Source organism: Streptomyces sp. NPDC058751, from assembly GCF_042746485.1.
In the GTDB taxonomy this organism is placed as follows: domain Bacteria; phylum Actinomycetota; class Actinomycetes; order Streptomycetales; family Streptomycetaceae; genus Streptomyces.
Genome location: NZ_JBHYPZ010000004.1, coordinates 198,070 through 293,015, shown reverse-complemented (window position 1 = coordinate 293,015; position 94,946 = coordinate 198,070). Strand labels below are relative to the sequence as shown.

Here is a 94,946-nt window from a genome sequence, read left to right as displayed (position 1 = left end):
CGGACAGCATCACAGATCCGCGATGCGAGCAGTTGCACCAGATTCTCGAGCATGCCCCACAGGCCGCTACCAGCCACTTTCGATACACGCCCTAGTAGTTCAGACCCCGATCACCACTGGGAGCGCGTTCGGCCGGCCGTAGGTGAGGATGCGCGTGAGTGCCTCCCGCACGCGCTACGTCCGCGGCCGGCGCATGCAGCACCGCCTCCACTACCGGATCGTCCAGGAACAGGGCTTCCAGCGAATCGGGGTCGAACGTGACCCGCAGGAGGTCTCCCTCCACTTCCACCGTGCGCACGCATCCGTATGCGGTGCCCTGGCCGGGGGTGACAACGCAGTAGGAGTCGCAGCCGTTGCGGATGTTCTGTGCGTCAGGTTCCTCGAAGCCGCTGTGGAATGTCCGGTCCCGGGTGATGCTTGACGGTTCGGTCCCAGCTGATGGTTGACAGTGGCCGTGATCGGGTTTTCTGTGCGCGTCGTTGCGGCGTGTGGCGGGAGGCCGGGATTGGCGCTGGTGGAGTTGTCGGTTGTCGAGCAGAGATACCGGGCTGTCCTTGCGGTGCTGACCGGTTCGACGTGCTCGGCCGTGAGCGTCAGCGTCGGCGGGCCCATTCGGTCGGCCAGGAGCCCGGCCGGGAGCTCTCCGTCCAAGCCGGGACCGGCGACCAGGAGCCGTACGGGCGAAGCGGCGCGACGATGACCCGGCGCACCACAAGGAGGAGCCCACCGACAGCTAGCCGGTCCTTATGGTGCGGATGTGGTGCGCGCACCGCTCACTGGTCTGGACAACAAAGAACCCCCGGGTCGCCGACCTGGGGGTTTCACATGGAGCGGGTGACGAGAATCGAACTCGCACTCTCAGCTTGGGAAGCTGATGTTCTACCACTAAACTACACCCGCGTAAGACGCCGGTCGTGCCGGTGTCTGAATGCTCGCTCACTGTACCTCATGTCCGGCCCCCGGCGTCGAAGCCGCGGGGCCCGCTCGCGTTCCGGGTGTGTTCCGGGTGCGTTTCCGGGGCGGACGAGGCTGCGGGGGGCCGGAGTTGGGGCGTACGGTGGGGGCGTCGAAGTGGGTCCGGGCGGGGGCGGAGTGCCGCCTGGAGGGCCGTCTCTTTCATCCCGTAATGTGGCTTTCGGCGTCAGGGAATCAACCTGACGCGGCTCTGGGGAAGGGACTCTGGGACTTGATGGAGCGCACCGTCGTCCGTTGTGCCGAAGGGCACGTGTTCAGCACCGCTTCGTTCCCGATGCAGCAGGCCGAGCGGCTCGGCCCCGGCCGGCTGCTGCGGTGTCCGCGCTGTGCCCGGCTCCGCAGTGTGGTGCCGGTGGCCTTGGAGAGGGCAGTGTCGGAGCGGTAGGACGCAGTGGCCGCGGCAGTGCGACCGGGGCCGGTGCGGCATGGGTGCGCCGGTGCCGTGGTGCTGTCGCGACGGCGTCGTCGTGGTGGCGCGGCAGGTGATGCGGCGTCGCCCGCGGCCGAAGTGAACGAGTGGTACGGGTGCGCGGTGCCGTCACGATTGTGGTGGCTCCGCGCGCCTTGCGTATCCTCAGGACGTGCTTCTCTCAGACAAGGACATCCGGGCCGAGATCGACGCCGGACGGGTCCGCATCGATCCCTACGACGAATCCATGGTGCAGCCGTCGAGCATCGATGTGCGGCTCGACCGCTACTTCCGGGTGTTCGAGAATCACCGTTACCCCCACATCGACCCCTCGGTCGAGCAGGCGGACCTCACGCGGCTCGTCGAGCCCGAGGGTGACGAGCCGTTCATCCTCCACCCCGGGGAGTTCGTCCTCGCCAGCACGTACGAGGTCATCACGCTGCCCGACGACCTCGCCTCGCGCCTCGAGGGCAAGAGTTCCCTCGGACGGCTGGGCCTGGTGACCCACTCCACCGCCGGGTTCATCGACCCCGGGTTCTCCGGGCACGTCACCCTGGAGCTGTCCAACCTCGCGACCCTGCCGATCAAGCTGTGGCCGGGGATGAAGATCGGGCAGCTGTGCATGTTCCGGCTCAGCTCGCCGGCCGAGTTCCCCTACGGCAGCGAGCGGTACGGCTCCCGTTACCAGGGTCAGCGCGGTCCGACCCCCTCGCGGTCCTTCCTGAACTTCCACCGCACCCAGGTCTGAGGCGATGACGATGTCTCCCGCGCGCGAGAACCTCACCTACGAAGGGTTCGGCGTCGCCGTGCGCGAACTCGCCCAGACCATCGCCGACGACGGGTACGAGCCCGACATCGTGCTCTCGATCGCGCGGGGCGGCGTCTTCGTCGCGGGCGGGCTCGCCTACGCCCTGGACTGCAAGAACATCCACCTGGTGAACGTCGAGTTCTACACGGGGGTGGGGACGACGCTGGAGATGCCGGTCATGCTCGCCCCCGTGCCCAATGCGATCGACTTCTCCGACAAGAAGGTCCTGATCACCGACGACGTCGCCGACACGGGCAAGACGCTCAAGCTCGTGCACGACTTCTGCGTCGGCGAGGTCGCCGAGGTCCGCAGCGCCGTGATCTACGAGAAGACCCAGTCGCTCGTGAAATGCGAGTACGTCTGGAAGCGGACCGACGACTCAGTCTGGATTAATTTCCCCTGGAGTGTTGAACCTCCCGTGGTCCACCACCACACCACTGTCCTGGATGCGTAAGCACAGGTCACAGGCCTTGGTCCCCACCTTCGGGTGGGGGCTTCTGTGTACCTAGACACGGTCTACTGATCGCGTGTCTCGGGGCTCTCCGGCGCCGCCCTGGCGGGCCGTTGCCGACGACGCCGTACCCGGCTACGCGAATGCCCGCGAGGCCGCATAGACGGCCGTCGCGAACCCTCGTAGCGTCATGACGTCGGCCCCAACAGGGGTCACCCGCAAGGGGGTTTGAGCATGGCGCGCGAAGAACTCACCCGACTTACCGGCGACGGCAACGGCGAGTGCAGCCAAAACGACTGCCCCAACGTGTACAGGCCAACCGGGTCCGCAAGGAGTGGAAAGAGCACTTCTCGGACTACGACGAGCGGCTCGGGTACGCGGCGGTCGCGCCGGACGCGGCCACCAAGGGGATGAACATGGTCATCTCCGCGCTCCAGCGGGACCGCCGCGTGACGAGACCGAAGACGATGCACCGCTGCGTCACCAACACGGGTGCCACGGGCAGCATCCAGGTGCCGAGCGTCATCCAGCTGGGGCTGACCGAGCTCGCCCGGCATCTGCGCGCCAAGTACCGGCACGCCGGTCACCAGCGGCACCCGGACGTCTCCGTGATGAGTTCCGTCTGCAGCGTGCACCAGGTGTCCGGCTCCGACGAGATCACCGAGCCCGGTACCTGGTGGTGCTCGACCGGGGACGACAAGAGCGTGGAGATCACGTGGACGCCGACCACCGATGTGGGGACCAACAGCCTGCTCACGGTCCGGCGCGGGATGTTCATCACCGGGAGGGACGAAAGGATGTGGGAGGAGAAGAGGGCGCTGGAGATCGCCGTGCCGTTCGGCTCGGTCTGGGCACTGAACAAGAACGGTGAGGCGGCCTGACGGCGCCGGAAGGCCGAGAGGGGCTCCCCGCACACTGCGGGAAGCCCCTCTGTCAGGTCCGGGCCGGCGCGTGCGCCGTCGGTGGCGTCAGAACGTGCCCAGCTTGATGATCGACAGGATGGCGATCAGCTGGATGGAGGACGCGGCGAGGGCCTTCGGCCAGGGGAGGTCGTGGGACTTGCCGACCATCAGGGTCAGCAGGGCACCCGCGGCGACCCAGGTGATCCAGCCGAGCAGCTTGACGAAGGACGCGTCTCCGCCGAGGAACATGGCGAACAGCAGCCGGGGGGTGTCCGTGATGGACATGATCAGCATGGAGAGGCCGACCGTGGGCTGCCAGGCGCCGTTGCCGCCGAGCTGGCGGGCCAGGGTGTGGGTGACCACGCCCAGGACGAACGTGCTGAGCACGAGGGCGACAGCGGTCGTCAGGACGATCGGGACGGCGTTGGAGAGGGTCGCGTTGATGGCGTCCTCGCGGGCGCCGTCGAAGCCGAAGACCGCCAGCAGGCCGTAGAGGAACGTCACGATCAGGGCGGGGGCCCACATCGCGTAGTCGCGCATCTGGAGGAAGGTCTGGTTGGGGGCCGTGACTATGCCCTTGAGCAGGTCCTTCCAGTGCAGCCGGGGCCCGACCGGCGGAGCGGCCGGCTGGCCCGACTGATAGACGTCCCCCTGGTTGTAGGGGTCCTCGCCGATCGAGAAGGCCTGCGTGTGGCCGGGGCTGTTCGCGGCGTACGGGTCCGGACCCTGCTGCGGGTGACCGTCGCCGAAGTACTCCGGCTCGCCGTGTCCGCCGTGTCCGCCGCCCTGGGGCCAGCCGCCCTGCCCGCCCTGCTGCCCGCCGCGGTAGGCCTGGCCGCCCTGCTGCCCGTTGTAAGGGTGCTGTCCCCCGTACTGCGGCCGCGACGGCGCGGCCGGGTAGCCGTACGGCTGCTGCCCGCCCCCACGGGGGGACTGCTGTCCGCCTCCGTGCGAGGACTGTCCGTACGACGGTCGTTGTTGCGGTTGCCCTTGCGGGGCACGGTTGTCCCGGCCGCCGCGTCCCATCCTGAATCCAGCCACGTCATCGAACGTACCTGGTCCGGAGGAGTGACGTGCCGAGCGAGGGGCGACGGGCCCGGCATCGGTGCCGAGCTGTGACATCCCCTAAGGGCCGTGGCGGGCGGAGCCCTTACGGGAAAGGCCAGTTCGGCGGAATGCCGTACGGAGACGAAGTGCCGTACGGAGACGAAGTGCCGTACGGAGACGGAGTGCCGTACGGAGACGGAGTGCCGTACGGAGACGGAGTGCCGTACGGAGGGGCCGCCCGGAACGGGCGGCCCCTCCTGGTCCTACGGCATGTCCGGTCGGTCAGTCGGCGAAGACGGCGCCGAACTGCGGGGTGCCCGACGTCGAGACGCCCGAGGTGCTCGGCGAGACGGTGCGGGAGCCGCTGGTGGTGATCACGCTGCCGTTCGAGGGCAGGTAGGTGACCGCGCCGTTGGCGGAGTTCTCGTACGAACCGACGACCAGGTCGGCCCGGCCGTCGCCGGTGACGTCGTCGAGCTTGACGTCCGCGCCGAACAGGTCGCCCTTCTCGTCGTTGCCGGGGACGCCCGCCGTGTTCTGGGCGAACGCCTGGATGCCGGAGGAGACGTCGAGGCCGGCCGCGGAGCCGTACAGGACGGTGACCATGCCGGTGTTGGTGACGCCGTCGATGTCCTCGTTCGGGGCCGAGACGACCAGGTCCTGGTAGCCGTCGCCGTTGACGTCGCCCATGTCCAGGTCCCAGCCGAAGCCGTCGCCCTTCTCCGAGGTGCCCGGGACGCTGCCGCTGTTCTGGGTGACCCCGGTTGTGCCGGCCGGGCCGGACGCCGAGCCGTAGGTGATGTTCACCTTGCCGCCGTTGGCGGCGTCCGGGACGGGGGTGCCGTCCTCCGTCCTGTCGTCCCAGCCCGCTCCGCTGACGATGTCGCCGAAGCCGTCGCCGTTGATGTCGCCGATGCCGGTGACGATGCCGGGCTTGAGGGCCTTGGCGGACGCCACGCTCAGGCCGCTCGCCGAGCCGGGCACGAAGTAGTTCGTGTTCCAGCCGTAGTCGGACTCCGTCTCGTAGCCGTCGACGATCAGGTCGGTCCGGCCGTCGCCGTTCACGTCGCCCGCGGTCAGGCTCATCGGGCCGTAGGGACTGTCGTTGGTGCCCGGCTGGATCGGGGGTTTGATCGTCGTACGGCCCCCGGGGGTGCCGGCCGTGCTGAAGCCGCCCTTGTAGACGTAGATCGTGCTCGCGGAGCTGCCGACCGCGAGGTCGGCCTTGCCGTCGCCGTCGAAGTCGCCGGCGGCCAGGTCCTTGCCCCAGTAGTCGTGCGAGGAGGGGGCCGGGTCCGGGATGTCGGAGGCCTTGCCGGTGAGGCCGCCCAGGGAGCCCCACAGGATGGTGAGGCCGCCGCCGTTGGTGTCGGTGCCGACCTTCTCCCAGGGGGAGGCGACGGCGAGGTCGTCGTACCCGTCGCCGTTGAAGTCGGCGTACGCCGACTCGGCGCCGAAGCCGTCCCCGGCCTCGGCGGTGCCGGGGACACCGGCGGTGTTCTGGCTGATCGTGGAGCGCTTGGCGGACGACACGCCGGTGGCCGTGCCGTAGAGGGCGACGATCTGGCCGGCGCCCGCGCGGCCGCCGACGTAGGCGCCGTGGGCCGAGAAGGCCACGTCGCCCTTGCCGTCGCCGTTGAAGTCGGCCTGCGGGACCGTGGTGGAGTCCGCGGCGGTCGCGGTCGCGGCCGAGAAGGTCAGAAGGCCGCCCGTCAGAGCGGCGGCGGTCGCCGTCGCGAGGGCGAGGCGCACGTGGCGCGGGTGACGCATGAGCATGCGGGATTCTCCTGCGGCATGCGGGGACGCCGGGTGCGCGTCCCCTGTCGATGGGGAGCCGACCGTCCGCGTTCGCCCGTAGTTGTACGGCGGTTCACTGAACAGATCGGCGAACAGGAGACCTCTGGCGAGGCGCAAGGGTTGTACGTGAGTTCGATCCCGTTCCGGGACCGCCGGGCCGGCCGTGTCCGAGGGGGCGCACGGCCCACGCCCGCGCCGGAAACGGCGACACCCCGTGCTCCGGGGAGCACGGGGTGTCGCCGTGCCTGACGGCCGGGTCAGGCGGCTGTGCCAGACAGTCGTGTCGTCGGACGGTCGGGCCTGACGGCCGGGCCTGACGGCACCGGCCGCCTCACCGGCACCGGCTACTTCACCGGCTCCGGCTCCGGCTCGTTCTCCGACTCGGCCGCGCCCGCCGGGGGCTCTTCCTCAACCGGCGTCTTGACGGATTCGAGGAGGAGCTGGGCGACGTCGACGACCGTGATGGACTCCTTGGCCTTGCCGTCGTTCTTCTTGCCGTTGACCGAGTCGGTCAGCATGACGAGGCAGAACGGGCAGGCGGTGGAGACGATGTCGGGGTTCAGCGACAGGGCCTCGTCGACGCGCTCGTTGTTGATGCGCTTGCCGATCCGCTCCTCCATCCACATCCGCGCGCCGCCGGCGCCGCAGCAGAAGCCGCGCTCCTTGTGGCGGTGCATCTCCTGCTGGCGCAGGCCCGGGACGGCGGACATGATCTCGCGCGGGGGCGTGTAGACCTTGTTGTGGCGGCCCAGGTAGCACGGGTCGTGGTACGTGATCAGACCCTCGACCGGGGTCACCGGCAGCAGCTTGCCCTCGTCGATGAGGTGCTGGAGCAGCTGCGTGTGGTGGATGACCTCGTAGTCGCCGCCGAGCTGCGGGTACTCGTTGCCGATCGTGTTGAGGCAGTGCGGGCAGGTGGCGACGATCTTCTTCGCCGACTTCGGCTTCTTGGTCGACTCGTCCTCGTCGTCCTCGCCGAAGGCCATGTTCAGCGCCGCGACGTTCTCCATGCCGAGCTCCTGGAACAGGGGCTCGTTGCCGAGGCGGCGGGCGGAGTCACCGGTGCACTTCTCGTCGCCGCCCATGATCGCGAACTTGACGCCCGCCATGTGCAGCAGCTCCGCGAAGGCCTTGGTGGTCTTCTTGGCGCGGTCCTCCAGGGCGCCGGCGCAGCCGACCCAGTAGAGGTACTCGACCTCGGAGAGGTCCTCGATGTCCTTGCCGACGACCGGGACCTCGAACTCGACCTCCTTGAGCCACTCCAGGCGCTGCTTCTTCGCCAGGCCCCAGGGGTTGCCCTTCTTCTCCAGGTTCTTGAGCATCGTGCCCGCCTCGGACGGGAACGCGCTCTCGATCATCACCTGGTAGCGGCGCATGTCGACGATGTGGTCGACGTGCTCGATGTCCACCGGGCACTGCTCGACGCAGGCGCCGCAGGTGGTGCAGGACCACAGGACGTCCGGGTCGATGACGCCGTTCTCCTCGGCGGTGCCGATGAGGGGGCGCTCGGCCTCGGCGAGGGCGGCCGCGGGGACGTCCTTGAGCTGCTCCTCGGACGCCTTCTCCTCGCCCTCCATGTTCTTGCCGCCGCCGGCCAGCAGGTACGGGGCCTTGGCGTGCGCGTGGTCGCGCAGCGACATGATCAGCAGCTTGGGGGACAGCGGCTTGCCGGTGTTCCAGGCGGGGCACTGCGACTGGCAGCGGCCGCACTCGGTGCAGGTGGAGAAGTCGAGCAGGCCCTTCCAGGAGAACTGCTCGACCTGGGAGACGCCGAAGACGTCGTCCTCGCCGGGGTCGGTGAAGTCGATGGCCTTGCCGCCGGAGGTCATCGGCTGGAGGCCGCCGAGGGCGGTCCCGCCGGTCGCCTCGCGCTTGAACCAGATGTTCGGGAACCCGAGGAAGCGGTGCCAGGCCACACCCATGTTGGTGTTCAGCGAGACCACGATCATCCAGATGAACGAGGTGCTGATCTTCACCATGGCGGTGAGGTAGATCAGGTTCTGCAGCGTGGTGACGCTCAGGCCCTTGAAGGCCAGGACCAGCGGGTACGAGGCGAAGTACGCGGCCTCGTAGTGCTCCACGTCGTGGATGGCGCCCTCGAGGCCGCGCAGGGCGTAGATCGCGAGGCCGATGGTGAGGATGACGTACTCGACGAAGTAGGCCTGGCCGGCCTTGGAGCCCGCGAAGCGGGACTTGCGGCCCGGGCGGGACGGCAGGTTCAGCAGGCGGATCGCGATGAGCACGGCGATGCCGAGGATCGTCATCACGCCGATGAACTCGATGTACAGCTCGAACGGCAGGAAGCCGCCGATGACCGGCAGCGTCCAGTCGGCCTGGAAGAGCTGGCCGAAGGCCTGGGCGAGGGTCGGCGGCAGGGTCAGGAAGCCGATCGCCACGAACCAGTGGGCGAAGCCCACGATGCCCCAGCGGTTCATCCGCGTGTGGCCGAGGAACTCCCTGACCAGGGTCACGCTGCGCGCGTAGGGGTTGTCGGTCCGGGTACCGGCCGGCACCGGCTGGCCCAGTTTGAAGTACCGGACGAACTGACCGATGGCGCGTGCGAGCAGCGCAACGCCGACCACCGTCAGGACCAGCGACACAATGATCGCGGCGAGTTGCATTCGGGGGCTCCTCGGGCCTGCGAGGCGTTCTTCGAGGCGATCTCGAAGGTGATTACTAAGCGGTAACTTATGCAGTCCGTCTGAGACTACCCACTTCCTCCGCCGCACTGTAGTCAGCGGTGCGGTGATCTGCGTCGCTGAGGGAAGCCTGAGTGGGCGCCCGGGGTGCGGGCAGGCGGTCCCGTTCGCCCGCGTTCGACAGGACACGTAAACCGGATCGTGTTATTCACCCAATACTGTGACAATCACCCCTAAATTGGCGACGTGCTGTACGGAATCGCGGCCGCCGTCGCCGCTCTGCTCCTGACCGCCGCACTCACCGCGCTGCTGCGGTCGCTCTCCCTGCGCCTCGGCCCGGCCGACGGGAGGGGGTTCCCCGCCCGCCGGGCGAGACCCCGGGTGCCCGGGAGGGGGAGACCGGTCCCGCTCCTCGGCGGGGCGGCCGTGGCCGGCGCGACGGCGCTCGTCGGCTGGGCCGGGGACTGGACCGGCGCCGCCCCCCTCGGGCCGGAGACCGGCCGGCTGCTGGCCGTCGCCCTGGCCGTCGCCCTGCTCGGCCTGGCCGCCGACCTGCTGCCCGTACCCCCGGTGGTGTGCGTGGCGGGAGTCGCCGTCGCCGCCGCGCTGACCGTCCCCTACGACGTGCTCGGCCTGCCCGCCGGGATCCTGGCGGTGGTCTGGATCGTCCTCGTCGTCCAGGCGTTCCGCTCGCTGGACCACGCCGACGGGGTGATGGGGACGGTCGGCGTCATCACCGCGTTCGCCCTCGGCGGGTGCGCGGCCGCCGAGCTCATGGACGGGCTCGCGGCGCTGCTCAGCGTGCTGGCCGCCGCCCTCACGGGCTTCCTGATGCACGGATGGCCCCCGGCCCGGAGCGCGCCGGGTCGCTGCGGGTCGCTGTTCGCCGGGTTCCTGCTGGCCTCGGCGATCGTGCGGGTGCACGCGGAGCGGCCCGCCGGATCCGGCCTCGGCGCCGCCTTCGCGCTGACGGCCGTGGCCGGCGCGGACGTCGTCCTGGTCCTGGTCTCGCGGTGGCGGGCGGGGTGCCCGCTGCCGCGCCCGGCGCCCGACCATCTGGTGCACCGGCTGCGGCGGGCGGGGCTCACCCGGCAGGGGGCCCTGGTGGTGACGGGACTGGCCGCGTTCGCGGCCGCGTTCGTCGGACTGGGCATCGACCTCGGGTGGCTGGGGGCCGGGGCCGCCTGGTGGCCGGTGGGCGCCGTGGCGGCGGTCGCCGTCGTGGGGGCCGTGCGTCCCGTGGCGCGCCCGCACCGTGACCGGTCGCGTGCGATCCCGGCACCCGGGGGGCCCGTTCCGAGGCCGTCGGCGCGGCCCGGGCGCCCCCGTCCGGAGGCTCCGGACATGGTGAAGGTGCGCTGACTCTGAGGAAAAGCCGCAGATCAGATGGTCTATGCGTGTAAGGAACGGATAAGAGTTGAGCCCCCACGACTCAGGTCTGTTGACCGAGAGGCGGACGTCGTGCACACTTGAGTCCGTTCCACTCAAGTCATTGCTGGAGGAATCGAAATGGCACGTGCGGTCGGCATCGACCTGGGCACGACTAACTCCGTCGTCAGCGTTCTCGAAGGCGGCGAGCCCACCGTCATCACCAACGCCGAAGGCGCCAGGACCACGCCGTCCGTCGTCGCCTTCGCGAAGAACGGCGAGGTGCTCGTCGGCGAGGTCGCCAAGCGTCAGGCGGTCACCAACGTCGACCGGACCATCCGCTCGGTGAAGCGCCACATGGGCACCGACTGGAAGATCGAGCTCGACGGCAAGAGCTTCAACCCGCAGCAGATGAGCGCCTTCATCCTGCAGAAGCTGAAGCGCGACGCCGAGGCGTACCTGGGCGAGAAGGTGGCCGACGCGGTCATCACCGTCCCGGCGTACTTCAACGACTCCGAGCGCCAGGCGACGAAGGAAGCCGGCGAGATCGCCGGTCTGAACGTCCTTCGCATCGTCAACGAGCCGACCGCCGCCGCCCTGGCGTACGGCCTCGACAAGGACGACCAGACGATCCTCGTCTTCGACCTCGGTGGCGGCACCTTCGACGTGTCCCTCCTGGAGATCGGCGACGGTGTCGTCGAGGTGAAGGCCACCAACGGTGACAACCACCTCGGTGGTGACGACTGGGACCAGCGCGTCGTCGACTACCTGGTGCAGCAGTTCCGCTCCGGCCACGGCGTGGACCTCGCCAAGGACAAGATGGCGCTCCAGCGTCTGCGTGAGGCCGCCGAGAAGGCCAAGATCGAGCTGTCCTCGTCCACCGAGACCTCGATCAACCTGCCCTACATCACGGCTTCCGCCGAGGGCCCGCTGCACCTGGACGAGAAGCTCACGCGCGCCCAGTTCCAGCAGCTGACCGCCGACCTGCTGGAGCGCTGCAAGACGCCGTTCCACAACGTCATCAAGGACGCCGGCATCCAGCTGTCCGAGATCGACCACGTCGTTCTCGTCGGTGGCTCCACCCGCATGCCCGCCGTCGCCGAGCTCGTCAAGGAGCTGACCGGCGGCAACGAGGCCAACAAGGGCGTGAACCCGGACGAGGTCGTCGCCATCGGCGCCGCCCTCCAGGCCGGTGTCCTCAAGGGTGAGGTCAAGGACGTCCTGCTCCTCGACGTGACCCCGCTGTCCCTCGGCATCGAGACCAAGGGCGGCATCATGACGAAGCTCATCGAGCGGAACACGACGATCCCGACCAAGCGGTCCGAGATCTTCACCACCGCCGAGGACAACCAGCCGTCCGTGCAGATCCAGGTCTACCAGGGCGAGCGCGAGATCGCGGCGTACAACAAGAAGCTCGGCATGTTCGAGCTGACCGGTCTGCCGCCGGCCCCGCGCGGTGTCCCGCAGATCGAGGTCGCCTTCGACATCGACGCCAACGGCATCATGCACGTGACCGCGAAGGACCTCGGCACGGGCAAGGAGCAGAAGATGACCGTCACCGGCGGCTCCTCGCTGCCGAGGGACGAGGTCGACCGCATGCGCCAGGAGGCCGAGAAGTACGCGGACGAGGACCACGCCCGCCGCGAGGCCGCCGAGACCCGCAACCAGGGCGAGCAGCTCGTCTACCAGACCGAGAAGTTCCTCAAGGACAACGAGGACAAGGTCCCGGGCGAGATCAAGACCGAGGTCGAGGCGTCCATCGAGGAGCTGAAGGCCGCGCTCAAGGGCGAGGACATCGCCGAGATCCGCACCACCACCGAGAAGGTCGCGGCCGTCTCGCAGAAGCTCGGCCAGGCCATGTACGCCGACGCCCAGGCTTCCCAGGCCGCGGGCGGCGACGCCCACGGTGCCGAGGCCCCGAAGGCCGACGACGACGTCGTCGACGCCGAGATCGTCGACGAGGACCGCCGGGACGGTGCCGCGTGACGGAGGAGACCCCGGGCTTCGAAGAGCAGCCCGACGTCCCTTCAGGCGCCACCTCCGACGACGCCGAGCCGCAGACCGCCACCCCCTCTGCGGAGGGGGCGGCGGCCCCGGACGGGGACGCATCAGCACAGTTGGCCGGCCTGACGGCCCAGCTGGACCAGGCGCGCATGGCACTGACCGAGCGCACCGCGGACCTCCAGCGGCTCCAGGCCGAGTTCCAGAACTACCGCCGCCGCATCGAGCGCGACCGGATCGCGGTCCGGGAGATCGCCATCGCGAACCTCCTGACCGAGCTCCTGCCCGTGCTCGACGACATCGGCCGCGCGCGGGACCACGGGGAGCTCGTCGGCGGGTTCAAGTCCGTCGCCGAGTCCCTGGAGACCGTCGCGGCGAAGATGGGACTCCAGCAGTTCGGCAAGGAGGGCGAGCCCTTCGACCCGACGATCCACGAGGCCCTGATGCACTCGTACGCGCCGGACGTCACGGAGACGACGTGCGTGGCGATTCTGCAGCCGGGGTATCGCTTCGGCGAACGCACCATCCGCCCCGCGCGGGTGGCCGTCGCCGAGCCGCAGCCCGGGGCCCAGCCGGTCAAGGCCGATGAGCAGGCCGAGGCTGCGGACGACAAGGAGAGCGGTGGCCCGGACGAGGGCTGAGCTTGAACGGACGAGGAAGGAGGGACGTCGGGGATGAGCACCAAGGACTTCATCGAGAAGGACTTCTACAAGGTCCTCGGCGTCCCCAAGGACGCCACCGAGGCCGAGATCAAGAAGGCGTACCGGAAGCTCGCCCGCGAGTTCCACCCGGACGCCAACAAGGGCAACGCCAAGGCCGAGGAGCGCTTCAAGGAGATCTCCGAGGCGAACGACGTGCTCGGCGACCCCAAGAAGCGCAAGGAGTACGACGAGGCACGCGCCCTCTTCGGCAACGGTGGCTTCCGTCCGGGTCCCGGCGCCGGCGGCGGCAACTTCAACTTCGACCTGGGCGACCTCTTCGGAGGCGGTGCCCAGGGCCAGGGAGCTGGAGGGGCCGGCGGCTTCGGCGGCGGCATAGGTGACGTCTTCGGGGGCCTGTTCAACCGCGGCGGCGCCACCACGGGCACGCGTACGCAGCCCAGGCGCGGCCAGGACATCGACACGGAGGTCACGCTCTCCTTCACGGAGGCGGTGGACGGCGCGACCGTTCCGCTGCGCATGACCTCGCAGGCGGCCTGCAAGGCCTGCTCGGGCACCGGCGACAAGAACGGCACACCGCGCGTGTGCCCGACCTGTGTCGGCACCGGCCAGGTGGCACGGGGCTCCGGGGGCGGTTTCTCGCTCACGGACCCCTGCCCGGACTGCAAGGGCCGCGGTCTGATCGCCGAGCACCCGTGCATGGAGTGCGCGGGCAGCGGCAGGGCCAAGTCGTCCCGCACGATGCAGGTCCGGATCCCCGCGGGCGTCAGCGACAACCAGCGGATCCGGCTGCGGGGCAAGGGCGCGCCGGGCGAGCGGGGCGGCCCGGCCGGTGACCTGTACGTCACCGTCCACGTGGGCACCCACCCGGTCTTCGGCCGCAAGGACGACAACCTCACCGTCACCGTGCCCGTCACCTTCGCGGAGGCGGCACTGGGCGGTGAGGTCAAGGTGCCGACGCTGGGCGGCCCCCCGGTGACCCTGAAGCTGCCGCCGGGCACGCCCAACGGACGGACCATGCGCGCCCGGGGCAGGGGCGCGGTCCGCAAGGACGGCACCCGGGGAGACCTCCTGGTCACCGTCGAGGTGGCGGTCCCCCAGGACCTGTCCGGCAAGGCTCGTGACGCGCTGGAGGCGTATCGCGAGGCGACCGCGGGTGAGGACCCGCGGGCGGAGCTGTTCCAGGCCGCGAAGGGAGCATGACGGAGCCATGGACACGACCGGTCGTCGACGCAATCCCTACGAGCTGACCGAGGAGACCCCGGTCTACGTCATCTCGGTGGCGGCCCAGCTGTCCGGACTGCACCCGCAGACCCTGCGTCAGTACGACCGGCTCGGTCTGGTCTCTCCCGACCGCACGGCCGGCCGGGGCCGCCGTTACTCGGCCCGTGACATCGAACTGCTGCGTACCGTACAGCAGTTGTCGCAGGACGAGGGCATCAACCTCGCCGGCATCAAGCGCATCATCGAGCTGGAGAACCAGGTGGCCGCGCTCCAGTCCCGTGTCGCGGAGCTGGAGTCGGCCGTCGACGGGGCCGCGGCCGCCATGCGGCAGCGCGAGGCCGCCGTGCACGCCTCCTACCGGCGCGACCTGGTCCCGTACCAGGAGGTCCAGCAGACCAGCGCCCTGGTGGTGTGGCGCCCCAAGCGCGCGTCCGAGTAGTTCCGGCAGTTCTCACGCTCACCCGAAGGGGCCCGGCGGTTCGTCCGAACCGCCGGGCCCCTTCGGGCGTCCACGGCGCCGGAGCCCCGGTTCCGGGTGGTCGCGGAGTCGCGGCCGGCCTTCTTCGAAGTGCCCTGGAACACGGTATTTGCGGTGAAATGTCGTTTATAGGCGGGCGGTGTGCGGTTGGTCACTGCGGAGGCGGCCGGTCCCGCCTCGGCGGGCGGCCCGCCCGCGGTGGCGGGCGCGGGTGCCGAGGGGGTGGCGACCTTCGCGTCAGGGGCTCTGGGCACGTGTTCCTTCCTGTCCACGGATGGTCAACAACGGTTAAAAACCGTCGGGAAGCGCGACCCCTGTGAACGGAAGTTGGTTGGACCTGTGAATGACAGAAGGTGAAGCTGAGGGGATCACTCGGTGGATGGGCGTACTCTTTTCCCGTCGCGTTCACTTGTGGAACACGAAACGCCGTTGCCATCTCGTTAAGTGGTTACTCCTTGACGCTGAGGTGATCGAACGCGTTGGCTTTCAGCCACCTGGGTCGCAATGCTGCAACCTCGCCCGGAAGGCACCTGATGTGAAGACTCGTAACACCGGCCTGCGCCGTACCGTCATAGCCGTGGCGTCGTCCGCCACCGCCCTCACCCTGACCAGCTGTGGCATGGGTGGCATCGGCGGGAGCGGCTCGTCGGCCAGCGCCACGAAGGGCGACGACATCACGGTCGGTCTGCTCCTTCCGGAGAAGCAGAACACCCGTTACGAGAAGTTCGACTACCCGATCATCCGGGAGCAGGTGCGGAAGCTCACCGAGAAGCAGGGTGACGTCCTCTACCTGAACGCCGAGCAGGACGCGGCCAAGCAGCTCCGCCAGATGCAGCAGATGATCGACGACAAGGTCGACGTCATCCTCGTGGACGCGGTGGACTCGGTGACGATCGCCAAGGGCGTGCGCAAGGCGAAGGAGGCCGGGATCCCGGTCATCGCCTACGACCGCCTGGCGCAGGGCCCGATCGACGCGTACATCTCCTTCGACAACGAGCTGGTCGGCGAGACCCAGGGCAAGGCGCTGGTCGCCGCGCTGGGTGCCGACTCGGCCTCGAAGAAGATCATCATGATGAACGGCTCGCTGACCGACCCCAACGCGGCCCAGTTCAAGTCCGGCGCCATGTCCGAGCTCAAGGACAAGGTGATCATCTCCAGCGCGTACGACACCAAGGACTGGAACCCGGTCAACGCCAAGGCCAACATGGAGAAGTCCATCCAGGCGGTCGGTCTGAGCAACATCGCCGGTGTCTACGCCGCCAACGACGGCATCGCGGGCGCGGTCATCGACGCCTTCAAGGCGGCCGGCGTCAGCAAGGTGCCCCCGGTCACCGGCCAGGACTCCGAGCTCATCGCCGTGCAGCGGATCCTCAAGGGCGACCAGTACATGAGTGTGTACAAGTCGTACCCGCAGGAGGCCAACGCGGCCGCCGAGATGGCCGTCGCCCGGGTCCAGGGCCGCTCGATCGAGTTCGACGCGCTGACCCGCGACAAGGTCACCAGCCCCACCGACAAGGACATCCCGTCCCAGCTCGTGCCCGTGGTGGCGCTGACCAAGGACAACATCCAGAACACGGTCGTCCAGGACAGCATCTACCCCGTGAACAAGATCTGCACGGCGCCCTACAAGGCGATCTGCAACTCGCTCGGCATCAAGTAGACGCCCCGCCCGGCCGTCTCGGCACCGAGACGGCCGGGCGAGGACCAGCACGGCCACGGCCCCGCCCGCGGGTGCGCCCCAAGGCGCCCACCCCCGACCGGGGCCGTTCCCGTTCCCGTGTTCCACCCCGGAAGTCCCTGAAGGTCCCCGAAGGCCCTCGGGGCGCCTCACGGCCCCCGGAAGCCCCTCCCTGAGGCCTCTGCCGGCCCGGCGCGCCCGCCATCCGTCCCCTCGCGCCGAGCGCTTCCCGCGCCCCTCCGGGGCCGCGCGGCGAGGGTGCCGTCCGCCTGGTTCGAGGATGTCGTGAATTTTCCGTCGTGGGGTTGTGCGGTCACGGGTCCGTCTCAGGGGCGGGGCGGGACTACGGCTCCCGGCGGGGTGGGGCGGGTCACAAGTCGCTGTGTTGTGAACGGAGTTGGGTTTTCGGGGGGTGTCGGCCGGGGCCCGGGGGAGGGGGATCGGAGGCGCCGGGCCAGGGGTCTTCAGCTTGTTGCAAGGGGTGCGGCGGGGGTCAGGACGTAGGGGGATGAGACGGGGCGAACGGGCGCTGCCCGGCGGCGCAGCCTTGTTGCGGTGCCGGTCGCGTCCGCGCATAGTTGCGCTGCGGAAGATGCCGAGGCGTCTCACCGCGGAAAGGGCTGGAGCCAGGGTTGGAGCCAGGGGTGGGAGATGGCCGGGCACGGGACGGACAGGCATCCGCACGGCGCTGACCGGCTGTGCGAGGTCGGCGACCGGGTGTACTCCCGGGCCGTGCGGCGCGGCCGCGTGCCCCGCGAGGACGCCGAGACGGTGCCCTGCCTGCTGGAACTGGCGCTGCTGCACCCCGACCCGGACGACATGGGCTGGCTGGTGCCGACCTCGCCCCAGGAGGTCATGACCCGGCTCCTGCGGGGCGTGTACGAGGAAGTCAGCGCGAGCCAGGCGCGGGTGGGCGACGCGGTGTCGGCCTTCGAGTGGTACGCGGGCCTCGGCGGCCGGGTGCGGGCGCCGGCCGAGGGGGTGGCGATCCGGGTCCTCGACGGGCTGCCGCGGATCCACGCCGCCATGGACAAGGCGACCGAGGAGTGCACCCGTGAGGTCCTGACGGTGCAGCCCGGCGGCATCCGGCGCGAGGACGAACTCGTCGAGGGGCTGCACCGGGCACTGGAGATGCGCCGACGCGGGGTGCGCATGCGCGATCTGTACACCCACGTGGCCCGGCACGGCCAAGGGCTCCTGAACTACATGGAGTTGATGGGAGGAGCGGCGGAGGCCCGCACCCTCGACGAGGTCGTGGAGCGGCTCATCCTCTTCGACCGCACGGTCGCCTTCATCCCCGCCAACCCCGACCGCACGATCGCTCTGGAGCTGCGCCACCCCGCGCTGGTGGACTACCTGGTGACGGTCTTCGAGCGGCTGTGGCGCCTCGCGATCCCGCTGGCGTCCCCGCTCCCGTCCACCGGCATCGAGGGCATCACCCATCGGGAGCGCTCGATCGCCGCCCTGCTGGCGGAGGGCCACCAGGACGCGGTGGTCGCGGAACGTCTTGGCATCAGCGTCCGTACCTGCCGGGCACACATCGCGCGCCTGTCGGAGACCCTGGGCGCGGCGAGCCGCACCCAACTGGGCGTCCGCATCGCCCAGGCAGGGCTGGACGGGCCTCGGCGGACTCCGGGGCTGGAGACGGTCACCGTTCCCGGGGTTGCTCCCGAGCCCCCTGGTGTTCCTGATCAAGGATCCCCGACCGGCCTATGAGATAGCCGAGTTGGGCCCGGCTCTCGCTGCCGAGGGTGGCGGCGAGTTTGGCTATGTGGACCCGGGCGGTGCGGACATTCATGCCGAGGCGGTCGGCTATGGCGGCGTCGGTGTGGCCTTCGACGAGGAGGCTCGCGATGGCGCGCTGGCGGGGTGTGATGCCGTTCAGGGTGGGCTGCTGGGCGGCTTCCGGGTACATGGGCGTGGCCAGGCGCCAGAGGCGGTCGAAGGTGATGACGAAGTGCTCGATCAGGGCCGGGTGGCGGACTTCCAGGGCGAGCGTGTAGTCCTTGCTCGCCGGGATGAAGGCCACGGTCCGGTCGACGACCAGCAGCAGCTGGGGGATTTCATCGAGGGTACGGGCCTCCACGTCCCCCTTCAGTTGTTCGTAGCGGGCGAGGACCGTGGGCGCGTGGCGGAGCGTGTGCTGGTAGAGGGTGCGGATGCGGCCACCGCGATCGAGTAGGGCCTGGTCGCGGCGCAGAGGTTCGGTGTGGATCTCCGGAGGCCGGGCGACGTGACTGATGTGGGGCTGGATGGCGAGGAACTGGGACGCGTCGGTCATGGCCTGGGCGATGGCCAGGTTGATCGCCTCTCCGCCGCTGAGGAACCTCAGCATCGCCGGGTCGGCCGTTGTCGTGCGTGCGCCGTCGATCCGCATCAACGGCTCGAACACCGTGGCCAGTCGCTCCTCGCGCCGCCGCTCGTCCGCGATACGGTCCTCGACCCCGCGCAGGAGTCGGTGCAAGGCGACGGCGGGTGCCACGGGCTCCAGCCGTCGCGTGTCCTCGACGTGTGGGTGGAGCAGGCCGAGGTCGACGAGACACGGCGCGATGTCGGCGGCCTCACCGTGCACCTGCCCTTCGCGCAGGGCGCGCGCGTACAGTGCCAGGCCTGCTTCGCACAGGTCCTCCACGCCGTGCGGCGGGTGCGCTGTCGTCATTCCGCGGTTCCCTCCCGCTTCAGGAACCCCGACTCGGCGATGAGATAGCCGAGTTGTGCCCGGCTGCCGCTGCCGAGGGCGGAGGCCAGTTTGGCTATGTGGGCGCGGCAGGTGCGGACGTTCATCCCCAGGCGGCGGGCTATGGCCTCGTCGACGTGGCCCTCGATGAGGAGTTTGGCTATGGAGCGCTGGACGGGGGTGATGCCATTGGGATCGACGTCGTTCGGGACATCTTCGGTCAGCGGGACCGCACGCTGCCAAAGCTGCTCGAAGACCTTGCTCAGGTACAGGACGAGCCCGGGGTGGCGAAGCTCAAGAGCGACTCGTCGGTCGTCGCTGGCGGGGATGAAGGCGACGGTCCGGTCGAAGATGATCAATCGCTCGATGAGTTCTTCGAGCGTACGGACCTGGATCTTGCCGCCGGTTATACGCTCTACATAGGCGAGGGTTCCCTGGCTGTGCCTGGCTGTGTGCTGGTACAGCGTGCGGATGCTGACTCCGCGGTCGGTGAGGGGCCGGTCGCGCTCAAGGGCCTGCATGAGAGCGTCTGCGGGGCGACCGCCGCCGGGCTGGATCGTCAACATCTCCGTGTGGCACTCGGCAGTGGCCGAATTGAGTGCCGCGTTGATCCGGTCGAACCCTTCCAAAACGGTGATCGCGTGAATGCTCGCCTGGCTCTGCGTGCTGATCGCGATGAACGGATCGAAGGAGTCGGTCAGTTCGATCGCCTGCCGCCGCCGCTCCTGGATCTCGCGCTCCAGCGGGTGAAGGCGTTGTGCGAGCGCGACGGACGGCGGGACGGGGCGCAGCCATTTCTCGTCGTCGGGGTCGGGATGAAGCAGCGCGAACTCCAAGAGGCAAGGGGCTGTTTCCACTTCGACCCGAGTGATGCGGCCGGAGCGCAGCGCGCTGGCGTAAATGCGTGTTCCTTCGTCACACAACGTGGTGACAGCGTGGGGATGTGTCGGTTGTGAGTTCTTTGTGGGCAAATCTCCACCCCCCAGGGTCCTGAACGTGCAGGAACATGATGCATCGCTGCTGTGGCATTGACGTGCCTGAATGAGCCATCGTCTTGTGACGACGGGGGAGAAGATTCCATCAAGTGAGGACGAAGCCGACTATGCGAGCGAGATTGCTTGGTTCAGTGCTTGCCGCAGTCTTCTCTGTCGCTGTGGCGTCCGGCTCCCTGGGAGCCTCGGTTCTTGATGCCGGGGGTGCCCGGACGTGGGCCGACTCGGACAGCGGTTGGACCAGCGTGAAGGCGACCGCGGAGGACAGCGGCTGGACCGATGCCGGGGCGGTCCCGGGCGACAGCGGCTGGACCGACATCGAGGCGGCGGCCCTGGGCGACAGCGGCTGGAACAGCGCCGAGGCCGTGGCGACCCTGGGCGACAGCGGCTGGACGATCGTCTCCGTGAGCGCAGAAGCATGAGCGTTCCTCCTGATGACCGCTCCTTCCGCCGGGAGATGGCCACCGCCTACCGGTCCGGCTGGCACTTCATCGACCTGGTCACCGCCATCCCCTACAGCGGCGACTCGTTGATGGTGACCGTCTTCGGAGAGCCCGTCGTCGTCACCCGCGACGACGACGAGGACGTACGGGCCTACCGGTGTCTGCGGCGGCCTCGGGGGGCGCCGCAGCCCGTCCGGTGTGCCATCCGGTACGGAATGATCTTCGTGAACCTCGACCAGCGTGACCACCAGCTGACCGGACCGGACGTCCCTGACGTCGAGACCATCGCAGCCACCCCCCGCAGTGCCTGACGCGATTCCCCCGTCGTAGTAGATCGCGCAGGTACTTCCCCCCGCAGCGGCGTCACCGTGACCTGAACACGGTGACGCCGCTGCAGTTTGCGGGGAGATCTCCGGGTTGCGGACGTCGCCCGCCCGGGCCGGCAGCGGCCGCGGGGTGCCCGTCGGCGGTCTCATGCGCGGCCCATCGCCGCCGTGAGCTCGATCTCGATCGCCACCCGCGAGGGCTTCGGCGACGGTACGCGCTCGTAGCGCTCCGCGTAGCGCCGTACCGCCTCCGCGACGCGCGCCGGGTCCGTGGAGACCCGCGCCCGCCCCTCCAGCGTCGCCCAGCGCGCGCCGTCCACCTGGCAGACCGCCACCCTCGCCCCGTCAGGACCGGCCGCCAGCACGTGGGCCACCTTCCTGCTGTCCTTGTCGGTGATCACCCGAGCGAGACCGGCCTCGGGGTCGTATGTAACGCCGACGGGCACCACGTGCGGGCTGCCGTCGGGCCGGAGGGTGGTCAGTGTGCACAGGTGGCGCTCGCGCCAGAAGCTCAGATAGGCGGCGCCGGGCTGTCGCGGGTCCACCGGATGGGAAGCCATGGGGCCTGAATCTACGCCTGGTGGGCCCACTTTTCCGGGCCTTCCAGCATTGAGTGGAATAGACTCAACTTTGTGTACGCTGGATGAGTCAGGGAACCGTCAGGACGCCAGGAGGAGGAGAACGCGAACGTGGACGCCGAGCTGACCAACAGGAGCCGGGACGCGATCAACGCGGCCAGCAACCGCGCCGTACGGGAGGGGCACCCGGACCTCACCCCCGCCCACCTGCTGCTCGCTCTGCTCGAGGGGCAGGACAACGAGAACATCATCGATCTGCTGGCGGCCGTGGACGCCGACCAGGCGTCGGTCCGCGCGGACACCGAACGCGTGCTCGCCGGCCTGCCCAGCGTGACCGGCTCCACCGTCGCGCCCCCGCAGCCGAACCGTGAGGCGCTCGCGGTCATCGCCGACGCCGCCGAGCGGGCCAAGGAACTGGGCGACGATTTCATCTCCACCGAGCACCTGCTCATCGGCGTCGCCGCGAAGGGCGGGGCGATCGCCGACGTGCTCTCCCGGCAGGGAGCCGGTGCGAAGAAGCTGCTCGACGCGTTCCAGAAGACCAGAGGAGGGCGCCGGGTGACGACCGCGGACCCCGAGGGCCAGTACAAGGCGCTCGAAAAGTTCGGCACGGACTTCACCGCCGCGGCCCGCGAGGGCAGGCTCGATCCCGTCATCGGCCGGGACCACGAGATCCGCCGGGTGGTGCAGGTACTGTCCCGCCGCACGAAGAACAACCCCGTCCTCATCGGCGAGCCCGGCGTCGGCAAGACCGCCGTCGTCGAGGGCCTCGCCCAGCGGATCGTGAAGGGCGACGTGCCCGAGTCGCTGAAGAACAAGCGGCTCGTCTCGCTCGACCTGGGCGCGATGGTGGCCGGGGCGAAGTACCGGGGCGAGTTCGAGGAGCGCCTGAAGACCGTGCTCGCGGAGATCAAGGACTCCGACGGGCAGATCATCACCTTCATCGACGAGCTGCACACCGTCGTCGGCGCCGGCGCGGGCGGCGACTCCGCCATGGACGCCGGCAACATGCTCAAGCCCATGCTCGCCCGCGGTGAGCTGCGCATGGTCGGCGCCACCACCCTCGACGAGTACCGCGAGCGGATCGAGAAGGACCCCGCGCTGGAGCGGCGCTTCCAGCAGGTGCTGGTCGCCGAGCCGACGGTCGAGGACACCATCGCCATCCTGCGCGGACTCAAGGGGCGCTACGAGGCGCACCACAAGGTCCAGATCGCCGACTCGGCGCTGGTGGCCGCCGCGAGCCTGTCCGACCGCTACATCACCTCCCGCTTCCTCCCCGACAAGGCCATCGACCTCGTCGACGAGGCGGCCTCACGGCTGCGCATGGAGATCGACTCCTCCCCGGTCGAGATCGACGAGCTCCAGCGGGCCGTCGACCGGCTGAAGATGGAGGAGCTGGCGATCGGCAAGGAGAAGGACGCCGCCAGCCGGGAGCGTCTGGAGCGGTTGCGCCGCGACCTCGCCGACAAGGAGGAGGAGCTGCGCGGGCTCAACGCCCGCTGGGAGAAGGAGAAGCAGTCCCTCAACCGCGTCGGTGAGCTGAAGGAGAAGCTCGACGAGCTGCGCGGCCAGGCCGAACGCGCCCAGCGGGACGGCGACTTCGACACCGCCTCCAAGCTGCTCTACGGGGAGATCCCCACCCTGGAGCGGGACTTGGAGGAAGCCTCGCGGGCCGAGGAGGAGGTCTCCAAGGACACCATGGTGAAGGAGGAGGTCGGACCGGACGACATCGCGGACGTCGTCGGCTCCTGGACCGGCATTCCCGCCGGCCGCCTCCTGGAGGGCGAGTCGCAGAAATTGCTGCGCATGGAGGCGGAGCTGGGCCGCCGTCTGATCGGCCAGACCGAGGCCGTCGGGGCGGTGTCCGACGCCGTGCGGCGCACCCGGGCCGGGATCGCCGACCCGGACCGGCCCACCGGCTCCTTCCTCTTCCTCGGTCCGACGGGCGTCGGCAAGACCGAACTCGCCAAGGCCCTCGCCGACTTCCTCTTCGACGACGAGCGGGCGATGGTCCGCATCGACATGTCGGAGTACGGTGAGAAGCACAGCGTGGCCCGGCTGGTCGGCGCGCCTCCCGGGTACGTCGGCTACGAGGAGGGCGGCCAGCTCACCGAGGCCGTGCGGCGCCGCCCGTACAGCGTGATCCTGCTCGACGAGGTGGAGAAGGCGCACCCCGAGGTCTTCGACATCCTGCTCCAGGTGCTGGACGACGGGCGCCTGACGGACGGTCAGGGGCGGACGGTCGACTTCCGCAACACCATCCTGATCCTCACCTCGAACCTGGGCAGCCAGTTCCTGAGCGGGCAGAGCCTCGCCGACCCGGAAGCCTCCGACGAGGAGCGCAGGCGGCAGGTCCTGGAGGTCGTCCGGGCCTCCTTCAAGCCGGAGTTCCTGAACCGGCTGGACGACCTCGTGGTCTTCTCCGCCCTCGGCCGGGAGGAGCTGGAGCGCATCGCCCGGCTCCAGATCGACGCCCTGTCGCGGAGGCTCGCCGAGCGCCGGCTCACCCTGGAGATCACCGACGCGGCGCTGGTCTGGCTCGCCGAGGAGGGCAACGACCCGGCGTACGGAGCGCGCCCGCTGCGGCGTCTCGTCCAGACCGCCATCGGCGACCGGCTGGCCAAGGAGATCCTGGCGGGCGAGGTCAAGGACGGCGACACGGTCCGCGTGGACGCCTTCGGCGACGGCCTGATCGTGGGACCGGCCACGGGCAAGACGCTGTAGCCGACGCGGGTACGAGCACGGGGACCGGCGTCCGTACGGCATCGGCGCCGTCCGTACGGGCACGGGCGCCGGTGTCCGCACGGGCACGGGCCCCGGCGTCGGAACCCGGCAGGGGGAGGGCCGCGGCACGCCCGCCGCGGCCCTCCCCCTTTGCCGATGCCCGTCCGTCTTTGCCGTGCCCATGCCCGTCCGTGACCGGATCTTGTCAGCCCCCGGCGGACAGGGCACGCCAGAGGTTGCCACTCCCCGCCCCGCATGAGAGAGGATGGCAGCATCCGTACGAAGGGAAATACACGGTGAGCATCGACCCGTCCTCGATTCCGAATTTCGGGGGCCAGCCCGAGCCGCAGTCCGGCCCCGCCGGCCCCGTGGTCCCGGATCAGGACCTCGTGAAGCAGCTTCTGGAGCAGATGGAGCTGAAGTACGTCGTCGACGACGAGGGTGACCTCGCGGCGCCGTGGGAGGAGTTCCGTACGTACTTCATGTTCCGCGGCGAGGGCGACCAGCAGGTCTTCTCGGTGCGGACCTTCTACGACCGGCCGCACCAGCTCGAGGAGAAGCCCGCGCTCCTCGAGTCGATCGACGACTGGAACCGCCGCACCCTGTGGCCCAAGGTCTACAGCCACACCCACGACGACGGCGCCGTCCGCCTGATCGGCGAGGCGCAGATGCTGATCGGCACCGGCGTCAGCCTGGAGCACTTCGTGTCCTCCACGGTGAGCTGGGTGCGCGCCGCCATCGAGTTCGACAAGTGGCTCGTCGAGCAGCTCGGCCTGGAGAAGGACATCAACGAGGCCGAGGAGCCCGGGGACGACGAGGAAGAGTAGGCCGTCCCCGCGGCGACGCCTCTCGCCGACGAGCACCGGCTCCGGGACGAGGTCCTAGAGAGGGGTGTTCGCGAGCACGACCAGATAGGCGCCGTAGGCGAACGAGAGCCCGGCCAGGGCACCGACCACCAGGGTCGCGTGCCAGGGCCGGGCTCTCGCCGTTCGCACCAGGGCGCGGGCCAGCGGCAGCAGCAGCGGGAACGCCGGGAGCAGGAAGCGCGGCTTCGACTCGAAGAAGCCCGAGCCGCCCACCGCGACGAGCAGCAGGACGCCGCCGTACACCAGCAGCGGCAGGGGGGCCCGGTCCGCGATCAGCAGCGTGTACAGGAGTACGGCCGCGGCGACGATCACCATCGTCATGGGGAACACGAACCGGTCCCCGTGCAGCAGCAGGTGCTTGACGAAGCGCAGCGACCCCTCGCCGAGGTCGAAGCGCGAGCCCCACAGCCGCTGCACCTGGAAGTAGCCGCCGAGCAGGGCTCCCTCGTGGTGCCCCACCCACAGCACGTAGCCGGTCCAGCCGGCCGGCGCGAGCGCGGCGCCCGCCCACACCCCGGGGGAGACCCTGCCGCGGCTCCGCCGGACCTCGTACGCCGCGGCCGCCAGGACCGCCGCGGCCACCGCGAAGCCGTTCGGCCTGGACAGTCCCGCGAGCGCGGCCAGCGAGCCGGCCCACAGCCAGCGCCCGTCGAGCACCGCGTACAGCGACCAGGCGGCGAACGCGGTCAGCACGGGCTCGGTGTACGCCATCGACAGCACCACCGAGTGCGGCAGCAGACCCCACAGCAGCACCAGCGCCGTACCGACGGCCCGGCCGTGCAGCCGGGCCCCGACCGCGTACACCCCGCAGGCCGCTGCCGCCGCCGCGGTCCAGGAGACCAGCAGGCCCGCCGAGCCCCCGGTCAGCGGTGTCAGGGTGGTGACGGCCCGTACGAGAGCCGGGTAGAGGGGGAAGAACGCGAGGTCGCTGTGGACGACCGTGGGACGGAAGTGGAGCGCCCTGCCGTAGCCGTGCGCGGCGATCCCCAGGTACCAGGCCGAGTCCCAGGACCGCGCGAGCAGCGCGACCGGGTGCCTGCCGGTGGCCCACGCGGCCCCGGCGAGCACGAGGAGGCCGGCCAGGCGCGCGGCGGCGAACACCCCGAGCGCCGTGATCGCGGCGGACGGCAGGCTGCGTACGGCGCGGGGCGGGCGGACGGCACGGTCGCCGGGCTCCGGGAGGACGGGGCGAGCGAGGGTGGTCGGGTGGGTCACACCCCGAACTGTGTGTTCCCCACGGGGCATTCGCGAGCCCTGATCGTCCGTGCGGGTTCCGTCGCGGGGGCCCCGGCGCGCCGCCCGCACACGGGGTGCGGACAGTGCTACGGCCTGGCCGGCCGCCGAGGGGCGCAGGGTGCGAGGTCGACTCCTCCACCGGGTACCGCATAATCCTCGCGTGTCACAGACTCCGGCCCCGATACCGGCCCCGATACCTCCCTGCTCCGCTCCCGCGGACGCACCCGTCTGGTCCTCCGAGGAAGCGGCCCGGTGGTCGGACCTCCGCCACGCGTCCTGGGCGCGGCCCCTCTGGTCCGTCCTGGCGCTGCTGATCACCGTGGTGTGGGCGATCGCGGTGGAGCCGGAACAGCCGTGCACCGATGCCGTGCCCTGCGGTGCCGACTGGCCGGGCATGGTGCAGATGGGCCTGGCCCTGGGGCTGCTGTACTGGCTCGCCCGGCTCCCGGAACTGGCCCTGGTCGCGGCTCCCGTGCTGGCGGCCGTCGTGGCACGGGTGGAGCTCCCGGGCGCGGGCCCGAACTCCCTCGCCGCGAACCTCGGTGTCCTTACGGCCCTGGGGTTCGGATGGGCCGCGGCCCTGCAACGGATCGTCGCCCGCCGCAGGCAGCGCGACCTGGTGGAGGGCGCTTTTGGCGTACGGCACCCGCTGCCCGGACCGGGCGTCCCCCTGCGGCGCGGAACGGTCCCGATCGCGGCCGGAGCGGTGCTCGTGGCCGTCGCCGCCTTCGGCGTGGTCCAGGGGCTCACGGGCGTCCGGGACGACGAGCGGCACGCGGACCGCGCGGTGCCCACCGTGGCGAAGGTGGTCGGCCACGACGACGAGTCGGTCCGGGTGCGCACCGAGGGCGGGCGGCGCCTGACACTCGAATCGCTCCTCCCGGAGGACCACCGCACCGGTTCCTCCGTGACCGTGCTGGAGGACGGACGGTGGCGGCGCCTGGCGTCCGAGCCGTACGACGCCATGGGTCCGCAGCTCGTGGTCCTGGCCGCCGGTCTTCCCGGGCTCTCCCTGCTCGTCACCGGGCTGCTCGCCCGCCGCCGAGCCGCCGCGCTGCGCCGCGGGCCGGTTCCGGTCCTGCGCGTGCTGGAAAGCGCGGGCGACGACGGTCTGGTCTGGATCCACGCGGGCGACGACACCGCCGCCCGGCGGCCTGTTCTCGGTGCGAGCTTCGTCGCCGACGACCCCGGAGCGGCACACCGGGCGGACGACGACGAGTGGGTGCCGCCCGCCGAGGACGAGGCCCGGGAAGAACCGGTGGACGAGGCCCCGGAAGAACCGGTCCCGGCCACCACGCGCCCGCGCGAGGCCGTCCTGTTCGGCGCTCCGTACGAAGGCGGCGAGCTGCTCCTCGTCACCGTGTCCGGGGACGGCGGTCCGGCCGTCCTCCGTACGTGCGGCCCGGTCCGGCTGCCCGGCCCCGGCCGGGAACAGGGACGCGCGTCGCAGGAGGCGGCGCACACCACGAAGACCACCGGCGTCCCCACGGCGCCGATCACGCCGGGACACCCGCTGAGCTGGGGGCCCAGCGCCCCGGTACGCGCCGTCGGCGCGGTGCTGGCCCCGGCCCTGATCGCTGTCGCCGCCGTCAACGTCCGCTCTCTGGTGACGGACGGGATCGATGCGGAGGCGGTCTTCTTGCTGCTCTGTGCGCTGGCCGGACTCGGGAGCGCCGCGGAACTCCTCGACTGGCGTGTCACGGCCGACGGTTCGGGGCTGTGGCTGAGCGGATGGTGGAAGGTGCGGCACGTTCCGTGGGACCACGTGCGGTCGGCCCGGTACACCAAGGAGGGATGGGTGGAGATACGGCTGCTGGACGGCCCCGGCTGGCAACTGCCCGGCCTCGGAATGCCGAGGCTGGAACGGCGCTTCGGCCTCGACCCCTCCCACGTGCGCATGACCCGGGAGGTCACCGCGCTCCGCGACCACCCCGAACTGCGCCCCACCGAACCGGCCTCCCGCCGGTCCCGGGGCCTCCCGCTCGTCCCCGCCCTGCTCGCCCTCACCGTCGTCGTGGCGGCGGCCTGGGGTCTTCACTGACCGCTCCAGGACTTCATCGACAGCTCGGTCCATGGCAACTGTCCTGATCTAAAGGCTGGTTGCCGCCTCCTCTAAAGGCCGGTTGCCGCCTCGACGGACACCTCCGCCCACACCGTCTTGCCCACGGGACGACGAGCCACCGTCCCCCAGCGCACGGCCAGGGCGTCCACCAGGAACAGCCCTCGGCCGGACTCGCCCTCGGGGTGCGACGAGGGCGAGGTGGTGGGCGGCCGTTTTGCCGAGGCGGCGTCCGCGACCTCGACGCGCAGCAGACCGGCGGCCCTGTCCAGGGCGAGCCGGAGGCCGAAGTCGCGTCCGGGGACGCGGCCGTGCCGCACGGCGTTCGCGGTGAGTTCGCCGACGACGAGGGCGATGGCGTACGACACGTCGGACGCCGGCGGGTAGCCCCACTCCTCCACGTGCCGGACGGCGAGACGCCGGGCGAGCCGTGCGCCTCGTGGTGAGGAGGGGAACCGCTCCGCGAAGGAGAGGTGTTCGCGTGCGGTTCCGGCGAGCGCGACGGTTTCCGCCGCGAGCGGCGTGGAGCTCCGTCGTGGTTCGTCCGCCGGGGTGGTCGTTCCTGTCAGCACGATCCGTCCGTCCTTGTCCGTCGAGCCGAGGCATTCCACGGCGTGAGTGAGTCATCACGTTCCGTGTCCAAGAATCGGCCGGTCGCCCTACGCTCAACAGGTGACACAGCCTTACTTTTCAGCCCGTAAGGAACGGAAGTGACGCTTTGGCCAACGGAATTGACCCCAGTGCGTCGATGGCGGCGCTGTTCGGCGCGCGAGTGCGCAGACTCCGTACGGCGGCCGGGCTGACCCAGGCCGAACTCGGCGACAGGACGCACGTCGTGAGCACGCGGATCACGCAGATCGAGCGGGCGTCCGGAGCGAAGCCGACGCTGGAACTGGCACGTGCGCTGGACGCGGTGCTCGGCGCGGACGATCTGCTGGTCGAGCTGTGGCCGTACGTGTACCGGGAGGCGTTCCCCGACTGGTCGCGGAAGTTCATGGAGCACTCGGAGCGGGCGGTGGCGATCCGCGAGTACGCGGCGCATGTGGTGCCCGGCTTGCTGCAGACGCAGGACTACGCACGGGCCGTGCTGCGCGTCGGCCGGACGCTCAGCGGCGAGGAGCAGTTGGAGGAGCGGGTCGCCCTTCGCATGGGACGGCAGGAGCGCCTCGGCGCTCCCGGCCGGCCCGAGTTGTGGGTGGTCCTCGACGAGGCGGTGCTCAGGCGTCCCGTCGGCGGCCGGGCGGTGATGCGCGAGCAGGTGGCGCGCCTGCTCAGGGCGGCGGAGGAGCCTCACATCACCGTGCAGGTACTGCCGTTCGACCAGGGCGAGCACGACGCCATGGGCGGCTCGCTCACGGTGCTCACCATGCCGGACGGCTCGGAGACCGCCTACACGGAGGGCGCGCACTACGGCCAACTCGTCGAGGATCCGGACGAGGTCAGGGCTTTCACGCTGACCTACGATCGGCTGCGGGCGGCAGCTCTGCCCCCGCTCATGTCGCTCGACATGATCCGATCCGTGATGGAGGACAACCACCGTGGAGCGAAGGTCCCGTCCCGATCTGAACGGCGCCGCGTGGCGCAAGAGCAGCTACAGCAACCAGGAGGGCGGCAACTGCGTCGAGGTGGCCGACGGGCTTCCGGCCGTCGTCCCGGTCCGTGACAGCAAGGTCCCGCACGGCCCGGCGCTGTGCTTCGAAGCGGCCGCCTGGGCCGCCTTCATAGGCGAGTTGAAGGCCGGGAACCACCGTCCCTGAGGCGGCCGGGCGTCGGCTTCCGCCCGCGTCCCGGGCCCGCCGGACCCTTGTCCGCGAGGGTCCGGCGGGCCGCTGACCTCCTGAAAGAACCGGGGGAGAGAACTACCCGCCCACCCACCCTCCCCGCGAGGAAGCCCGCGTCACCCGTCCGGGTGACCGGCTTGCCGGGGCGGGATGCGGGCCGTTACGTTCGCCCCGACCACCACAAAAAAATACGGCCCCCGGCCGGGACGGCAATCCCGATCGAGGGCCTGACCGATCAGGAAGAGAGACCTTCCCGATGGCTGACCCGCAGTTTAACGCGCCCTCGCGCGCCGACGCCGGAGCTCCGACCTCCGGCGTGATCCACGTACGCACCCGCCTGAACGCCGACTTCACGGTGATCTCCAACGCCCTCGCCCAGCGGCGCGGCAGCGCGGTCACGGTCGGCGTCGCGGCGTACATCTCCTCACTGCCCGACGGCTCCCGCGTGAGCATCACCGCCCTGTGCGAGCACTTCACCGAGGGCGAGATCCTGATCTCGCGCGCGCTCGGCGAACTCGAAGCCGCCGGCTACCTGGAACGCCGCCGCGAGCGGACTCCCACCGGCCAGGTCCGTACCCGGACCTACTTCTACGACGTACCCGGCGGCGATCCCGATCCCGATCCGGACGGGTCTTCCGATCCGGACGGGTCCCCCGAGCCGCCGTCCAAGCCGCGTCGACCCCGGAAGACGCCCGCCGCCGCGGCGGTCGCGCCCGCGTTCGCGGTCGTACGGGAAACCGCGCGGGCGCTCGCCATGGCGGAGGCGGAGAAGCCGGTACCGCTCGCCGACGCCGATCCCCGGGCCGTCGCCGTACTCGCCGCCCTGCGCCGGGTCGACCCGCGCCTCGTCCTGTCCGAACAGGAGGCCGCCCGCCTCGCCCCGGCCGTCACCCGCTGGCTCGCGGCGGGCCTTTCGCCCACGCGGATCACGGACCACCTCACCGGAGGACTGCCGGACCGCCTCCTGGCCCGCCCGGCCGGCATCCTCGCCTACCGGCTCAGGGAGACTCCCCTGCCCGCACCAGCGAGAAGCGAGGAGCCCCCGGCGGGTCCGGCCGTCGCGCCCATGCGGAACTGCGACGGCTGCGACCGGGGTTTCCGCTCGGAACACCCCGGCCGCTGCCGTGACTGCCGCCGACGCGAACAGCACGTCTCCGCCGTCGCCTGAGCCGGTGACCGGGTGTGCGGTCCACCGGCAGGTGGGAGGCTTGATGTGGCACGATGCGAAATCCGGTGCCAGGAGGAGGTGGGGGATGGTCGACAGGTTCAACGATGGGTTTCTGACGCCTGTGGAAACGGCCTCCTACCTTGAGATTCCGCAGTCGACTCTCATGTCGTGGCTGAAAGGCAAAGCCGCTGGTGCACCATTGGTGCACCAGGTCGAGCCCGTGCGGAACGGGCAGCCGTCGGTGCCGTTCATCGCGGTGGCCGAGGCGCACGTCCTTCGTTCGCTGCGTTCTCTCGGGCTCCGCATGAGCGAGATCAGGGAAGCTGCCGCCGCTGTACGGGACACCTTCGGCACCCCCTACGGTCTCGTGTCCAAGCGGATCGCCACCGACGGCGTGGACATCTTCATCGAGCACGGCTGGGGGGACCTCCGCAGGGCCCGCGACGGCCAAGTCCCCATCCACGAAGTGGTTTCCGGCTATCTCCGCTATCTCACGTGGGAGCCGGGCGACGACTTTCCCTCCAGCCTGCGGCTTCGGCAGTACCCGGACTCCGTCCCCGTCGTGATCGATCCGAGGTTCGGCCAAGGTCTCCCTGTGGTGGCCGCCAACCGTGTCACGGTCAAGGCCATCACCGACCTGTGGGAGGCCGGGGAGACCGTCGAGGACATCGCGTACGACTACGACATGACACCTGAGCAGGTGGACGCGCTCTGCCGGGCCGTGGTGCACCTTGCCGCCTGAGTTCTTCCTCGACCGGAATCTCGGGCGTCGTGTGGCGGAGGGGCTGAGAGCCTGCGGGTGGATAGTCCACCGTATCGGAGATGTCTTCCCGGACGACGGGCAGGACATCCCGGACGAGGAGTGGATCACGTACGGCCTGGACCGTTCCTGGGTCCCGCTTTCGAAGGACGGGCGGATCAAAACCCGGGATCTGGAGATCCGGCCCGTCCTGGAGCGTGAGGCGGTGCTGTTCTACCTCGACAACCAGCAACTTCGCAGCGCAGAGATGGTCGAGCGGCTCGTCGTGTGCTGTGACGCGATCCACCGGGCCATGGAGAAGGGCGGTCCGGCGGCGTACGCCGTGCGATGCGACCGGATCGAGCGCACATGGCCCTGACGGGCGGCCGCACCTTCACCCTCGACCTCGACGAACTCCCGCGCCCGGAGCCCGAGGCGGACGCCCTCTGGTCGGCACACCGTCCAGTGCCGCAGTGCGCGCAGAACTCCCGGAACTCGAGGAGGGTGCTGTGTCCGCCCCCGGGTCCTGTCAGCTTTCGTAGTGGTAGCGGCACTGTGCGATCAGGACGGCGTCCTCGGTGGCCTTGTAGATCAGTCGGTGCTCGTCGTTGATGCGGCGTGACCAGTAGCCCTGGAACCCGTGTTTGAGTGGTTCCGGTTTGCCGATCCCCTCGTTGCCGTTTTGGGCGATGTCCGCGACGAGTGTGTTGATGCGCTTCAGGATCTTCCGGTCCTGAAGCTGCCACCACAGGTAGTCCTCCCAGGCGCGGGAAGAGAAGGTGATCTTCAACTCGCGGCCCTTATCCGTCGGTCGCCAGCTCGCGTACGGTGCCGCCGCCGTTCTCCAGCTCGTCGATGGACGCGAGCAGGCGCCGGGCGTTGGCCGGGCTTCGCAGCAGGTACGCCGTCTCCTTCAGGGACTCGTAGTCCTCCAGGGAGACGATGACGACCGGCTCGTGTCCGGCTCGGGTGATGACGACTTCTTCCCGGTCGTCGGTGACGGAGTTGAGCACCTCGGCGTACCGTGCGCGCGACTCGGAATAGGTCATGGTCTTCACGATCAGCCTCCTTGACGTACAAGAAACTGTACGTCGATGCCTGTGGTGCGGCAAGCGCCGGAACGACGGCCGTGGCCGGGCGGCCTTCGGGCGCGGCGGTTCCCTGCGGGGGAGGGGCGGCAGGCGACGATCGCGACGAGCGGCCGGATGTCGGTGGTGATGAAGTACGTGCCCCGCGGCCGGAAGGCCGCGAAGCCCGCCTCGGTGAGGTCCGCCGCTCCCCTGCGTCCTGCAGGTCCGCCAGGCTTCCAGTGCCCTCGTCGTCACAGGATGAGCGGCAGGGATGTGAGGCCGCGCATCAACCGCGTGTGCCGCCAATCCAGTTCCTCGGCGGGAACTGCCAGCCGAACGTCGGGGAAGCGGGAAATGACCGCCCGGAGGGCGAGTTCGGCTTCGGCCCGTGCGAGGGGTGCTCCCAGGCATCTGTGGATACCGTGTCCGAAGGAGAGGTGTCCGGTGGCGCCACGGTTGAGATCGAGCTGGTCCGGCCCGGGGAATCGGGTGGGGTCACGGTTGGCGGCACCGGGAGCGATGAGTACTGGAACGCCTTCGGGGATTACGGTCCCGCCAAGTGTGAGCGCTTCGGTGCTGTAGCGGAACGTGGCGATCCCGACAGGCGAGTCGAAGCGCAGCAACTCGTCCAGAGCGCTTCCGAATAGTTGCGGTTCGACTCTCAACTGCGCGAGCGAATCAGGGTGTTGCAGAAGAGCCAGGGCCGCGTTGCCAATGAAGTTGGTGGTGGTCTCATGGCCTGCCAAAAGCAGGAGCACGGCGAGCGATACGAGTTCGTCCTCGGTCAGCTTGTCCTGGCCGTCGCGTACGGCGATGAGGTCGTCGAGCAGACTCTCACCGGGCGAGCTGCGTCTGGAGGCGACCAGGTCGGTCATGTAACCGGCAACGGCATGTGAGGCGGCGTCGATCCGCTGGGGATCTCCGGCGGCGAACAGCTCGTTCGACCACGTGCGCACGAGCTGGCGGTCTGATTCGGGTACCCCCAGCATCTCGCAGATGACGGTGACCGGCAGCGGTACCGCGAGGCTCGCGACGAGGTCCACTGGTCCGTGATCCGGCCAGGAGTCGAGCAGCTCGTTGACCAGGCCGGCGATGTAGGGGCGCAACCGCGCGACGGCCCCGGTGGTGAACGCTTTCGTCACCAGAGACCGCAGCCGTGTGTGGCGCGGGGGGTCGGTGGCAAGCATGTTCTGGGAGACGGCCGGATGGAGGTCGCGCTGCGACGGCCGGTCGGCGAAGAACCGCATGGTGTTCTTCGAGAGCCGAGGATCGGTGAATGCCTCCCGGGCCTCTGCGTAGCCCGTGACCAGGTAGCTGTAGCGCCCTCCTGAACCGGTGGGCACCTTCTGAACCGGGGCTGCGTTTCGCAGCCGGGCGTAGGTCGGGTAGGGATCGGCGAAGAACCGCGGGTCCTGCAACGGGTCCGTCACGCTTGCGAGTCCAGTCCTACGGGCGCCAGTTCGTCTGTGACGGTGCGCGTGATCTCGCTCTGTGTGTAGGCGTGGGCGACGAGGAGCAGCCACTCGGTCTCGGCGCGGAGGTTACCCTCCCGGGAGGCGGCATCGAGGGCCGGCGGTGCGGCTTCCGTCTGCGGTTCACTTCCGGTCTTCTTCGCGTGTACGGCGGCTCGCAGGATCGCGGCCTCCACGATCGCGTCTCCTTCCGAGGTGCCTGCCAGGCCGCGTGCGGCGACGGCCCGCTCGGCGTTCTCCTGGACTCGCGGAGAACGGTGAGGGCGAAGGGCGAGGCCGCCGTCGTTGATCTCGATCACTCGACGGTGGAGGAAGAAGTCCGAGTCGTCCGCGTGCTCCTCGTCGTGGAATTCGGGCGAGGCCAGGACGACTTCGGGTGTCGCGTCGGCGATGTCCTCCCAGAGGGGGGCGAGCGCGGCGAACGACCGCGACTCCCATCGACGGCGCAGGAACTGGCTGAACGGCCAGACGACCGCCGGGAGCGTAAGACCCAGAGTGATGAGGAGTACGGCCAGGGCCGGCGCTGTCACGCTGAACACACAGCGGACGGGACTGACGGGCGTGGAGCACCGGACGCCGTGCGGGAGGAGGCCCAGTTCGAGCCCGATGGATACCAGGCCGAACACCTTGTACGCGGCGTACAGCAGCGCGAAGAGGCAGCCGACGGCGGTGATGCGCAGTCCGATGCGCTGGCTCTTGCGCCGTGAGTGGTTGGACTGTTTCCAGGTCTGCTTGCAGAAGTCCTTCGCGGTGACACCCAGATACGTGATGTAGATCAGCACGTAGAGCGCGTACAGCTGGGGCGAATCGTCGTTCATCTGGCTGGCGCCGAACAGTCCCGCCATGGCGGCGACCGAGATCCCGAGGAAGAGCACACGCAGACGGATGCTTCGTCTGGCCTCGTCGGGCTCCAGATTGAGTTGGAGCATGAACGCCAGGACGGAGGTCGCGGCGGCCAGCGTGAACGAGTTGCTGAGCAGGCGACCGACGTCGGGGACGACGCTTTCGACGGCGTTCTTCACGAACGACACGTACGAGGCGAAAGCCAGAGCGAAGGACACCAGCAGCGCGGCCATGGCCCAGGTGCCCGTCGGTCTGTGGCCGCCTCGCCCACGGACCCAGTAGCCGGCGGCGAGGAGAAGCACTACGGCCACGCCCGCGAACAACAGGTCGATCATCGGTGTCGACGGCCCTTCCTGGTGGGTTTGGCGAACAGGGCCTCCCAGCGCTCGGCGCCCTTCTCGGGCTCGCTGGGGGGCAGTTCACGTCCGCGGTAGATGTGCTGTCTGATGACGGTGGCCATCATCTCGGCCTCGCGCTCGTCGTCCGTGGAGTAGCTCGTGCGCCCGTTCATGCGCTGGACGAGGGTGGGGTTGAAGCCGATGGCGCGGAAAGCGTCGGCGTCCAGTTCCAGACTGCCGGGGTGGTCGCAGATGATGTGACTGACCTCGTGCGCGAGTATGTGATTCTGGTGCAGGGCGGACGTTCCCTCCTCGTAGAAGAGGAGGTCGGCGTCGGGCGTCTCCAGGCGGATTCCGCACGGCGCGTCGATCGCGCCGAGCGTGTTCAGGGGCCTGAGGATGATCGGACGGCCGCGTTTCTCCGCCACGGCATCACAAAGATCCCGAGTGTTGAAGCGGTGGGGGAGCTGAAGGACCTCTAAGCGCTTTTCGCACTCGCTGCGGAGCCGCTCAAGGTCCACGACCTGTCCTGACGTTTCTTGGGTCTGGCCCCTGTGGGCGTAACCCCCGTACGGTTGACGGGTGACCCGGAAGACCCGGCGCCGAACCGCTCGAAAGCTTAGGCGAATTGCCGGGCCGGTTCAAAAGGATCTCGATCTTCCTGTTGTTCGCCGGATGGTGAGAGCCGCTAGTCGTCCAGGTTGAGGGTGTTCGAAGGGGTTTCGCCGGGGAGCCCCTCCAGCTTCCGGGCCTGCTCGATCACTGCTGTCACCATCTGAAGGGTCTCCGTGCTCAGGCCGTTGGCACGCAGGGCAACGGTGCGAACGTTCCGGTCCCGCATGGCGGCGAGGACGGCGATCTCCGCTCGGGTGCGATGAGCGGCCTCCTCGTCGACGAAGTAGCCGGCGGGTACGCCGAAGAAGTCGGCGAGAGCCTTGATGGTGTGCATCGTGGGGTTTTTCTTGGCGCCGGTGCGCAGTTGCTGGATGGCGCTCGCGGTGAGCCCCTTGCCCTGGCCTCCTGATGCCTCCCGGATGCCCTCGGCGACCTCGGCGTACGTGAAGGGTCCGCGACTCTCCGGGTGGACCTCTTTGAACAGATAGTCCAGCAACTGCGCGAAGGTGCGCGCCTCGTCGTCTGTCACGTCCGGTACATCCTTGTCATGGTCGTCACTGTCCACTCTGGTGCGTCAAGAGCGGGGAAATCGGTGGCCTCTGACTAACTCTAGTTGACGATTGCCTGTAACCAGGGTGTACGTTCTTGAGGTGGTTGCTCACACCAGAGTGTTCCACTGCTGGTCAAGCGTCTCTGATGTCCTGGGTGGAGTGACCAAACCCCCAGGCGGGTGGCCGGGTTCCACGGGGGTGGGCCCGGCCACCTTGAAGAGACCATCTGGACCAGAGAGTGTTCTGGCCGAGGAACAGTGAGAACGAGTTCCATGACGTGAGTCATGGCTTTCGATGGGGGAAGGTATTTTGGAGACGGCGACCGAACGACACCTGCTGGATTTCTCCGTACTCACGGACCGTGAGGTAGAGGTGCTCCTGTTGCTGGCATCGGGGGAGCAGAACCGCCGGCTCGCCCGGCACCTCGGTATAGCGGAGCGCACGGTCCGAGCGCACACCGCCAATATCGTGCGCAAGCTCCGCCTCAAGTCGAGATTCGAGGCCGCGATCGTCTCCCATCTCTACGCGGACGACATCAAGGGTCTCCAGGTCGCATCCCGCAGCGCCGCCTGATGACGAAGAAGTCCCCACCGAATCCAAGACGGTGGGGACTTCTTCGTGTACAGGGCTAGGGGAGCGCAGCGCTCACACCATCGACGATCATCATCCACATGGGCTGACCGCCCGTGCCGAAGGCCGAGGCCAAGGCGTATCCGACCGAGGCGTCCGCCGGCCGGACCTCCGCGTCCTCCTTCCACTCGGCGATGACCATCTCGTCACCGCTGGAGATGAAGTCCCCTATGTGCGTGCCGTCGCGGGTCAGCCGACTGCTGGGAACGGAGTCGGGGACCAGGCGGTACCTCGCCCCGTCGTACTCCACGTCCACCCTGTACGAACGCCTGGTCAGACCGCCCTTGGCCGGCTTGAGGGCGACCTCCGCGCCGTCGATCGTCATGGTGAGGTGGGCCGGGTCACGGCTGCCGATGGCGATCTGCGGGTCCACCTCCGACTCGAGGTCGCGCTCCAGGGTCACGCGAGGAATCCCCTCGCCTTCGACCTCCAGGCGGTCCTGGCCGTCCTGGCGGACGGTGATCTCGCCGAAGAGCGTGTCCTCGATGGGCTTGGCGGTGGGTGGCGTGTCGTTCATGGGATGAGTCCTTCAGTGTGGTCAGAACTGATGTGGCAACTCTGTCAGTTGAGTCGCGGCCAGCTCGCGGTAGAGATCGTTCCGCTCCAGCAGTTCCGGGTGCGGACCGTGGTCGTGTACCCGGCCGCCGTCGAAGAGGATCAGCTGGTCGGCGGAGGTGACGGTGGAGAGCCGGTGCGCGATCAGCAGCACCGTGCAGTTCTCGGCGGCCTGCTCGACGGTCCTGCGCAGGGCGACCTCGCTGAGGCCGTCCAGATGTGCCGTGACCTCGTCCAGCAGCAGTACCTGCGGTTCGCGGAGCAACGCCCGGGCAATGGCCAGCCGTTGCCGCTCGCCACCGGAGAGGGCGAGACCCCGTGAGCCCACTTTGGTGTCGAGTCCGTCCGGGAGTCCCGCGACGAATTCGTCGAGAAGGGTCTTGCGCAGGACCTCGGCGACAGCCTCGTCGGTGGCGTCCGGCGCCGAGTAGAGGAGATTCTCGCGGAGGGTGCCCGCGAGCATCGGGGAGTCCTGCTCGACGTAGGCGATACGGCGTCGGAGCTCGGCCCGGCTGAGGGAGCGGATGTCGGTCCCGTCGAGACGGATGCTTCCACCGTCCAGGTCGTAGAAGCGCTGGATCAGAGAGAAAACCGTGGTCTTTCCCGATCCGGAGGAACCGACGATCGCGGTGACGGCGCCGGATGGCGCGGTGAAACTGATCCCCTTCAGGGTGGGCGTGCGGCCCTGATATGCGAACTCCAGGTCTTCCACGACGACGTGCGGCGGCGGCCCGGAGGGGCGGGACGTCGTCCCGTCCACGTCGTCCTCGGTCTTCATATGGCGGACCTCCTCGATGCGGGCGAGTGCGCCGAGGCCCTGCTGGAGCGCGGTGGTGCCGCCGACCAGGGACAGGATGGGGCCGCCGAGGTTGAACAGATAGAGCAGGAACCCGATCAGGGCGGCGAGGTCCAGCGCGCCCGTGGCGACCAGCGCCCCACCGAAGCCGATGACGGCGAGGAACGACGCCTGGACGATCAGCCCGGAGAGCACCGCGATCAGCGCGTGGTAGCGGGCACCCACCAGGCCGGCGTGGTACGCCTGTTCGGCAGCGGCGGTGGCACGTTCGGTCTCCTTTGCCTCGCCCCCATTGGCCTTGACCGTGCGGGCGGCGCCGAGTGAGCGGTCCAGGGCGGCGCCGATCGCGCCGACGGACTCCTGGGCCTGGGTGGTGACCCGGCGGATTCGCGGCATGACCATGCCCATCGCGACGCTGATGACCAGCAGCACGCCCGAGGTGATGCCGAGCAGCGGGAGGCTGGTGATGCCCATCAGCACGATGGTGGCCACCAGATGGATCGAGCCGTCGACCAGCTGGATGAGCCCGCCGGTCGCGGCGTGCTGCACCAGGGTGCTGTCCGATGTCACGCGGGTGGTCAGACCACCCGGTTCGGTGCGGTCCATCTCGCTGGTGCGCAGCCGGATCAGGCGGGCGATGAGTCCGCGGCGTACGTGAAGGACCACGCGCTCGGCAGTCCGCTGGCTCAGCCATGCCTGCCCCCACATGAGGGCTATGGACAGGATGAGCAGGCCGACCAGCAGGAGGAGTTCGTCGCGCAGGCTGCTGTCGGTCATCAGTTTCGTCAGGACCGACTGGATGACCATGGGCTGGGCGAGGCCCGCGGCGCTGCCGAGCAGAGTCAGCAGCAGCACCAGCAGAAGAACACCGCGATGCGGCCGCGCATACGAGAGCAGCGCGCGCAGCGCGGGCCGCTTGGCCGGAAGCTGTTCCGCGTCAGAAGTTTTCACACACGTATTTCTAACCCCTCTCACGCGCGGGTGAAATTGGCGTTTGCGGCAATGCCGCAGCGGGCGTGAGAGGGCGGCGCATTGCTCGAAGTGGCATTGCCGGTTGCGGAGTCGGCGGTTCGCGCAATGCCGCAAGTGCCAATAGTGCGGGCGCCCGGCGTGGAGTCACTATCGATCTGTCCGCAGCGGACACCGGCCGCCTGCCCGGCGGGTCCGGAAATCATGTACGAGCTGAAGGAACTTTCCCATGCAGAACGTCAGTGAGAAGGACCTGTTCGACGGCTACACCGCCTACACCTCGGCGGAGGAGCTCGGCCTGCACGACGGCAAGGAAGCCGGCCCGGCGTTCAGCCCCACCGTCCCGTGGGCGATCCGGGCCACGATCATCACCGCCCGCTCCTCGCAGGCGTGCGCCGCCGCCCTCGGCTCGCTCGCCGCGAGGACCGTCGAGCACAAGTGCTGATCACATCGTGAGCTCGGGGCCGGTCGGCGCGAAGGCGCGCAAGCGCCAGGTCGCCGACCGGCCCCAGCGATGGCGTCCGAGCCCGGTCTCTCGTCCGTCTTACACAGAACAACGCCTGAGAGGAGGAGCCATGGATGTTCCGGACGCCGGATTCCGGCGCGTACTCATCGTGGGGACCGGGGCGCTCGGGGTGGCGTTCCTCCCTTTCTGGGTCAACTGGCTGAAGAATTCCTTCCCCGAGATGGAGAAGCGCGTCGCGCTGACCCGGTCCGCCCGCCGGTTCGTGTCGGCGGACGCGATCGCCGTACTCTCCGGAAAAGAAGTCTTCATAGACGACTGGAGCGAGTTCTCCGGAGTCGATGTACCTCATGTCGAGCTGGCCCGATGGGCAGATCTCGTCCTGGTTCACCCGGCCACGCTGCATTTCGTGAGCCGGTACGCCCTTGGCATCACCGACACCCCTCTGCTGCTCGCCCTCCAGTCCACCGACGCCCTCGTGGGCGTCGCACCCTCCCTACCGCCCGCGGCTCACAGAAGCCCAGTCGTACAAAGGCACTTGGACGTACTGCGGTCCCGTCCGGGGGTGGTGATCGCCCCGACGATTCCCGCCGTCAGCGCGAGCACGGGCGAGGTGGAGGACGGCGGCTCCGCGCCGCTCAACGAGTTGTACGACCTCTGCGTCGCCCACGCCACCCGCAGCAAGCAGGAGAAGCCATGACGTCCGACATCCGGCTGACCGCGTCTCCCGCCGACCTGGACGGCCTCGACCTGGTGGCTGAGTACGGGACCGGACTACAGACCACCCGGGTGCACCGTGCGCAGGACGGCGGGTTCCTCTGGTGGCAGCGGCCCGGCGCGCAGCACACGGGCCCGCTCACCGCACCCGCCGCGCACCTGGTCCCGTACCTCCCGGCGGAGACCGGCGCCGCTCTGCTGGCCGTCCCGGAGCAGGTCGGCGACGGCCTCCTCCACCGGGCCGCCGGGGCTGCCTCCGCCGCCGCCTGGCTGAGGGACTTCCGCCCGCAGGCCCGTGGTCTTGTGGCCCACTCGCTCGCCTCGGCGGCCCGTGCCCTGCGCGTGCTGCACCGGGTCCCCGTACCGGATGACGTCCCGCTCGGCACGCCGCCGGGACTGACGAGGCTGCGCGACTGGGCGTACGGGACAAGTGAGCTGAAGGACCGGACCCTGGCCGTATGGGGCGAGGAGCGGATGGCCCGGCTGCTCGGCTGGACCACGGACCTCGGCCCAACGTCGGACGCCGCAGGCACCGGGCGGCCCCGGTCGCTGGTCCACGGGTGGGCCTCGGTCGGCGCGCTGATACCGCCCCTGAGCCGGGGCAGAGCAGCGCTGCTGACCGGGGAGGACCTCGCCGCGGGGCGGCCGGAGCTGGATCTGGGCTGGGCACTCGGCGATCTCGTCGAACTGGCCTGGGCGGCGCGTGCCGTGGCGTCACCGCACGACTGCACGGATCTGCGGCGGGTGCTGCTGGACGCCTATGGTCCCGGCCCGGATCCGGTGCTGGTCGGACGCTCCGCCGTACTTCGTGTCGTCACCCACATGCAGGACTTCGCCACCTACCGGGGGTGGGATGACGAACTGCTCGACTACATCGCCTTGACCGCCGAGTTGATCGACGAGGAGGGCCGCAGAGCGGTCCCCCAGGGAGCTCAGGGAGTGTCATGACCATCACGGCCTCGACCGTGCAGCCGGCGCTGCAGCGGTATCGGCCCACCGAACTCGACACCGCTCCCGAGGTGAACGAGCTGCTGGAACGGCTGGGTCTCGGCCGGTTCCTGCCGTACGGCCTCACCGCGTTCGGCGGGCGCAACGACAACTGGGCGGGTACGACGGTGAGCGGCGACCAGGTCTTCGTGAAGACCGTCGCCCGCGCGCCCGACGGCACCAGCCCCGAGCTCGACCGCACGCTGGCGTACGAGGAACTCGCCGGACGGTTTCCCTCGGACTCCCCGCTTCGCTCCCCCGCCCACCTCGGCACCCACCGCGCGGCCGCGATCAGCGCCTACCGGCTGCTGCCTGGTGCCCGCTCCGGCTCCGAAGTCGCCCTGGACGGCGACTTCGACGACGCGCTGTGCCGCGAGGCGGGCCGAGCCGTCGCCACCCTGCACGGGCTGGACGCGAATGGCGCGGACATCGACGCCGGGGAGGCACCACTGCCGCCACTGGGCTGGCTGGAGGCGTTCCCTTGGAGCGCGCTCCAGGAGCGCAGCATGGCGCAGATCGCCGCCTGGAAGCTGGTCCAGGACGACGCCGAGGTCGTCGCCGCGTTGCGCCTGCTGCGCGACCGGGAGCGGGCCGCGCCGCGCACCCCTGCCCACTGCGACCTGCGCTTCGACCAGTTCATCCACCACGAGGGAACGCTCTACCTCTGCGACTGGGAGGAGTTCAGGATCGCCGACCCGGCGCGCGACGTCGGTGCCTTCATCGGTGAATGGCTCTTCCAGGCGACGTACTCCGTCTTCGCTCCGACCGGTGACCCGGACGCGCCCGCCCTTGGCTTCGACCTCACCCACGAGGAGATCATCGAGCGTGGCTCGGCCGGTCTGCGCCGCCACATTCCGCGCGTCGCCGCCTTCTGGCAGGGCTATCTCGAATGCCGGGACCCCGATGCCGGGCTGGCCGAGCGGGCCGTCGGCTTCGCGGGCTGGCACATGTACGACCGGCTGATCGCCACAGCCCAGGCACACGCCTCCCTCAACCCCGTCGCGCGGGCGGCAGCAGGCATCGGACGCGTCCTCCTGCTCAACCCGTCCGCAGCCGTCGCCACGCTGCGGCTCGAAGCGCCTTCCGGGAGCTCCTGATGACTGTCACCGACATCACCGACACGCTTGTCCTCGCTCCGCGGCTGGCGGCCGCCCTCGACCTGGTCTCCGTACGAGACGACGCCCTCAAGGCCACCGTCAACGGGCGCGAGCTCACCGCCGGCAGCCCCCGTGACCTGCGCGGACGCCTCACCAACGCGTTGTACGAGGAATTCCACGCCGGAAACGGCGCGCAGCGGCGGGACCCCGGCACCGCGCCCCGGCGCAGCCTGCGTGACGCGAGCCTCGAGGAGCGACTGGCGGCGGGCGTCCCGCACGACTGGACACCCACCCGAGGCCGGCTGATCGAGGTGCTGAGCCGTCCCGGCGGCGACCAGCTCGTCGTGCGGCTACCAGACATCACTGCTCGTGTCCCCGCCGACCGGCTTCTCGCCCCTGGGGCGCCGCCCCGGCCCGGGGACATCGTGGAACTGGCAATGGAGGCGGCCCGGCCCGCCCTGTCGCCCGGCTTCTTCTACGTCATGGGGTCGCGCCCGCTGCCCCGCCCTGCCGGGGCCATCCGCAGGCTCTTTCTGCACGCCCTCGACGGGGACAGTGCGGCGACGCTGTGGGCGGCCGCGCTGGCGGCCCTGGAGCGGGTCGGGGCGCTGTACCACGCGAAGGCCCTGTCCGACCCGGACGACTTCCCGCGCCGGGACGGCCTGGTCGTCTATCTGCACGGCGACCACGAGCCGGGCGAGCGCGCCGTGGTGGAGGCGGTTCGGGGTTTGTCCGGGACGGGTGCGGACTGCTCGCTGTTCACCGAGCGGCTCGCGCCCGGCGTCGCTGCCGCGTGGGACCCGCAGGACCCGCGGCCGGGCCAGAGCGGCATGAGCTTCGGGCAGCACCGCAGCTTCGCGCTGGCCACGGCCCTGGTCGACCACGCGTCGGCGGGCGGCGGGGGGTCGCGGGCGGAGTCGCTGAAGAGGTCACTGGAGGAGCACATCGCGCGGGAATTCCGGGCGGCGGGAATCGACCCGCTGCACCCCGAGAACAACATCTCCACAACGGAGGGGAACTGACATGGCCGAGACGATGATGGAGACGCCCGAGGCCGAGAGCGAGGCCGGGACCACCGCGTCCGCAGGCGGTTTCGGCGTGGCCGTCACGACGGCGTACAGCGACGCCCTCGCCGAGGTGTACGACGACATCTACCCCAGCACCCCCGACCTCGCCGACATCGGCGAGTTCCTGCTGACCCTCACCGAACCCGGCGCGAGCGTCCTGGAACTCGGCGTGGGAACCGGGCGGGTGGCCCTGCCCCTCGCCGACCAGGGCTTCCAGGTCCACGGTGTGGAAACCTCCGAGGGCATGCTCGCACGTCTCGCCGAGAAGGACCCGGAAGGCAGGATCACCCCCGTACACGGTGACCTCACCGGCCTCGACCTGGGGCGGACCTTCGACGTGGTGCTGGCGCCCTTTAACGTGCTGTGCTGCGCGATGATGATCGACGAGCAGATCGCGCTGGTGCACGCGGTGGCCCGGCACGCGTCGGCGGACGGCCATGTGGTGATCGAGACATTTGATCCGAGCGATTATCACGTGCAGCGGAAGGACGAGATCACGACGCGTCCGATCGGCACACGCGGCGCCATGATCGAGTCGGTGGGCGTGCTCCCCGCGTCGCAGAACATGATGCTGCACAGCACCCTCTTCCTGGACGGTGACGCCCCCAAGTCCGCAACCACGGTGATGCGTTATCTGTGGCCGAGCGAGCTGGACCTGCTGGCCGCGATCGCCCGCCTGGAGCTGGTCGGCCGCTACGCCGGCTGGCGGGAGCAGCCCTTCGACGGCGGTGACAGCCGTAAGATGTGCGTCTCCGTCTTCCGGCCACTGGCATGAGTCCGTACACCGGCCGACTGCCGAACGGCCTCAGGCTGTTGGTGGAACCCCTGCCCGACCACGGACGCGGTCTCGCCTCGGTTGCGATGACGGTGGCGGTGGGCGGCGACGACGATCCCGCAGGACAGCACGGCATGGCCCACCTGGTCGAGCATCTGATGTTCCCGCGGGCGGGCGAGGACGATGCCCGGGACAGCCACGTCGCCCGGGTCGAGGGCGCGGGCGGCGTCTGCAACGCGGAGACGCACCGTGACCACACTGTCTTCCACACCACCGTTCCGGCAGGGATGCTCCCGGATGTCCTGGAGTGGGAGGCGCGGCGGCTGCTCACCTTCGCGCCTACGGAGGCAGTGCTCCGTACGGAGGCCGATGTGATCGCCGAGGAGATTCGCGGCGCGTCGGCCTGTGGCCGCGTCTGGGACACGGCTCTGGAGACTCTCCATCCCGGCAGCCGTGACAGCTTCGGTACGCCGGAGGACCTGGCCGCTGTAACGGCCGCCGACGCGACGGCCTTCTTCCGTCGCCACTACCGGGCGGGCGCGATGGTGCTGTCGGTGGCCGGGGACGTGGACGCTGAGCGGGTGGCGGCTTCGGCGGATGTGCTCTTCGGGGGGCTGCCGGCGGGCGGGGCGCCGACTGCCGGCAGCCGCCGTGCCGACTCTGGCTCAGATCCCGGCCTCGGCCCCGGTATCGGCTCCGGCCGCATGCCCGGCCCTGTCCCTGCGCGTGTCACCGCCCCCGCAGTCCTCCGTACGGTCCCGCTGCCCTCCCCCGTCAGCGGCGTCGCCCTCGGATACCCCCTGCCCGACCCGGTTTCCGAGCGGAACGCCTACCTGGCCCAGGTCGTGCTGGCCGAGGGGCTCGGCCGGAGCCTCCTGCCGCGGCTCACCCGGCGCGACTCCCGCCTTACCTCCGCCCGGATCACCTGCGGCTACCACGGGCAGTGGCTTGGGTCCGCCGCACCTGACCTGGCGCTCGTGCTGCTGGGGCGGACTCCCCGGGGTACCGTCGCAGAGGCGGTCGACGCCTGGCTGGAGGTCCTGCGCGAGGCGGCAGAACGCCCGGCGAGCGCGGACGAGCACCGACGGGCGGTCAATGCGCTCCTACTGGCCTGCCACCGCAACGCCGACTCGCTCGCCGCCCGCGCCATCACGCATGCCCGTACGGCACTGCTCTTCCGGGGCAGCGGCGGTCTCGCCGCACTTCCCGGCGACCTGGCCCGGGTGACCCCGGACGAGGTGTCCGCCGCCGCCCGCGCACTGCTGTCCGGGCCCTGCTCCGTGACCGAACTCGGAGGAGAGACCCGGTGCTGAGATTCTCAGTGACTCGGAAGACCACCGACACGACCTTCGGCAATGGTTTGAGGGTCGTCGTCGTCCAGGCGCCGGGCGCGCCGCTCGCCGAGCTGCGGCTGGTTCTTCCGTACGCCCGTACCGCGCCGCACCTCTCCACCGCCCAGGAACTGCTCGCCGCCTGCCTCGGCACCGGCACCGCAACCGGTGGCAGCACAGGCGGCGGATCAGGCACCGGCGGCAGCACCCGGCAGGAGATCGCCGACCGGGCCGCCGACCTGGGCGCCGAGCTGAGCACCGTCGTCACCGCCGAGTCGCTGATCATGGCGGCGAGCGTGCTGTCCGCCGGGCTGCCCGGCGCGTTGGAACTACTCGCCGACCTGATGTTGCGCCCGGCTTACCGGGAGCCCGAACTCGCGCTTGCCCAGCGGCGTACGGCCGCCGCCCCCCGTGTCCCGGGCGCCCGGCAGCGGCTGCGGCGGGCTCTGCTGAGCCATGCCTTCGGCAACCACCCGCTCATGGATCCGCCTCCGGAGCCGACCGCCCCAAGCACCGGCGACCTGTACGACCTGCACGCGCGGGCCGTGGTGCCGGGCGGCGCGGTGCTCCTGGTCATGACGAGGGACGAACCGGACGAGGTCACGGCCCTGGTTCATGAGCGGCTGGAAGGCTGGGCGGGTGGCCCGTCCGGGCTGGTCCTGCCGCCCTTCGCACGCCGCGAGCCGCTTCCCGGCCGGATCGCGCTCCCCGGCGGGACCACGCCTCCCGGCTCCGGCCAGGCTCTCGTACTCACCGCGGGCCCCGCCGTACCTGCCACCGACCCCGGTCACGCCCCGCTGCACCTCGCCCAGTTGGTTCTCGGCGGGTACGCGTCCTCGCTGCTGGCCCGGCGTATCCGGGACCGGCACGGGCTCGCGTATGCGGTATCCGCGGCGATCCGGGGGAACCGGGCGGGCAGCTGGCTGGAGATCGAGTGCGCCGGGGCGCCCGGCACGGCGGGCCGGATCGCCGAAGAGATCACCAACTGCCTGCGGGAACTCGCCGGAGACGGCCCTGCCCCCCGGGAGGTCGACCGGGCCCGCGCCTACGCGACCGGGTTCACGCGGTTCGCGCTCGCCACGCGGACCGAGGAGGCGAGCGCGCTGGCCGGCTTCGCGGCCGCCGGGCTACCCCTGGACTGGCTGCAGTTCTACCGCGGCACCCTGACCGAGGTGACGTACGCGCACGTTGCCGAGGCCGCCGCTCGCTTCCTCGATCCGTCCAAAGCCCTGATCGCGACCCTTGACGAAGACGAAGAAAGCGACCAGTGGACCCAGTGATTGCGACACACCCGGCCGATCCCGTCCCGCAGGACCCCGCGGTCCTCTACCCTCTCCAGCCCGACCACCCCGAACTGGTCGCCCCTTTCGCCGCCCTCGTCCAGCGCACGGGCGCCCGCAGGCTGTGGCTGTGCCAGTCCTTCAAGGCCGAGACCCACCAGGTCCTGGCGCACCTCGCGGGCATGGGCCATAACGTCCCGGTCGGCACCAGCGTGACGCTGCTGCCGCTGCGCCACCCCTACGAGGCCGCGCTCCAGGCCCGCTCCCTCGCCCTCATCACCGGCGAGCCGGTCGTGGCGGGCTTCGGCATCGGCAACCCGGACTTTGTGGCGGGCTTGACCGGTAGCCCTTACGACAGCCCACGTACCGCCGTCCGTGACTACCTCTCCTCCGTACGCTCCCTTGTCGACGGCGAGACGGTCGGCCACGACGGTCCCTACCACCAACTGCACGGCGGGCTAATGCCGTTGGACCATGCACGGATCGAGGTCGGTGCGGGGGTGCTGCGCCCCGGCATGGCGCGGACGGCGGGGCAGGTGGCCGATGTGGCCATCACCTGGATGACCCCGCCGGCGTATATCGCGGGGACACTGCGGCCCGCCCTGGACAGGGGCGCGCAGGGGCGCGGTGTCCGTCCGAGGATCGCCACCGCCGTCCATGTCGCGGTCGCACGTCCCGGCAGGGATACCCGTCGCCTCGCCCTGGCCGCGACGGGCGAACATCTCAAGGCACCGCACTACGCCGACATGCTGCGCAGGGCCGGTGTCGCCGTGGACCCACACGACCCGGCCGGTTCGGCCGGCGCGCTGCTGGCCGAGCAGGTCGTCGTCACCGGCACCCCGGAGGAGATCGCCGAGGCGCTCGACGGCTATCGCCGCGCCGGGGTGGACGAGGTGATGCTCAACCCCTCGGGCGTACTGCTGACAGAAGGCGTGCACGCGGCGGCCACCGACCTGGAGGAGATCATCGCCGCTTGCCGCGCCGCCCAGGGCAGGATCCTGCCGCGCCCACGACAGCAAGCTGCTGCCTAATGCTGTTGTCAAGCCACGAGACGAAGGGGTGGCCGGGCCTCGTAGGGGCGGTGGTCACGCAGGACGGCGTAGAGGACGTTGATTTTGCGGCGGGCTGGCGCGATCAGGGCCTGGTGGTGTGGGGCACGCTCGGCCGGCTCATGGTCCTGGGCCGGCTCCCGGAGGTGGGCCGCTTCCTCCCGGACGGGGCACAACGGAGCGTGCTGGGTGACCGGCTGACCTTCCCCAGCGGCTTGGAGACGCCGTACGGGCTGCTGATCCTGGTCGCACGGGGCGCGGGGCCGACCTTGCCGGCCCAGTGGCGCTTCGCTCGTCGCGACGTGTGACCTCCCAGGGGCACCGCCATACCTGCATGGACAGGTAGCGATCTTGCCCGGACCTCATTCGGGGCGAGGGGATGAGTTCAGGACGCCAGGCGTTGCAGGCGGCTGGTGGCCTCGGCGAGGACGTCGTCCCTCTTGCAGAAGGCGAACCGGACTTGGCTGCGGCCGCCGCCCACTGCGCGTCGGCGACCACGGCTCTGCTGCGCGGTTACGCCGACGGCCCGGGACCACTTCCGGCGTCCGTCGGCCTCGACGCGGTGGCACGGTCGGCCGTGCTCCGCATGTTCACGCACTGCCTCGACTACGCGGCGTTCGTCGGCTGGGACGACCGGCTCACCGATCACCTGGACGTGCTCGCCGCGCTGCTGGACCACCCCATGGGCACCATCGACGGCCTCACCGGCGCACCCGCGGCACCGGACGTGGCCTTGGAAACGGAGAGACCGTGATAGCGCAGAACGCCCATTACAACGAGAAGATGGCCAGCGTCTACGAGCAGATGTACCCCATCGGCTTCGACACGGACGCGGCCCTGGAGTTTTTCGCCACGCTGGCGGAGCCCGGCGCGCGGGTACTCGAACTCGGTGTCGGCACCGGAAGGATCGCGGTCCCGATGGCCGAGCGGGGTTACCGCGTCTTCGGCGTCGACGCGTCCGAATCGATGATCGCCAAGTTGGTTGAACGGGACAGCAAGGGCGAAGTCACCGTGGAGCTCGGGGACTTCACCTAGCCGGGGCTCGACATGGGTGGCGATTTCCCGCTCGTGACACTCGTCCTGAACACGTTCTTCGTGGCCGTCTCGCGGGAGGCACAGCTCAACTGCCTGCGCAACGTGCGCGACCAGTTGGCACCCGGGGGTCGTTTCGTCCTGGAAGCCTTCGACCCGTCGCCCTACCACGTGCTCACCAAGCCGGACCTGTCGATGCGCTTTCTCGGCGAGAACTCGATCATGCTGGACACCCTGATGGTGGACCGCTCGCAGCAGCTCATGGTCGCCACGCATACGATCCTGGACGGCGGAGCGCCGCAGACGACCCAGCATGTGCTGCGCTACGCGTTCCCCCAGGAGATCGACCTGTTGGCCGAGTTGGCCGGGCTCCGGCTGGTGGAACGCACTGCAGGCTGGCGCAAGGAACCCTTCACGGCGCTCAGCCCCCGGCATGTGTCCGTGTTCGAACGGGCAGAATAGCCGGGTTTATCGGAGACCTACCGGGCTCCGGCCAGGAAACCGGGGCCGACACACGAAACAAGGGAGGCCAAGCATGATCGAGAACATCTCAGGGGCCATCGCCGTCGGCATCTCGACGGTCCTGGGCGTGGCCGGCGAGAACACGTCGAAGAAGCGCGCCCAGGCATTTACCAAGCGCTACGGGTCCTACGAGGGATTCCGGCAGCAGGTGGACGAGGACCGCGTCCAGGAGGTCCTCAGGGCCCGCGGGAAGGTGGCGGCGATCAAGGAGGTGCGGGACAACTACCCCTACGTCTCGCTGCCGATGGCCAAGCGTTACGTGGAGCAGTTGCCTGCCTGACGGCCCCTGCCCGCCCGGCGCCGCCGTGGACCTTTCCCCGGCGGCGCTTTTCACGGAGCACAAAGAGCGGAGAGGTCCGAGCGAAAAGCGGAGGTAAAGCTTCACCGTAATTCAGGTGAGTCATATTTTTTTCCATGGTGTCATCCCCGGTGAATCGTATAGAAAAGGAGTCGACGGCGGAACGGTTCCGTCGATCGCCTTCTCCCGAGGAGGAGTTTTGGTGAACACCACCGACGCCCTGCTCGCCGGCTACGCCGCGTACACCTCCGCCGACGAGATCGCCGCCACCCAGGACGGCGGAGCGCGGGAGATCAGCCCGGTCAGCCTCTCGATCGCCGTCTCCGTCGCCGAGTCCTCCTACGCCTGCAGCGCGGGCCTCAGCATGAGCGTGGGCGTGACCGTCGGCAAGGGCTGCTGACCAGGCACCCCGGCTTCTCGTGACCCGGCCGCCCCGGCACCCTGACCCGGGTGCCGGGGCGACGGTCACCCTCGCCGGCTCCCTCCCGCCCCGTACCGCCCGCAACCGAACACCCGAAGGGACGCGCACCGTGCGGCAGTTGACTCTCGAGAACGGACTGCGCGTCGTACTCGACGCCCGGGGCGGCGCGCCCGCCGTCGGCGTGGCCGTCCACTACGGCACCGGATTTCGCGGCGACCCCGCCGGACGCAGCGGTTTCGCCCACCTCTTCGAGCACGCCATGTTCCAGGGCAGCGCCTCGGTCGGTCCCGGCGAACACATCCGGGCCGTACAGGGTTCGGGCGGCACCGCCGGCGCGTCGACGCACCAGGATTACACGGACTTCTATCAGGTCGCCCCTGCCGCGGCACTGGACCGGCTGCTCTTCCTGGAGGCCGACCGGATGGCCGGGGTCCGGCTGGACGCGCACGGCCTGGACATCCAACTGCGGGTGATCCGTGAGGAGATCGCCGCACAGGTCACCGGCCGCCCCTACGGCGGCTTCCCCTGGACCGTCCTCCCGTCCGTGCTGTACGCGTCGTTCGCCAACGCCCACGACGGTTACGGGGATCTGGCCGGGTTGCGTCAAACGCAGGGAAGCGACCACGATGCCGCCGCATTCTCCGTCCGGACTGCATTGACGACCTTCGACGCCGCGCCGCGGACAACGCATAGGCCCCGCGAAGCCTCCCAGCTGAGGGACACGGCATCCCCCTTCTCTTGGAGCCATCTGGGAGCCGCCCTGCTCCCGATGCCCCTCCACACCACCCGAGACCAGCCGGGATCACCCACCTGACCTGCGCAAACACAATCCAGGCAGGAAAGCTCATCAACCGATCCTTCGGGACGAAGAGGGTGTGGGTCAGGACGCCAGGTGCTGCACGCGGCCGGCCGCCTCGCGGAGGACGTCGTCCTTCTTGCAGAAGGTGAAGCGGACCTGGCTGCGGCCGGCGTCGGGGTCGTCGTAGAAGACGGAGTTGGGGATGGCGACGACGCCGCAGCGTTCGGGGAGGGCGCGGCAGAAGGCGTAGGCGTCCTTCTCGCCGAAGGGCGTGATGTCGGTGGTGATGAAGTAGGTGCCCTGGGGCTGGTAGACCTCGAACCCGGCGGCGCGTAGGCCGTTGCCGAGCAGGTCGCGCTTGCGGCGGAGGTCGGTGCGGAAGCTGTCGAAGTAGGCGTCCGGCAGGCGCAGTGCTTCGGCGATCGCGTACTGGAAGGGGCCCGCGCTGACGTAAGTCAGGTACTGCTTGGCCGTTCGGACGGCGGAGACGAGCGGGCCGTCAGCCATGACCCAGCCAACCTTCCAACCGGTGAAGGAGAAGGTCTTGCCGGCGGAGGAGATGGAGACGGTGCGCTCACGCATGCCCGGCAGGGCAGCGATGGGGCGGTGCGTGCCTTCGTAGACCAAGTGCTCGTACACCTCGTCGGTGACCACGAGGAGATCGTGTTCGACGGCGAGTGCGGCGATGGCGCTCTGCTCTTCGGCGGTGAGGACCATTCCGGTTGGGTTGTGGGGGGTGTTGAGGAGGAGAAGGCGCGTCCGCGGGGTGATCTTGGCTTGCAGCTCGTCCAGGTCCGGGCGGAAGGACGGGGCACGCAGGGTGAGCGGTACGCGCTTCGCTCCGGCCATCGCGATGCAGGCGGCGTAGGAGTCGTAGAAGGGCTCGAAGGCGATCACCTCGTCTCCCGGTTCGAGGAGGGCGAGCATGGCCGCAGCGATTGCCTCCGTAGCACCTGCGGTGACCAGGACCTCCGTGTCGGGGTCGTAGTTCAGGTCGTAGAAGCGGCGCTGGTGGTCGCTGATGGCCGTGCGCAGTTCCGGGACGCCCGGTCCCGGCGGGTACTGGTTGCCGCGTCCGTCCCGCAGGGCGCGGACGGCCGCCTCCCGGATCTCCTCGGGACCGTCCGTGTCGGGGAAGCCCTGTCCGAGGTTGATCGAGCCGGTGCTCATCGCGAGGGCGGACATCTCGGCGAAGATCGTCGTCCCGAACTCGGCGAGCCGGCGGTTCAGGAAGGGGCGCGCACTGGAGGTCATGCGGGCCATCCTGCGCCCAAGTTCTGGAGTTCCTCAACTCACCTGTGCCGACGGGAACCTGTGCATATGTCCTGTGCGCCGTCTCTGAGCAGGACGGCGCCGTCACCGACTGTCGTCGTCCGTCGGCACCGGCCCCCCTCGGACGGCCCACAGGCGGCCTCTGCGGAGACCGCCTGTGAACTCCCGATCCCGGCTGCGTACAGGCCGTCGATGCGTGCCGGTGGCAGGAAGGGCACGGCGCCCGCGCGCGGTGTTCTTCCTGCCCGGACGAGGTGCTCCTTGCCGCGGGGCTCGTCCCCCGGCGACTCGCCGGTCAGAGCCCGGTTCCGGCGCCGCTCAGAACGAGACTCCGAAGAGCGCGGCAACCGCGGCGGCCGCGAGGGCCCTCGCCGCGGCGTTGGACAGACCGCCGCCGGCCGCCATGTTCGCCGATATGCCCTGTGTCGCGAACATCGACCCCGCTTGACCACCGGTCGGCGGATGCTGCACGGGGACGGCTGTCCCGTTCGGCATCACCAGGAACATTTGGTCACCGGCATGAACCAGCGTCACCTCAGGAATGTGATCATTATTGGTCATGGCTGCCGCTTTCTCTCGGTACGAGCCGTTCTGGCCGAGGAATACAGCGGTTTTGCCCGCTCCGGCCCCGAGGAATACGGGTTCGGGTATGGCGGAACATGGCGGTTGAGTAGCGACAGTCATGCATTTGTCAGCCGGAACCGCAGAGGATTCCTGTCCCTGGACCGTCGGCCAGGCCCACTTCTGGATGCTCTGGAGTTCCTCAACTCTGCTTTGGGCCGGGAAGCGTGAGGGCATCCCCCTGTCACGCAAGGCCTGAACCGAGAAACACGGCCCACGGGGGGCCGCTTCGGGGGAACGGAAGGAGGGTGGCGCCATGGTCATCGGCATCATCCTGGCGGTCGTCCTGCTCGTCGTGATCGTGGGGATCGTCGGCAGGAACAAGAGGCGCAGGGAGAGGGGGCGTTCGTCCCTGGGCACGGTCGGGTCCAGGAACCGGCGGCGCTCCTCCAGCGGTAGTGGCAGCGACAGCAGTTGGTGGGCCGGTGGCGCGGGTGGTGCCGGGTTCTCCTGCTCGTCCGGCGACTCGTCGGGCGGTCACTCCTGCGGAGGGTCGTCCTGCGGAGGCGGGTCCTCGTGCGGTGGTGGCGGCGGGGGCGGATGCGGCGGAGGCAGCTGACACGGGGCAGCCGGGCTCCCGGTGGGAAACGCATCCGCAGCACGAACGTGCCCGTCGGCCGACCACTGCCGACGGGCGCGTTCGCGCGCCGGGCGCACGTCGGGGTTGAACAGTTGAGCTGTGGAGCCCTCGGGGGGATGGAAACCCCACGAAGTTGGGTAAAAACGCTGTGGCGGCAGCACAGTTCATGATTCCCTCTAAACCACCAAAGCGGCCCTGGTGCATCACCGAGCAGCCCTGGGCCGACAGGCCTCGGAAGTCCATCGGATGGTCCTATCGGACGTGTCCGCCGGATGCCCTTCCGGCCGGGCAGGCCAGGCCGTTCCCCCCGGTGCTGACCGGGTGCGCATGAACCCCACCTCACCTTTGCGTGCTAGCGGAGCCGACCCATGCTCACGACCCTGAACACCTCGTACACCGACACGCGCGCGGCCGATCTCGCCTGGGCGCTGGGCCGCGAACCGCTGCCGGCCCTCGCCACCCTCGATCTCGAACTCGCCGGTGCAAAACTCCAGTTGAGACTGCTCGGCGCGTCCCACCAGGTCCTTCTGGAGGAGGAGCGGGGCAGTTGTTCGGAGACCGTCGCCTGCATCGCGGGCAGCAGCACACCTCTGCCGCTCGGCGTCGCGAAGAGGTTCGGCGACTGGGAGTACGAGTTCGCGGCCCGCGTCGAGATCCTGTCCCCCGGCTCCTTCGCGGGCCGCGCCCAGGAGTTGCTGGCCCTCGTCTCCGACCACCCCCAGGGGCTCGCCGGTGTCTTCCCCGGCAGCCCGCACGCGTTCACGGCGATGCTCGCCCAGCGTCATGAGGGACAGGTCCACTGGCGTACGTGGCACGCGTACCCGCAGGACGGCCAGTTGGTCGCGACGCGTACGCGAGTCGGCGTACGGACGGAGGCCCTCAGCGCCTCCGGCGTCTGACGGCGGGACGCGCGAGGGGGCGCGCGGGCGCAGGGGTGCGGGGGTGCGGGGAAGTGTCCGGCTTCGGGAGCGGGGCGGGGCGCCAGGAGGCGGGCGCGGGGGTGCGTCCGGAGGGGCCGAGGGGGGGTGCGCCCGTCGTGGGCGCGGGGTTCGGGAAGGGTGCGCCGGGTGTGGGCGCGGGTGTCCGCGCGGGGTGCGCCGGGCAGATGCCCAGGTCAATCCCGTGCACCCTGAAGAGCAAGGGTTTCCACACGTGTGGGTGACGAGACGTAGTGGCGACGTGACGTAGCGTTCACGGAGTGATCGAACCGCACGCGCCAGCCCCGCCCGGCGCGCCGCCGCCCTGGGGCGTCCAGGGCCAGGCGCGGCTGCCCGTCCGGCCGGGCATCGGCAGGTTCCTCGTCCTGGTGGGCGTGTTCGTCTGCGCGGCCTGCGGACTCGTGTACGAGCTCGAACTGGTCGCCCTCGCCTCGTACTTGATCGGCGACTCGGTCACCCAGGCGTCCGTCGTGCTCTCCGTCATGGTGTTCGCCATGGGAGTCGGCTCCCTCGCGGCGAAGCGGCTGCGCCCGTACGCCGCGGCCGGTTTCGGTGCCGTCGAGGCGCTGCTCGCCCTGGTCGGCGGATGCAGTGCGATGGCCCTGTACGCGGTGTTCGCCTGGACCGGAGGATGGGGCGGCCCGTGGGCGGACGGTCCCCGCTGGCTGCTGGTGGTCTTCTCGCTCACCATCGGCCTGCTCATCGGCGCCGAGGTCCCGCTGCTCATGGAGCTGATACAGCGCATCCGCCGCCAGGACCCCGGCGGCGCGGTCGCGGACCTGTTCGCCGCGGACTACGTGGGCGCCCTCTTCGGCGGCCTCGCCTTCCCGTTCCTGCTGCTGCCCCTGCTCGGCCAGCTGACGGGGGCCCTGCTGACCGGGACGGTGAACGTGATCGCCGGCGGCGCCCTCGTGCTCGGGCTGTTCCGGGGGGACCTGACCCGCCGCGCGCGCTGGATCCTGGTCGTCGCCAACGTCGTCGTGCTCGGCCTCCTCGCCTCGGCCGCGGTGCTGGCCGACGACTTCGAACGGGCCGCGCGGCACGCCCTGTACGGGGCGGAGGCCCGCGTCGCGCTCCGCACCGGCGTCCAGGAGGCCGTCCTCACCGGAGGCACCCACGGCCGTCCGCTGCGCTTCTTCGTCGACGGCCGTCTGCGCTTCAGCGCCCGCGACGAGCGCCGCTACCACGAGGCGCTCGTCCACCCCGCGATGAACGGACCGCACGCGCGCGTGCTCATCCTCGGCGGCGGTGACGGACTCGCCGCCCGTGAGGTGCTGCGCCATCCCGGGGTGCGCCGCGTCGACATCGTCGAACCCGACGCGGACGTGGTCGGGCTCGCCCGCCACGACACCGCGCTGTCCGCCCTCAACCGGCACGTGTACGACGATCCCCGGGTCCACGCGGTGACGGCGGACGCCTTCCGCTCGCTGCGCCGCGCCCGGTCGACGTACGACGTCGTCGTCTCGGACCTGCCCGACCCCTGCGTCACCGCGGCCACCAAGCTGTACTCGCGGGAGTTCTACGGTCTCGCGCGCCGCGTGCTCGCCCCCGGCGGGCGTCTCGTGGTCCACGCGGGTCCGCCGGCCGGCCGGCACCGGACCTTCTGGACGGTCGACGCGACGATCCGCGCGGCGGGCCTGTTCACCAGGCCCTACCGCGTCGGCGGCCGGGACCCCGGCTTCGCGGCCCGGACCGGTCACCGCGCCCACGGAGCGGCGGGGGCCAGGGGTGCGGAGGGGGGCGGGGACGGGGCGGGGTCCGGGGGCGGCTGGGGTTTCATCCTCGCCTCCCGTACGCCCGTGCCGCTGCGGCTGGACCCCTCCTGCCCGCGGCCGCGCACCCTCACCCAGGCGGCCCTGACGGCGGGCGCGCGCGCCGCCTCCCGCAGCCGCGTCCACCGTGCGCTTCCGCCCTCCACGCTGGTGCATCCGCGGTACGCCGACTGAGCGGGAGGCCCGGGAATCCCGGGATACGCGGGTGCGGTCCGGTCCGTGCTGGGTAGGCTCGGCTGACATGGAGCACGAGGTGTTCGTTCCGTTTCCGGCCGGGCGGCTGACAGAGGCGCTGGCCGATCCCTCCCGGGTCGCCCGCGCGATCCCGGGCCTCCAGCAGGACGCGTCGGCCGCCTCGGGAGGCGCCGAGGCGGCCGGGGGCTCGCCGCTCGTCCCCGGGACCGGTCAGGACACCGCGGGCGGGTCCTCGCCCGCCGGACACGGCCGGCAGACGGGGGTCGTACGGGTCGCCGGACGGGTGAAGGTCCGCGTCGCCGGTCATACGATCACCTATCGCGCCGTGTTCCGTTTCGTCGCGCGGGGCGACGGCTCGTACGCCGTCGAGGGCGACGCCACGGAGGTGCGCGGCGGCGGTGCCGTGAAACTGGCGCTGACCCTGCGGCTCCTTCCCGCCGAGGGCGGTACCACCCTCGCGTTCGACGGCACGGCCTCCGGTGACGGCCGCGTGGCGGAACTCCCGCACGACGCCGTGTCCTCGACGGGCGCGCGCCTGCTGACCCGCTTCGGCGAAACCCTTGCAGCGGACCTCGCGGACCTCCCGGACAGCGGGACCGAGTCCGGCCCCGCGGCCGAGGCCGCCCCCGGACCGGGACCCGGAGCCGGGACCGGGCGGGCCCCGGAACCCGGACCGGTACGGGGAGCCGGACCCGAGGCCGGGGCCGAGCCGGAGACCGCCCCCGAAACCGGACGGACGGCCGGGGCGGGACCGGTGTCCGGAGCCGAAACCGAGCCGGAGCCGGCCCCCGAGCTCGACGCCGACGTCGACGCGGAGTCCGAAGGCGGCCCTGCGCCGGAGGCCGGCCCCGCATCGGAGGCCGGACCGACGTCCGAGGCCGGCCCGGCTCCTCAGGCCGAACCCGGGACCGTGCCCGAGGACGCACCTGCCCCGGAACCCGAGGCCGGACCCGCACCGGAAACCGAACCCGGGACCGCGCCCAAGGACGCACCTGCTCCGGAACCCGAGGCCGGACCCGCTCCTCAGGCCGAACCCGAGGCCGGGACCGGGCCCGAGGACGGACCCGCGCCGGAATCCGAAGGCGACCCCGGCCCGGTCCCGGGGTTCGAGGGGGACGTGGCGTCCTCCCCGTTCGGGGCGGAGGAGGACGACGGCGAGTTCGACGGGGAGGACTTCGTGGCGGAGGAGACCGGGGGGCCGGGGCGGGCGGACGCCATGGCCGAGGCGGCACATGCGCGGCGGACGATGATCGGGCGCAGCGCGGAGGAGGTCGACCACGCTCCTCCGCGCGGCCGTTACGCCCCCGTCCCGCCCCCGGAGGCCACCGCCGCACGCGCCACCCTCCGCTGGGCGGCCCCCGCGGCGGCCCTGGCGCTGGCCTCGGCGATCGCCCTGACCCGGGCGCTGCGCAGGCGCCGTTGAGCCGACGGCACGGGCCGTCGAATCCGGCGGTGCGGGCGTCGTCGAGCCGGACGGCACAAGCGTCGTCGAGCCGGCGACGCGGGCGGCATCGAGCCAGTGGCGCGGGCGGGAGAACCACACGGCGCTCCCGCCCCAGTAGGGTCGGCTCCGTGATTGACGAAGACATCACGCTGACCGCGGGTGACGCGGAGGTGACCGTGACGCCGGGCAACGGCGGACGGGTCGGGAGTCTGCGGGTCGGCGGCGTCGAACTGCTGAGGCAGGGCGCGAAGTTCGGGTGCTTCCCGATGGTCCCGTGGTGCGGGCGGATCCGCGACGGCAGGTTCCTCGACGGCGCCGTCGTCCGGCAGATGCCGCTCAACTCCCCGCCGCACGCCATCCACGGCACCGCCCGCGACGGCGCCTGGAAGAGGGCCCGCGTCACCGCGGACGAGGCCGTGATCACGTACGACCTGGTCGAGCCCTGGCCGCACCCCGCCCGCGTCACCCAGGCGTTCGCCCTCACCGAGGGCAGCCTGACGATCACCATGTCGGTGGAGACGTACGGGGAGTCGTTCCCGGCCCAGATCGGCTGGCACCCCTGGTTCAACAGGAACCTGGGCGACGGCGGCGACGACGTCCTGGTGGACTTCGAGCCCGGCTGGCAGGAGGAGCGGGGCGAGGACCACCTGCCCACCGGCCGCCGCGTCGATCCGGCACCCGGCCCCTGGGACGACTGCTTCGGCATGCCGGAGGGCGTCGACGTCACCCTCACCTGGCCGGGGCGGCTGGAGCTGAACGTCGCCGGTCGGGAGCAGTGGGTCGTCGTCTACGACGAGCAGGAGGCGGCGGTGTGCGTGGAGCCGCAGACCGGTCCGCCGAACGGCCTCAACACCCACCCCCGGCTGGTCACCCCCATCGAGCCCCTCGAAGCCGCCACGACCTGGAGCTGGCGGCGCCTCTAAGCTGGCGTCCATGAGTGACGACGTACGTGGCACGCTGCTGCAGCAGATCAAGGACAAGGCCGTGGTGCACGGCAAGGTGACCCTCTCCTCGGGTCTTGAGGCCGACTACTACGTGGATCTGCGCCGGATCACGCTGGACGGCGAGGCCGCCCCGCTCGTCGGGCAGGTCCTCCTCGACCTCACCGCCGGTCTGGAGTTCGACGCGGTCGGCGGGCTGACCATGGGCGCCGACCCGGTCGCCGGGGCGATGCTGCACGCCGCCGCGGCGCAGGGCCGCAGGCTGGACGCCTTCGTCGTCCGCAAGGCCGCCAAGGCGCACGGTCTGCAGCGCCGTGTCGAGGGCCCCGAGATCAAGGGCCGGCGGGTCCTCGTGGTCGAGGACACCTCGACCACGGGCGGCTCCCCGCTGGAGGCCGTCCAGGCCGTCCGGGAGGCCGGGGCCGAGGTCGTCGCCGTCGCCACGATCGTCGACCGCGCCACCGGTGCCGCCGAGAAGATCGAGGCCGGCGCCGGTGTTCCGTACCTCTTCGCCTACTCCAAGGGCGAGTTGGGGCTCGACTGACCGCCCTGTCGCGGGACCCCGCCGACGCGCGGGTCCCGCATGTCGGACGGGCTGTCTGGCAGATCCTGTGTCGTCTGGAAAGATGGGGCCGACGATGACGTCGCCCCCCTAGGTCAGGGCCAGAAGCACCAGTCCCGTCGTACCGCAGCAGCAGTACGGCAGACCCGCACATACAAGGAGCGGACAGATGCCCATCGCAACCCCCGAGGTCTACAACGAGATGCTCGACCGGGCGAAGGCAGGCAAGTTCGCCTACCCGGCCATCAACGTGACCTCGTCCCAGACCCTGCACGCTGCGCTGCGCGGCTTCGCGGAGGCGGAGAGCGACGGCATCATCCAGATCTCCACCGGTGGCGCGGAGTTCCTGGGCGGCCAGCACAACAAGGACATGGTGACGGGCGCCGTCGCCCTCGCCGAGTTCGCGCACGTCGTCGCCTCGAAGTACGACATCACGGTCGCGCTGCACACGGACCACTGCCCCAAGGACAAGCTGGACGGCTACGTACGTCCGCTGCTCGACATCTCCGCCGAGCGCGTCGCCAAGGGCGAGAACCCGCTGTTCCAGTCCCACATGTGGGACGGCTCCGCCGAGACCCTCGCCGACAACCTGGCCATCGGCCAGGAGCTGCTCGCCAAGGCCGTCGCCGCGAAGATCATCCTCGAGGTCGAGATCACCCCGACCGGTGGCGAGGAGGACGGCGTCAGCCACGAGATCAACGACGAGCTGTACACGACCGTCGAGGACGCGCTGCGCACCGCCGAGGCCCTGGGACTGGGCGACAAGGGCCGCTACCTGCTCGCCGCGTCGTTCGGCAACGTGCACGGCGTGTACAAGCCGGGCAACGTCGTCCTGCGTCCCGAGCTCCTCAAGGACCTCCAGGAGGGCGTCGCCGCCAAGTACGGCAAGACGAGCCCGTTCGACTTCGTCTTCCACGGCGGCTCCGGCTCCACCGCCGAGGAGATCGCCACCGCGCTGGAGAACGGCGTCGTGAAGATGAACCTCGACACCGACACCCAGTACGCCTTCACCCGTCCGGTCGTGGACCACATGTTCCGCAACTACGACGCCGTCCTGAAGGTCGACGGCGAGGTCGGCACCAAGTCGAAGTACGACCCGCGCACCTGGGGCAAGCTCGCCGAGGCCGGCATGGCCCAGCGCGTGACCGAGGCCTGCGCCGCCCTGCGCTCCACGGGCACCCGCCTCAAGTAACCGGCCGGCGGTCCTCCGCCCGAGCCACGTCCGGAAGGGTCCGGCACCCGCCACGGTGCCGGACCCTTCCGTATGCTCCGGGGTATGGCTGTGCCCGCACGGGACGCATCGGACGGCCGGGCCGGGGTACGGATCGCCTCCCCGACGGGGAAGTGGATCCTGCTGACCACCGTCCTCGGCTCCAGCATGGCCCTGCTGGACTCGACCGTCGTCAACGTCGCCCTGCCCGCCATCGGCCGCGACCTGGACGCGAGCCTCGCCGCCCTCCAGTGGACCGTGAACGGCTACATGCTGTCGCTGGCCGGGCTGATCCTGCTGGGCGGTTCGCTCGGGGACCGGTTCGGGCGCCGGAGGATCTTCGTCCTCGGCGTGGTGTGGTTCGCCGCCGCCTCGCTGCTGTGCGGGCTCGCGCCGGACGTGGGCGTGCTCGTCGCGGCCCGCGTCCTCCAGGGCGTCGGCGGGGCGCTGCTCACCCCCGGCTCGCTGGCGATCATCCAGGCCTCCTTCCATCCGGACGACCGCTCCCGCGCCATCGGCCTGTGGTCGGGCTTCGGGGGCGTCGGGGCCGCCGTCGGGCCGTTCCTGGGCGGCTGGCTGGTGGACGGGCCGGGCTGGCGCTGGGTGTTCCTGCTGAACATCCCCGTCGCGCTGGTGTGCGCCCCGGTCGCCCTGCGGCACGTGCCCGAGTCCACCGGGGACACCGTCCGCCCGGCGGAGTCCGCCGGGGAAGCGCCCGGGCCGGGCGGGGCGGGGAACGGGACGGGGCGGTCCCGCCGCGGTTTCGACGTCCTCGGCGCCGTTCTCGGCGCGCTCTCGCTCGCCCTGGTGACGTACGCCCTGATCGAGGCCCCGAGCGGTTCCCCGCTGGTGCCGGTGGCGGCGGTCGCGGGCGTGGCGGCGGGGGTGGCCTTCGTGTACGTCGAGCGGCGGCGGCCCGATCCGATGATGCCGCCCGACATCTTCGCCTCGCGCCAGTTCACGGCCGTCAACCTGGTGACCCTGTGCGTCTACGCGGCCTTCGGCGGCTTCTTCTTCCTGGCCGCGCTCCAGCTCCAGGTCGTGGCGGGCTACTCGGCGCTCCAGGCCGGCACGGCGCTCCTGCCGACCACGGCCCTGATGCTGCTCTTCTCCGCCCGCTCCGGCGAACTCTCCCGGCGGATCGGCCCGCGCATCCCGCTGACGGCCGGGCCGCTGCTGTGCGCGGCGGGCATGCTGCTGATGCTGCGCGTCGGCGAGGACGCGTCGTACGCGGCCGACGTGCTGCCCGCGCTGCTGGTGATGGGGCTGGGCATGGTCACGCTGGTCGCCCCGCTGACCGCGACCGTCCTGGCCTCGGTGGACGTCGGGCGGGCGGGCCTGGCCAGCGGGATCAACAACGCGGCGGCCCGCGCGGCCGGGCTCCTCGCCGTGGCCGCGCTGCCGCTGCTCACCGGGATGGGGCCGGAGGCGTACCGCTCGGCGGACGCCTTCGACGCGGCCTTCCGCCGGGCGATGCCGTTGTGCGCGGGCGTGCTGGTGGCCGGCGCGGTGCTGGCCTTCGCGACCGTGCGCCGCCCGCCGCCCGGCTGCCTGCGCCCCGAGTGCCGCAGGCACGGTTCCCTGACGGCACCCCCGCTGGAGCCGGAGCGCTCCCGGGGCGTCCTCGGGGACCGCGGCTCCCCCGGGCCTCCGGGGGCCGGGTCCGTCTGACGATTCCCCCGTCTGGCGATTCCCCCGTTCGGCGGATGCCGGTCGTGGTCCGGCCGCGGAACGGATCGTTCCCCCGGTGTCCCGGGCAACCGTTACCGATCACGGACGATGCAGCAGACTGGAACCCATGACGATTCACGAGAACCTCCTCGGGGGACCGCCCCCGACCCGTCTCCCCGACGACCCGGAGCCGCGCGAGCTGCTCGCGGGCGGCACCGCCCCCGCCGACGTCGCCGGGAAGTACCCCACCTCCTCGCTCGCCTGGGCGCGGCTCGCCGACGACGCGTTCGAGCGGGGCAGCGTCGTCGAGTCGTACGCCTACGCCCGTACCGGCTACCACCGCGGCCTGGACGCCCTGCGCCGCAACGGCTGGAAGGGCCACGGCCCGGTGCCGTGGGAGCACGAGCCGAACCGCGGCTTCCTGCGCGCCCTGCACGCCCTCGCCCGCGCCGCGCAGTCGATCGGCGAGCAGGAGGAGTACGAGCGCTGCAGCCAGTTCCTGAAGGACTCCTCGCCGACCGCGGCCCAGACGCTGGGCTAGGACGGACCGGCGCTTCCGGGACCCCTCCGAACGGGGCTCCGGTGCGGGCCCGCCTGGTGTGACCAGGCGGGCCTTGCGGTTCCGGGGGACGATTGAGGAGGATGCCCGGTGGGGACCGGGGCCCCCGTGTCGGTAACGGCAGGGGCGGACCGCTACCCGGAGCACGATTCAGGAGACAGCGATGTCCCACCAGGCTCAGCCCACGCAGGCTCAGGAGCCCGAGACCCCGCATCTCGACTTCCAGGGCACGACGCCGTACGAGGACTACGTACAGGCGGACGTGCTCACCCACCTCCAGCACACCCTCTCCGACGACCCCGGAGAGATGGTCTTCCTGGTGACGACCCAGGTCATGGAGCTGTGGTTCACGGTCATCGTCCACGAGTGGGAGACCGCGGCCAAGGCGCTGCGCGCGGACGACGTCCCCGTCGCGGTGGCCGCGCTGAAGCGGTCCGTACGCGAGCTGGAGGCGCTCAACGCGTCCTGGCGCCCGCTCGGACAGCTCACGCCCGCGCAGTTCAACTCCTACCGCTCGGCCCTCGGCGAGGGCTCCGGCTTCCAGTCGGCGATGTACCGGCGCATGGAGTTCCTGCTCGGCGAGAAGTCCGCGTCGATGCTCGTCCCGCACCGGGGCGCGCCGCGCGTGCACGCCGAGCTGGAGAAGGCGCTGCACGAGCCGAGCCTCTACGACGAGGTGCTGCGGCTGCTCGCGCGGCGCGGGCACGCGATACCGGCCTCCGTGCTGGAGCGTGACGTGTCGCAGCGCTACGAACCCTCGCCCGAGGTGCAGGCCGCGTGGACGGCCCTGTACTCCGGCGACGACACCGACGAGCTCGCGCGTCTCGGCGAGGCGCTGACCGACGTCGCCGAGCTGGTGTGGCGCTGGCGCAACGACCACCTCGTCGCCACCCGCCGGGCCATGGGATCGAAGACCGGCACCGGCGGCAGCGCCGGGGTGGCCTGGCTGGAGAAGCGCGCGCAGAAGAACGTGTTCCCCGAGCTGTGGACAGCGAGGTCCTATGTCTGAGCGAGACCTGTCCGCGCGGGCGGCGGAACTGGACGCCGCCGACGAACTCGCCGGACTGCGCAAGCGGTTCGTGCTCGACGACGTGGTGTACCTGGACGGGAACTCGCTCGGCGCGCTGCCGGTCGAGGTCCCCGGCCGGGTCGAGGACGTCGTCCGCAGGCAGTGGGGCGAGATGCGCATCCGCTCCTGGGAGGAGAGCGGCTGGTGGACCGCGCCCGAGCGGATCGGCGACCGCATCGCCCCGCTGGTCGGCGCGGCGCCCGGACAGATCGTGGTCGGCGACTCGACCAGCGTGAACGTCTTCAAGGCCCTGGTGGGCGCGGTACGGCTGGCGGGCGAGGGACGCGACGAGATCCTCGTCGACGCGACCACGTTCCCGACGGACGGGTACATCGCCGCGTCGGCGGCCCGGATGACGGGCTGTGAGCTGCGCCCGGTCGATCCGGACGAGCTGTCCTCGGCGCTCGGCCCCCGTACGGCGGCGGTGCTGCTCAACCACGTCGACTACCGCACCGGCCGGCTCTACGACCTGCCGTCCCTGACCGCCGCGGTCCACGCGGCGGGCGCGCTCGTCGTCTGGGACCTGTGCCACACCGCGGGCGCCCTGCCGGTCGGTCTCGACGAGCACGGGGTGGACCTGGCGGTCGGCTGCACCTACAAGTACCTGAACGGCGGCCCCGGTTCGCCCGCGTACCTCTACGTCCGCGCCGGTCTCCAGGACCGCTTCGACTCCCCGCTGCCCGGCTGGAACTCGCACGCCGAGCCCTTCGCCATGAGCTCGTCGTACGAGCCCGCGCCGGGCGCGCTGCGCGGGCGGGTCGGCACGCCGGACATCCTCTCGATGCTGGCCCTGGAAGCGGCGCTGGAGGTGTGGGACGGCGTCTCGGTCGACGGCGTCCGCGCCAAGTCGCTGGCCCTGACCGACTTCTTCCTGGAGTGCGTCGCGGCGTACGTCCCCGAGGGCCGGGTCGAGTCGGTGACCCCCGCCGCCCACGCGGAGCGGGGCAGCCAGGTGGCCCTGCGCTGCGCGGACGCGGGCGCCGTGATGAAGCGCCTGATCGACAACGGCGTGGTCGGCGACTTCCGCCACCCGGACGTCCTCCGCTTCGGCTTCACCCCCCTGTACGTGGGCTTCGCCGACGCGGAACGAGCGGCACGACTCCTGGCGGAAACCCTGTCCTGAGAACCACCGACAACCCCTCCGACTCCGAGTGGCGGGGAAGCTTCAACTCCTCTGGCTTCGACTGGTGGGGAAGTCCCAGCTGCTCCGGTTTCGACCGGTGGGGAAATTTCAGCTGCTCAGGCTTTGAGACGCAGGGAAATTTCAGCCCCTCCGGCGTTTGAGGAGCGGGGTCCGGGGCGGAGCCCCGAGGACGGGAAGGGCAGGGGCGGAGGGGGCGAAACTCCTCCGCCCCACCCGGTACACCGGGTGCCCGCATCGCCCCGGTCCACGGAAACGGCGGAGGGGGAACCGCCCCCTCCGAGCGAGCGCGACAGCCTGCTGTCGACCCACGTCACTGGCCTGATAGCGTCCCCGCAAACGGCCGAATCGTTCCCCCACCCGCCAAATCCGTTTCACCGCTGAGAGGTTGGAGCATGCAGGACGCCGCCGCACCCCGGGACGGCGACGCCGCCGCCGCACGCGACGCCGCCGAAGAGGCGTCAGCCTTCTCGCACCCGCCCGTGGCCCCGGACGTCACCACGGCGTACGGCGGCCACCCCGACCAGGTGATCGACTTCTACGCCCCGCGCGACCCCGACCCGGAGGTCCCGACCCCGCTCGTGGTCGTGCTGCACGGCGGCGCCTGGCGCGCCCCGTACGACCGCCGTCACATCACCCCGTTCGCCGGCCTCCTGGCCCGCCGCGGATTCGCCGTGGCGAACGTCGAGTACCGCCGCGGAGGGGACGGGGGCCGGGGCGGCATCGAGGCCGACGGAACCGGGGCCGACGGAACCGGGGCCGGCGACACCGCCGCCGGGGCTCCGGTCGCCGGCCGCTGGCCCGACACCTTCGACGACGTGGCGGCCGCGCTCGACGCGCTGCCCGCCCTCGTGCGCCGGGCGCTCCCGGGGGCCGACCCCGGACGCGTGGTGATCACCGGCCACTCGGCGGGCGGACACCTGGCGCTGTGGGCCGCGGCCCGTCACCTCCTGCCCGCCGACGCGCCCTGGCGCACCGACGGCCCCGCACCCCTGCGCGGTGTCGTCGCCCTCGCCCCGATCGCCGACTTCGAGGTCGCGGAGGAACTCGGCGTGTGCGGCGGCGCCTCCCGCCAACTCCTGGGCGGCGAGGCCACGTTCGTGGAACGTCTGCCCTGCGCCGACCCGGTGCGACTGCTCCCCACCGGCATCGCCACCACGCTCGTCCAGGGCCGTACCGACGTCGTCGTCCCGCAGGCGGTCGCCGAGTCGTACGCGGACGCGGCGGCCAAGGCCGGTGAGGTGGTGGGGCTGACGCTGCTGGAGGGCGTCGGCCACTTCCCCCTGATCGACCCGTCCGCCGACGCCTGTGCCGTGGTGGTGGAGGAGATCGCGCAACTGGCCTGGTAGGTACTTCAAGTGCCTTGGTTTAAAAGGGAGTTGACTCGCCCTCTCGTGCCCCGGTCATACCCGTAGTACCTGAGAGCTACCTGTCGAATGAGGCCCGCAGCGGGACGCGGACGACAGGTGATGATCCGTAATTTCCCTTCCAGTGACGCCCGATGACCGGGCGGACGGGGAGGGACGGACACCATGGACCACCGGACGAAGCCGGCTGCCGAGGGGAGAGCGGACACCCCCGCGGCCCCGCGCCCCCGGGCCGGAGACCGGACCGCCCGTCGGCCGCGTCGGACGGGACTCGTCCGTCGGCTGCGCCGGACGCTGCTCGCCGCGGCGGTCGCGGCCGCGGTCGTCGTCCCCGTGTCCGCCGCCGCGCGCCCCGAGATCCCCGCACCCGCACCCGCGGTCCTCCCACCGCTGACGGCGTCGAACCTGGAGCGGACGTACGAGGCGAACCGCGCGGACGCCGCGAAGGCGGCCCGGATGGCCGCGGACCACGGTGACCGCACCCGGGCCGCCGCCGACCGCGCCATGGCCGCGCCCTCCCGCCGCCTCCTCCTCTTCGACGGCCGGGGCACCGGCCGGGCCGTCGAGGTCTTCGGCGATCTCGCCCACGCCGACCGCGTGACCGTCCTGGTCCCGGGTTCGGACACCACGCTGGAGACGTACGGCCGCTTCCGCGCCGGCGCCCTCGCCCTGAGCGACCGGCTCGGCCCGCGCGGTGCCGTCGTCGCCTGGCTCGGGTTCGAGACGCCGGGCACCGTGAGCACCACGGTCCTGACGCCGGACCGCGCCGAGGAAGCGGCTCCCCGGCTGAGGGAGTTCCTCGGCCGGCTGCGCGGCGTCGTCGGCCGGTCGGCGCACCTCTCCCTGCTCTGCCACTCGTACGGCACGGTGGTCTGCGGCCGTGCCGCCCCGGGACTGGACGTGAGCGACATCGTCGTCCTCGGCAGTCCGGGCACCGGAGCGTCCTCGGCCGCCGCGCTGGGCACCTCCGCCCGCGTCTGGGCCGCCCGGGGCTCCGCCGACTGGGTCGCGCACGTCCCGCACGCGAGCGTCGGCCTCTTCGGCACGACCGTCGGCTTCGGCACCGACCCGGTGTCCCCGTCCTTCGGCGCCCGGGTCTTCACGGCGGGCTCCGCCGGCCACAGCGACTACTTCGCGCCGGGCTCCGTGTCCCTGGCCAACCTCACCCGCATCGTCCTCGGCGACACCTCGGAGGTGACCCGTGCCTGACCCGACCGGCACGACAGCCCTGACCGGCACGCCCGTCCCGACCGGTTTACGGTCCGCGATCCACCGCGTCGACCGGTCCACCCCCGCGGGGCGGGACCGTGCCGTGGACGCCCTGCGCGCCCTCGCGATCCTGGGCGTGGTGCTGGGCCACTGGCTGGTGACGGCGCTCGTCGCGGACGGCGGCGTGCTGCGCACGGCGAGCCCGCTGCGGTACATGCCCTGGCTGACCCCGGTCTCCTGGGTCTTCCAGACGCTCGCCGTCTTCTTCCTGGTGGGCGGGCACGTGGCGACGAAGGGCTACGCGTCGGCGCGGGCGCGCGGCACGACGTACGGGCAGTGGCTGCGCACCCGCATGGGACGCCTTCTGAGGCCGGTGGCGGCGGTGCTGACGCTCTGGGCGGTGGCGACCGTCTGCCTGCTCGTGTCCGGCGCGGACTTCCGCACGGTGCACACCCTGGTGAAACTGGCCCTGTCCCCGCTCTGGTTCCTGGTGGTCTTCGCCGGACTGACCGCGGCGACACCGCTGTTGACCCGACTGAACCCGCTGTGGCCGCTGGCCGTCGTTCTCCATGTGGACGTCATCCGTTTCGGACTCGGGGGCCCGGCGTGGCTCGGCTGGGTGAACCTCGCGGCCGGCTGGCTGGTGCCGTACGCCCTGGGCGCGGCCTGGACGCGCGGTGAACTGGAGCGGCCGCGCGCGGGCCGGCTGCTGCTGGGCGGCGGCGCGGCGGCGACGGCCGCCCTGGTGATGTGGGCCGGCTATCCGGCGTCCATGGTCGGAGTACCGGGGGCCGCGGTCTCCAATCTGGACCCGCCGACGCTGGCCGCGGTCACCTTCGGCCTGGCCCAGTGCGGACTCGCCCTGCTGCTGCGTGAGCCGCTGCGCCGGGGGATGCGGCGCCCGGTGGTCTGGGCCGGCACCGCCTTCGCCAACCTCTCCGCGATGACGATATTCCTCTGGCACCAGACGTCCCTGATGGCGGTGACCGCCCTCGGTCTGTTCGCGGGCAGGCTTCCCGGCCTGCACACCACCCCCGACTCCCTGGTCTGGGTGGCCGCGAGAACCGCCTGGCTGCCCGTCTTCGGCTGTGCCCTCGCCCTGTGCTGGTTCGCTTTCGGCGTCCATGAGCGGGGACCCCGCCGCCTCGCCGGCCGTCCGTCCCGGGTCGTGCGCGTCCACCGGGGCCCCGGTGGAGCGGCACCCGGGGAGGCGCCTCGTGCCTAGGGTTGGCGGCGTGACCAGCGAGGAGCACGGGCCCCCGACCGGCGAGTCGGCAAAGGGGCCTGGCGCACCGTCACGCGGAACCGGGTCCCCCGCTCCGGTCGCCGTGCCCGGCGATGACGGCCGCCGTGGAGGTGGGCGCGTACGGTCACTCGTCCGGGTCCCTTTCCGGCTCCTCTCGTTCCTGCGCGGGATCCTGGCCGAGCTCGCGGTGCCGGCGGCGGCGCCGCTGCCGCCGCTGTCCCGGCCCCGTCGGCTGAACCGGCTGCCGCACGTCCTGGTGTGCCTGATCGCTCTCGGGCTCGGTCTGGCGGCCATGGACGAGCTGAGCGGCGAACTGGGTTTCCCGCTGGGCACGCTCAGCGGCTTCGCGGTGGGCGTGGCCGTCGCGTTCGCGCTGTGGCGTCCCGTACCGGCCTGGTGGCTGTCGCTGGGTGCCACCGTGGTCGCGGGCATCCCCGGCCCGGCACTGGGAGCGGACTGGCCGTGGAGCTCGTCCACGATGACGGCACAGGCCGTCGTGCTCTTCCTGCTCGCCCTGCGGTCGCCCACGCGCGTCGCCGTCGGCGCGCTGTCGCTGACCGCCCTGGCCACCTACGTCCTGCAGGATCTGGCCGTCAGACCCGCGCCCTCCCCGACAGCGCCGTCCTTCGGACCGCCCGTCGGACCGTTCGGCGGACCGGCCTACCACCCGACGGGAGCGCTGGCGCTGGTCGTCTTCGCCGTCGTCGTCCTCCTCGGCACGGCGCTGCGCGGCCGCCGTGAGGCCCGTACCCAACTGGTCGAGCAGGCCTCGCTGACCGAGGAGGAGCGCGCCCGCCGCACGGTCCTGGAGGAGCGCAGCCGTATCGCGCGCGAGCTCCATGACGTGGTCGCCCACCACATGTCGGTGATCTCCATTCAGGCGCAGGTCGCCCCGCACCTCGTCGAGAACCCGACCGAGGAACTGAAGGAGAACCTGGAAGGCATCCGGCAGAACGCCCTGGAGGCGCTCACCGAACTGCGCCGGGTGCTCGGGGTGCTGCGTTCGGAGAATCCGGAGAACCCCTACGGCCTCGGTGCCGGGGCGGGCGTGGCTCCGGACTCCCCGCAGCCGACCCTGAGCCGTCTCGACGCCCTGGTCGAGAACACCCGCGCCGCGGGACTGGACGTGACCACGGAGATCAAGGGGGAGCGGCTTCCCCTGGCTCCGGGCGTGGAGCTGTCGGCGTACCGGATCATCCAGGAGGCGCTGAGCAACGCCCTTCGCCACGCGCCGGGTTCCGCGGTCGAGGTGGAGCTCTGGCACTTCCCCCGGGGCCTGCAGGTGAGGGTCGTCAACTCGCGGCCCGAGCGGCCCGCTCCGCCGTCCCCGGGCGCCGGACACGGCCTGCTCGGCATGCGGGAGCGCGTCGCGATGCTGGGTGGCACCCTCGTGACCTCGGAGACGTCGTGCGGAGGCTTCGCGGTGGCGGCCTTCCTCCCGGGCAACGGCACCCTCTCCACCGACGGCACCGCCCGGACCGACGACACCTTCACAGGCCCGCGAGGAGAAGAGACGCCATGACGACCGTGAGCGGCACCATCCGCGTACTGATCGCCGACGACCAGCAGATGGTCCGCCAGGGATTCACCGTGCTGCTCAACGCCCATCCGGGCATCGAGGTGGTCGGTCAGGCGGTCGACGGACTCGACGCGGTCCTCAAGGTCGCCGAACTCGCCCCGGACGTCGTCCTGATGGACATCCGCATGCCCGAACTCGGCGGCATCGAGGCGACCCGCCGCATCACCACGGACACCCCGCACATCAAGGTCCTGGTGCTGACCACCTTCGACCTCGACGAGTACGTCTACGAAGCCCTCCGCGCCGGGGCCTCCGGGTTCCTCCTCAAGGACGCCTCGGCCGATCAGCTCGCGGAGGCGGTCCGGGTGGTGGCGGCCGGCGACGCGCTCCTCGCCCCCGGCATCACCCGCCGCCTCATCGCCGAGTTCTCCCGCCTCCACTCCACCCCGCGCACCCCCCTCAAGCAGCGCGTCGGCGACCTCACCGAACGCGAGACCGAGGTCCTGGCCCACATCGCCCAGGGCCTGTCCAACGCCGAGATCGCCCAGCGCCTGGTGGTGGCGGAGCAGACCGTGAAGACCCACGTCGGCCGCATCCTCGTCAAACTGGGCCTGCGCGACCGCACCCAGGCGGCGGTCTTCGCCTACGAATCGGGTCTGGTCCGCCCGACGGGTTATTGACCCGCACCCCGCCGACCCCGCGGAGGGGCGACACGGGTCCTACCCGTAGTACCTGAGACGGATCCCCAAGGACCCTCCTCGCAGGTGACGCCCCCGCCCCCCGTCCGGCCCTACCGTTCTGAACGTGACCGAGACGACCCAGACGCAGATGACGTCCCCGCCCCCCGGCGGTGCCGGGGGCAGGCCCCGCAGCCCGGAGTACCGCCTCGCGGCGGACGCCGTGCGCGGCCTGCGGCAGGACATGTTCCACGACGCCTTCGCCTACCGCCCGCTGCGCCGCATGCGCACGGACGGCCCCGTGACCCGCCGTCTCCCCGGAGCCCTGCGCGGGTACGCCGCCTGGACCCCGCACGCGACGGTGGCCGCGGCCGGCCTGCTGGCGATGGCGGCCGGCTACAGCAGCGTCGGCGGCCCCGGCGAGAGCCCGGTCACACAGCTGCTGTGCGGGTTCCTCGCCCTGCTCCCGGTCCTCGCGACCCTCGTCCGCCCGGTCGGCGCCTTCTGGCTCTCGATCGCGGCGGCCCCGGTCGTCGCCGTGTTCAGCAACACCGAGGGCGAATGGCCGTGGGCGCCCGGCAGCTTCCTGGCGCACGTCACCGTGCTGACGGTCGTCGCCCTGCGGTCGCGCCCCCGCGTCGCGGCGTGGATGTGGCTGCTGACCGCCGCGTACAGCCTGCTGGCCGAGACGTTCTTCGGCGGGGGCTACTACGGCGCCAACACGTTCCCGCTCCTGTTCGTCTCCGCGCTCTCCCTCCTGGTCGTCACGGTCCTGAACATCCGCAGGGAGGCCGAGCAGGAGGTGACGGCCCACCAGTCGGAGACGGCGCACGAGCGCTCCCGGCGCACGCTGCTCGAAGAGCGCACGACGATCGCCCGCGAACTGCACGACGTGGTCGCGCACCACATGTCCGTGGTCGCCATCCAGGCGGAGGCGGCGCCCTACCGGGTGGAGAACCCGCCCCCGGAGCTGGAGCAGGCGTTCGTCACGATCCGGGAGAACGCGGTGGCGGCGCTGACCGAGCTGCGCCGTGTGCTGGGCGTGGTCAGGGCCGAGGACTACGAGGCGCCGGACGCGCCGCAGCCCACCCTCGCCGATCTGGACGGGCTCCTCGCCAATGTGCGGGACGCGGGCCTGACCGTGGAGAAGGCCGTCACCGGCGCGGTGCGCGAACTCCCGCAGGGCGTGGAGCTGTCGGCGTACCGGATCGTCCAGGAGGCGCTGAGCAACACCCTGCGGCACGCGCCGGGCGCCTCCGCCCGCGTCGAGATCGGCTACGTCCTCGGCGGGCTCGGCCTGCGCATAGTCAACGGCCCCGCGCCGGTGACGACCCTGGAGAAGTCCACGCACGGCGCGGGGCACGGCATCACGGGCATGCGCGAGCGGGTCACGATGCTGGACGGCGAGATGACGACGGGCGCCACGGACGACGGAGGGTACGAGGTGGCGGTGTTCCTGCCGGTGCCCTCGGGGGAGGAGACCGGATGACGGACGGTACGGGTCGCGCGATCCGCGTGCTGATCGCCGACGACCAGATGATGGTCCGCGAGGGCTTCTCCGTGCTGCTCGGCGCGATGCCGGACATCGAGGTGGTCGGCGAGGCGGTCAACGGCCGGGAGGCGGTCGAGCGGGTCCGTGAGCTGCGGCCGGACGTCGTGCTGATGGACATCCGCATGCCGGAGATGAACGGCATCGACGCGACCCGGGAGATCGTCGCCGCGGACGGTGCCGCGAAGGTGCTGGTGCTGACGACGTTCGACCTCGACGAGTACGTGTACCAGGCGCTGCGCGCGGGAGCGTCCGGCTTCCTGCTCAAGGACGCCTCGGCCCGCCAGCTCGCCGACGGGGTGAGGGTGGTGTCGGCCGGGGAGGCTCTGCTCGCCCCCTCGGTCACCAGACGGCTGATCACGGAGTTCTCCAAGCTCGCGGAGGAACCCCGGCTGCTGGCGACCGCGCACGGGGCGTACGGGGACCTGACCGACCGGGAGACGGAGGTCCTGGTGCTGATCGCGCAGGGGCTGTCCAACGCGGAGATCGCCGAGCGGCTCGTCGTCGCGGAGTCGACGATCAAGACCCATGTGAGCCGCGTCCTGGTGAAGCTGGGGCTGCGGGACCGGACACAGGCGGCGGTGTTCGCGTACGAGGCCCGGCTGGTCACCCCCAGATGACGGCGCCCGGCGCCCGCGGTTCGGGTCGGACCTGGTCAGCGGGGGGTGGGCCGGGCTAGCGTCCGTTCATGGCAGCTTTGGAGAGTTCGCGGGCCTTCGACCCCTGGGACCCGGCCTTCGTGGCGGACCCGTACCCGGCGTACGAGGAACTGCGCGCGCGGGGCCGGGTGCACTACTACGAGCCGACGAACCAGTGGCTGGTGCCGCACCACGCGGACGTGTCGGCACTGCTGCGCGACCGCCGGCTGGGCCGGACCTATCAGCACCGGTTCACGCACGAGGACTTCGGGCGGACCGCGCCGCCGCCGGAGCACGAGCCGTTCCACGTGCTCAACGACCACGGGATGCTCGACATGGAGCCCCCGGACCACACGCGGATCCGGCGGCTGGTGTCGAAGGCGTTCACGCCCCGCACGGTCGAGCGGCTGAAGCCGTACGTGGAGACGCTGGCGGGCGAGCTGGTCGGCCGGCTGGTGGAGGCCGGCGGCGGGGATCTGCTCGCCGACGTGGCGGAGCCGCTGCCGGTGTCGGTCATCGCGGAGATGCTGGGCGTCCCGGAGTCCGAGCGGGCGCCGCTGCGGCCCTGGTCGGCGGACATCTGCGGGATGTACGAGCTGAATCCGTCCGAGGACGCGGCGCGAAAGGCGGTACGGGCCTCGGTCGAGTTCACCGAGTACCTGCGGGGGCTGATCGAGGCCCGCCGCAAGGAGCCGGGGGACGATCTGATCTCGGGGCTCATCGCGGCGCACGACGAGGGCGACCGGCTCACCGAGCAGGAGATGATCTCCACGTGCGTGCTGCTGCTGAACGCGGGGCACGAGGCGACGGTCAACGCCACGGTGACCGGCTGGTGGACCCTGTTCCGGCATCCGGAGCAGCTCGCGAGGCTGCGGGCCGACCACGCGCTGATCCCCACGGCGGTGGAGGAGCTGATGCGCTACGACACCCCGCTCCAGCTCTTCGAGCGCTGGGTGCTGGACGACATCGAGATCGACGGTACGACGGTCCCGCGGGGTGCGGAGATCGCGATGCTCTTCGGCTCGGCGAACCGTGACGCCGCGGTGTTCGAGGACCCGGAGAGGCTGGACCTGTCCCGGGCGGAGAACCCGCACATCTCCTTCAGCGCGGGCATCCACTACTGCATCGGCGCCCCGCTGGCCCGGCTGGAACTGGCCTCGTCCATGAGCGCGCTCCTGACCAAGGCCCCCGGTCTCAGGCTGGTGGAGGAGCCGGTCCGCAAGCCGGGCTTCGTGATCCGGGGGCTGGAGGGCCTGTCGGTGGAGGTCTGACGGCCGCGGCCGCGGTCGCAATGGCAGCCGCAGCCGCAGCCGCAGCCCGTCCCGGCGGCGCGACCGCACGTCTCGGCAGGTCGCGCCGCCGGGCTCCTCACGTCGTCAGGTCGCGCCGGCGCAGGCACGCCAGGCCCGTCGCCGTCAGGGCCGCCGCGATCGCGGTGAGGACGAGGACCGGTGTCCAGGCCATGGTGCCGCCCGGCAGCTTCGGGAGGTGGCCGAAGGGGGAGAGGTCCATGACGGCCTGCGGGATCTTCAGCGCGGGGCCGATCCAGCCGAGGAGGAGGGCCAGGCCCGCCCCGGCCCAGGCGCCGGGGGCGACGCGGGGCGAGAGGCCGTACAGCAGGACGGTGAGGCCGCCCAGGGTCCAGATCGCCGGGACCTGGACCAGACAGGCGCCGAGGATGGCGCCGTACTCGGCGCCGTAGCCGAGGGCGAGGCCGAGTCCGCCGAGCAGCATGACGACGACCGTGCCGCCGAAGGCGATGACGAGGTGTCCGCCGGCCCAGCGCAGCCGGCCGACGGCGGCGGCGAGCAGGGGTTCGGCGCGCTGGGAGGTCTCCTCGCCGTGCAGTCGCAGCACGGAGGCCACGATGTAGAGGGCGGCGACCATGCCCAGCATGTTCACCATGGCGGCGAGGAACGCGTCGGTGATCCCGGCCTGTCCGCCCATCCGCTCGATGATCTCGCGGGTCTTGGCGTTTCCGCCGACCAGGTCCGCGGCCCCCTTGGTGATGCCGCCGAACGCGGCGCCCGCGGCGAGGAAGCCGAGGCTCCAGCCGAGGACCGCTCCGCGCTGCAGCCGCCAGGCCAGCGCCCCGGCCGTGCCGAGACGGCCGGTCGCGGGTCCCGGCCGGGTGGGCAGGAAACTCATGCCCACGTCGCGCCGCCCGGCGAGCGCGTAGGCGGCGGCGCCCTGGCCGGCGACGGCCGCGGCGAACAGGAGCAGGACCCACCAGCGCTCGTCCGCGAAGGCGCGGACGTTCTCCAGCCAGCCGAGCGGTGAGATCCAGGTCAGCACCGAGGAGCCGTCGTCGGTTGCGGAGTCGCCCGCCGCCCTGAGGACGAAGGCGGCGCCGATCAGCCCGCCCGTCAGCCCTTTGGCGAGCCGTCCGCTCTCCGTGAGCTGGGCGACGATCGCGGCCATGGTCGCGAAGACCATCCCGGTCGCGCCGATCGAGAGCCCCAGCGCCAGGGCCCCGGCACCGCCCTGTCCGGCGAGGCCGGCCGTGACGAGGAGGGCGAGGACGCCGTTGGCGACGAGCGCCGCGAGCAGGGCGGCGGTCAGCGGGGCCCGCCGCCCGGCCATCGCGGCGGAGACGAGTTCCTGGCGCCCGCTCTCCTCCTCGTCCCGGGTGTGCCGTACGACGACGATCAGGCTCATGACGGCGGCGAGGACTCCGGCGTAGACGCCGATGCGCCAGGCGGTGAGTCCGCCGAGCGAGTCGTCGAACACCGGCCCGTAGGTGGCGCGCAGGGAGTTGTTGGCGAGCATCTGCTGTGCCAGGGCGGCGCGTTCGGCCGGGGTGCTGTAGACGCTCTCCAGCGAGGCCGGCAGGGACAGCACCATCAGGGCCGTCACACCGATCCACAGCGGCATCGTCACGCGGTCGCGGCGCAGCGCGAAGCGCAGCAGGGTTCCGGTGCCGGCCAGGGGGCGGGAGCCGCCGACGCGTGCGGCGAAGGCGCCGGGGGCCGGGGTGGTCGTGGCGGTCACCGGGCCACCGTCTCTCCGGATCCGTCCGCCGGGACGTCCGCCGGGACATCTGCCGGGACGTCCGCCGGGGCATCCGCCTGGACGCCGCCCCGGGCGTCGTCCTGGTAATGCCGCAGGAACAGCTCCTCCAGGGTCGGCGGGGTCGAGGTCAGGGACCGTACGCCGGAGTCGGTCAGCGAGCGCAGGACGGCGTTCAGCTTGTCGGTGTCGGCCTGGAACCGGACCCGGCACCCGGTCCCGTCGTGCCGGACCCCGGTGTTCTGGACGTCGAGCTCGTGGACCCCGGGCAGCTCCGCCAGTCCGTCCGGCGGGCCGGTGAGTTCGGCGGTGACGCTGGTGCGGGTGAGGTGGCGCAGGTCGGCGAGGGTGCCGCTCTCGACGGTCCGGCCCTTGCGGATGATGCTGACGCGGTCGCAGAGTTCCTCGACCTCGCTCAGGATGTGCGAGGACAGCAGGATCGTGCGGCCCCGGTCGCGTTCCTCCCGTACGCACTTCTGGAAGACCTCTTCCATCAGCGGGTCGAGGCCCGACGTCGGCTCGTCCAGGATGAGCACGTCGACGTCCGAGGCGAACGCGGCGACGAGGGCGACCTTCTGGCGGTTGCCCTTCGAGTAGGTGCGCCCCTTCTTGGTGGGGTCGAGTTCGAAGCGTTCGATCAGTTCGGCGCGCCGCGCCGGGTCGAGGCCGCCGGTCCGTCCGCCGCCCCGTCCGCCGCGCCGGGCGCGGCCCCCGTCGTGCAGCCGTCCGTAGAGGTCGATGACCTCGCCGCCGGAGAGGTTGCGCCACAGGGTGACGTCGCCGGGGACGTAGGCGACCCTGCGGTGCAGTTCGACCGCGTCCGCCCAGGGGTCCATGTCCAGCATCCGGGCCGTGCCCGAGTCGGCGCGCAGCAGGCCCAGCAGGACCCGGATGGTGGTGGACTTCCCGGAGCCGTTGGGGCCGAGGAAGCCGTGCACCTCACCGGCCCCGACCTCCAGGTCCAGACCGTCCAGCGCGTGCGTCGTGCCGAACGACTTGTGCAGTCCGGCGACGCTGATTGCCTTCGTCATGGCCCGAACGTACGCTTCTTTCAGAAAATTGTGAAGTTAAGGAAACGTATAAACACTGGATACACTCGGCGGGGACGCGTGGGCAGGGGAGATGATCGGGAGATGGCGGAACCGAGTGCGGGGGAGCGGGACCCGGAGGCGGTCTCGCAGTTCGTGGAGGGCTTCGCGGCCCAGCTCGTCGAGGCCGGGATGCAGCGGATGCCCGCCCGCGTCTTCGCCGCCCTGCTGGCCTCCGACTCCGGCGCCATGACCTCCGCCGAGCTCGGTGAGCAGCTCCGGGTCAGCCCCGCCGCCGTCTCCGGCGCGGTGCGCTACCTCGCGCAGCAGCACATGGTCTCGCGCGAGCGCGAGCCCGGCTCGCGGCGCGAGCGCTACCGCGTGCACAGCAACCAGTGGTACGAGGCGCTGACCAACCGTGACGCGGTGCTCAAGCGCTGGGAGGCGTCCCTGCGCACCGGCGTCGACTCCCTCGGCTCCGCCACCCCCGCCGGGCGGCGGCTCTCCGAGACCCTCGCGTTCTTCGAGTTCATCGACGGAGAGGTCGCCGCGATGATGGAACGCTGGCGCGCACACCGGGAAAGGCTGTACGGCGACGCGGGGTGACGCCGGGGCGGCCCCTCGCCCCTGCCGCGTCCCGCCACCGGTCTCATCGCGTCCCGCCGCTAGGGCCACCGTGTCCCGCTGCCGGTCTCACCGCGTCCCGCCGCCGGGACCACCGGGTTCCGCCCCGCCGGGGCCCTTGCCGCGTCCTGTCATCGGGCCCACCGGTCCCGCTCCGCCGGGTTCCGCCGTCAGTCTCGCCTGCCGCCCCGCCGGGTCCACCGCCGCCCCGCCAGGGCCCTTGCCGCGTCCCGTCACCGAGGCCCCGGCCCCGCCCCGAGAAGCCCCGCCGCCCCTCAGGGTGTCGTCGGCAGTGTCAGCCCCCAGGCCGACTCGTGGACCGTCCAGGTGCGGGTCCGGACCGGGCCGCCCACCACGGAGTCCGCGCCGTAGCGGAAGTCGGCGCCGGAGACGGTGACCTTGTGGCCCAGCAGCCGCAGCGGCGAGGACCCGGCCCCCGCGGACACCGCGTGGACCTCGATCTCGGCGCCGGCTCCCGAGCCCGTCGGCGTCACGGACACGGCCTCCACGGGCTGGTCCAGGTCCACCACGCACACCCCGTCGACCTCGATCCGCAGCCGGGAGGGCCCCGCCACGGGCGCGGAGGCGAGCCGGGACGGCCGGGAGGCGAAGGTCCGTACGAGGGACTGGCAGGTCCGCAGCCACGGATGCCCGCCCGTTTCCTCCCCCGGCGCCCCCGCGGGCACCGGAGCGGCCGGCCGGGCGGGCGGCGAGGGGATGCGCAGCGCGCCGAGGACCACGCCGTCGCTGTCGTCCACGAGCAGGTCGAGCCGTCGTTCCGTCCCGTCGAGGACCGCCCTGGCCGCCGCGACCGTGCCCGTCGGCACCCCGAGCGAACGGGGCAGCGACAGCGCGCCGCCCACGGGCACGAAGGACAGCGCGCACGCGGCCAGCTCCCGCCGCCGGTGCAACAGGGACACCGCCCGCAGCAGGGCGCCGTCGTCGCCTATGACGACGGGGCGTCGCGCACCCCGGCGGATCAGCGCCCGGGCGAATTCCTCGGGTCCCTCGGGGAGGCACACCTTCGTCGCCGCACCCGCGCTGAGCACGTCTTTCGCGATCCGGACGGACTCGCCGTCCGTCCGTCGGGCGACCGGGTCGATGACCACCAGGAGCTGGTCGGAAGCCGCCACCTCGGTCCTGCCTCGCTTCCTCGGGTAGCATCTTTCTGCAAGAGCCCCTTGCGCCTTTGCGCCAGGGGCTTCGTCTATTCCGGGGCATCCGGTCCGACGGTCGCGGCCGATGGTGGTCGCCGGTGGACGCAGCCGTAACCACGGCAGCGTACGCCCCCGACCTTGGACATGCCCCGCCCGGAAGGGGTGTACGCCTGTGCCCGCACTTGTGCTGCTCGGTGCTCAGTGGGGTGACGAAGGCAAGGGAAAGGCCACCGATCTGCTCGGTGGGTCCGTGGATTATGTGGTGCGCTACCAGGGCGGCAACAACGCCGGCCACACGGTAGTCGTTGGCGACCAGAAATACGCCCTCCACCTCCTCCCTTCCGGAATCCTCACGCCGGAGTGCACTCCGGTGATCGGCAACGGAGTCGTCATCGACCCGTCCGTCCTGTTCTCCGAGCTGAACGGACTCAACGAGCGCGGCGTCGACACCTCCAAGCTGCTGATCAGCGGAAACGCTCACATCATCACGCCTTACAACGTCACTGTCGACAAGGTGACGGAACGCTTCCTCGGAAAGCGGAAGATCGGCACCACCGGGCGCGGGATCGGTCCGACATACGCGGACAAGATCAACCGCGTGGGCATCCGCATCCAGGACCTCTACGACGAGTCGATCCTCACCCAGAAGGTCGAGGCGGCCCTGGAGGTCAAGAACCAGCTGCTCACCAAGCTCTACAACCGCCGCGCCATCGAGGCGGGCCAGGTCGTCGAGGAGCTGCTGGGCTACGCGGACCGGCTCGAGCCGTACGTCGCGGACACCGTCCTGGTCCTCAACCAGGCGCTGGAGCAGGACAAGGTCGTGCTCTTCGAGGGCGGCCAGGGCACGCTGCTGGACATCGACCACGGCACGTATCCGTTCGTGACCTCGTCGAACCCGACCGCGGGCGGCGCCTGCACGGGCGCCGGCGTCGGCCCGACCAAGATCAGCCGGGTCATCGGCATCCTCAAGGCGTACACGACCCGTGTCGGCTCGGGTCCGTTCCCGACCGAGCTCTTCGACGCGGACGGCGAGGCGCTGCGGCGCATCGGCGGCGAGCGCGGTGTGACGACCGGCCGTGACCGGCGCTGCGGCTGGTTCGACGCGGTCATCGCCCGCTACGCGACCCGCGTGAACGGTCTGACCGACTTCTTCCTCACCAAGCTGGACGTCCTGACCGGCTGGGAGGAGATCCCGGTCTGCGTGGCGTACGAGATCGACGGCAAGCGCGTCGAGGAGCTCCCGTACTCCCAGACCGACTTCCACCACGCGAAGCCGGTCTACGAGAACCTCCCCGGCTGGTCGGAGGACATCACCAAGGCGAAGACCTTCGCGGACCTCCCGAAGAACGCGCAGGCCTACGTCAAGGCGCTGGAGGAGATGTCGGGCGCCCCGATCTCCGCGATCGGCGTCGGCCCGGGCCGTGACGAGACGATCGAGATCAACTCGTTCATCTAGTACGCGGCGGACCACCGGTGGTACGCGGCGGACCACCGCCGCGAAGCCGGAGCGGTTTCTTCCATGAGTGCGCCCCCTGGCCGACGGCCAGGGGGCGCACTCATGTCCGAAGGGCCCGTCCCGCCCCCCCCGTGCCCGGCGTCGCCCGCCCGCCCCGGACGCCGGAGTGGGCAGGCGAAGTGCGGGAGGAATAGCCTGAAAGCACACTCTTGGGGGCCTGTGTGTGCGCCGAGCGGCAGGAAGGGTGAGCGCGATGCGCGTGATGCTCAAGGCGACCCTGGACACGGAGAAGGCCAACGAGATGATCCGCAGCGGCAAGATGCCGGAGCTGCTGAAGGAGACTCTGGACCACATCAAGCCGGAGGCGGCGTACTTCGGCCCGGCGGGCGGGCGCCGTACCGTGTTCCTCGTGTTCGACATGCAGGACAGTTCGGACCTCCCGCCCATCGGTGAACCGTTCTTCACCCAGCTCAACGCGGAGGTCGAGGTCTTCCCGATCATGAACGGCGAGGATCTCCAAAAGGGCTTGTCCCAGCTGCGCTGACGACCGGGCGCGCACCCGCGTACCGGCGGTCCGGCGTCCGTCGGTGCGGGGGCCGCACTCGGCCGGGCCCCGCACCGGGACGGCCGGATCAGCTGAAGACGATCATGGAGCCCTGGGCGAGGCTCCGGGTCGCCGCGGCGTGCAGCCCCAGCCAGACGTGACGCTCGCGGGCGAAGGGGCTGGAGTCGTAGGGGGCCGGAGCGGCGGGCTCCTCCAGCTCCGTCGGGACGCTCGGCGGCTGCGGCGGCGCGGGCGGGTTCGCCGGGTCGATGCCGATCGCGGGCGCCACGAACTCGAGTTCGCGCAGGAGAACCTGCGACGAGCCGAGCGGACCGCCGCCCGCGAGGAGTTCGTCGTTGGCCAGCGGGTGCGGGAAGTCGACCGGAACGTAGGCGCCCGCGTGGTCGTAGTGCCAGACCAGATGGGACTGCTGGGCGTTCGCCTCGAACATCTCCAGCAACTGCTCGTAGTCGCCGCCGAGTTCGTCGACCGGCGCCACCGCGAGCCCGCACATCTGGAGGAGGTAGGCGCGGCGCAGGAAGTGCAGCGCGTCGTAGTCGAAGCCGGCGACCGGGGCCACGTCCCCCGACAGTCCCGGCATGTACGCGTACACCGGCACCGGAGGGAGACCGGCCTCGGCGAGCACCTTGTCGTAGAGCGCCAGTTCCTCGGCGAAGGGGTTGTCGGGGGTGTGGCACAGCACGTCGACGAGCGGGACCAACCACAGGTCACAGGCCAACAGACGGCTCCTCTTGCTCCTTGGGGTGCAGGGTGGTCAGGGCAGCGTAATGCGCGTGGCGGCCCTGTGAAGAGGCCGGTGCGCAAGTAGACCGCCCGGCGACCGGGGTTGTCCGTTTCCCGAGGGCGCGCCCGCATCCTCCCGGTCGCCCGGAGAGGGTGTGCCCGAACGCGGGAACGGGACGATCCGGACCGCCGCTCAGGGGGTGTCGAGGCGCTCGATGAGGGTGAGCGCGTGCTCGTTGTACGCCCTCACGATCGCCCGCGCCCCGTCGGCGTCGCGGCGCGCGAGGGCGTCCACCAGCTGGGTGTGGCCGGACCACAGATGGCCCTTGAGGTCGGAGACGTGGCGCAGGTGCTGGACCGTGCAGACCCATGACTGGACCCGCATCCGGTGCAGGAAGTCGGCGAGGTAGGTGTTGCCGAACAGGTTGCTGAGTTCGCGCCAGTAACGGAGGTCGTAACCGATGAGGATGTTCAGGTCGCCCGCGGCGGCCGCGCGCTGGGCCTCCTCGCCACGGCGCCGGACGGCGGCGAGGGCGGCGAGCGCGCGGGGGTCGTCGGCCTGCGGCATGCCGCTGGCCAGGAGGTTCTGGAACATGCCCTCCGTGATCAGGCTGCGCGCCTCGATCATGCCGCGGTAGTCGGCGCCGGAGTACTCGTGGACGCGGAAGCCGCGGTGCTGGTCCGCGTCCAGCAGGCCCTGGGCCGACAGGTCGACCAGGGCCTCGCGGACCGGGGTGGCGGACACGCCGTACTGTTCGGCGATCTCCTTCACCGTGAACTCCTGGCCCGGCCGGAGGCGGCCCCCGAGCACCTCGTCACGGAGCGCGTCCGCGATCTGCTGCCGCAGGGTGCTGCGTGTTACGGCGCCACTGCCGCCGGTGCCGGCCATGGTGGTGTTCTCACTCCCCGTCGCGTGGGTCGGTGCGCGCGTCTACTCGCGTATCTCTTCGAGCAGGACACCATACGCCGTGGGGGCCGGCGGTCCGACTCCCCGGCACCCCGAAGGGGAACGGAGAGGCGACCACCGGCCCCCACCGGGGCGGGACCCCCGCTACCTCACACCGTGTGCTCGTCCGCCACCGACAGCGCCTCGTCCAGGGCCGCGAGACCCTCCTTGGCCTCGGCCTCGGTGATGTTGCACGGCGGCACGACGTGGGTGCGGTTCATGTTGATGAAGGGCCACAGACCCCGCTTCTTGGCCGCGGCGCCGAACGCGGCCATCGGCGCGTTCGCCTCGCCGGACGCGTTGTAGGGGACCAGCGGCTCCCGGGTCTCCCGGTCCTTCACCAGTTCCAGTGCCCAGAAGACGCCCGTGCCGCGCACCTCGCCGACGCTCGGGTGCCGCTCGGCCAGCTCGCGCAGCCCCGGTCCGAGGACCCTCTCGCCGATGGCGGCGGCCTGGCCGACGATCCCCTCCTCCTCCATGACGTTGATCGTCGCGACGGCGGCGGCACAGGCCAGCGGGTGCCCGGAGTAGGTGAGCCCGCCCGGGTAGGGCCGCTTCGCGAAGGTCTCGGCGATGGCGGAGGAGATCGCCACGCCGCCCAGCGGCACGTAGCCGGAGTTGACGCCCTTGGCGAAGGTCATCAGGTCCGGCGTGACCTCGTAGTGGTCGGCCGCGAACCACTTGCCGGTCCGTCCGAACCCGGCCATGACCTCGTCCAGGACGAAGACGATCCCGTACCGGTCGCAGATCTCGCGCACCCCGGCGAGGTAGCCGGGCGGCGGCGTCATGATGCCGGCGGTGCCCGGGATCGTCTCCAGGATCACGGCCGCGATCGTCGCGGGCCCCTCGAAGGCGATCGTGTCCTCCAGGTGCTGGAGCGCGCGCTCGCACTCCTGCCCCTCGCTGTCGGAGTGGAAGGGGCTGCGGTAGAGGAACGGCGCCCAGAAGTGGACGACGCCGGCCGCGCCGATGTCGTTCGGCCAGCGCCGGGGGTCACCGGTGAGGTTGATCGCCGCGGAGGTGGCGCCGTGGTACGAGCGGTAGGCGGAGAGCACCTTCGGACGGCCGGTGTGCAGCCGGGCCATCCGTACGGCGTTCTCGACGGCCTCCGCGCCGCCGTTGGTGAAGAAGATCTTGTCCAGGTCGCCCGGGGTCCGCTCGGCGATCAGCCGGGCCGCCTCCGAGCGCGCCTCGACGGCGAAGGCGGGCGCGAACGTGGACAGGGTCGCGGCCTGTTCCTGGATCGCGGCGACGACCTTCGGGTGCTGGTAGCCGATGTTGGTGAAGACGAGCCCGCTGGTGAAGTCCAGGTACCGCTTGCCTTCGTAGTCCCAGAAGTAGGACCCCTCCGCGCCGGCGACGGCGAGCGGGTCGATGAGCTCCTGCGCGGACCAGGAGTGGAACACGTGCGCGCGGTCCGCGGCCTTCACGGCGGCGCCGGTCTGGGGGCTGGGCTGAGGGGTCATGCGGCGAAGAGTAGATGTCCGCCGACCGGGCGCGGTATCGGCGTCCTGTCTGCGGTCGGGGGCTTTCCGCGACAGTCTGTCGGGCTTGACCGGGGGCGGGCCGGGCCGCCGCGGACCCGGGCGCGGACGCCCCTCCCGGGCGGGTGCCCCGGGGTGCCCGCGGACGGGTGGATGTCAGGGGCATGCCGGGTCTTGTCGCCCGAACGGCACCAGTCGTGACGAAACCGTGGACATCGCCCGGCCCGGCCCTCGGTACGGGCGCACTATCCTCGGTCCGTTGCACGCAAATGGGGGAAGGTGGACGCTGCGATGGAGAAGCTGGGGGCGGGGGATCCGCAACTGATCGGGGCGTACCGGCTGCTGGCGCGGCTCGGCGCCGGAGGGATGGGCCACGTCTATCTCGCGCGGTCCGACCGGGGGCGTACCGTCGCCGTCAAGCTCGTCCGTCCGGAACTGGCCGAGCAGGAGGAGTTCCGGGCCCGCTTCCGCCAGGAGGTGCAGGCCGCCCGCCGGGTCGGCGGGCTGTGGACCGCGCCGGTCCTGGACGCGGACACCGAGGCCCCGATCCCGTGGGTGGCCACCGGCTACGTCGCGGGACCCTCGCTCCAGGCCGTCGTCGGACGCGACCACGGCGCGCTGCCGGAGCGTTCCGTGCGCATCCTCGCCGCGGGCCTCGCGCACGCGCTGAAGGACATCCACGCGGCGGGCCTCATCCACCGCGACCTCAAGCCCTCGAACGTCCTCGTCACCATCGACGGCCCCCGCGTCATCGACTTCGGCATCGCGCGCGCCCTGGAGACGGTGACCGACGGCGGCCTGACCCACACCGGGGCGCTCGTCGGCTCACCCGGGTTCATGGCCCCCGAGCAGGTGCGCGGCGACCGCGTCACCCCCGCGTGTGACATCTTCTGCCTCGGCTCGGTCCTGTCGTACGCGGCCACCGGCGTCCTTCCGTTCGGCGCGGCCAACAGCGGTGTGCACGCCATGATGTTCCGCATCGCGCAGGAGGACCCCGACCTGACGGGGGTGCCCGAGGGGATCGCCGATCTCGTGCGCGACTGTCTGCGCAAGGACCCCGGCGCCCGGCCCGGTCTCGACGAGATCCTGGAGCGTACGGGCGCGGAGGACACGCTCGCGGAAGGCCGCACCCTCGACCCCTGGCTGCCCGGTTCGCTGGTGGCCCAGCTCGGGCGCCACGCGGTGCGGCTGCTGGACACCGAGAACCCGGACGAGCCGTCGGGGCGGGCCGGCGCCCCGGCGCCCGGGGCCGCTCCCGCCCCGCCGCCCGCGCCCGTCGCCACCCCCGACTTCTCCAAGCCGCCCACCGGCTCGCCCGCCGCCCAGGCGCCCTCCCCCGAGCAGGCTTCGCCCGCCCCCGAGCCGTCCTCGGCCTCCTCCGCGTCGGCTTCCGCCGCCTCCTCGACGCCCTCGGCCTCCTCCTCGGCGCCCGCCGCGTCCGCCGAGGCGTCCCCGGAGCACGCGCCCGCGCCCGCCGAGGGAGGTGCCGTCCCGCCCGTTCCGGGGCAGCACGGGCCCGTGAACCATCTCCCGACCGTGACCGCGGGCCCGGGCGCGACGCCTCCCCCGGCCGGCCCGCACCCCGCCTACGGCCATCCGCAGCAGCACCCGGGGTCCCCCGGCCAGGGCCCGGCCCACCCCGCGTACGGCCATCCGCAGGCCGGCTGGGGCGCGGCCCCGCCGCCGTACGGTTCGACGCCTCCCTACGGTCCGGGCGCGGTCGCCCATCCGTACGGCCCCGGCGGCGCGACCCCGCCCCACGGCCCGGCCCCCTACGGCCCCGGCGTCACCGCCGCCGGCTCGCAGCCCCCGCCGAGGGGCGGCCGGTCCACGGCTCTCCTCGTGGCCGTGGCGCTGGTCGTCGCGCTCGGCGCGGGCGGCAGCGTGTACGCGCTGCTGAACGGGCGAGGGGGCGGGGGCGGCCAGGACGACCCCAAGGCGTCCGCCTCGTCCTCCGGGGCGACGACACCGCAGCAGAGCGCGTCGCAGGCTCCGGCCAGTGGCACCCCGGAGTCGCCCGGCGCGCCGACGAGCCAGGGCGACGGTACGGTCCCGGAGGCGTTCCTCGGCACCTGGGACGGCGTCATCGACAACGAGCAGGGCCACCACACGCGCCGGATGACGATCCGGCAGGGAGACGTCGGCGACACGGTGCTGACGATCGTCGCGGACGGCTCTGCGGGCTACCACTGTGTCTTCGAGGCCGACCTGACCGAGGCCCCCACCGCCGGCGGACCGCTGAGGATCGGCCCCTCCCGGGTCACCGTCGGCGAGCCGCCGTCCTGCGACCCGGGCGCCGCCACCGAGGTCACCCTGCTGACGGACGGCCGGCTGAACCGGGTGAACATCAGCACGAACGAGTCGCTGGCCTACACGAGGAGCGGCTGAGCCCCCTCGGGTACGAAGAGCGGCTGAGCGCGGAGAACGTCGTGGCCGTCGGGACCGCCGTCATCGGTGTCGTCTCCTCCGCCGTGATGGTCTGGTACGAGCGGAGGGTGCCGCGCCGCAAGACCGTCGGCTACCGCGTCCAGATGGACAGCCCCATCGGCGACGGCGTCCGCTCGGGGCGCGCGAACGTACGGCTCGGGCTGTTCGACGAGGCACCCGGCATGTCCGACGCCACCCTCGTGCTGCTGCGGATCGAGAACGACGGCTCGCGGAGCATCGTCGGGGAGGACTGCACCAGCCGCGAACGGCACGGCCTGACCGCGGTTTTCACCGACCGCACCATCCGCGGTGTGTCCGTGGCCCAGCCGCCCGGCACCGACCATCTGATGGACCACTTCACCCCGGCCGCCGGTATCGGCTACGACCGCGGCACGCTGCGCATCCCGCGGGTCCCGCTCAACCGGGGCGAGCACTTCAAGCTGCTGGTCCTGCTGTCGGGCGGCGACGTGGGCTGTCCGGTACGGATCGTCGGCGGCATCCGGGACGGCGAGGTCCGGCCCAACCGCAGTACGACACCGGACGACCAGCCGCCGCTGTTCAGCCGGGCCGCGCGGCTGATCACCGTGCTGCTGACGGTGTGCGTCGTCACGCTCGCCGTGATCGTCGTCCTGCGCGAGGAGACCCCGCCCCCGATCGGCTGCGAGCGCGGCACGCTCACCGTCACCGGCTCGACGGCCTTCGCACCGGTGGCGCGCGAACTGGCCGAGAAGTACGAGCACGACTGCGAGGGCTCCACGATCACGGTGGACGCCCACGGCAGCACGGCCGGTGTGCGCGAACTCGACGCGGCGGGACGGGCGTCGCGGAAGGGGTCCCCGGCCCTCGTCGCGCTCTCCGACGGTCCCAGGCCGGGCGACTTCCCGCGGCTGCGGGAGAACCGGATCGCGGTGTCGGTCTTCACCCTGGTCGTCAACGACGCCGTCCCGGTCAGGAACCTGTCGCTGGCCGACGTACGCCGGCTGTACCGCGGCCAGATCGGCAACTGGAAGCAGCTCGGCGGCCCCGACAGACCCGTCCTGCTGGTCAGCCGGGACGCCGACTCCGGCACCCGGCAGGTGTTCCAGCGCCGGGTGCTCGGGCGCGGCGAGATCGCCGACTCCCTCGCCTCCAGCTTCCTCTCCTACGTCGGCCGGGGCAGCGGCCAGGACGTCGTCCGCACCCACGGCCGTCTCCCCTGCGGGACGCCGGTCGGACTGAGGATCTGCGGAGCCGGGTGACACCGCGGCGCCCCGGGCCCGGACGGGGCTACCGGGGCTCGGGCGGGCGCTGGCGGGGCATGTTCGGGCGGGTCCCCGGCGGCAGCGGGGCGCGCCCGTTCAGCGGCGGCCCTTCGGGCCTGGGCGCTCCCGCCGACGACGACTGGATCCCCAGCGGCGCCGGTCCCGTACGGAACTCCACCATCCAGTCCGCCGTCTCGGTGCGCACCAGTTCCGTGATGTCCTCCGAGAACCTCCGCAGCACCCCGATGCACCGGTCGGCGGCCTCGCTGGCCGTTCCGTCGGCGGGCCCGAGGACCTCCCGGACGCTCTCGGACGCCCAGTCGAACTGCAGCGCCTGAAGCCGTCGCTGCACGGCCTGCGCGGTGGCCACGTCCCTTATCCATCCGGAGGTCACGCCGAAGAACCGGTCGACGGCGACGCAGGAGACCGCGAGCAGCAGTGCCAGATAGCCCCAGGGAGCCGCCCCCCGCACCGGTCCGGTGAGGTCGAGCAGGGGCAGCGCGGCGCCGGCGACGGCGCCCAGCGTGGCGCCGGTCCGCAGCACGCGCGCCGCCCGCCGCTTCCACACCCGGTCGGAGAGGTACCAGGCGGCCGTGTCGAGCGCCCCCTGCTCCACCCAGCGGTAGAGCTCGTGCAGCCGCTCGGCGGGCTCCCCCCAGTCGCCGAGCGGGAACGGCCGCCCGGTCAGGTCGCCCGGCCGCAGTCCCGCCGCGCCCTCGTTCCGCCCGTCCTGGAGCGGCCCCTCAGGCTGCATCTCCGGCTGGCTCACCCGGCACTCCCTAGCTGACGACGGTGATGACGGACGACGGCGACGACGATGGCATCGGTTACGTCGGTGACGACGGTGACGGCACCGACAGTGCGTGACGTCGTGTGACGCGTGGTGTGAATGCGCAGCCCCCTTCCTACCGCCCAATGGGTGGCGATGGACCGGCTTTACCGGCTTTTCCGCCCGGAAGAGGGCCTTGATCAGGTATAGGCGCCGCTGTGATGTCACTCGAAAGAGTGCTTGGGCGACGGGCCCTTGGACCACGTAGGCTCATGCTGACAGGAAGAAGCGCTCGGACAGCCGTACTCGAAACCAGGAGCTGATCGTGATTCCCGGTGGTGGCCAGCCCAACATGCAGCAGCTGCTGCAGCAGGCCCAGAAGATGCAGCAGGACCTCGCGAACGCGCAGGAGGAGCTGGCGCGGACGGAGGTCGAGGGCCAGGCGGGCGGCGGTCTGGTCAAGGCGACCGTGACGGGCTCCGGAGAGCTCCGCGCCCTGGTGATCGACCCGAAGGCGGTCGACCCCGAGGACACCGAGACGCTCGCCGATCTGATCGTCGCGGCCGTCCAGGCGGCGAACGAGAACGCGCAGGCGCTCCAGCAGCAAAAGCTCGGCCCGCTCACCCAGGGGCTCGGCGGCGGCAGCGGCATCCCCGGTCTGCCTTTCTAAGACCGGCGGCATCCAACTACCGTACGCACCAGGAAGAAACAGCAGGACGGGACCAGGCGGTACCGGAGCTCGGAAAGGCAGTCCGTTGTACGAAGGCGTTGTCCAGGACCTCATCGACGAACTGGGGCGACTCCCCGGCGTCGGTCCCAAGAGCGCGCAGCGGATCGCCTTCCACATCCTCCAGGCCGAGCCGACGGACGTCCGCCGGCTCGCCCAGGCCCTGATGGAGGTCAAGGCGAAGGTCCGCTTCTGCGCGACCTGCGGCAACGTGGCACAGGAGGAGCTGTGCAACATCTGCCGCGATCCGCGCCGGGACCTCTCGGTGATCTGCGTGGTGGAGGAGCCGAAGGACGTCGTCGCGATCGAGCGGACACGTGAGTTCCGGGGCAAGTACCACGTGCTCGGCGGCGCGATCAGCCCGATCGAGGGCGTCGGCCCGGACGACCTGCGGATAAGGGAGCTCCTGGCCCGCCTGGCGGACGGTGCGGTCACCGAGCTCATCCTGGCCACGGACCCGAACCTGGAGGGCGAGGCCACGGCCACGTATCTCGCCCGCATGATCAAGCCCATGGGCCTCAAGGTCACCCGCCTGGCCAGCGGCCTCCCGGTGGGTGGCGACCTGGAGTACGCGGACGAGGTCACGCTCGGCCGCGCCTTCGAGGGGAGACGACTTCTAGATGTCTGACGCCACGCTGCACGCGACCAGCCAGGACCCCGACGACTTCGTCGTCCAGATCGCGGACCAGGTGGAGAGCTTCCTGGTCGCCGTCACCGAGGTGGCCAAGGGCGACGAGCCGGCCTCGGCCGTGCCCTTCCTCCTGCTGGAGGTCTCCCAGCTCCTGCTGGCCGGCGGCCGTCTCGGGGCGCACGAGGACATCGTTCCCGAGGAGCGCTACGAGCCGGACCTCGGCCCGGAGGCCGACGTGGACGAACTCCGTGAGCGCCTCGCCGTGATGCTGGAGCCGGTCGACGTCTACTCCGAGGTCTTCGACCCGTACGAGCCCCGCAAGGCCCCGGTCCCGGCCCGTATCTCCGACGACCTCGCCGACGTCATCACCGACCTGCGCCACGGCATGGCCCACTACCGCGCGGGCCGCACCACGGAAGCCCTGTGGTGGTGGCAGTTCTCCTACTTCTCGAACTGGGGCTCCACCGCCTCCGCGACCCTGCGTGCCCTGCAGTCCATCGTGGCCCACGTGCGGCTGAACCAGCCCCTGGAGGAGCTGAACGGCCTCGACACCGACCAGGACCTCGGCGAGGAAGTGCTCGCCGAGGAGGCCGGCAGGGTGATGGCGGAGGAGATCGCGGGGCCGCTCGGCCTGCGCACGGTCAAGTGACCCGTCGCCCGCCGTCCGTGGTGTGAGCTGGGGCACGTTCCGAGTGGCGGGGCTCCGGCACGGGCAGGTGCCGTCTCGGAGCGGCCGGGTCCCCTTGTGGACCTGACGGTCCGGAGTGATCACCTCGTGAGCGGGACATCTCACGATGCGATACCCCGGAAGGGAAATCCGGCCGCTCGTTAGACTGAGCCGACCGCAGTAGTGCGGTGCAGAGACGGACTGAGCGAGGAGCGCACGTGGGCCTTGTCGTGCAGAAGTACGGAGGTTCCTCCGTAGCCGATGCCGAGGGCATCAAGCGCGTCGCCAAGCGGATCGTGGAAGCGAAGAAGAACGGCCACCAGGTGGTCGTCGTCGTTTCCGCGATGGGCGACACGACGGACGAACTGATCGATCTCGCCGAGCAGGTGTCTCCGATGCCCAGCGGACGAGAGTTCGACATGCTCCTGACCGCCGGAGAGCGGATCTCCATGGCCCTGCTGGCGATGGCGATCAAAAACCTGGGCCACAGCGCCCAGAGCTTCACCGGCAGCCAGGCGGGCGTCATCACCGACTCGGTCCACAACAAAGCCCGGATCATCGACGTCACCCCGGGCCGTATCCGTACGGCGCTCGACGAGGGCAACATCGCCATCGTCGCCGGCTTCCAGGGCGTCTCGCAGGACAAGAAGGACATCACCACGCTGGGCCGCGGCGGCTCCGACACCACGGCCGTCGCGCTCGCCGCGGCGCTCGACGCCGAGGTGTGCGAGATCTACACCGACGTGGACGGCGTGTTCACCGCCGACCCGCGCGTGGTGAAGAAGGCGAAGAAGATCGACTGGATCGCCTTCGAGGACATGCTGGAGCTCGCCGCCTCCGGCTCCAAGGTGCTCCTCCACCGCTGTGTGGAATACGCCCGCCGTTACAACATCCCGATCCACGTGCGGTCGTCCTTCAGCGGGCTCCAGGGCACCTGGGTCAGCAGCGAACCACTCGTGCAGAAGACACAGCAGCAAGGGGACCAGAAGGTGGAGCAGGCCATCATTTCCGGTGTCGCTCACGACACCTCCGAGGCCAAGGTCACGGTCGTCGGCGTGCCGGACAAGCCGGGCGAGGCCGCCTCGATCTTCCGCGCCATCGCCGACGCCGAGATCAACATCGACATGATCGTCCAGAACGTGTCGGCGGCCACCACCGGCCTGACGGACATCTCCTTCACCCTCCCCAAGACCGAGGGCCGCAAGGCCATCGACGCCCTGGAGAAGGCGAAGAGCGTGATCGGCTTCGAGTCGCTGCGCTACGACGACCAGATCGGCAAGATCTCGCTCGTCGGCGCCGGCATGAAGACCAACCCGGGTGTCACGGCCGGCTTCTTCGAGGCCCTCACCGACGCGGGGGTCAACATCGAGCTGATCTCGACCTCCGAGATCCGCATCTCCGTGGTCACCCGCGCCGACGACGTCAACGACGCCGTCCGCGCCGTGCACACCGCCTTCGGGCTCGACTCCGACAGCGACGAGGCCGTCGTCTACGGAGGCACCGGGCGATGACCCGGCGACCGACGCTCGCGGTCGTGGGAGCGACCGGAGCCGTCGGCACGGTCATGCTCCAGATCCTGTCCCAGCACGCGGACATCTGGGGTGAGATCCGACTGATCGCCTCGTCGCGCTCGGCCGGCCGCAAGCTGGCCGTGCGCGGTGTGGAGGTCGAGGTGACGGCCCTGTCGGAGGACGCCTTCGACGGGGTCGACATCGCCATGTTCGACGTCCCGGACGAGGTGGCCGCCCAGTGGGCGCCGATCGCCGCCGCCAGGGGCGCCGTCGTGGTCGACAACTCCTGTGCCTTCCGGATGGACCCGGAGGTGCCCCTCGTCGTGCCCGAGGTGAACCCGCACGCCGCTCGTGTGCGCCCGCGCGGGATCGTCTCCAACCCGAACTGCACGACCCTGTCCATGATCGTGGCGCTGGGCGCGCTGCACGCCGAGTTCGGGCTGCGGGAACTCGTCGTCTCCTCGTACCAGGCGGTCAGCGGCGCGGGCCGCGCCGGCATCGACACCCTGCGCCGGCAGATGTCCCTGGTCGCGGGCACGGAGCTGGGCAACAGCCCCGGTGACGTCCGCCGGGCCGTGGGCGACGACACGGGCCCCTTCCCGGAGCCGGTCGCCCTGAACGTGGTGCCGTGGGCCGGGTCGCTCGCCGGGGACGGCTGGTCCTCGGAGGAGATGAAGGTCCGCGACGAGACCCGCAAGATCCTCGGGCTGCCCCGGCTGAAGGTCGCAGTGACCTGCGTCCGCGTCCCCGTGGTCACCACGCACTCCCTGACGGTGCACGCCCGCTTCCAGGACGAGGTGACCGTCGACAGGGCCAGGGAGATCCTGGACACGGCACCCGGGGTCGTGCTCTTCGACAACCCGGCCGCCGGCGAGTTCCCCACGCCCGCGGACGTCGTGGGCACCGACCCGACCTGGGTGGGCCGGGTCCGCCGGGCACTGGACGACCCGACGGCCCTCGAACTGTTCGTGTGCGGCGACAACCTGCGCAAGGGCGCGGCCCTGAACACCGCCCAGATCGCCGAACTGGTGGCGGCGGAGATCATCAGGACCCCGTAGACCCGGTCCTCCGCGATCCTGCGTTTCCGGCGTGGCTCCGCAGGTCCTGTGCTCCCGGCGCCTTCGGACCGTAATCCCGGTGCCCCGCGGAGGGTAGTTTTGTAGGATCTCTGTCGGTTCAGTGATCAACCTAATGGTCTTGGCCACTTGAACTGACCCGTACCGGCGTTCGAAAATTTCGCTGCCGTCCCGCGCAACCGCACGCGGGGTGGTGAGCGTCTTCGCCCTCGCCATTCGGGGCTTCCAGGGGGCGGCGGAGCATTGGGCACAGAGGAAGAGCTGTTACGCATGAGGGCATCTGGTGCACTGTCGGGCGCGCGGAGCCGCGTAACAGAGGGGAGTCCGGGGGGCGTTGCAGTGAACGGGGTGCCGGCCGGTGTGAAAACACCCGGCGCGAATGTGTTGTCTCCCGCGTACAACCATGTCGGGGGGACGCGTGTCCAACTGGCGTGGCAGAGGTACTCGAATTCACCGCGGTCCAGACGAGGGGCATGGCCCTGCGTCCACCCCGCCGACCCCGCAGCCCCGGCGCGCCCGGCGGCATGCCGGTGATCGCCCCCATGCCCTCAGCGCGGCCCGCCCGCATCCCGAGTCAGCGTGACGGCGCCGAGGACAGCCTGGCGGCGGCGGGCACGACGGTCGACCATCTGACCGAGACCTACCGGGCGCACTACCGGTCGCTCCTCGGTCTCGCGGCGCTCCTGCTCGACGACACGGCCTCCTGCGAGGACGTCGTCCAGGAGGCGTTCATCCGGGTGCACTCGGCGCGCAAGCGCGTGAGGGACCCGGAGAAGACGCTCGCCTACCTGCGTCAGACCGTCGTCAACCTGTCGCGTTCGGCCCTGCGCCGGCGCATCCTCGGCCTCAAGCTCCTGTCGAAGCCGATGCCCGACATGGCGAGCGCCGAGGAAGGCGCGTACGACCAGTTGGAGCGCGACGCCCTGATCAAGGCGATGAAGGGGCTCCAGCGGCGCCAGCGCGAGGTCCTGGTCCTGCGCTACTTCGCGGACATGACCGAGGCCCAGGTCGCCGAGACGCTCG

93 protein-coding genes and 1 tRNA gene (1 of these 94 running past the window's edge) are annotated in these 94,946 nt (G+C 71.1%); 68 read left to right on the top strand and 26 right to left on the bottom strand.

The genetic code is table 11. From position 1 onward, the window contains the following. Window positions 1-826 precede the first annotated feature (826 nt). Window positions 827-900: transfer RNA gene (locus ACFW6B_RS06620), tRNA-Gly, on the bottom strand. A 656-nt stretch (window positions 901-1,556) separates the two neighbouring features. Between ACFW6B_RS06620 and dcd the strand changes: the two genes are divergently transcribed. The 3 genes from dcd to ACFW6B_RS06605 all read left to right on the top strand — a co-directional run bounded on the left by dcd (window position 1,557) and on the right by ACFW6B_RS06605 (window position 3,524). Continuing rightward, window positions 1,557-2,132 (top strand): dCTP deaminase, encoded by a 576-nt coding sequence (gene dcd / locus ACFW6B_RS06615; protein ID WP_386592690.1) that lies wholly within the window; start codon window positions 1,557-1,559, stop codon window positions 2,130-2,132. Between the two features lie 10 nt (window positions 2,133-2,142). After that, entirely contained in the window at window positions 2,143-2,646 is a 504-nt protein-coding gene (locus ACFW6B_RS06610; protein ID WP_386592729.1) for a phosphoribosyltransferase, read from the top strand. 278 nt (window positions 2,647-2,924) lie between these two features. Next, a complete protein-coding gene (locus tag ACFW6B_RS06605; protein WP_386592734.1) occupies window positions 2,925-3,524 on the top strand; it encodes a hypothetical protein in 600 nt (199 codons plus the stop codon). Window positions 3,525-3,611: 87 nt separating this feature from the next. Here the strand turns inward: ACFW6B_RS06605 and ACFW6B_RS06600 are convergent, their stop codons facing one another. From ACFW6B_RS06600 to ACFW6B_RS06590, 3 genes are all read right to left on the bottom strand, one after another. Further along, window positions 3,612-4,667 carry a Yip1 family protein gene (locus tag ACFW6B_RS06600; RefSeq protein ID WP_386592688.1) on the bottom strand — a complete coding sequence of 352 codons (1,056 nt, stop codon included), beginning with the start codon at window positions 4,665-4,667 and terminating at the stop codon, window positions 3,612-3,614. 207 nt (window positions 4,668-4,874) lie between these two features. Further along, entirely contained in the window at window positions 4,875-6,368 is a 1,494-nt protein-coding gene (locus tag ACFW6B_RS06595; protein WP_386592687.1) for an FG-GAP and VCBS repeat-containing protein, read from the bottom strand. 365 nt (window positions 6,369-6,733) lie between these two features. Then, a complete protein-coding gene (locus ACFW6B_RS06590; protein WP_386592684.1) occupies window positions 6,734-9,010 on the bottom strand; it encodes a heterodisulfide reductase-related iron-sulfur binding cluster in 2,277 nt (758 codons plus the stop codon). Between the two features lie 264 nt (window positions 9,011-9,274). On the opposite strand from ACFW6B_RS06590, the gene ACFW6B_RS06585 reads away from it, so the two are divergent. The 7 genes from ACFW6B_RS06585 (at window position 9,275) to ACFW6B_RS06555 (ending at window position 18,152) form a co-directional block, all read left to right on the top strand. Continuing rightward, window positions 9,275-10,390 (top strand): MraY family glycosyltransferase, encoded by a 1,116-nt coding sequence (locus ACFW6B_RS06585; protein WP_386592682.1) that lies wholly within the window; start codon window positions 9,275-9,277, stop codon window positions 10,388-10,390. 147 nt (window positions 10,391-10,537) lie between these two features. Beyond that, entirely contained in the window at window positions 10,538-12,382 is a 1,845-nt protein-coding gene (dnaK, locus tag ACFW6B_RS06580; RefSeq protein ID WP_386592680.1) for a molecular chaperone DnaK, read from the top strand. Beyond that, window positions 12,379-13,038, top strand: coding sequence for a nucleotide exchange factor GrpE (grpE, locus tag ACFW6B_RS06575; protein WP_386592678.1), 660 nt, complete (start codon window positions 12,379-12,381; stop codon window positions 13,036-13,038). The genes dnaK and grpE overlap by 4 nt, the downstream gene beginning before the upstream one ends. A 33-nt stretch (window positions 13,039-13,071) precedes the next feature. Further along, a complete protein-coding gene (gene dnaJ / locus ACFW6B_RS06570; protein ID WP_386592676.1) occupies window positions 13,072-14,259 on the top strand; it encodes a molecular chaperone DnaJ in 1,188 nt (395 codons plus the stop codon). 7 nt (window positions 14,260-14,266) lie between these two features. Then, a complete protein-coding gene (locus ACFW6B_RS06565) occupies window positions 14,267-14,719 on the top strand; it encodes a heat shock protein transcriptional repressor HspR (protein ID WP_386592673.1) in 453 nt (150 codons plus the stop codon). A gap of 574 nt (window positions 14,720-15,293) precedes the next feature. Continuing rightward, window positions 15,294-16,418 (top strand): sugar ABC transporter substrate-binding protein, encoded by a 1,125-nt coding sequence (locus tag ACFW6B_RS06560; RefSeq protein ID WP_386592671.1) that lies wholly within the window; start codon window positions 15,294-15,296, stop codon window positions 16,416-16,418. A 669-nt stretch (window positions 16,419-17,087) separates the two neighbouring features. Then, a complete protein-coding gene (locus ACFW6B_RS06555; RefSeq protein ID WP_386592669.1) occupies window positions 17,088-18,152 on the top strand; it encodes a LuxR C-terminal-related transcriptional regulator in 1,065 nt (354 codons plus the stop codon). On the opposite strand, the gene ACFW6B_RS06550 is transcribed toward ACFW6B_RS06555, so the two are convergent. Further along, entirely contained in the window at window positions 18,085-19,095 is a 1,011-nt protein-coding gene (locus tag ACFW6B_RS06550; RefSeq protein ID WP_386592667.1) for a LuxR C-terminal-related transcriptional regulator, read from the bottom strand. The two genes, ACFW6B_RS06555 and ACFW6B_RS06550, sit on opposite strands and share 68 nt — an antisense overlap. After that, entirely contained in the window at window positions 19,092-20,084 is a 993-nt protein-coding gene (locus ACFW6B_RS06545; RefSeq protein WP_386592665.1) for a helix-turn-helix transcriptional regulator, read from the bottom strand. Before ACFW6B_RS06545 ends, ACFW6B_RS06550 begins: the two co-directional genes overlap by 4 nt. Window positions 20,085-20,350: 266 nt before the next feature. On the opposite strand from ACFW6B_RS06545, the gene ACFW6B_RS06540 reads away from it, so the two are divergent. Together ACFW6B_RS06540 and ACFW6B_RS06535 are read left to right on the top strand one after the other, a co-directional pair. After that, the gene (locus ACFW6B_RS06540; protein ID WP_386592662.1) at window positions 20,351-20,527 is read left to right on the top strand and encodes a hypothetical protein; all 177 of its coding nucleotides are present in this window, start codon (window positions 20,351-20,353) and stop codon (window positions 20,525-20,527) included. Continuing rightward, complete coding sequence (locus ACFW6B_RS06535) at window positions 20,524-20,859, top strand: hypothetical protein (protein ID WP_386592661.1); 336 nt, start codon at window positions 20,524-20,526, stop codon at window positions 20,857-20,859. The genes ACFW6B_RS06540 and ACFW6B_RS06535 overlap by 4 nt, the downstream gene beginning before the upstream one ends. Window positions 20,860-21,020: 161 nt before the next feature. Here ACFW6B_RS06535 and ACFW6B_RS06530 read toward each other — a convergent pair whose 3' ends face one another. Continuing rightward, window positions 21,021-21,434, bottom strand: coding sequence for a pyridoxamine 5'-phosphate oxidase family protein (locus tag ACFW6B_RS06530; RefSeq protein ID WP_386592659.1), 414 nt, complete (start codon window positions 21,432-21,434; stop codon window positions 21,021-21,023). A 129-nt stretch (window positions 21,435-21,563) separates the two neighbouring features. On the opposite strand from ACFW6B_RS06530, the gene clpB reads away from it, so the two are divergent. Together clpB and ACFW6B_RS06520 are read left to right on the top strand one after the other, a co-directional pair. Next, complete coding sequence (gene clpB, locus ACFW6B_RS06525) at window positions 21,564-24,176, top strand: ATP-dependent chaperone ClpB (protein ID WP_386592657.1); 2,613 nt, start codon at window positions 21,564-21,566, stop codon at window positions 24,174-24,176. A gap of 296 nt (window positions 24,177-24,472) precedes the next feature. Beyond that, the gene (locus ACFW6B_RS06520) at window positions 24,473-25,003 is read left to right on the top strand and encodes a YbjN domain-containing protein (RefSeq protein WP_386592653.1); all 531 of its coding nucleotides are present in this window, start codon (window positions 24,473-24,475) and stop codon (window positions 25,001-25,003) included. A gap of 54 nt (window positions 25,004-25,057) precedes the next feature. On the opposite strand, the gene ACFW6B_RS06515 is transcribed toward ACFW6B_RS06520, so the two are convergent. Beyond that, window positions 25,058-26,257, bottom strand: coding sequence for a hypothetical protein (locus ACFW6B_RS06515; protein WP_386592651.1), 1,200 nt, complete (start codon window positions 26,255-26,257; stop codon window positions 25,058-25,060). Window positions 26,258-26,438: 181 nt separating this feature from the next. Here ACFW6B_RS06515 and ACFW6B_RS06510 point away from each other — a divergent pair, with 181 nt between their 5' ends. Continuing rightward, window positions 26,439-28,319, top strand: coding sequence for a hypothetical protein (locus ACFW6B_RS06510; RefSeq protein ID WP_386592649.1), 1,881 nt, complete (start codon window positions 26,439-26,441; stop codon window positions 28,317-28,319). 71 nt (window positions 28,320-28,390) lie between these two features. On the opposite strand, the gene ACFW6B_RS06505 is transcribed toward ACFW6B_RS06510, so the two are convergent. Further along, entirely contained in the window at window positions 28,391-28,909 is a 519-nt protein-coding gene (locus ACFW6B_RS06505) for an ATP-binding protein (protein ID WP_386592647.1), read from the bottom strand. Window positions 28,910-29,085: 176 nt separating this feature from the next. On the opposite strand from ACFW6B_RS06505, the gene ACFW6B_RS06500 reads away from it, so the two are divergent. The 5 genes from ACFW6B_RS06500 to ACFW6B_RS06480 all read left to right on the top strand — a co-directional run bounded on the left by ACFW6B_RS06500 (window position 29,086) and on the right by ACFW6B_RS06480 (window position 32,404). Then, complete coding sequence (locus ACFW6B_RS06500; protein WP_386592727.1) at window positions 29,086-30,000, top strand: Scr1 family TA system antitoxin-like transcriptional regulator; 915 nt, start codon at window positions 29,086-29,088, stop codon at window positions 29,998-30,000. Continuing rightward, a complete protein-coding gene (locus tag ACFW6B_RS06495) occupies window positions 29,963-30,094 on the top strand; it encodes a DUF397 domain-containing protein (protein WP_225860561.1) in 132 nt (43 codons plus the stop codon). Before ACFW6B_RS06500 ends, ACFW6B_RS06495 begins: the two co-directional genes overlap by 38 nt. A 280-nt stretch (window positions 30,095-30,374) precedes the next feature. Beyond that, window positions 30,375-31,286 (top strand): hypothetical protein, encoded by a 912-nt coding sequence (locus ACFW6B_RS06490; RefSeq protein WP_386592645.1) that lies wholly within the window; start codon window positions 30,375-30,377, stop codon window positions 31,284-31,286. Window positions 31,287-31,371: 85 nt separating this feature from the next. Next, window positions 31,372-32,028, top strand: a complete 657-nt coding sequence (locus ACFW6B_RS06485; RefSeq protein WP_386592642.1) for a DUF433 domain-containing protein — start codon at window positions 31,372-31,374, stop codon at window positions 32,026-32,028. Beyond that, a complete protein-coding gene (locus ACFW6B_RS06480; RefSeq protein ID WP_386592640.1) occupies window positions 32,018-32,404 on the top strand; it encodes a toxin-antitoxin system, toxin component, PIN family protein in 387 nt (128 codons plus the stop codon). The genes ACFW6B_RS06485 and ACFW6B_RS06480 overlap by 11 nt, the downstream gene beginning before the upstream one ends. Window positions 32,405-32,554: 150 nt before the next feature. Here the strand turns inward: ACFW6B_RS06480 and ACFW6B_RS06475 are convergent, their stop codons facing one another. The 6 genes from ACFW6B_RS06475 to ACFW6B_RS06450 form a co-directional block, all read right to left on the bottom strand. After that, complete coding sequence (locus ACFW6B_RS06475) at window positions 32,555-32,815, bottom strand: Txe/YoeB family addiction module toxin (RefSeq protein ID WP_386592638.1); 261 nt, start codon at window positions 32,813-32,815, stop codon at window positions 32,555-32,557. Window positions 32,816-32,825: 10 nt separating this feature from the next. Beyond that, the gene (locus ACFW6B_RS06470) at window positions 32,826-33,083 is read right to left on the bottom strand and encodes a type II toxin-antitoxin system Phd/YefM family antitoxin (protein ID WP_189263334.1); all 258 of its coding nucleotides are present in this window, start codon (window positions 33,081-33,083) and stop codon (window positions 32,826-32,828) included. A 263-nt stretch (window positions 33,084-33,346) separates the two neighbouring features. Continuing rightward, window positions 33,347-34,525, bottom strand: a complete 1,179-nt coding sequence (locus tag ACFW6B_RS06465) for a cytochrome P450 (protein WP_386592634.1) — start codon at window positions 34,523-34,525, stop codon at window positions 33,347-33,349. Further along, window positions 34,522-35,745, bottom strand: coding sequence for an MAB_1171c family putative transporter (locus tag ACFW6B_RS06460; protein WP_386592633.1), 1,224 nt, complete (start codon window positions 35,743-35,745; stop codon window positions 34,522-34,524). The genes ACFW6B_RS06465 and ACFW6B_RS06460 overlap by 4 nt, the downstream gene beginning before the upstream one ends. Continuing rightward, on the bottom strand, window positions 35,742-36,176 hold the full coding sequence (locus ACFW6B_RS06455; RefSeq protein ID WP_386592632.1) for a regulator component: 435 nt from the start codon (window positions 36,174-36,176) through the stop codon (window positions 35,742-35,744). The genes ACFW6B_RS06460 and ACFW6B_RS06455 overlap by 4 nt, the downstream gene beginning before the upstream one ends. Before the next feature lie 260 nt (window positions 36,177-36,436). Beyond that, window positions 36,437-36,892 carry a helix-turn-helix domain-containing protein gene (locus tag ACFW6B_RS06450; RefSeq protein ID WP_386592630.1) on the bottom strand — a complete coding sequence of 152 codons (456 nt, stop codon included), beginning with the start codon at window positions 36,890-36,892 and terminating at the stop codon, window positions 36,437-36,439. A gap of 331 nt (window positions 36,893-37,223) precedes the next feature. Here ACFW6B_RS06450 and ACFW6B_RS06445 point away from each other — a divergent pair, with 331 nt between their 5' ends. After that, a complete protein-coding gene (locus tag ACFW6B_RS06445) occupies window positions 37,224-37,487 on the top strand; it encodes a response regulator transcription factor (protein ID WP_386592627.1) in 264 nt (87 codons plus the stop codon). 55 nt (window positions 37,488-37,542) lie between these two features. Here the strand turns inward: ACFW6B_RS06445 and ACFW6B_RS06440 are convergent, their stop codons facing one another. Beyond that, window positions 37,543-38,061 (bottom strand): hypothetical protein, encoded by a 519-nt coding sequence (locus ACFW6B_RS06440; protein WP_386592625.1) that lies wholly within the window; start codon window positions 38,059-38,061, stop codon window positions 37,543-37,545. A gap of 21 nt (window positions 38,062-38,082) precedes the next feature. Beyond that, window positions 38,083-39,846, bottom strand: coding sequence for an ABC transporter ATP-binding protein (locus ACFW6B_RS06435; protein ID WP_386592623.1), 1,764 nt, complete (start codon window positions 39,844-39,846; stop codon window positions 38,083-38,085). Between the two features lie 247 nt (window positions 39,847-40,093). Between ACFW6B_RS06435 and lxmA the strand changes: the two genes are divergently transcribed. The 16 genes from lxmA (at window position 40,094) to ACFW6B_RS06355 (ending at window position 51,717) form a co-directional block, all read left to right on the top strand. Then, window positions 40,094-40,309: a lexapeptide family class V lantibiotic gene (gene lxmA, locus ACFW6B_RS06430; RefSeq protein ID WP_386592620.1), complete on the top strand. Its 216-nt coding sequence runs from the start codon at window positions 40,094-40,096 to the stop codon at window positions 40,307-40,309. A 130-nt stretch (window positions 40,310-40,439) separates the two neighbouring features. Continuing rightward, window positions 40,440-41,027: a peptide terminal cysteine decarboxylase LxmD gene (gene lxmD / locus ACFW6B_RS06425; RefSeq protein ID WP_386592618.1), complete on the top strand. Its 588-nt coding sequence runs from the start codon at window positions 40,440-40,442 to the stop codon at window positions 41,025-41,027. Then, on the top strand, window positions 41,024-41,992 hold the full coding sequence (locus ACFW6B_RS06420) for a hypothetical protein (RefSeq protein ID WP_386592616.1): 969 nt from the start codon (window positions 41,024-41,026) through the stop codon (window positions 41,990-41,992). The genes lxmD and ACFW6B_RS06420 overlap by 4 nt, the downstream gene beginning before the upstream one ends. Next, complete coding sequence (gene lxmK / locus ACFW6B_RS06415) at window positions 41,989-43,128, top strand: class V lanthionine synthetase subunit LxmK (protein WP_386592613.1); 1,140 nt, start codon at window positions 41,989-41,991, stop codon at window positions 43,126-43,128. The genes ACFW6B_RS06420 and lxmK overlap by 4 nt, the downstream gene beginning before the upstream one ends. Continuing rightward, complete coding sequence (locus ACFW6B_RS06410; RefSeq protein WP_386592610.1) at window positions 43,128-44,150, top strand: T3SS effector HopA1 family protein; 1,023 nt, start codon at window positions 43,128-43,130, stop codon at window positions 44,148-44,150. Before lxmK ends, ACFW6B_RS06410 begins: the two co-directional genes overlap by 1 nt. A 1-nt stretch (window position 44,151) precedes the next feature. Then, window positions 44,152-44,970: a class I SAM-dependent methyltransferase gene (locus ACFW6B_RS06405; protein ID WP_386592607.1), complete on the top strand. Its 819-nt coding sequence runs from the start codon at window positions 44,152-44,154 to the stop codon at window positions 44,968-44,970. Then, window positions 44,967-46,283: a M16 family metallopeptidase gene (locus ACFW6B_RS06400; protein ID WP_386592605.1), complete on the top strand. Its 1,317-nt coding sequence runs from the start codon at window positions 44,967-44,969 to the stop codon at window positions 46,281-46,283. The genes ACFW6B_RS06405 and ACFW6B_RS06400 overlap by 4 nt, the downstream gene beginning before the upstream one ends. Continuing rightward, window positions 46,277-47,581, top strand: coding sequence for a M16 family metallopeptidase (locus ACFW6B_RS06395; protein WP_386592603.1), 1,305 nt, complete (start codon window positions 46,277-46,279; stop codon window positions 47,579-47,581). Before ACFW6B_RS06400 ends, ACFW6B_RS06395 begins: the two co-directional genes overlap by 7 nt. Continuing rightward, window positions 47,578-48,612 (top strand): F420-dependent peptide dehydroalanine reductase LxmJ, encoded by a 1,035-nt coding sequence (gene lxmJ, locus ACFW6B_RS06390; protein WP_386592725.1) that lies wholly within the window; start codon window positions 47,578-47,580, stop codon window positions 48,610-48,612. The genes ACFW6B_RS06395 and lxmJ overlap by 4 nt, the downstream gene beginning before the upstream one ends. Before the next feature lie 50 nt (window positions 48,613-48,662). Beyond that, window positions 48,663-48,938 carry a hypothetical protein gene (locus ACFW6B_RS06385; RefSeq protein WP_386592600.1) on the top strand — a complete coding sequence of 92 codons (276 nt, stop codon included), beginning with the start codon at window positions 48,663-48,665 and terminating at the stop codon, window positions 48,936-48,938. 71 nt (window positions 48,939-49,009) lie between these two features. Beyond that, on the top strand, window positions 49,010-49,384 hold the full coding sequence (locus tag ACFW6B_RS06380; RefSeq protein ID WP_386592732.1) for a hypothetical protein: 375 nt from the start codon (window positions 49,010-49,012) through the stop codon (window positions 49,382-49,384). Continuing rightward, window positions 49,381-49,665: a class I SAM-dependent methyltransferase gene (locus ACFW6B_RS06375; RefSeq protein ID WP_386592598.1), complete on the top strand. Its 285-nt coding sequence runs from the start codon at window positions 49,381-49,383 to the stop codon at window positions 49,663-49,665. The genes ACFW6B_RS06380 and ACFW6B_RS06375 overlap by 4 nt, the downstream gene beginning before the upstream one ends. Before the next feature lie 12 nt (window positions 49,666-49,677). Continuing rightward, window positions 49,678-50,124 carry a hypothetical protein gene (locus ACFW6B_RS06370; protein WP_386592596.1) on the top strand — a complete coding sequence of 149 codons (447 nt, stop codon included), beginning with the start codon at window positions 49,678-49,680 and terminating at the stop codon, window positions 50,122-50,124. A gap of 73 nt (window positions 50,125-50,197) precedes the next feature. After that, complete coding sequence (locus ACFW6B_RS06365) at window positions 50,198-50,464, top strand: hypothetical protein (RefSeq protein WP_386592594.1); 267 nt, start codon at window positions 50,198-50,200, stop codon at window positions 50,462-50,464. A gap of 220 nt (window positions 50,465-50,684) precedes the next feature. After that, window positions 50,685-50,882, top strand: a complete 198-nt coding sequence (locus ACFW6B_RS06360; protein ID WP_386592592.1) for an LxmA leader domain family RiPP — start codon at window positions 50,685-50,687, stop codon at window positions 50,880-50,882. 139 nt (window positions 50,883-51,021) lie between these two features. Beyond that, window positions 51,022-51,717 (top strand): M16 family metallopeptidase, encoded by a 696-nt coding sequence (locus tag ACFW6B_RS06355; RefSeq protein ID WP_386592591.1) that lies wholly within the window; start codon window positions 51,022-51,024, stop codon window positions 51,715-51,717. 66 nt (window positions 51,718-51,783) lie between these two features. Here ACFW6B_RS06355 and ACFW6B_RS06350 read toward each other — a convergent pair whose 3' ends face one another. Further along, window positions 51,784-52,965 carry a pyridoxal phosphate-dependent aminotransferase gene (locus tag ACFW6B_RS06350; protein ID WP_386592588.1) on the bottom strand — a complete coding sequence of 394 codons (1,182 nt, stop codon included), beginning with the start codon at window positions 52,963-52,965 and terminating at the stop codon, window positions 51,784-51,786. Window positions 52,966-53,292: 327 nt separating this feature from the next. After that, complete coding sequence (locus ACFW6B_RS06345) at window positions 53,293-53,469, bottom strand: hypothetical protein (protein ID WP_386592586.1); 177 nt, start codon at window positions 53,467-53,469, stop codon at window positions 53,293-53,295. Window positions 53,470-53,493: 24 nt separating this feature from the next. Between ACFW6B_RS06345 and ACFW6B_RS06340 the strand changes: the two genes are divergently transcribed. The 20 genes from ACFW6B_RS06340 (at window position 53,494) to ACFW6B_RS06245 (ending at window position 75,153) form a co-directional block, all read left to right on the top strand. Beyond that, the gene (locus ACFW6B_RS06340) at window positions 53,494-53,766 is read left to right on the top strand and encodes a hypothetical protein (protein ID WP_386592584.1); all 273 of its coding nucleotides are present in this window, start codon (window positions 53,494-53,496) and stop codon (window positions 53,764-53,766) included. Window positions 53,767-53,851: 85 nt separating this feature from the next. Continuing rightward, window positions 53,852-54,154 (top strand): hypothetical protein, encoded by a 303-nt coding sequence (locus ACFW6B_RS06335; protein ID WP_386592582.1) that lies wholly within the window; start codon window positions 53,852-53,854, stop codon window positions 54,152-54,154. 389 nt (window positions 54,155-54,543) lie between these two features. Beyond that, a complete protein-coding gene (locus ACFW6B_RS06330) occupies window positions 54,544-55,074 on the top strand; it encodes a DUF2617 family protein (protein ID WP_386592580.1) in 531 nt (176 codons plus the stop codon). A 299-nt stretch (window positions 55,075-55,373) separates the two neighbouring features. Continuing rightward, window positions 55,374-57,059: a polyamine aminopropyltransferase gene (locus ACFW6B_RS06325; RefSeq protein ID WP_386592577.1), complete on the top strand. Its 1,686-nt coding sequence runs from the start codon at window positions 55,374-55,376 to the stop codon at window positions 57,057-57,059. A gap of 67 nt (window positions 57,060-57,126) precedes the next feature. Next, window positions 57,127-58,503: a hypothetical protein gene (locus tag ACFW6B_RS06320; RefSeq protein ID WP_386592575.1), complete on the top strand. Its 1,377-nt coding sequence runs from the start codon at window positions 57,127-57,129 to the stop codon at window positions 58,501-58,503. Window positions 58,504-58,652: 149 nt separating this feature from the next. Continuing rightward, a complete protein-coding gene (locus ACFW6B_RS06315) occupies window positions 58,653-59,447 on the top strand; it encodes an aldose 1-epimerase (protein ID WP_386592573.1) in 795 nt (264 codons plus the stop codon). 10 nt (window positions 59,448-59,457) lie between these two features. Next, window positions 59,458-60,009: an orotate phosphoribosyltransferase gene (gene pyrE / locus ACFW6B_RS06310; RefSeq protein ID WP_386592571.1), complete on the top strand. Its 552-nt coding sequence runs from the start codon at window positions 59,458-59,460 to the stop codon at window positions 60,007-60,009. Between the two features lie 187 nt (window positions 60,010-60,196). Next, window positions 60,197-61,219 carry a class II fructose-bisphosphate aldolase gene (gene fbaA, locus ACFW6B_RS06305; RefSeq protein ID WP_386592569.1) on the top strand — a complete coding sequence of 341 codons (1,023 nt, stop codon included), beginning with the start codon at window positions 60,197-60,199 and terminating at the stop codon, window positions 61,217-61,219. Between the two features lie 84 nt (window positions 61,220-61,303). Further along, a complete protein-coding gene (locus ACFW6B_RS06300; RefSeq protein ID WP_386592566.1) occupies window positions 61,304-62,908 on the top strand; it encodes an MFS transporter in 1,605 nt (534 codons plus the stop codon). 127 nt (window positions 62,909-63,035) lie between these two features. Then, on the top strand, window positions 63,036-63,449 hold the full coding sequence (locus tag ACFW6B_RS06295; protein WP_386592564.1) for a DUF3151 domain-containing protein: 414 nt from the start codon (window positions 63,036-63,038) through the stop codon (window positions 63,447-63,449). Window positions 63,450-63,630: 181 nt separating this feature from the next. Beyond that, the gene (locus ACFW6B_RS06290) at window positions 63,631-64,476 is read left to right on the top strand and encodes a tryptophan 2,3-dioxygenase (protein WP_386592562.1); all 846 of its coding nucleotides are present in this window, start codon (window positions 63,631-63,633) and stop codon (window positions 64,474-64,476) included. Then, the gene (gene kynU, locus ACFW6B_RS06285) at window positions 64,469-65,659 is read left to right on the top strand and encodes a kynureninase (RefSeq protein WP_386592559.1); all 1,191 of its coding nucleotides are present in this window, start codon (window positions 64,469-64,471) and stop codon (window positions 65,657-65,659) included. Before ACFW6B_RS06290 ends, kynU begins: the two co-directional genes overlap by 8 nt. Window positions 65,660-66,072: 413 nt before the next feature. After that, window positions 66,073-67,026 (top strand): alpha/beta hydrolase, encoded by a 954-nt coding sequence (locus ACFW6B_RS06280; RefSeq protein WP_386592557.1) that lies wholly within the window; start codon window positions 66,073-66,075, stop codon window positions 67,024-67,026. A 183-nt stretch (window positions 67,027-67,209) separates the two neighbouring features. Next, window positions 67,210-68,253, top strand: coding sequence for an alpha/beta hydrolase (locus tag ACFW6B_RS06275; RefSeq protein WP_386592554.1), 1,044 nt, complete (start codon window positions 67,210-67,212; stop codon window positions 68,251-68,253). Beyond that, on the top strand, window positions 68,246-69,478 hold the full coding sequence (locus ACFW6B_RS06270; RefSeq protein ID WP_386592551.1) for an acyltransferase: 1,233 nt from the start codon (window positions 68,246-68,248) through the stop codon (window positions 69,476-69,478). The genes ACFW6B_RS06275 and ACFW6B_RS06270 overlap by 8 nt, the downstream gene beginning before the upstream one ends. 208 nt (window positions 69,479-69,686) lie before the next feature. Then, complete coding sequence (locus tag ACFW6B_RS06265; protein WP_386592723.1) at window positions 69,687-71,021, top strand: sensor histidine kinase; 1,335 nt, start codon at window positions 69,687-69,689, stop codon at window positions 71,019-71,021. Then, a complete protein-coding gene (locus ACFW6B_RS06260; RefSeq protein WP_386592549.1) occupies window positions 71,018-71,698 on the top strand; it encodes a response regulator in 681 nt (226 codons plus the stop codon). The genes ACFW6B_RS06265 and ACFW6B_RS06260 overlap by 4 nt, the downstream gene beginning before the upstream one ends. Before the next feature lie 124 nt (window positions 71,699-71,822). Then, the gene (locus tag ACFW6B_RS06255; RefSeq protein WP_386592546.1) at window positions 71,823-73,184 is read left to right on the top strand and encodes a sensor histidine kinase; all 1,362 of its coding nucleotides are present in this window, start codon (window positions 71,823-71,825) and stop codon (window positions 73,182-73,184) included. After that, window positions 73,181-73,864, top strand: a complete 684-nt coding sequence (locus tag ACFW6B_RS06250; protein ID WP_386592544.1) for a response regulator — start codon at window positions 73,181-73,183, stop codon at window positions 73,862-73,864. Before ACFW6B_RS06255 ends, ACFW6B_RS06250 begins: the two co-directional genes overlap by 4 nt. Window positions 73,865-73,932: 68 nt before the next feature. Then, a complete protein-coding gene (locus ACFW6B_RS06245; protein ID WP_386592542.1) occupies window positions 73,933-75,153 on the top strand; it encodes a cytochrome P450 in 1,221 nt (406 codons plus the stop codon). A 97-nt stretch (window positions 75,154-75,250) separates the two neighbouring features. Here the strand turns inward: ACFW6B_RS06245 and ACFW6B_RS06240 are convergent, their stop codons facing one another. Beyond that, the gene (locus ACFW6B_RS06240) at window positions 75,251-76,873 is read right to left on the bottom strand and encodes an ABC transporter permease (RefSeq protein ID WP_386592540.1); all 1,623 of its coding nucleotides are present in this window, start codon (window positions 76,871-76,873) and stop codon (window positions 75,251-75,253) included. Further along, the gene (locus ACFW6B_RS06235; RefSeq protein ID WP_386592537.1) at window positions 76,870-77,922 is read right to left on the bottom strand and encodes an ATP-binding cassette domain-containing protein; all 1,053 of its coding nucleotides are present in this window, start codon (window positions 77,920-77,922) and stop codon (window positions 76,870-76,872) included. The genes ACFW6B_RS06240 and ACFW6B_RS06235 overlap by 4 nt, the downstream gene beginning before the upstream one ends. A 102-nt stretch (window positions 77,923-78,024) precedes the next feature. Between ACFW6B_RS06235 and ACFW6B_RS06230 the strand changes: the two genes are divergently transcribed. Further along, on the top strand, window positions 78,025-78,525 hold the full coding sequence (locus ACFW6B_RS06230) for a GbsR/MarR family transcriptional regulator (RefSeq protein WP_386592535.1): 501 nt from the start codon (window positions 78,025-78,027) through the stop codon (window positions 78,523-78,525). A gap of 293 nt (window positions 78,526-78,818) precedes the next feature. On the opposite strand, the gene ACFW6B_RS06225 is transcribed toward ACFW6B_RS06230, so the two are convergent. Then, entirely contained in the window at window positions 78,819-79,676 is an 858-nt protein-coding gene (locus ACFW6B_RS06225) for a diacylglycerol kinase family protein (protein WP_386592533.1), read from the bottom strand. A gap of 196 nt (window positions 79,677-79,872) precedes the next feature. Between ACFW6B_RS06225 and ACFW6B_RS06220 the strand changes: the two genes are divergently transcribed. Both ACFW6B_RS06220 and ACFW6B_RS06215 read left to right on the top strand, forming a co-directional pair. Further along, on the top strand, window positions 79,873-81,156 hold the full coding sequence (locus tag ACFW6B_RS06220) for an adenylosuccinate synthase (RefSeq protein ID WP_386592531.1): 1,284 nt from the start codon (window positions 79,873-79,875) through the stop codon (window positions 81,154-81,156). A 253-nt stretch (window positions 81,157-81,409) separates the two neighbouring features. Then, window positions 81,410-81,700, top strand: a complete 291-nt coding sequence (locus ACFW6B_RS06215; protein WP_386592720.1) for a hypothetical protein — start codon at window positions 81,410-81,412, stop codon at window positions 81,698-81,700. Window positions 81,701-81,788: 88 nt separating this feature from the next. Here the strand turns inward: ACFW6B_RS06215 and ACFW6B_RS06210 are convergent, their stop codons facing one another. From ACFW6B_RS06210 to ACFW6B_RS06200, 3 genes are all read right to left on the bottom strand, one after another. After that, on the bottom strand, window positions 81,789-82,439 hold the full coding sequence (locus ACFW6B_RS06210; protein WP_386592529.1) for a hypothetical protein: 651 nt from the start codon (window positions 82,437-82,439) through the stop codon (window positions 81,789-81,791). Window positions 82,440-82,637: 198 nt separating this feature from the next. After that, window positions 82,638-83,333: a GntR family transcriptional regulator gene (locus tag ACFW6B_RS06205; protein ID WP_386592527.1), complete on the bottom strand. Its 696-nt coding sequence runs from the start codon at window positions 83,331-83,333 to the stop codon at window positions 82,638-82,640. A 167-nt stretch (window positions 83,334-83,500) separates the two neighbouring features. Then, complete coding sequence (locus ACFW6B_RS06200; protein ID WP_386592524.1) at window positions 83,501-84,856, bottom strand: aspartate aminotransferase family protein; 1,356 nt, start codon at window positions 84,854-84,856, stop codon at window positions 83,501-83,503. Between the two features lie 309 nt (window positions 84,857-85,165). Here ACFW6B_RS06200 and ACFW6B_RS06195 point away from each other — a divergent pair, with 309 nt between their 5' ends. Next, window positions 85,166-87,262: a protein kinase gene (locus ACFW6B_RS06195; RefSeq protein WP_386592522.1), complete on the top strand. Its 2,097-nt coding sequence runs from the start codon at window positions 85,166-85,168 to the stop codon at window positions 87,260-87,262. Window positions 87,263-87,303: 41 nt separating this feature from the next. Beyond that, window positions 87,304-88,539: a substrate-binding domain-containing protein gene (locus ACFW6B_RS06190; RefSeq protein WP_386592520.1), complete on the top strand. Its 1,236-nt coding sequence runs from the start codon at window positions 87,304-87,306 to the stop codon at window positions 88,537-88,539. 28 nt (window positions 88,540-88,567) lie between these two features. On the opposite strand, the gene ACFW6B_RS06185 is transcribed toward ACFW6B_RS06190, so the two are convergent. Then, complete coding sequence (locus ACFW6B_RS06185) at window positions 88,568-89,311, bottom strand: SLATT domain-containing protein (RefSeq protein ID WP_386592518.1); 744 nt, start codon at window positions 89,309-89,311, stop codon at window positions 88,568-88,570. Window positions 89,312-89,636: 325 nt separating this feature from the next. Here ACFW6B_RS06185 and ACFW6B_RS06180 point away from each other — a divergent pair, with 325 nt between their 5' ends. From ACFW6B_RS06180 to ACFW6B_RS06155, 6 genes are all read left to right on the top strand, one after another. Continuing rightward, a complete protein-coding gene (locus ACFW6B_RS06180; protein WP_386592515.1) occupies window positions 89,637-89,981 on the top strand; it encodes a YbaB/EbfC family nucleoid-associated protein in 345 nt (114 codons plus the stop codon). Between the two features lie 85 nt (window positions 89,982-90,066). After that, window positions 90,067-90,666: a recombination mediator RecR gene (recR, locus tag ACFW6B_RS06175; protein WP_103554796.1), complete on the top strand. Its 600-nt coding sequence runs from the start codon at window positions 90,067-90,069 to the stop codon at window positions 90,664-90,666. Next, on the top strand, window positions 90,659-91,318 hold the full coding sequence (locus ACFW6B_RS06170) for a DUF5063 domain-containing protein (RefSeq protein WP_386592512.1): 660 nt from the start codon (window positions 90,659-90,661) through the stop codon (window positions 91,316-91,318). The genes recR and ACFW6B_RS06170 overlap by 8 nt, the downstream gene beginning before the upstream one ends. A gap of 236 nt (window positions 91,319-91,554) precedes the next feature. Further along, window positions 91,555-92,847 carry an aspartate kinase gene (locus ACFW6B_RS06165; protein WP_151470141.1) on the top strand — a complete coding sequence of 431 codons (1,293 nt, stop codon included), beginning with the start codon at window positions 91,555-91,557 and terminating at the stop codon, window positions 92,845-92,847. After that, window positions 92,844-93,905 carry an aspartate-semialdehyde dehydrogenase gene (locus ACFW6B_RS06160; protein ID WP_386592510.1) on the top strand — a complete coding sequence of 354 codons (1,062 nt, stop codon included), beginning with the start codon at window positions 92,844-92,846 and terminating at the stop codon, window positions 93,903-93,905. Before ACFW6B_RS06165 ends, ACFW6B_RS06160 begins: the two co-directional genes overlap by 4 nt. A gap of 491 nt (window positions 93,906-94,396) precedes the next feature. Continuing rightward, window positions 94,397-94,946 carry the 5' portion of a SigE family RNA polymerase sigma factor gene (locus ACFW6B_RS06155; RefSeq protein ID WP_386592718.1) on the top strand. 80 nt of this gene lie beyond the right edge of the window, so only the first 550 of its 630 coding nucleotides appear in the window; it begins with the start codon at window positions 94,397-94,399; its stop codon lies beyond the right edge, outside the window.

Excerpts from the sequence above, each read along its gene's own strand:
- ACFW6B_RS06610 (WP_386592729.1), top strand. The coding sequence starts at position 2,143 with ATGTCTCCCGCGCGCGAGAACCTCACCTACGAAGGGTTCGGCGTCGCC.
- ACFW6B_RS06600 (WP_386592688.1), bottom strand. The coding sequence starts at position 4,667 with ATGTCACAGCTCGGCACCGATGCCGGGCCCGTCGCCCCTCGCTCGGCA.
- ACFW6B_RS06595 (WP_386592687.1), bottom strand. The coding sequence starts at position 6,368 with ATGCTCATGCGTCACCCGCGCCACGTGCGCCTCGCCCTCGCGACGGCG.
- ACFW6B_RS06590 (WP_386592684.1), bottom strand. The coding sequence starts at position 9,010 with ATGCAACTCGCCGCGATCATTGTGTCGCTGGTCCTGACGGTGGTCGGC.
- dnaK (WP_386592680.1), top strand. The coding sequence starts at position 10,538 with ATGGCACGTGCGGTCGGCATCGACCTGGGCACGACTAACTCCGTCGTC.
- dnaJ (WP_386592676.1), top strand. The coding sequence starts at position 13,072 with ATGAGCACCAAGGACTTCATCGAGAAGGACTTCTACAAGGTCCTCGGC.
- ACFW6B_RS06565 (WP_386592673.1), top strand. The coding sequence starts at position 14,267 with ATGGACACGACCGGTCGTCGACGCAATCCCTACGAGCTGACCGAGGAG.
- ACFW6B_RS06555 (WP_386592669.1), top strand. The coding sequence starts at position 17,088 with ATGGCCGGGCACGGGACGGACAGGCATCCGCACGGCGCTGACCGGCTG.
- ACFW6B_RS06550 (WP_386592667.1), bottom strand. The coding sequence starts at position 19,095 with ATGACGACAGCGCACCCGCCGCACGGCGTGGAGGACCTGTGCGAAGCA.
- ACFW6B_RS06535 (WP_386592661.1), top strand. The coding sequence starts at position 20,524 with ATGAGCGTTCCTCCTGATGACCGCTCCTTCCGCCGGGAGATGGCCACC.
- ACFW6B_RS06530 (WP_386592659.1), bottom strand. The coding sequence starts at position 21,434 with ATGGCTTCCCATCCGGTGGACCCGCGACAGCCCGGCGCCGCCTATCTG.
- ACFW6B_RS06500 (WP_386592727.1), top strand. The coding sequence starts at position 29,086 with ATGGCGGCGCTGTTCGGCGCGCGAGTGCGCAGACTCCGTACGGCGGCC.
- ACFW6B_RS06490 (WP_386592645.1), top strand. The coding sequence starts at position 30,375 with ATGGCTGACCCGCAGTTTAACGCGCCCTCGCGCGCCGACGCCGGAGCT.
- ACFW6B_RS06485 (WP_386592642.1), top strand. The coding sequence starts at position 31,372 with ATGGTCGACAGGTTCAACGATGGGTTTCTGACGCCTGTGGAAACGGCC.
- ACFW6B_RS06460 (WP_386592633.1), bottom strand. The coding sequence starts at position 35,745 with ATGATCGACCTGTTGTTCGCGGGCGTGGCCGTAGTGCTTCTCCTCGCC.
- ACFW6B_RS06440 (WP_386592625.1), bottom strand. The coding sequence starts at position 38,061 with ATGAACGACACGCCACCCACCGCCAAGCCCATCGAGGACACGCTCTTC.
- lxmA (WP_386592620.1), top strand. The coding sequence starts at position 40,094 with ATGCAGAACGTCAGTGAGAAGGACCTGTTCGACGGCTACACCGCCTAC.
- lxmD (WP_386592618.1), top strand. The coding sequence starts at position 40,440 with ATGGATGTTCCGGACGCCGGATTCCGGCGCGTACTCATCGTGGGGACC.
- ACFW6B_RS06420 (WP_386592616.1), top strand. The coding sequence starts at position 41,024 with ATGACGTCCGACATCCGGCTGACCGCGTCTCCCGCCGACCTGGACGGC.
- lxmK (WP_386592613.1), top strand. The coding sequence starts at position 41,989 with ATGACCATCACGGCCTCGACCGTGCAGCCGGCGCTGCAGCGGTATCGG.
- ACFW6B_RS06410 (WP_386592610.1), top strand. The coding sequence starts at position 43,128 with ATGACTGTCACCGACATCACCGACACGCTTGTCCTCGCTCCGCGGCTG.
- ACFW6B_RS06405 (WP_386592607.1), top strand. The coding sequence starts at position 44,152 with ATGGCCGAGACGATGATGGAGACGCCCGAGGCCGAGAGCGAGGCCGGG.
- ACFW6B_RS06400 (WP_386592605.1), top strand. The coding sequence starts at position 44,967 with ATGAGTCCGTACACCGGCCGACTGCCGAACGGCCTCAGGCTGTTGGTG.
- ACFW6B_RS06380 (WP_386592732.1), top strand. The coding sequence starts at position 49,010 with ATGAGTTCAGGACGCCAGGCGTTGCAGGCGGCTGGTGGCCTCGGCGAG.
- ACFW6B_RS06370 (WP_386592596.1), top strand. The coding sequence starts at position 49,678 with ATGGGTGGCGATTTCCCGCTCGTGACACTCGTCCTGAACACGTTCTTC.
- ACFW6B_RS06365 (WP_386592594.1), top strand. The coding sequence starts at position 50,198 with ATGATCGAGAACATCTCAGGGGCCATCGCCGTCGGCATCTCGACGGTC.
- ACFW6B_RS06350 (WP_386592588.1), bottom strand. The coding sequence starts at position 52,965 with ATGGCCCGCATGACCTCCAGTGCGCGCCCCTTCCTGAACCGCCGGCTC.
- ACFW6B_RS06345 (WP_386592586.1), bottom strand. The coding sequence starts at position 53,469 with ATGCCGAACGGGACAGCCGTCCCCGTGCAGCATCCGCCGACCGGTGGT.
- ACFW6B_RS06340 (WP_386592584.1), top strand. The coding sequence starts at position 53,494 with ATGAACCAGCGTCACCTCAGGAATGTGATCATTATTGGTCATGGCTGC.
- ACFW6B_RS06335 (WP_386592582.1), top strand. The coding sequence starts at position 53,852 with ATGGTCATCGGCATCATCCTGGCGGTCGTCCTGCTCGTCGTGATCGTG.
- ACFW6B_RS06330 (WP_386592580.1), top strand. The coding sequence starts at position 54,544 with ATGCTCACGACCCTGAACACCTCGTACACCGACACGCGCGCGGCCGAT.
- ACFW6B_RS06320 (WP_386592575.1), top strand. The coding sequence starts at position 57,127 with ATGGAGCACGAGGTGTTCGTTCCGTTTCCGGCCGGGCGGCTGACAGAG.
- pyrE (WP_386592571.1), top strand. The coding sequence starts at position 59,458 with ATGAGTGACGACGTACGTGGCACGCTGCTGCAGCAGATCAAGGACAAG.
- fbaA (WP_386592569.1), top strand. The coding sequence starts at position 60,197 with ATGCCCATCGCAACCCCCGAGGTCTACAACGAGATGCTCGACCGGGCG.
- ACFW6B_RS06300 (WP_386592566.1), top strand. The coding sequence starts at position 61,304 with ATGGCTGTGCCCGCACGGGACGCATCGGACGGCCGGGCCGGGGTACGG.
- ACFW6B_RS06295 (WP_386592564.1), top strand. The coding sequence starts at position 63,036 with ATGACGATTCACGAGAACCTCCTCGGGGGACCGCCCCCGACCCGTCTC.
- ACFW6B_RS06290 (WP_386592562.1), top strand. The coding sequence starts at position 63,631 with ATGTCCCACCAGGCTCAGCCCACGCAGGCTCAGGAGCCCGAGACCCCG.
- kynU (WP_386592559.1), top strand. The coding sequence starts at position 64,469 with ATGTCTGAGCGAGACCTGTCCGCGCGGGCGGCGGAACTGGACGCCGCC.
- ACFW6B_RS06280 (WP_386592557.1), top strand. The coding sequence starts at position 66,073 with ATGCAGGACGCCGCCGCACCCCGGGACGGCGACGCCGCCGCCGCACGC.
- ACFW6B_RS06275 (WP_386592554.1), top strand. The coding sequence starts at position 67,210 with ATGGACCACCGGACGAAGCCGGCTGCCGAGGGGAGAGCGGACACCCCC.
- ACFW6B_RS06260 (WP_386592549.1), top strand. The coding sequence starts at position 71,018 with ATGACGACCGTGAGCGGCACCATCCGCGTACTGATCGCCGACGACCAG.
- ACFW6B_RS06250 (WP_386592544.1), top strand. The coding sequence starts at position 73,181 with ATGACGGACGGTACGGGTCGCGCGATCCGCGTGCTGATCGCCGACGAC.
- ACFW6B_RS06245 (WP_386592542.1), top strand. The coding sequence starts at position 73,933 with ATGGCAGCTTTGGAGAGTTCGCGGGCCTTCGACCCCTGGGACCCGGCC.
- ACFW6B_RS06235 (WP_386592537.1), bottom strand. The coding sequence starts at position 77,922 with ATGACGAAGGCAATCAGCGTCGCCGGACTGCACAAGTCGTTCGGCACG.
- ACFW6B_RS06230 (WP_386592535.1), top strand. The coding sequence starts at position 78,025 with ATGGCGGAACCGAGTGCGGGGGAGCGGGACCCGGAGGCGGTCTCGCAG.
- ACFW6B_RS06215 (WP_386592720.1), top strand. The coding sequence starts at position 81,410 with ATGCGCGTGATGCTCAAGGCGACCCTGGACACGGAGAAGGCCAACGAG.
- ACFW6B_RS06205 (WP_386592527.1), bottom strand. The coding sequence starts at position 83,333 with ATGGCCGGCACCGGCGGCAGTGGCGCCGTAACACGCAGCACCCTGCGG.
- ACFW6B_RS06200 (WP_386592524.1), bottom strand. The coding sequence starts at position 84,856 with ATGACCCCTCAGCCCAGCCCCCAGACCGGCGCCGCCGTGAAGGCCGCG.
- ACFW6B_RS06195 (WP_386592522.1), top strand. The coding sequence starts at position 85,166 with ATGGAGAAGCTGGGGGCGGGGGATCCGCAACTGATCGGGGCGTACCGG.
- ACFW6B_RS06170 (WP_386592512.1), top strand. The coding sequence starts at position 90,659 with ATGTCTGACGCCACGCTGCACGCGACCAGCCAGGACCCCGACGACTTC.
- ACFW6B_RS06160 (WP_386592510.1), top strand. The coding sequence starts at position 92,844 with ATGACCCGGCGACCGACGCTCGCGGTCGTGGGAGCGACCGGAGCCGTC.